The sequence below is a fragment of the Streptomyces sp. NPDC091287 genome, assembly GCF_044768525.1.
Taxonomy (GTDB): domain Bacteria; phylum Actinomycetota; class Actinomycetes; order Streptomycetales; family Streptomycetaceae; genus Streptomyces.
In genome coordinates, this window is the sequence record NZ_JBIVUV010000003.1 from 287,061 (window position 1) to 402,403 (window position 115,343).

90 protein-coding genes, 1 pseudogene and 2 riboswitches (2 of these 93 cut by a window edge) are annotated in these 115,343 nt (G+C 71.4%); of the genes and pseudogenes, 36 read left to right on the forward strand and 55 right to left on the reverse strand.

The features are described from left to right. The 6 genes in view from ACIQRW_RS05985 to ACIQRW_RS06010 are tightly spaced (at most 9 nt apart) and all read right to left on the reverse strand, a layout consistent with a single transcriptional unit that may run on beyond the window. Positions 1-763, reverse strand: the 5' portion of a protein-coding gene (locus ACIQRW_RS05985; RefSeq protein WP_403754998.1) for a proline racemase family protein. 434 nt of this gene lie to the left of the window's left edge; the window shows 763 of its 1,197 coding nt (coding positions 1-763); it begins with the start codon at positions 761-763; its stop codon lies beyond the left edge, outside the window. After that, positions 760-1,761, reverse strand: a complete 1,002-nt coding sequence (locus ACIQRW_RS05990; protein WP_403755001.1) for a proline racemase family protein — start codon at positions 1,759-1,761, stop codon at positions 760-762. Before ACIQRW_RS05990 ends, ACIQRW_RS05985 begins: the two co-directional genes overlap by 4 nt. Position 1,762: 1 nt before the next feature. After that, complete coding sequence (locus tag ACIQRW_RS05995; protein ID WP_403755004.1) at positions 1,763-2,677, reverse strand: dihydrodipicolinate synthase family protein; 915 nt, start codon at positions 2,675-2,677, stop codon at positions 1,763-1,765. 9 nt (positions 2,678-2,686) lie between these two features. Further along, positions 2,687-4,186, reverse strand: a complete 1,500-nt coding sequence (locus ACIQRW_RS06000) for an FAD-dependent oxidoreductase (RefSeq protein WP_403755007.1) — start codon at positions 4,184-4,186, stop codon at positions 2,687-2,689. Continuing rightward, the gene (locus tag ACIQRW_RS06005) at positions 4,179-4,433 is read right to left on the reverse strand and encodes a (2Fe-2S)-binding protein (protein ID WP_403755346.1); all 255 of its coding nucleotides are present in this window, start codon (positions 4,431-4,433) and stop codon (positions 4,179-4,181) included. The genes ACIQRW_RS06000 and ACIQRW_RS06005 overlap by 8 nt, the downstream gene beginning before the upstream one ends. 5 nt (positions 4,434-4,438) lie before the next feature. Continuing rightward, on the reverse strand, positions 4,439-5,599 hold the full coding sequence (locus ACIQRW_RS06010; protein WP_403755010.1) for an NAD(P)/FAD-dependent oxidoreductase: 1,161 nt from the start codon (positions 5,597-5,599) through the stop codon (positions 4,439-4,441). A 146-nt stretch (positions 5,600-5,745) separates the two neighbouring features. Here ACIQRW_RS06010 and ACIQRW_RS06015 point away from each other — a divergent pair, with 146 nt between their 5' ends. After that, positions 5,746-7,452: an aldehyde dehydrogenase (NADP(+)) gene (locus tag ACIQRW_RS06015; RefSeq protein ID WP_403755013.1), complete on the forward strand. Its 1,707-nt coding sequence runs from the start codon at positions 5,746-5,748 to the stop codon at positions 7,450-7,452. Here ACIQRW_RS06015 and ACIQRW_RS06020 read toward each other — a convergent pair. Further along, entirely contained in the window at positions 7,436-8,662 is a 1,227-nt protein-coding gene (locus tag ACIQRW_RS06020; RefSeq protein WP_403755016.1) for an FAD-dependent monooxygenase, read from the reverse strand. The genes ACIQRW_RS06015 and ACIQRW_RS06020 overlap by 17 nt on opposite strands. Then, a complete protein-coding gene (locus ACIQRW_RS06025; protein WP_403755019.1) occupies positions 8,659-10,056 on the reverse strand; it encodes an MFS transporter in 1,398 nt (465 codons plus the stop codon). The genes ACIQRW_RS06020 and ACIQRW_RS06025 overlap by 4 nt, the downstream gene beginning before the upstream one ends. Positions 10,057-10,177: 121 nt before the next feature. Here ACIQRW_RS06025 and ACIQRW_RS06030 point away from each other — a divergent pair, with 121 nt between their 5' ends. Next, on the forward strand, positions 10,178-10,831 hold the full coding sequence (locus tag ACIQRW_RS06030; protein ID WP_403755022.1) for a TetR/AcrR family transcriptional regulator: 654 nt from the start codon (positions 10,178-10,180) through the stop codon (positions 10,829-10,831). 375 nt (positions 10,832-11,206) lie between these two features. Here the strand turns inward: ACIQRW_RS06030 and ACIQRW_RS06035 are convergent, their stop codons facing one another. The 3 genes from ACIQRW_RS06035 to ACIQRW_RS06045 are packed head-to-tail and all read right to left on the reverse strand — an operon-like array spanning position 11,207 to position 15,588. Next, positions 11,207-11,995, reverse strand: coding sequence for a hypothetical protein (locus ACIQRW_RS06035; RefSeq protein WP_403755025.1), 789 nt, complete (start codon positions 11,993-11,995; stop codon positions 11,207-11,209). Positions 11,996-12,026: 31 nt separating this feature from the next. After that, on the reverse strand, positions 12,027-13,370 hold the full coding sequence (locus ACIQRW_RS06040) for a serine/threonine-protein kinase (RefSeq protein WP_403755028.1): 1,344 nt from the start codon (positions 13,368-13,370) through the stop codon (positions 12,027-12,029). Next, positions 13,357-15,588, reverse strand: a complete 2,232-nt coding sequence (locus ACIQRW_RS06045; RefSeq protein WP_403755031.1) for a PQQ-binding-like beta-propeller repeat protein — start codon at positions 15,586-15,588, stop codon at positions 13,357-13,359. Before ACIQRW_RS06045 ends, ACIQRW_RS06040 begins: the two co-directional genes overlap by 14 nt. A 199-nt stretch (positions 15,589-15,787) precedes the next feature. On the opposite strand from ACIQRW_RS06045, the gene ACIQRW_RS06050 reads away from it, so the two are divergent. The 5 genes from ACIQRW_RS06050 to ACIQRW_RS06070 all read left to right on the forward strand — a co-directional run bounded on the left by ACIQRW_RS06050 (position 15,788) and on the right by ACIQRW_RS06070 (position 19,880). Next, entirely contained in the window at positions 15,788-16,012 is a 225-nt protein-coding gene (locus ACIQRW_RS06050) for a hypothetical protein (protein ID WP_403755034.1), read from the forward strand. Between the two features lie 494 nt (positions 16,013-16,506). After that, entirely contained in the window at positions 16,507-17,946 is a 1,440-nt protein-coding gene (locus ACIQRW_RS06055; protein ID WP_403755037.1) for a tol-pal system YbgF family protein, read from the forward strand. A 263-nt stretch (positions 17,947-18,209) separates the two neighbouring features. Further along, on the forward strand, positions 18,210-18,677 hold the full coding sequence (locus tag ACIQRW_RS06060) for a hypothetical protein (protein WP_403755040.1): 468 nt from the start codon (positions 18,210-18,212) through the stop codon (positions 18,675-18,677). A gap of 158 nt (positions 18,678-18,835) precedes the next feature. Next, positions 18,836-19,282, forward strand: a complete 447-nt coding sequence (locus ACIQRW_RS06065; RefSeq protein WP_403755043.1) for a hypothetical protein — start codon at positions 18,836-18,838, stop codon at positions 19,280-19,282. 34 nt (positions 19,283-19,316) lie between these two features. Then, on the forward strand, positions 19,317-19,880 hold the full coding sequence (locus tag ACIQRW_RS06070) for a hypothetical protein (protein ID WP_403755046.1): 564 nt from the start codon (positions 19,317-19,319) through the stop codon (positions 19,878-19,880). Between the two features lie 33 nt (positions 19,881-19,913). Here the strand turns inward: ACIQRW_RS06070 and ACIQRW_RS06075 are convergent, their stop codons facing one another. Continuing rightward, a complete protein-coding gene (locus tag ACIQRW_RS06075) occupies positions 19,914-20,222 on the reverse strand; it encodes a hypothetical protein (RefSeq protein ID WP_403755049.1) in 309 nt (102 codons plus the stop codon). Between the two features lie 997 nt (positions 20,223-21,219). Here ACIQRW_RS06075 and ACIQRW_RS06080 point away from each other — a divergent pair. The 8 genes from ACIQRW_RS06080 to ACIQRW_RS06115 all read left to right on the forward strand — a co-directional run bounded on the left by ACIQRW_RS06080 (position 21,220) and on the right by ACIQRW_RS06115 (position 32,095). Next, the gene (locus ACIQRW_RS06080) at positions 21,220-22,830 is read left to right on the forward strand and encodes a DUF4331 domain-containing protein (protein WP_403755052.1); all 1,611 of its coding nucleotides are present in this window, start codon (positions 21,220-21,222) and stop codon (positions 22,828-22,830) included. 108 nt (positions 22,831-22,938) lie between these two features. Next, on the forward strand, positions 22,939-24,294 hold the full coding sequence (locus ACIQRW_RS06085; RefSeq protein WP_403755055.1) for a tetratricopeptide repeat protein: 1,356 nt from the start codon (positions 22,939-22,941) through the stop codon (positions 24,292-24,294). Continuing rightward, a complete protein-coding gene (locus ACIQRW_RS06090; protein WP_403755057.1) occupies positions 24,291-25,961 on the forward strand; it encodes a nickel/cobalt transporter in 1,671 nt (556 codons plus the stop codon). The genes ACIQRW_RS06085 and ACIQRW_RS06090 overlap by 4 nt, the downstream gene beginning before the upstream one ends. 221 nt (positions 25,962-26,182) lie before the next feature. Then, complete coding sequence (locus ACIQRW_RS06095) at positions 26,183-27,535, forward strand: hypothetical protein (protein ID WP_403755060.1); 1,353 nt, start codon at positions 26,183-26,185, stop codon at positions 27,533-27,535. A gap of 115 nt (positions 27,536-27,650) precedes the next feature. Beyond that, on the forward strand, positions 27,651-28,151 hold the full coding sequence (locus ACIQRW_RS06100; protein ID WP_403755063.1) for a hypothetical protein: 501 nt from the start codon (positions 27,651-27,653) through the stop codon (positions 28,149-28,151). Between the two features lie 256 nt (positions 28,152-28,407). Next, complete coding sequence (locus ACIQRW_RS06105) at positions 28,408-30,075, forward strand: DUF4331 domain-containing protein (protein WP_403755066.1); 1,668 nt, start codon at positions 28,408-28,410, stop codon at positions 30,073-30,075. Positions 30,076-30,203: 128 nt separating this feature from the next. Continuing rightward, a complete protein-coding gene (locus tag ACIQRW_RS06110) occupies positions 30,204-30,806 on the forward strand; it encodes a class F sortase (protein ID WP_403755349.1) in 603 nt (200 codons plus the stop codon). 632 nt (positions 30,807-31,438) lie between these two features. After that, complete coding sequence (locus ACIQRW_RS06115; protein ID WP_403755068.1) at positions 31,439-32,095, forward strand: fasciclin domain-containing protein; 657 nt, start codon at positions 31,439-31,441, stop codon at positions 32,093-32,095. Between the two features lie 126 nt (positions 32,096-32,221). Here ACIQRW_RS06115 and ACIQRW_RS06120 read toward each other — a convergent pair whose 3' ends face one another. Further along, complete coding sequence (locus tag ACIQRW_RS06120; protein WP_403755352.1) at positions 32,222-32,536, reverse strand: hypothetical protein; 315 nt, start codon at positions 32,534-32,536, stop codon at positions 32,222-32,224. Between the two features lie 427 nt (positions 32,537-32,963). Here ACIQRW_RS06120 and ACIQRW_RS06125 point away from each other — a divergent pair, with 427 nt between their 5' ends. The 5 genes from ACIQRW_RS06125 (at position 32,964) to ACIQRW_RS06145 (ending at position 46,575) form a co-directional block, all read left to right on the forward strand. Next, positions 32,964-43,421: an amino acid adenylation domain-containing protein gene (locus ACIQRW_RS06125; protein ID WP_403755071.1), complete on the forward strand. Its 10,458-nt coding sequence runs from the start codon at positions 32,964-32,966 to the stop codon at positions 43,419-43,421. Next, positions 43,418-43,624 carry an MbtH family protein gene (locus ACIQRW_RS06130; protein WP_403755074.1) on the forward strand — a complete coding sequence of 69 codons (207 nt, stop codon included), beginning with the start codon at positions 43,418-43,420 and terminating at the stop codon, positions 43,622-43,624. Before ACIQRW_RS06125 ends, ACIQRW_RS06130 begins: the two co-directional genes overlap by 4 nt. A 78-nt stretch (positions 43,625-43,702) precedes the next feature. Continuing rightward, the gene (locus ACIQRW_RS06135; protein ID WP_403755077.1) at positions 43,703-44,725 is read left to right on the forward strand and encodes an ATP-binding cassette domain-containing protein; all 1,023 of its coding nucleotides are present in this window, start codon (positions 43,703-43,705) and stop codon (positions 44,723-44,725) included. Then, the gene (locus ACIQRW_RS06140; RefSeq protein ID WP_403755080.1) at positions 44,722-45,522 is read left to right on the forward strand and encodes an ABC transporter permease; all 801 of its coding nucleotides are present in this window, start codon (positions 44,722-44,724) and stop codon (positions 45,520-45,522) included. The genes ACIQRW_RS06135 and ACIQRW_RS06140 overlap by 4 nt, the downstream gene beginning before the upstream one ends. Before the next feature lie 144 nt (positions 45,523-45,666). Then, on the forward strand, positions 45,667-46,575 hold the full coding sequence (locus ACIQRW_RS06145) for a DUF4394 domain-containing protein (protein WP_403755083.1): 909 nt from the start codon (positions 45,667-45,669) through the stop codon (positions 46,573-46,575). Between the two features lie 143 nt (positions 46,576-46,718). On the opposite strand, the gene ACIQRW_RS06150 is transcribed toward ACIQRW_RS06145, so the two are convergent. The 5 genes and pseudogenes from ACIQRW_RS06150 to ACIQRW_RS06170 form a co-directional block, all read right to left on the reverse strand. After that, a complete protein-coding gene (locus ACIQRW_RS06150) occupies positions 46,719-47,033 on the reverse strand; it encodes a DMT family transporter (RefSeq protein ID WP_403755086.1) in 315 nt (104 codons plus the stop codon). Between the two features lie 12 nt (positions 47,034-47,045). Then, positions 47,046-47,112, reverse strand: a riboswitch (guanidine-III (ykkC-III) riboswitch). Between the two features lie 934 nt (positions 47,113-48,046). Beyond that, a complete protein-coding gene (locus tag ACIQRW_RS06155; RefSeq protein ID WP_403755089.1) occupies positions 48,047-49,603 on the reverse strand; it encodes a PQQ-dependent sugar dehydrogenase in 1,557 nt (518 codons plus the stop codon). A 120-nt stretch (positions 49,604-49,723) separates the two neighbouring features. After that, positions 49,724-50,395, reverse strand: coding sequence for a lytic polysaccharide monooxygenase (locus tag ACIQRW_RS06160; protein ID WP_403755092.1), 672 nt, complete (start codon positions 50,393-50,395; stop codon positions 49,724-49,726). Between the two features lie 301 nt (positions 50,396-50,696). Then, on the reverse strand, positions 50,697-50,996 hold the full coding sequence (locus ACIQRW_RS06165) for a transposase (protein WP_403755354.1): 300 nt from the start codon (positions 50,994-50,996) through the stop codon (positions 50,697-50,699). 18 nt (positions 50,997-51,014) lie between these two features. Next, positions 51,015-51,239 (reverse strand): annotated as a pseudogene (locus ACIQRW_RS06170) (IS3 family transposase); the annotation flags it as partial. A gap of 137 nt (positions 51,240-51,376) precedes the next feature. Here ACIQRW_RS06170 and ACIQRW_RS06175 point away from each other — a divergent pair. The 3 genes from ACIQRW_RS06175 (at position 51,377) to ACIQRW_RS06185 (ending at position 52,457) form a co-directional block, all read left to right on the forward strand. Further along, complete coding sequence (locus tag ACIQRW_RS06175) at positions 51,377-51,514, forward strand: hypothetical protein (protein WP_403755094.1); 138 nt, start codon at positions 51,377-51,379, stop codon at positions 51,512-51,514. Further along, positions 51,514-51,759 (forward strand): hypothetical protein, encoded by a 246-nt coding sequence (locus ACIQRW_RS06180; protein ID WP_403755097.1) that lies wholly within the window; start codon positions 51,514-51,516, stop codon positions 51,757-51,759. Before ACIQRW_RS06175 ends, ACIQRW_RS06180 begins: the two co-directional genes overlap by 1 nt. 176 nt (positions 51,760-51,935) lie before the next feature. Continuing rightward, complete coding sequence (locus ACIQRW_RS06185) at positions 51,936-52,457, forward strand: SMI1/KNR4 family protein (RefSeq protein WP_403755100.1); 522 nt, start codon at positions 51,936-51,938, stop codon at positions 52,455-52,457. Between the two features lie 342 nt (positions 52,458-52,799). On the opposite strand, the gene ACIQRW_RS06190 is transcribed toward ACIQRW_RS06185, so the two are convergent. The 7 genes from ACIQRW_RS06190 to ACIQRW_RS06220 form a co-directional block, all read right to left on the reverse strand. Then, complete coding sequence (locus ACIQRW_RS06190; RefSeq protein ID WP_403755103.1) at positions 52,800-54,038, reverse strand: TIGR02679 family protein; 1,239 nt, start codon at positions 54,036-54,038, stop codon at positions 52,800-52,802. Next, positions 54,035-58,177, reverse strand: coding sequence for a TIGR02680 family protein (locus ACIQRW_RS06195; protein WP_403755106.1), 4,143 nt, complete (start codon positions 58,175-58,177; stop codon positions 54,035-54,037). The genes ACIQRW_RS06190 and ACIQRW_RS06195 overlap by 4 nt, the downstream gene beginning before the upstream one ends. Beyond that, complete coding sequence (locus ACIQRW_RS06200; protein ID WP_403755109.1) at positions 58,174-59,439, reverse strand: TIGR02678 family protein; 1,266 nt, start codon at positions 59,437-59,439, stop codon at positions 58,174-58,176. Before ACIQRW_RS06200 ends, ACIQRW_RS06195 begins: the two co-directional genes overlap by 4 nt. Then, on the reverse strand, positions 59,436-61,010 hold the full coding sequence (locus ACIQRW_RS06205; protein WP_403755112.1) for a TIGR02677 family protein: 1,575 nt from the start codon (positions 61,008-61,010) through the stop codon (positions 59,436-59,438). The genes ACIQRW_RS06200 and ACIQRW_RS06205 overlap by 4 nt, the downstream gene beginning before the upstream one ends. A gap of 142 nt (positions 61,011-61,152) precedes the next feature. Beyond that, on the reverse strand, positions 61,153-63,429 hold the full coding sequence (locus ACIQRW_RS06210) for a DUF262 domain-containing protein (RefSeq protein WP_403755115.1): 2,277 nt from the start codon (positions 63,427-63,429) through the stop codon (positions 61,153-61,155). A 605-nt stretch (positions 63,430-64,034) separates the two neighbouring features. Continuing rightward, complete coding sequence (locus tag ACIQRW_RS06215) at positions 64,035-65,363, reverse strand: class I SAM-dependent RNA methyltransferase (RefSeq protein WP_403755118.1); 1,329 nt, start codon at positions 65,361-65,363, stop codon at positions 64,035-64,037. Between the two features lie 177 nt (positions 65,364-65,540). Further along, complete coding sequence (locus ACIQRW_RS06220; protein WP_403755121.1) at positions 65,541-67,589, reverse strand: APC family permease; 2,049 nt, start codon at positions 67,587-67,589, stop codon at positions 65,541-65,543. Between the two features lie 322 nt (positions 67,590-67,911). Here ACIQRW_RS06220 and ACIQRW_RS06225 point away from each other — a divergent pair, with 322 nt between their 5' ends. Together ACIQRW_RS06225 and ACIQRW_RS06230 are read left to right on the forward strand one after the other, a co-directional pair. Then, on the forward strand, positions 67,912-68,580 hold the full coding sequence (locus ACIQRW_RS06225; protein ID WP_007454533.1) for a TrkA family potassium uptake protein: 669 nt from the start codon (positions 67,912-67,914) through the stop codon (positions 68,578-68,580). After that, complete coding sequence (locus tag ACIQRW_RS06230) at positions 68,580-69,257, forward strand: TrkA family potassium uptake protein (RefSeq protein WP_032793112.1); 678 nt, start codon at positions 68,580-68,582, stop codon at positions 69,255-69,257. The genes ACIQRW_RS06225 and ACIQRW_RS06230 overlap by 1 nt, the downstream gene beginning before the upstream one ends. Before the next feature lie 157 nt (positions 69,258-69,414). Here the strand turns inward: ACIQRW_RS06230 and ACIQRW_RS06235 are convergent, their stop codons facing one another. The 8 genes from ACIQRW_RS06235 to ACIQRW_RS06270 all read right to left on the reverse strand — a co-directional run bounded on the left by ACIQRW_RS06235 (position 69,415) and on the right by ACIQRW_RS06270 (position 77,028). Then, positions 69,415-70,203: a DUF3159 domain-containing protein gene (locus ACIQRW_RS06235; RefSeq protein WP_403755124.1), complete on the reverse strand. Its 789-nt coding sequence runs from the start codon at positions 70,201-70,203 to the stop codon at positions 69,415-69,417. A 3-nt stretch (positions 70,204-70,206) separates the two neighbouring features. Then, entirely contained in the window at positions 70,207-70,632 is a 426-nt protein-coding gene (locus tag ACIQRW_RS06240; protein WP_170994444.1) for an OB-fold nucleic acid binding domain-containing protein, read from the reverse strand. Between the two features lie 75 nt (positions 70,633-70,707). Further along, complete coding sequence (locus ACIQRW_RS06245; RefSeq protein ID WP_403755127.1) at positions 70,708-71,403, reverse strand: response regulator; 696 nt, start codon at positions 71,401-71,403, stop codon at positions 70,708-70,710. 121 nt (positions 71,404-71,524) lie between these two features. Next, positions 71,525-74,068 carry a DUF4118 domain-containing protein gene (locus ACIQRW_RS06250; protein ID WP_403755130.1) on the reverse strand — a complete coding sequence of 848 codons (2,544 nt, stop codon included), beginning with the start codon at positions 74,066-74,068 and terminating at the stop codon, positions 71,525-71,527. Between the two features lie 180 nt (positions 74,069-74,248). Then, complete coding sequence (locus tag ACIQRW_RS06255) at positions 74,249-74,983, reverse strand: ABC transporter ATP-binding protein (protein ID WP_403755356.1); 735 nt, start codon at positions 74,981-74,983, stop codon at positions 74,249-74,251. Positions 74,984-75,141: 158 nt separating this feature from the next. Further along, on the reverse strand, positions 75,142-75,915 hold the full coding sequence (locus tag ACIQRW_RS06260; RefSeq protein WP_403755133.1) for a DUF3710 domain-containing protein: 774 nt from the start codon (positions 75,913-75,915) through the stop codon (positions 75,142-75,144). Position 75,916: 1 nt separating this feature from the next. Next, positions 75,917-76,447, reverse strand: a complete 531-nt coding sequence (gene dut, locus ACIQRW_RS06265; RefSeq protein ID WP_030577310.1) for a dUTP diphosphatase — start codon at positions 76,445-76,447, stop codon at positions 75,917-75,919. Then, the gene (locus ACIQRW_RS06270; RefSeq protein WP_050360243.1) at positions 76,444-77,028 is read right to left on the reverse strand and encodes a PaaI family thioesterase; all 585 of its coding nucleotides are present in this window, start codon (positions 77,026-77,028) and stop codon (positions 76,444-76,446) included. The genes dut and ACIQRW_RS06270 overlap by 4 nt, the downstream gene beginning before the upstream one ends. Before the next feature lie 58 nt (positions 77,029-77,086). Between ACIQRW_RS06270 and ACIQRW_RS06275 the strand changes: the two genes are divergently transcribed. Then, entirely contained in the window at positions 77,087-77,545 is a 459-nt protein-coding gene (locus tag ACIQRW_RS06275; protein WP_371626333.1) for a DUF3093 domain-containing protein, read from the forward strand. A 57-nt stretch (positions 77,546-77,602) separates the two neighbouring features. Here the strand turns inward: ACIQRW_RS06275 and ACIQRW_RS06280 are convergent, their stop codons facing one another. The 4 genes from ACIQRW_RS06280 to ACIQRW_RS06295 all read right to left on the reverse strand — a co-directional run bounded on the left by ACIQRW_RS06280 (position 77,603) and on the right by ACIQRW_RS06295 (position 81,175). After that, the gene (locus ACIQRW_RS06280; protein WP_403755137.1) at positions 77,603-78,556 is read right to left on the reverse strand and encodes a hypothetical protein; all 954 of its coding nucleotides are present in this window, start codon (positions 78,554-78,556) and stop codon (positions 77,603-77,605) included. A 13-nt stretch (positions 78,557-78,569) separates the two neighbouring features. Next, positions 78,570-78,866 (reverse strand): DUF4193 domain-containing protein, encoded by a 297-nt coding sequence (locus ACIQRW_RS06285; protein ID WP_003965732.1) that lies wholly within the window; start codon positions 78,864-78,866, stop codon positions 78,570-78,572. Positions 78,867-79,271: 405 nt separating this feature from the next. Further along, complete coding sequence (locus ACIQRW_RS06290; protein WP_403755139.1) at positions 79,272-80,516, reverse strand: sensor histidine kinase; 1,245 nt, start codon at positions 80,514-80,516, stop codon at positions 79,272-79,274. A 5-nt stretch (positions 80,517-80,521) separates the two neighbouring features. Continuing rightward, positions 80,522-81,175 carry a response regulator transcription factor gene (locus tag ACIQRW_RS06295; RefSeq protein ID WP_003965735.1) on the reverse strand — a complete coding sequence of 218 codons (654 nt, stop codon included), beginning with the start codon at positions 81,173-81,175 and terminating at the stop codon, positions 80,522-80,524. A 383-nt stretch (positions 81,176-81,558) separates the two neighbouring features. Here ACIQRW_RS06295 and ACIQRW_RS06300 point away from each other — a divergent pair, with 383 nt between their 5' ends. Beyond that, a complete protein-coding gene (locus ACIQRW_RS06300; protein WP_018957059.1) occupies positions 81,559-81,732 on the forward strand; it encodes a hypothetical protein in 174 nt (57 codons plus the stop codon). A 102-nt stretch (positions 81,733-81,834) separates the two neighbouring features. Here the strand turns inward: ACIQRW_RS06300 and ACIQRW_RS06305 are convergent, their stop codons facing one another. Further along, positions 81,835-82,635 carry an inositol monophosphatase family protein gene (locus ACIQRW_RS06305; protein WP_403755143.1) on the reverse strand — a complete coding sequence of 267 codons (801 nt, stop codon included), beginning with the start codon at positions 82,633-82,635 and terminating at the stop codon, positions 81,835-81,837. Between the two features lie 34 nt (positions 82,636-82,669). Then, the gene (locus tag ACIQRW_RS06310; RefSeq protein ID WP_403755146.1) at positions 82,670-83,827 is read right to left on the reverse strand and encodes a ferrochelatase; all 1,158 of its coding nucleotides are present in this window, start codon (positions 83,825-83,827) and stop codon (positions 82,670-82,672) included. 233 nt (positions 83,828-84,060) lie between these two features. Here ACIQRW_RS06310 and ACIQRW_RS06315 point away from each other — a divergent pair, with 233 nt between their 5' ends. Both ACIQRW_RS06315 and ACIQRW_RS06320 read left to right on the forward strand, forming a co-directional pair. Beyond that, entirely contained in the window at positions 84,061-85,308 is a 1,248-nt protein-coding gene (locus tag ACIQRW_RS06315; RefSeq protein ID WP_403755149.1) for an MFS transporter, read from the forward strand. After that, the gene (locus ACIQRW_RS06320) at positions 85,265-86,587 is read left to right on the forward strand and encodes a D-arabinono-1,4-lactone oxidase (RefSeq protein WP_403755152.1); all 1,323 of its coding nucleotides are present in this window, start codon (positions 85,265-85,267) and stop codon (positions 86,585-86,587) included. The genes ACIQRW_RS06315 and ACIQRW_RS06320 overlap by 44 nt, the downstream gene beginning before the upstream one ends. A gap of 91 nt (positions 86,588-86,678) precedes the next feature. On the opposite strand, the gene ACIQRW_RS06325 is transcribed toward ACIQRW_RS06320, so the two are convergent. Next, a complete protein-coding gene (locus ACIQRW_RS06325; RefSeq protein ID WP_403755155.1) occupies positions 86,679-87,746 on the reverse strand; it encodes a hypothetical protein in 1,068 nt (355 codons plus the stop codon). 575 nt (positions 87,747-88,321) lie between these two features. On the opposite strand from ACIQRW_RS06325, the gene sepH reads away from it, so the two are divergent. Next, positions 88,322-89,422, forward strand: coding sequence for a septation protein SepH (gene sepH, locus ACIQRW_RS06330; protein WP_403755158.1), 1,101 nt, complete (start codon positions 88,322-88,324; stop codon positions 89,420-89,422). A 108-nt stretch (positions 89,423-89,530) separates the two neighbouring features. Here the strand turns inward: sepH and ACIQRW_RS06335 are convergent, their stop codons facing one another. Continuing rightward, complete coding sequence (locus ACIQRW_RS06335) at positions 89,531-90,361, reverse strand: sulfurtransferase (protein WP_403755161.1); 831 nt, start codon at positions 90,359-90,361, stop codon at positions 89,531-89,533. A gap of 233 nt (positions 90,362-90,594) precedes the next feature. Between ACIQRW_RS06335 and ACIQRW_RS06340 the strand changes: the two genes are divergently transcribed. Next, positions 90,595-91,395, forward strand: coding sequence for a VOC family protein (locus ACIQRW_RS06340; RefSeq protein WP_403755164.1), 801 nt, complete (start codon positions 90,595-90,597; stop codon positions 91,393-91,395). A gap of 7 nt (positions 91,396-91,402) precedes the next feature. Here the strand turns inward: ACIQRW_RS06340 and ACIQRW_RS06345 are convergent, their stop codons facing one another. Genes ACIQRW_RS06345 through ACIQRW_RS06360 form a run of 4 tightly spaced genes read right to left on the reverse strand, consistent with a single transcriptional unit; the run spans position 91,403 to position 96,854 of the window. Next, positions 91,403-92,056: a thymidine kinase gene (locus tag ACIQRW_RS06345; protein WP_403755167.1), complete on the reverse strand. Its 654-nt coding sequence runs from the start codon at positions 92,054-92,056 to the stop codon at positions 91,403-91,405. A gap of 46 nt (positions 92,057-92,102) precedes the next feature. Continuing rightward, positions 92,103-93,290 (reverse strand): alkaline phosphatase family protein, encoded by a 1,188-nt coding sequence (locus tag ACIQRW_RS06350; protein ID WP_403755170.1) that lies wholly within the window; start codon positions 93,288-93,290, stop codon positions 92,103-92,105. Next, the gene (locus ACIQRW_RS06355) at positions 93,290-93,886 is read right to left on the reverse strand and encodes a DUF5998 family protein (RefSeq protein ID WP_361334759.1); all 597 of its coding nucleotides are present in this window, start codon (positions 93,884-93,886) and stop codon (positions 93,290-93,292) included. The genes ACIQRW_RS06350 and ACIQRW_RS06355 overlap by 1 nt, the downstream gene beginning before the upstream one ends. A gap of 58 nt (positions 93,887-93,944) precedes the next feature. Next, positions 93,945-96,854: a GNAT family N-acetyltransferase gene (locus tag ACIQRW_RS06360; RefSeq protein WP_403755173.1), complete on the reverse strand. Its 2,910-nt coding sequence runs from the start codon at positions 96,852-96,854 to the stop codon at positions 93,945-93,947. A gap of 172 nt (positions 96,855-97,026) precedes the next feature. Between ACIQRW_RS06360 and ACIQRW_RS06365 the strand changes: the two genes are divergently transcribed. Further along, a complete protein-coding gene (locus ACIQRW_RS06365; RefSeq protein WP_018957072.1) occupies positions 97,027-97,308 on the forward strand; it encodes an HPr family phosphocarrier protein in 282 nt (93 codons plus the stop codon). A 159-nt stretch (positions 97,309-97,467) separates the two neighbouring features. Here the strand turns inward: ACIQRW_RS06365 and ACIQRW_RS06370 are convergent, their stop codons facing one another. From ACIQRW_RS06370 to ACIQRW_RS06385, 4 genes are all read right to left on the reverse strand, one after another. After that, the gene (locus ACIQRW_RS06370; RefSeq protein WP_403755176.1) at positions 97,468-98,175 is read right to left on the reverse strand and encodes a GntR family transcriptional regulator; all 708 of its coding nucleotides are present in this window, start codon (positions 98,173-98,175) and stop codon (positions 97,468-97,470) included. A gap of 177 nt (positions 98,176-98,352) precedes the next feature. Further along, positions 98,353-99,168, reverse strand: coding sequence for a M23 family metallopeptidase (locus ACIQRW_RS06375; protein WP_403755179.1), 816 nt, complete (start codon positions 99,166-99,168; stop codon positions 98,353-98,355). 13 nt (positions 99,169-99,181) lie between these two features. Next, a riboswitch (cyclic di-AMP (ydaO/yuaA leader) is annotated at positions 99,182-99,349 on the reverse strand. Positions 99,350-99,572: 223 nt separating this feature from the next. Beyond that, positions 99,573-100,943, reverse strand: coding sequence for a M16 family metallopeptidase (locus ACIQRW_RS06380; protein ID WP_403755182.1), 1,371 nt, complete (start codon positions 100,941-100,943; stop codon positions 99,573-99,575). Between the two features lie 26 nt (positions 100,944-100,969). Further along, entirely contained in the window at positions 100,970-102,352 is a 1,383-nt protein-coding gene (locus ACIQRW_RS06385; RefSeq protein ID WP_403755185.1) for a M16 family metallopeptidase, read from the reverse strand. Positions 102,353-102,607: 255 nt separating this feature from the next. Here ACIQRW_RS06385 and ACIQRW_RS06390 point away from each other — a divergent pair, with 255 nt between their 5' ends. Continuing rightward, on the forward strand, positions 102,608-105,064 hold the full coding sequence (locus tag ACIQRW_RS06390) for a DNA topoisomerase (ATP-hydrolyzing) subunit A (RefSeq protein WP_403755188.1): 2,457 nt from the start codon (positions 102,608-102,610) through the stop codon (positions 105,062-105,064). A gap of 37 nt (positions 105,065-105,101) precedes the next feature. Here the strand turns inward: ACIQRW_RS06390 and ACIQRW_RS06395 are convergent, their stop codons facing one another. Continuing rightward, entirely contained in the window at positions 105,102-106,274 is a 1,173-nt protein-coding gene (locus tag ACIQRW_RS06395; protein ID WP_403755191.1) for a CobW family GTP-binding protein, read from the reverse strand. Between the two features lie 23 nt (positions 106,275-106,297). Next, on the reverse strand, positions 106,298-107,443 hold the full coding sequence (locus ACIQRW_RS06400) for a citrate synthase/methylcitrate synthase (protein ID WP_215104630.1): 1,146 nt from the start codon (positions 107,441-107,443) through the stop codon (positions 106,298-106,300). 139 nt (positions 107,444-107,582) lie between these two features. Between ACIQRW_RS06400 and ACIQRW_RS06405 the strand changes: the two genes are divergently transcribed. Then, on the forward strand, positions 107,583-108,836 hold the full coding sequence (locus tag ACIQRW_RS06405) for a citrate synthase (protein WP_403755194.1): 1,254 nt from the start codon (positions 107,583-107,585) through the stop codon (positions 108,834-108,836). Positions 108,837-109,051: 215 nt separating this feature from the next. On the opposite strand, the gene ACIQRW_RS06410 is transcribed toward ACIQRW_RS06405, so the two are convergent. Next, entirely contained in the window at positions 109,052-110,071 is a 1,020-nt protein-coding gene (locus tag ACIQRW_RS06410) for a LacI family DNA-binding transcriptional regulator (RefSeq protein ID WP_403755197.1), read from the reverse strand. A gap of 185 nt (positions 110,072-110,256) precedes the next feature. Between ACIQRW_RS06410 and ACIQRW_RS06415 the strand changes: the two genes are divergently transcribed. Both ACIQRW_RS06415 and ACIQRW_RS06420 read left to right on the forward strand, forming a co-directional pair. Continuing rightward, complete coding sequence (locus tag ACIQRW_RS06415; RefSeq protein ID WP_403755200.1) at positions 110,257-111,960, forward strand: ATP-binding protein; 1,704 nt, start codon at positions 110,257-110,259, stop codon at positions 111,958-111,960. Next, positions 111,957-112,631 (forward strand): response regulator, encoded by a 675-nt coding sequence (locus ACIQRW_RS06420; RefSeq protein ID WP_403755203.1) that lies wholly within the window; start codon positions 111,957-111,959, stop codon positions 112,629-112,631. The genes ACIQRW_RS06415 and ACIQRW_RS06420 overlap by 4 nt, the downstream gene beginning before the upstream one ends. 57 nt (positions 112,632-112,688) lie before the next feature. Here ACIQRW_RS06420 and ACIQRW_RS06425 read toward each other — a convergent pair whose 3' ends face one another. The 3 genes from ACIQRW_RS06425 to ACIQRW_RS06435 form a co-directional block, all read right to left on the reverse strand. After that, positions 112,689-114,281, reverse strand: a complete 1,593-nt coding sequence (locus ACIQRW_RS06425) for a cation acetate symporter (protein ID WP_403755206.1) — start codon at positions 114,279-114,281, stop codon at positions 112,689-112,691. Then, positions 114,278-114,721 (reverse strand): DUF485 domain-containing protein, encoded by a 444-nt coding sequence (locus tag ACIQRW_RS06430; protein WP_403755359.1) that lies wholly within the window; start codon positions 114,719-114,721, stop codon positions 114,278-114,280. The genes ACIQRW_RS06425 and ACIQRW_RS06430 overlap by 4 nt, the downstream gene beginning before the upstream one ends. 260 nt (positions 114,722-114,981) lie before the next feature. Further along, positions 114,982-115,343, reverse strand: the end of a protein-coding gene (locus ACIQRW_RS06435; RefSeq protein ID WP_403755208.1) for a type IIA DNA topoisomerase subunit B. It continues 1,765 nt past the right edge of the window; 362 of the gene's 2,127 nt are visible here — the last part of the coding sequence; its start codon lies beyond the right edge, outside the window; its stop codon occupies positions 114,982-114,984.

The window sequence follows — 115,343 nt, forward strand, 5'->3', positions numbered from 1 at the left end:
GGCCGGCCGCGACGAGCGCGGTGACGTCCCTCGGCCGGACCCGCAGGCCGAGCCGGTGTGCCGGGAGCACGGCGTACATGGCGCCGCCGTAGGCGATGTCGACGGTGGCGGTGCCCTGCGAGGTGGCCACCTCGACGCCGCGCGCGTGGACATGGCCGGGGACGTTGACGAACGTCACGTCCGCGACCCGCCCGCCGGCCGTGCGCACGCTCGCCGTGACGCGGCCGGAGGGGACGTCGATGACGACGTCCGTCGTGCCGTCGGCCGGCGCCGGGACCAGGCCGGTGGCGACCGCCCAGGCGCCGAGGGCGATCGTGCCGTGCCCGCAGGCCGTGGAGAAGCCGTCCTTGTGCCAGAAGAGGGCGCCGAGGTGGGCCCCGGCGTCGTCGGGCGGTACCAGGAAGGCCCCGTACATGTCGGCGTGACCGCGCGGTTCGCCGCACAGCAGGGCCCGGGTCCACTGCACCCCGGCGTCGGCCATGGCGACCGTGCGGCGCTCGGCGACGGTGGGCCCGTGCCCGGTCACGGCCGGCGGGGGCGTGGGCACAATCCGGAACGGTTCGCCCCCGGTGTGCCAGTCGACCGTACCGATCGGCCGGGTGTACGCCGTATCGATCGGCCGGGTGTACGCCGTATCGATCGGCCGGGTGTACGCCGTATCGATCGGCCCGGTGTACGCCGTCCCGATCGGCCCGGTGTACGCCGTATCGATCGGCCGGGTGTACGCCGTCCCGATCGGCCCGGTGTACGGATCGGCCGTCATACGGTGAATCCCGTCGGATAGGGGTCCGTGGGGTCGAGCAGATACTGCGCGGTCCCGGTGATCCAGGCGCGGCCGGTGACGGAGGGCAGTACGGCGGGCCTGCCGCCGACCGTGGTCTCCGCCAGGATCCGGCCCGTGAAGCGGGAGCCGATGAAGGACTCGTTGACGAAGTCCTGCCCGGTCTTCAGCTGTCCCCGCGCGTGCAGTTGGGCCATCCGGGCACTGGTTCCCGTCCCACAGGGCGAGCGGTCGAACCAGCCGGGGTGGATGGCCATGGCGTGCCGCGAGTGCTCGGCGGTCGAGCCGGGCGCCTCCAGATAGACGTGGTGGCAGACGTCGATCGCGGGGTCCTCCGGGTGGGCCACCGGGTTCCGCTCGTTGATCGCCCCCATGACGGCCAGGCCCGCGTCGAGCAGCCGCCCCTTCTCCGCCCGGTCGTAGGGGATGCCGAGGTCCTCGGTGCGCACAATCGCGTAGAAGTTGCCGCCGTACGCCATGTCGTAGCGGACCGGGCCGAACCCCTCGACCTCGACGACCTGGTCCAGCGCGTGGCTGTAGGAGGCGACGTTCTCCAGGGTGACGGACTCGGCACGGCCGTCGCGCACGGCGACCCGTGCCGTGACGAGGCCCGCGGGGGTGTCGAGGCGGATGAGGGTCTCCGGTTCGACCACCTCGACCATGCCCGTCTCCACGAGGACCGTCGCCACGCCGATGGTGCCGTGGCCGCACATGGGCAGGCAGCCGGAGACCTCGATGAACAGCACGCCGAAGTCGGCGTCCGGCCGGGTCGGGGGCTGGAGGATCGCTCCGGACATGGCCCCGTGCCCGCGCGGCTCGCACATGAGCAGGGTGCGCAGTCCGTCGCGCTCCGCCATGAACCGCTGCCGTCGTTCGGCCATCGTCGCGCCCGGCAGGACACCCACCCCGCCGGTGACGACCCGGGTCGGCATGCCCTCGGTGTGGGAGTCGACCGCGTGGTAACAGACCTTGGAGCGCACGTCAGTTCACCCCCGCGTCGATGAGCGCCTGGGTGGCGGCGCGGACGACGGCCTCGGTCTCCGGGTCCAGGGTCTGCCGGGGCGGACGGCAGCCCCCGCCGGTCCGGCCGATCATGTCCTGGCCGAGCTTGATCGCCTGGACGAACTCGGTCCTGCTGTCCCAGCGCAGTACGGAGTGGAGCTGTCGGTAGAGCGGGAGCGCGGTGTCGAGATCGCCGGCCAGCGAGGCGTTGTAGAGGTCGAGGCAGGCGCGCGGGAAGACCTGGGGGTAGCCGGCGACCCAGCCCTTGGCGCCGGCGACGCCGACTTCCAGGAGGGTGTCGTCGGTGCCGACGATCAGGTCGAGCCCGGGAGCGAGTTCGTTGATGGCGTAGCACCGGCGGACGTCGCCGGAGAACTCCTTCACGCCCACGATGAACCCCTCGGCGTGCAGCTTGGCCAGCAGCTCCGGGCGCAGGTCGACCTTGGTGTCGATGGGGTTGTTGTAGGCGGTGACGGGAAGGCCGGCGGAGGCGACCATCGCGTAGTGCTCCAGGACGGCGCGGTCGTCGGCCCGGTAGGCGTTGGGCGGCAGGCACATGACGGCCTGGCAGCCGGCGTCCTTGGCGAACCGCGCGTGCCGCCTCGCCTCGATCGCGCCGTACGCTCCGACGCCCGGCATCACGGTGAAGCCCTCGGGGGCGTTCGCGACGGCGGTCTCCACGACGCGGTCGCGCTCCTCGTACGTCAGGGTCTGGTATTCGCCCAGCGAGCCGTTCGGGGCGACGCCGTGCAGGCCCTGTTCGGCGAGCCAGGCGACGTTGTCCCCGTAGGCGCCGTGGTCGACGGCGAGGTCCGGGCCGAACGGAAGGCTCGTCGCGACGATGACGCCGTGCCAGGGCATGCGGGTGGGAAGGGAGGTGCGGTCCAGGTCCATGGGAACTCCTCAGATGTGGTCGGAAGTGGGCTCGACGGAATCGGCGAGCGCACCGAGGGTGACGGGCGTCGCGATCAGCCGCTCGGCGGGGGCGTACGGCTGGTCGCGGGCGGAGACCAGGCAGTGGACGGCCGGCCCGCACATCCGGCCCTGGCACCAGCCCATGCCGGCTCTGGTCAGCTGTTTGACCTGCCGGTGGTCGGCTGCCGACTCGTCGGCGCGGGCGGACCGGACCGCCCCCGCGGTGACCTCTTCGCACCGGCAGACCGGTGTGTCGTCGGTCAGCCACGCGGGCCAGCCCGGGGGCAGGGGGTGTGCCTGTGCCATCGCCCGTGCGAAGGCGCGGTGCCGGGCCACCGCCCGGCGCTCCGCGGCCGGGCGGCGGGTGCCGGGCCGGCCGGGGGCGGCGAGGTCGGTGAGCACCGAGGCGGCGGCGACGCGGCCCTCGCTCACCGCGAGCGCGGCCCCGCCCACGCCGCACGTCTCGCCCGCCGTGTACAGCCCGGGCACCGTGGTGCGCTGTCCGCCGTCGACGGCGGCGGCCATGGTGCCGTCGCCCGCGTCGGCGAGGTCGCAGCCGAGCGGGAGGAGCAGGTCGAGCTGGGGGACGAAGCCCCAGCCGACGCCCACGGTATCGGCCTCGATCCGGCGCTCGGTGCCCGGGAGCGGACGCCCGTCGGCGTCCAGGGAGGCGGTGCGCACGACGGCGACCCGCCCCCGCGCTCCTTCCGCGCCGACGATCGCGGTGCGGGTGCGGACGGGGACGCGGTGCCGGGCGAGGGTGCCCGCGTACCGGGCGCCCTCGGCCCACTTGGCGGGGTTGCGCAGCAGGGCCGCGGGGTGGCGCAGCCAGGCCGAGGGCGCCGCCGCCTCGCACACGGCGACGACCTTCGCCCCGCGGGCGGCGAGGGCGGCGGCGACCGGCAGCAGGAAGGGGCCCGTGCCGCCGAGGACCACCCGGCGGCCGGCGACGACTCCGCCGCCCTTGAGCAGCGACTGGAGCCCGCCGGCGGTGAGCACCCCGGGCAGGTCCCAGCCGGGGAAGGGGAGTTGGCGGTCGTAGGCGCCGGTCGCCACCAGCAGGGCCGGTGCGCGCAGCACGACCGCCCGCTCTTCGGGCGCCCGGCCGCGGTCCACGGCGTGGACGGTGAAGCCGTCCTCGTCGCGGGCCGTGGTCCACACATGGTGGTTCAGCAGCAGCGTGAGCCGTCCGGTGCGCTCGTGGGCGGAGAGGGTAGCGCACAGCGTCCGGTAGGTGTTCAGCCCGTGGTGCAGATCGGCGGTCGGAACGGCTTCCCGCGCGAAGGGCGGGGGGTGGCGCCAGAACTGGCCGCCCGGGGCGGCGCCCGAGTCGACGAGAACGACCCGCAGCCCGCCGTCCAGGGCGGTGGCGGCGGCGGCCATGCCGGCCGGGCCCGCGCCCACCACCACGAGGTCACGGGGCTCGCTCGGCGTCGCCAGGAGGTGGCGGGGCTCACTCGTCGTCCCGAGGTCACGGGGCTCACTCATCGTCGTCCTCCCCGGTCGTGACGGCCATGCCCGCGCGGGCCTGCACCAGGCAGGCGCGCTGCCCGCCCGTGCCGTCGACGGTCACCAGGCAGTCGTAACAGACGCCGATCCCGCAGAAGATCCCCCGGGGCCGTCGACCGTCCCGGGTGGTCCGCCAGGCGACCCGGCCCGAGGCGACGAGCGCGGCGGCCAGGGTCTGTCCCGGTTCGAACGGCAACGGTTCGCCGTCCACGGTGAACGCGTTCACTGCGGTCACTTGGGCACACCTCCGGGGTTCAGGAATCGGTCGGGCAGGAGGCCGGTGTGGGCGGCCGGATCGGCGCCGCGCCACGGGCGGCCGAGGAGCTGGGCGGTGACCAGGGCGCCGGTCCCGGGAGCGAGACCGATCCCGGCGCCCTCGTGGCCGCACGCGTGGACGACGCCGGGGACGCGGGGGTCGGGGCCGATGACCGGCAGGTGGTCCGGGCAGTACGGCCGGAAGCCCCGGTAGGCGCGGATCAGGTGGACGCCGCGCAGGAACGGGAAGAGGCGGCATGCCTGAGCGGCGAGCGTGGCCACCACGGCCGGGTTCATCGAGGTGTCGAAGCCGACGCGTTCGCGGCTGGCGCCGATCAGGATCGTGCCCGCGCGGGTGCCCTCGACGACGCACGAGGTCTCCAGACTCTCTTCGCTGGAGGCGACGTTGGCCACGTAGTCGGCGGAGTAGACCTTGTGCCGGATCATCGGCGGCAGCGGCTCGGTGACGAGGACGAAGCCCCGGCGGGGCAGGATCTCGACGGGCGCGCCGAGGCGGCGGCCGACCTCACCGCCCCAGGTGCCCGCGGCGTTGACCACGGCGTCGGCGGGCAGCACCGTGCCGTCGGCGGTGCGCACTCCGGTGATCCTGCCGTCGGCCCCGGTGACCGCGGCCGCGGCCTCGCCGGTGTGCGTCCGGGCCCCGTGCCGGACCGCGGCGCGCAGCAGTGCGGCCGCCGCGAGAACGGGCTGCACCTGGGCGTCCTGCGGGTAGTGGACGCCGCCGGGGAGGCCGGGCGCGCTATGGGGTTCGAGCTCGCCGACGCGTTCGACGGCTTCGGTGCGGACGCCCGCGGCCGCCTGGCGCGCGGCGAACGCGTGCAGGGCGGTGAGGGCGTCGGGTGTGCTCGCGACGACGAGGCCGCCCTTGGTCTCGAACTCGATGGATTCCGGGCCGAGTTCCTCGCCTGTCTCGTCCCAGAGGGCACGGCTGAGGCGGGCCAGCTCCAGTTCGGGGCCGGGCTCCTTGTCGGAGAGGAGGATGTTGCCCTCCCCCCGGCTGGTCGTACCCGCGCCGACGGGACCACGGTCGAGGACCGTGACGTCGAGCCCCGCCGCGGCGGCGTGGAACGCGCACGCGGCGCCCACGATGCCCGCTCCGACGACGACGACTTTCATGGCCGCTCCTTAGTGCAATGTCACATGCCATTGCTTAGGCTATACATCCGGACGACCCGAGGACAACGCCACCGCCCCGGTGACTTTCCCCCGGACACCCGACGACGGCGCGCCGCCCACCGGCGCGCACAGGGAGACGCATCGCTGTGAACCCGACCGGAAACCCACCCCTGCCCGGGAACCCGCCCCCGAACAGGCCCACCCCCCTGAACGGCCCCACTCCCCCGACCGGACAAGCCCCTCTGACCGGGAACTCACCCTCGAACGGACACGCCCCCCTGACCGAGACCTCACTCCTGGTCGGGCACTCGCTCCTCGCCGGTCGCGAGGTCCCCGGCACCGGGGACCCCTGGTACGCGGTCGCCGCCGCGACCGGGGAACCGTTCGGCCCCCCGCACCGGGACGCCTCGACGGAGCAGGTCGCCGAGGCGACCCGGCTCGCCGCGGCGGACGCCCGCGCCTTCCGCGCCCTGCCGCCCGAGCGGCGGGCGGCCTTCCTCGACGCCTGCGCGGAGGAGATCGAGGCCCTCGGCGACGCCCTGCTGGAACTCGCAGCCCGGGAGACCGGACTCCCGCCGACCCGGCTGTCCGGTGAACGGGGCCGCACCTGCGGGCAGTTGCGGCTCTTCGCCGACCTCGTCAGGAGCGGGAGCGCCCTCGGCGCCCGGATCGACTCCGGCCCCTCGGGCACAGACGTACGGCTCCGGCGCGTCCCTCTCGGCCCGGTGGCCGTGTTCGGTGCGAGCAACTTCCCGCTGGCCTTCTCGGTCGCGGGCGGCGACACCGCGTCCGCGCTGGCCGCCGGCTGCCCCGTGGTGGTCAAGGCGCACCCGGCACACCCGGGCACCGGGGAGGCCGTGGCCCGCGCCGTCACGGCCGCCGCCGCGCGCACCGGCATGCCTGCCGGAGTGTTCTCCCTGCTGGTGGGCCGGAGCCACGACGTCGGGCTCGCCCTGGTCGGCGATCCACGGATCACCGCGGTGGGGTTCACCGGCTCCCGGGCCGGCGGGCTGGCGCTGATCGCCGCCGGCCGGTCGCGTCCGGTGCCCATCCCGGTCCACGCCGAGATGTCCGCGGTCAATCCCGTGATCATGCTCGACGGGGCCCTCGCCGAGCCGGAAGCCGCGGCCGACGCGTACGTGGCGTCGCTGACGGCCGGCGCGGGGCAGTTCTGCACGAACCCCGGCCTCCTGCTGCTGCCGGCCGGACCGGCGGGCGACGCCTTCCTCTCCGCCGCCGCCCGGGCCGTGAAGGCCACGGAGGGGCAGGTCATGCTCACCCCGGACATCGCCCGGGCGTACACCGAGGGCGTACGGCGGTGGGAGGACGTACCGGGCGTACGGGAGGTGGCGCGGGGTGCGGCCGGGACCGGCCCGTACGCACCGGCCCCCGTCGTCCTGGCGTGCGACGCGGCCACGTACACCGCGCACGGGGACCTCACGGGCGAGGTCTTCGGCGCGGCGGGGCTCGTCGTGCGCTGGTCCGGTACGGACGAACTCCTGCACCTCCTGGAGGAGTTGGAAGGCCAGCTGACGGCCACCCTGCACGTGACGGACGCCGACCGGACGACGGCCCTCGGGCTGCTGCCGGTACTGGAGGAGCGGGCCGGCCGCGTTCTGTGGGGCGGCTGGCCCACCGGTGTCGAGGTCTGCCACGCGATGGTGCACGGGGGCCCGTGGCCGGCGACGAGTTCGCCCGGCACGACGAGCGTCGGCACCCTCGCCGTCGAACGCTGGCTGCGCCCGGTCTGCTACCAGTCCTTCCCCGACGCCCTCCTGCCCCCCGAACTCCGTGACGACAACCCCCGGCGGGTCCCCCGGCAGACCGGGGCGGCGCTCACCCCGGGAGTCTGAACTCCGGCAGCACCAGCGCCTCGTGGGCCGGCCGCCCCTCCGCCGGGGCCGGCATGGAGCCCAGACCACGCAGCATGGTGTTGCGCTGCTCCAGCGCCCGGGCGGTGGTCGGGAAGAGGGCGGCCTCGCCCTTGCCGACCTGATCCTGGTTCAGGGTCACGAACGCACGGGTGTCACGCTCGTAGGCGGCGAAGCCCGCGGAGTGATCGCGTTCGGCCGCCAGGGATCCGGCGAGCATGTATGCGCCGACCAGGGCGAGGCTGGAGCCCTGGCCGGTGAGGAAGGAGGGCGCGTAGGCGGCGTCGCCCACCAGCGCGACCCTGCCGCTGGACCAGCGGTCCATGCGGATCTGGCTGACCACGTCGAAGAACAGGTCGTCCGCGTCGCGCAGGGCGGCGAGCATGCCCGGGACCTCCCATCCCGCACCGTCGAAGACCTCGGTGACCAGGTCCCGTTGGGCCTCCGGGTCACGGAACGCGTCGAACGGCGGTTCCGTGCGGGCGAAGTTGAGGAAGCCGTGGACGTCGTCGTCGTCGCCCACGGCGTACAGCACGGCGGCCCGGCCCGGGGCGTTCCACATCGTGGTCTCACGGACGAGCCCGAAGGTGTTGCGCAGGGTGAACCCGGCGAAGCAGTAGCCGAGATAGCGGTGGAACCGCTCCTCGGGTCCGAACAGGAGCGCGCGGGTGTGCGAGTGCAGCCCGTCCGCCCCCAGCACCAGGTCGAACGTGCGGCTGCCTCCCCCGCGGAAGGTGACGTCGACCCCGTGGCGGTGCTGGTCGAGCGTGTCGATGGAGTCGTCGAACAGGAACTCCACGTCGTCACGGACGGCCTCGTGGAGAGCGCCGGCCAGCACCCCGCGCCGCACCTCCAGGTCTCTTCCCGGGACCCCGCCGGTGACGGCGTGCGGGTCGACCGAGGCCACCTCGGAGCCGTCCTCGCCGAGGAAGGTCAGCCGGCGCAGATCGATGTGCGCGTCCCGCAGCCGCGGCAGGATCCCCATCCGCCGGACGACGTCGAGTGCGGTGCCGCGCACATCGATGGGATAGCCGCCGTCGCGGACCGTGCCCGCCTTCTCGACCACCGTGACCGCGAATCCGTGGCGGTTCAGCCAGTACGCGAGGGCGGGCCCCGCGATGCTGGCCCCGGATATCAGGACCGTACGTCCCCGTGTGGCGGGACCGTTCACCAACGTATCGACGCGGGTCATTCCTTGACTCCTTTGCTCAGGGTACGGACGACGAGCAGGGACAGCGCCGTGACGGCTCCGGCCAGGACGAAGCCGACGACATAGGCCGATTCGGCCGGGAGGTCCGACCCGGCGGGGGTCCTGGCAGTGAGGATCGCGCCGCTGATCTGGACCCCGACGGCGAAGCCGATCACGCGCGTCACCAGGACCAGACCGGTGGCGATGCCGGTGTCACCGCGGTCGACGGAGGTGGCGGTGCTGGTCACCATCGCCGTGACGCAGAGCCCGTTGGCGAGCGCGATCATCATCTTGCCGACGACGAGGTGCCAGACCTCGGTGTGTACGGCCGCCAGGCCGAGCAGGCCGACGGCCATGATGAGAACCCCGACGGTGACCACGGCACGCGAACCGAACCGCCGCGCCCCGAACCCGCCGGCCGGCCCGGCCAGCGACGCGGCCACGGCCCCGGGCAGCAGGAAGAGGCCGATCTGCGTCGCGCTCGCCCCGAACCCGTACGCGTCGGCGGGTACCGCGAACAGCGCCGGGACGAGATAGGCCGCCACCGACGTACCGACGCAGATCATGAACGTCAGCACGCACGCTTTCCACACCTCGGGCCGCCCCACCATGCGCAGATCGACCATCGGCGAGGTCGCGCGACGTTCGACGGCCACCCATCCGGTCGCGAAGGCGGCCAGCAGCACGAGGAGGGCGATGAGCACGAGGGGGCGCGCGGCGATCTCGGGCGCCAGCGCCAGGACGAGCATGAGTGTGACGAGCGTTCCGCTCAGGAGGACCAGGCCGGGCCAGTCGATCCCGGCGCCGTCCGACCGGCGCGGCGGATCCTGCGGCATCAGCCGGTGCACCAGCACGGTGGCCCCGATGACCGCGAACGTCGGCAGCGCGAACATCCAGTGCCGGGACAGCCCTTCGGCCACGGGTCCGGCCGCCAGCGTCCCCGCCATCGTGCCCCCCACGAACAGCCCGCTGACCACGCCGATGGCCACCTTGGACTCGCCCTCGGGAAGGTGTTCGCGCACCAGGATGAACGACAGGGGCAGCGCGCCCACCATCGCGCCCTGGAGTATCTGACCGAGCAGCAGCACCGGCAGGTTCGGCGCCAGGGCGGACACCAGACCCCCGGCACAGACCACCACCATCAGCCGGACGAGGACCTGTTTCCCGCCGTAGCGGTCGCCTAACTTCCCCGCCACCGGTGTGATCAGCGCGCCGGTGACGAGGAGCACGATGCTGAGCAACGCCCCTTCGGCGTGACTCATGTCCAGCTCACGTCGCAGGAGCGGGAGCGTCGGCGTCACCACCGATTCCAGGGCGCCGGTGGCCAGCGCCAGGATGCCGAGGGCCCGGACAGCGGCCTTCCCGATACGGAGCGGAGGAGCCGAAGTCGTGGTCATGAAGGTCCTTTCCGTCATGGCCCGGCGGGACGGAGCCGGCCGCACACGGAGGAACGCGCACGGCACTCACCGGACCAGAGCTACACTACACCGTGCAGTGTAGAACGGTTAGGATGAGCCCATGCCGACCACCAAGACCCTGCGCGAGGGGTCCACGCGGAAGCGGGCCGCCATCCTCTCGGCGGCCCGGGAACTGTTCCTCGCCGACGGCTTCGACCGCTCCAGCGTCGACGCGGTCGCCGCGCGGGCGGAGGTGTCCAAGCGGACGGTCTACGACTACTTCGGCGACAAGCGGTCCCTGCTGCGGGCGGTCGTCGACTCGGTCGGCCAGTCGCTGGTCACCACGGTCCGGCGCACCCTCGACGACACCCTCACGGACCTGACCGAGGCCGCCGAACTGGAGGACGGCCTGGTCTCGTTCGCGATGCGCATCGCGACCGACATGCTCGGCTCGGCGGAGTACACGACACTGCAACGCCTGGTCCGGACGGAGTCCGGCCATCTGCCGCAGCAGGACTACAACCCCATGGCGGACACCCCCGACGAGGCGATCGCCGAGCGGTTCACGGCCTTCGCCGAGGCCGGGCTGCTCGACGTCCCCGACGCCCGGCTGGCGGCCGACCAGTTCCTCGCGCTGACCTTCGGCGTCGCCCTGGACCGCCTCGGCTCCGCGAACGCCGCGCAGAACCCCCGCGTACGCCCCCTCGTCGTCGAGGGAGTACGGACGTTCCTCCGCGCGTACCGGGCGGATCGGAGCGCGGGCAGCAAGTCCTGACACAGGCGGGCGCACGGGCACGGCTCCGCCGTGTGCTCCGGCAGCCCGCCCATGAGCGTTCGACGCCGTACGGAACGCGTCCGCGCGTGCTCGACGCAGATCCGCCGGGAGGACTGACGGCGCTTGTGCTCGCGCCGGCCGTAGTGCTCGGTGAGCGGCAGCTCGGCCGGGTCTTCCGCGGTCTTCGGCTTCTTCGGCGGGGCAAAGACCTGGTCGGGGAACTCGTTGGCGAGGCCGCGATAACCGTCGTCGACATCGGCTTTCACGCCGGGATGCTGGTGGAACTGTTGGCGATGCCCTCGGTGCGCAGCGCGGTCTGGTCGTGCACGGGGAGCACCCCGAGGGACTCATGGGTAAGGGCGGGACGACGTGTCATTACCCCAGCAGGCGCAAGTCCGACTTGACGATCGTCGTGGTGACCAGCAGATCGGTGATGAGGTTGTGGTTGAGCGCGTTTCCGACCGGCGGGGGGACCTCTTCCTCCAGGAGTCCGGGAACGCCGTCCTCCTTGCTGAGCCGTTTGCGCGCGCCTGCGACGATGTGGGCCGCGCGCTTCGGGCTCCATCGCTCCGTCGGCCTCAACTCGCTCAGCTCGAAAGCGACCTGGGCCCATGTCAGGGGCTGCGGCTGGGGATCGAGCCGCAGGTAGCGCTGAGCGAGGCAGACCAGCACCAGCTTCTCTTCCGGGCTCAGCTGCCGCACCTCGCCGTGCGTCTCCTCCTCGTGTGGCCCCCGTCCGATTCCCGGGCCGGGCGACGGTGCCGAAGCGGTGATCCGGACCTCCAGGAGGTGCTCCTGTCGTGCGGAGACGATGAACAAGGGCGTGTAACCGAACGGAAGTTGAGCCTGGTCTCCGCCGAGTATCAGCCGCGATCCGGGGAAACGGATGGGCAGTCTGCCGGTGTTGTGCAGCATCCAGCGGGAGGATTCCCGGGTGATCAGTCCCTGCCGTCGGCTGACGCGCGTGTCGCCCGCACCGACGCAAATGTGGACGTCGGGCTCGTTGCGCCCGAACAGCAGCGTGAAGTCCGCATCCGGCGCCACGCTCATGCCGCCGTTCGACCCGAGCGCGAAGAGTGTGCCCGACCGGGCGGGAGGAACGGTGTGGCTGAGGCTGCCTAGGTGTTTCGGTAGAAGGCTGACCCTGCTCGCCGAACTCGCCATGGCGCCCTCCTCGTAGTCGGTGAGGCCGATTCTAGACGCCGGCGTCCGGGAGGGGGCCCGGGATCGCGATGGATCCGCCCATGTCCACGTCGTAGGGATAGAGGTTGGGGAAGTCGAGAGCGGCTGGTGTGGGATAGCTGCCGTCGGTGGTCTTGGCGCCGTCCTGCAACACGCGGACCCTGACCTTGCCCGAGGGAAAGGTGAAGCGGAGCCGCCAGTCGACGCTTCCCGGCGAGCGCGGCACCTCGACGGTCCGGCGCCAGGACAGGGGAACGTTCTTCAGCGTGGTGGGCCGGCCGTTCACCCAGTAGGTGAGCGAGGTGAGCGGCCCGCCGCCAGTGATCACGAATTCGAGTGTGACGGGTTTCGCCGGGGGCGAGGGTGTGGGGGACGGAGAAGCGGGGGCCGTGGCCGGGGGCGCGGAGTTCCGGGACTTACGGGAGTCCTCCGCCTCCTGGTCAGGCGGAGGATCGTCCCCGGTTCCGGTGAGCAAGGCGCCCGCGCCCCCGGCCACGGCCAGGACGATGGCGCCCCCGATGAGCAGCGTGCGCCGCCCCGGCGGCGCGGACGGGGGCATCGGCGGGTTGGCGGCGGCGCTCGCCTGCCTGTCGATCGCCGCCATCACGGGCTGCGGCAGCCAGGCGCCGTACGGCTCCGCGTACGTCGTCAACGAGGCCGAACGCCTGGCCAGTTCGGCGGCGACCGGACGGGCGGCGGCGTCGGTCCGCCGACAGTCCGCGATCAGCGCGCTCAGCATCGCGTCGGTGTGCTGCGGACCGCAGGCGTAGTCCAGCGTGGCGCCCAGCGAGTAGACGTCGCTCGGCGGGCCGGCGTCACCGTCCATCTGTTCCGGGGACATGAAGCCCCGGGAACCGGCCGGGCCGTTGGAGCCCGTACGTGCGGCGATGCCGAAGTCGATCAGCCTCGGCCCGTCGGCGGTCAGCAGCACGTTCGCCGGTTTGACGTCCAGGTGAACGATCCCCGCACGGTGGATCGCGGCGAGCGCCTCCGCGAGTCCAGCGGCCAGATGCCGCACGGAGGCGGTGGGCAGCGGACCGAATCTCTCCACCGCGTCGCGCAGCGGCACCGACGCCAGGAACTCGGTCGCCATCCAGGGCGTCTCGGCGTCGGGATCCGCGTCGAGGACGGGCGGACTGTACGTGCCGCCGACCGCCGTGGCGGCCGCCACTTCGCGTCGGAAGAGGGTCCGAAACTCGGGCTCACGGACGTATTCGTCATGCGGTACCTTGACCGCCACCGCCCGGCCGCCCCGGGACCGTCCGAGGTAGACCACCGCCATGCCGCCGACGGCGATACGCGCCAGGATCCGGTAGCGCCCGAGGCTGCCCGGATCGCTCGGCTCAAGACGCTCCACGTGTACCTCCGATGAGCCGACCGGGTGGGCTGACGGCCTCGACGTGTCCGTCCGAGGTGCCCAGGAGCACGAGCCCGCCGACGGCCAACGCACCGGACCCGGAGGCGGACGTCGAGCCGGTGGTCGCCTGGGCACCGTATGTCCACAGAACACGCCCGTCGGCCGCGTCCAAGGCGTACACCGTCTGGTCGGGGCCCTGCACCCAGAGCGTGCCACCGGACACGCCGAGCGTGTCCGACGTGCCGTACGCCGTGCTCTCCCCGCCCGGCCGACGTGTCCATTCCGCCTTGCCCGTACCGGCCCGGAACGCGCGTACCCGGCCGTCCGCCTCGCCCACGTAGAGCAGTCCGTTCCCCGCGTGCCGTACGGAACTGCGGTAATCGAACACCTTCTGCCACGCAACCGTCCCGTCGTCTGCGCGGACCGCGTACACGGTTCCGACATTGTCGGCGGCGAAGACCATGCCGTCGCTGATGACGGCGAACACAGGGGACTGCGCCAACTCGCGCCTCCACCGGATCCGGCCGCTGCCCGCGTTCATCCCGGTCAGCAGGCCGTTGCCACCCGCCACCACCAGCCCGGCACCGGCGGTGAAGGACGCCAAACCGGTCGCCTGCGCGGTCCAGCGCGGCCGCCCGTCCTCGGCGTCCTGCGCCCTGATCTCGTTGCCGGCAGCGACGCACAGCACCGATCCGGTGGTCGTCGTCCCCCACGGGAAGAACGGCACACGGGATGTCCAGCGGGTGGCACCGGAGGCCGGGTGGACGGCGCGAAGAACGAAGTCCGCCGTGCTGTCCCCGTCCCGGGCATCGAACAGATACAGCGCCTTGGTCCCGGCCGTGACGAAGTCGTCGCCGGACGTGTCGGCGGCACGTGACCAAAGAATCTTCCCGGTCCGCGGGTCGAGGGCGCGGACGTCGTTCTGCCCACTGCTCGCGGCGACGACCACGTCGGCCGCGTTGTAGAGGTCGGGGTGGTGCCGGTCGTCGTCGATGACCTTCGTCTTCCACCGACGGCTGGCTAACGCGGGCCGGGCAGGGGTTGTACTGGACTGCGACGGCGAACGCGACGACGACGACGACGACGAACGTGGTGGCGAAGCTGGCCTGTCGTCGCTCGCCGACAGGACCGTCTCCGCCAGCACCACCGCGGCACTGGCGGCCACGGGCACGGCGGCCGCGGCCAGGAGCAGACCGCGGCGGCTCGGACTCCTGGAGCCCGCGTTCCCGGAGCCCGCGGAGGACCCGGCCGTCACCGCGGTCGGATCGGCGGTCGTCTCGCCGGGCGACGCCCCCCGCACCGCCAACTCGCCCATCGAGGAGGCCGGGTTGGACGGGAGCTCGGCCCGCGCCACGCAGCGGTCGATCGCCTCCGCCAGCGGAGCCGGCAGCCAGCCGGTGCCGTGCACCGAGGCGGCGGGCTCGCCGAGCCGGTGCAGCACGGCGGCCGCCGAGGGGCGGCGCTCCGGCTCGCGGCGCAAGCAGGCTGCGACCAGGGTGCGCAGCCCGCGGTCCGTGATCCCGCCGAGATCCGTACGCGCCGCTCGTACGCGTTGCAGCGTCGCCGCCCTGTCTTCGGCGCTGAACGGCTCATGCCCTGTCGCTGTGAACACCAGCACCGCACCGAGCGCGAAGACGTCGCCGGCCGGTCCGGCGAGACCGCCGGACGCCTGTTCCGGCGACATGAAGCCCGGCGTACCGAGGAAGGCCCCGGGAAGGGTGATGGCCGTGGCGTCCACCGGCCGTGCGATCCCGAAGTCGATCACCCGGGGGCCGCGGGCGGTCAACATGATGTTGCCCGGCTTCAGGTCCCGGTGAGCGAGACCCGCCCGGTGGATGTCGGCGAGCGCCTCGGCCAGGGCGGCGGCCAAAAGACGCAGGGCGGCCGGCGGGAATCCGCCGTAGGACCCGACCGCCTCCCGCAGCGACTGCCCGGGCAGGTACTCCATGACGAGCCAAGGCACCTCGGCGTCCGGAGCGGCGTCCAGCAGTGCGGCGGTGAACGCACCGGTCAACGTTTGGGCGGCGGTCACCTCACGACGGAAGCGGGCCCGGTAGTGGGCATCGCGGCCGAACCGCGCCCGTACCACTTTGACCGCGACCGCCCGGCCACCCGGCGAGCTCCCGAGGTAGACAGTGCCCATCCCGCCCGTGCCGAGCCGGGCCAGCAGCCGGTAGTCGCCCACTTGGCCCGGATCATCTGGCTGCAGTGGCTGCACGACCTGCCTCTCCGCCCTCACCACGATGCGAGGAGCAGAGTAGCGGACCGGTGGATCGGGTGCGCCGCCCGTGAGCTGTGCACTCACGCCGCGTGGTCGGGAAGGGGGCCCGAGGTCCCGGCCGGATGATGGCGGTAGGCGGCTCGGGTTGAACTCGAAGTCCGCCGCGGCGAGGTCTGCCGCGGCGAACGAGGTCCTGGTGACCGAGCAAGTGGATGTCGTCGTTGGCCCATGGAAGCTGCGCGTGTCGCTGATGGGAACCAAGGTCGTGGTGCGCAACGGCGGACCGAAGGTGGTGGGGGGGGAGGTGGGGCTGGGAGTTGGCGGAACCGGATCATTCGGTGAAGCGAGCGGCGACAAGGTCACCGTCCGTGCCGTCGTCGTCGACGGGGACAGCGCCGTGCTGGAGTTCGGCACGGAGTGACACGCACGCGCCGAGCCGAGCGGCGGTCGACGCGACCGCCGGGAGCCCTTTGCCGTGGACTTACCTGACGAGAACCACGTGTTGTGCGAGCCGGGTTGGATGTCGTAGAAGTCGCCTCCGGTGCGGGCCCGACTGCCGGCGGCGCGATACGCCGCCGCGAGATCGACCCGGCCTGCGGCGTGGGCAGCGAGCGCGGCACGGTCCGGCGGATCGATTCGGCCACGTCCCGCACGAACGGTAAGCACCGCTCGCGCCGCACCCGTACGGCACGCGCCGACGTTGCCGGCTGGCCCCGGACCCCCACGCGGGAGGTGGCGCCGGTCGTATCAACCGTGAGCGTGATGGTTCACCACGCTGTAGCGGCCTCAAGAAGAAGCTCGGGCAAGGATGCCAAGCGGCCACTTGTCCGCGCGCTTGTCGTCGGGAGGGGTCCCGGCGGCAGGGCCCAATAATGCGGGCACCCAGAACCGTTCTGCGACCGGGGGAGATTCAGGATGAGTGACCCGACGTACGCCGTGCTCACCGAGCCGGAGCCCGTGCCTCCCGAGGCCAGGGCACACGACCCACTGGCCGTCGCCTTCGGCAACGCCTCCTTGCTCGGTGTCGGCTATCTGATGATGCGGCGGCGCAAACTCGCCACCGTCACCGCACTCGTCACCGTCGTGCTCGTCTCCATGCTGACCTCGACCGACCGGCGGTCGTACGAGGTCGCCGTACTCCTGTGGTGGGCGGCCGTCATCGCCCACGGGTGGTTCCTTGCGCGCAGAGGCGCCGAACGGGTCGCTGTGCGCAGCAGGCGCCTGGTCGCACTCGCTGTCACGCTGCCGGTGCTGCTGGCCGTGGGACTCCTGCGATTCGACGCCTCCAGGATCGGGCAGAGCGTCACCGAGGCCCGTGAAACTGGCGACTGTGCAGAGGTGTTGAGCGCCCAGGGCAGGGTCTGGTTGGGGCACCGCATCGCCGATGCCCCGCTCAGCGCCCGCGGTGACGGGATCGTACGGGCGTGCAACCAACTGCAGACGGCCGGCGTCGAGCTGACCACCGCGCTGACCGGGGACACCGATGCGCTGGAGGAGGGCTTCGGCACACTCGCCTCGGTCCTCACGGAACCCGGCAACGAGAAGACGGTCGAGGCGACCTTGAACGGTCTCCTCGGCAGTCTGCCCGCCAAGGACGCCTGCGACACCGTCGCCGTCACCGACTGGCTCCGCGACCGGAAGCGGAGCCACGACGTGCTGGACCGGTCCGCGGACGCGGTCAAGCGGACCGCGCCGGCCGCGCTCGTCGGCTGCGGTGATGATCACCTGGCGGACAGCAGCTGGGAGAAGGCCCTGACGCACTACGAGCAGCTGCTCGACCAGTACCCCGGCAACGGCCTCGCGGACAAGGCGCGGAAAGGATCCAGGCAGGCCACGCAGAGCATCGAGCTGGCCAACGTCCGCAGCCTCCTGTTCGCGCAAGAGCCCGGCTCGCAGCCCGAGTACTGTTCCAGCCCGGCGAAGTACAGCGGTGCCAAGCCCATCGGCAAGGGAACCAACCGTGCGCTGTTCTACGGCGGCGACGAGTACAGCGATCACTCGGACAAACTTCCGGGCTCCTGGAAGACCGACGACCCCGCCGTCGCCGTCCTGGTGGTCTGTATGGGCGAGCAGACCTTCGGCACGTCCGTCCAGACGTGTCCGTACAAGGCCGAGACCTCGGGTTCCACCACGTATGTGGCCTTCTCGAAGATCGCGATCCCGGTGAAGGTCTACGAGTTGCGCACCGGCAAGCTCGTCGCCAACCGCAAGATCCAGATCGACGGTACGAGCTGTCCCGCGACCATCACGTACTTCACCCGCGGTGACTCCGACTCGGGGCCGCCGTCGGCCAGGTACGTCGACGCGTCCAAGTCCGACGTGCGGGCTGCGTTCCGGCCACTGGTCATCCGGTGAGCGGCGGCGCGGGGGTTGTGGCGGGCACCGGTCGCTCGGGGCCAGGAACTCCGGCGGTCGTCAAGGCCCGCGAGCAGCGGGACTCACTGAGGGGCGGCCCACTCCATAGTGATCACGGGCGCAAACTCGCTCAAGCTGATTGTCAAGTCCTTCCTACCGCAGCCTCGTTGCTGCACCGTTCATACGGATGGAACGCCAGAATGTCTACTGTCGGCGCGGGCTGCTTTCGCGCCCGCCGAACCAAGGTGGAGACCATGCGCTCGATGCCTACGCCCTCACGTCGCACCACCCTTGTCGCACTGGCCTCCGCCGTCGCCCTGCTGCTCACGGGATGCGGAAGTGACGGCAGCGATATCTCGGACGGCGCCGCTCCAGAGAAGTCGCCCGCGCCGACCCGATCCGTTGCCCCGCCGTCCAAGGCCCCCACCCCGCCACCACCGCCCGCCAAAAGCTCGTCACTCCCGAAGGCGGCGGACGGCACCGACCTCGCCGCCTGCGGTGACGGCACCTGCGAGGTCGAGGTCAAGACCGGCGACGTGATCAGCGTCAAGAGCAGTTCCGGCGTGGAGGAGTTCATGATCACGGGCTTTGGCGAGGGCGGGGCGACAGTGGCCGTCGGCCCGTTCGACAACCCCATGACCACGACCGTGAACGGTGGAGTAAAGATCAACGGGGTCTCGCTGGAGATCACTCCGCTGAACGACAAACGTGCGATCGCCAAGGTCTCCTGAGGAGGTGCGGAACAGGCCAGGAAGACTCGGGCCGCGCTCTGTCCTGTTCACCGGTGTTGTGTTGACAGTCGGACTCACGGGATATCGCCCAGACGCTCGTGCCGACGGAACCGTTTCACCGGGGCGGGCCGCGGAACCACTTGTGAAGGAGGAGGGGCATGGTGAAGGTACGCGAGGGGGCACGGTCAGGAGCTTGGGTTATCGGCGGGGTCATCGGCCTGGCGGTGTTGTACGTCATCGGGGTGTTCGTCTTCGGCGGCGCGGGGTGGATCACCGCACCGTTCCGCGGTGAGGCGGACAAGCGCGAGAACACCGTCGGCTCGGGCGAGTTCCGTCAGACCGCGTACGAGGAGTTCTTCGACCTGTGCGAGGCCGTGCAGAACGCCGAAGGGACGATCCAGGTGCTCCAGGAGGAGCGGAAGGCCGCTTCGGAGGCTCGCACCGCGGTGATCGACCAGTCGATCACCGCGCTGAAGGCCACCCGGATCGAGTCCGTCAACGCCTACAACTCGAAGGCCGCCCAAGAGCACCGCGCGCCCTTCCGTGACAAGAACCTGCCGTACCGGCTGGATACCACCGCCGAGCGCACGACGTGCACCAACTGATCCCCATCTCCTTTCGGGAAGAGGGCAGCACCGCATGAAGAAGTTCGCACGCATAGTCCTGGCCACGATCGTTGCGCTCGTTGTGGGCCTTGCCCTGACGTCCTGCACCGACTCCGGCCAGGACAAGGAGAACAAGGCCAAGCAAGAGAACTACGACCGCCTCGTGGCCCAGCAGCCGGCGGGCCGCATGGAGTACTCGCCGACTCGCGAAGCGATCAACCAGTGGATGAAGACGTGGGGGAAGCGGGGCAAACTCTCGTACGTCTACATCCAGAACGCCAACGGCGAGTACGGGTACTTCATCATGAAGGGCCTGCCGGTGCCACGCTGCAAGATGCTCACTCCGACGGAGAGGTCGGAGTCCTCCTCCCACGGCGTCGCGGTCCTCGCACAGCCCGGCATGGACGGCACGTACACGTCGGGTTCCACCTGCAATGCCTACTACGGCTTCGATGCCACGACGGGCGTGTACATGGAGTTCACGGTCGGCACGAACCAGTCGTTCTTCCTGTTCGACAGGCCCATGACGATGCCGGAGTACGCCAGTGCCAAGCAGTTGGGGCCGACGTCGGTGAACGACGTCAAGAAGCAACCTTGAGCGGTCGGGGGCCGGTGGGAAGAGATCCGGCCCTCACGTCCCGTCCAGCGGCGTCGGGCCCAGCGGCATACGGACCTCGGCGCCCGGGATGCCCATGTACCCTTCCAGATCCCGCAGTTGGACCTCGGTGAAGGCCAGGCACGCTCGCTCCAGCCACCGCAGATGGTCCACCAGCAGATACGCGTACGCCCTCTGCGTTCCCGAACCATCATGCAGACGCAGAAACCTGTCCGCCTCCGCGTGGACCGTCCACTCGGGCCACACGATCGTCCACGACCGCCGCCCGTCCTTCCGCTCGATCTGCTGGGCCCCCAGGTCCCCGACCACCACATGCCGTGCCACTCGCCCCCGTACCGACTCCAGAACATCACCGGACCAGTGCCATATGCGCCCGCCAGGAACCGGACGCCCAGCAGCGTCTCCATGTACGCCTCGACAAGGCCCCGCACATCGGCCTCGATCTCAACAAGCCGCGGCGCGACCTCGGTCATGCCGCTTTTCGTCGTGTCCGTGCGGAACAGCTTCAGGCCCGACATCTTCCCCTCCTCGACCAGGAGATCATCGCCGCCGGAGAGGTTTCGACTATTTCCGCGAGAGGTCCTGGAGGTGTGAAGACCGTGTGAGACCCTGCAGTCGGCCCGATCGGGGAGCCTTCATGTCCCCGCTCACCGGGAATGCATAATTCCCCCATGCACCCCCGGGCCCGTGGGATAGCGCCCGGAAGCTGCGTCTACGCATGTCAGCCCCCATAGCTCAGCGGATGGAGCACGCGCCTTCTCAGCACCTGCTCTGGCGGTATCCACTCCCCCGGCCCATAACGTGCGTAGCCGGAGTGAAGGGGAAGCGAAGGTCGTTCCTGCTCCTGCATCGCTCCGCGCCTGAGGCCCCAGTGCGACGCTCACGCATTCCCGCTGGGCTCGGTGCACCGGAAGAGTGAATTCCCCCGCGACCCTTATTGCGAGCTGCTTGCAATAAGGCGTGCGTGCCCCTTTCGGCCCAGTGGCCGACGACTGTGTCGTCGCGAATTTTGTGGGGTCTTCGCTTGGCTGAATTGCCGCTCCGACCGGCCTGTTCACCCTTCGTGGACCACGTGCTCGACCTGGGAATGTGGTCCGGGTGTGCACGGGACGTGGTTTCGGCGTGCTTGTCTACGGCTGCGCAGTTTTTGGGTGCAGGCGGGCCCGCGTTTGGAGCCGCCCCGTCGATCGGCCCTTGCCTGCGAGACCGCTCGGTTCGCAATCTCCTGCCGCGGCACCGACCGTCGTCCCCATCAGACCACCCCTCGCCTTCGCATGCGCCAACGCATGCCAGGCAGGGGTCAGCAGACAGAAGGAATGCCGTGAAGGTTTCCCAGCGCAGGCCCCGTTCGCGAAGGGTCCTGGACCAGTCCCTGCTCGTCCTCGGTGCCACCACTCTGACCGCGGGACTCGGAGCGATGGCCCTCGCCCCGAGCCCCAGCGCGGCCTCCAGCCACCGCGAGGCGCCCTTGATCGCCGGTGATCCGCGGGCGGACAACACCGACGTGTACGCGTTCACCAGCCCCGACAAGGCCGACACCGTCACCATGGTGGCGAACTGGATCCCGATGGAGGAGCCCAACGGCGGCCCGAACTTCTACGCGTTCGGCGACGACCTGCGCTACAACATCAAGATCGACAACTCTGGAGACGGTGTAGCCGACGTCACCTACAGCTGGCGCTTCCGCAGCGGCTACCGCGATGACGCGAACCAGTTCCTCTACAACACCGGTCAGGTCACCGCGCTGGACGACCCGGACCTGAATTTCCGCCAGGTCTACGACCTGGTCGTCACGACCGGAGGAAAGAGCCGGACGCTCCTGTCGGGCGTGCCGGCGGCCCCGTCCCGCACGGGCAAGGCGTCGATGCCCGACTACGCGGCCCTGCGCAGGCAGGCGACCTTCGGTCTGCCGGGCGGCGGCAAGACGTACACGGGGCAGGCCGAGGACCCGTTCTTCGCGGATCTGCGGGTCTTCGACCTCCTCTACGGCGGCGACTTGAGCGAGCGGGGGCAGGACACCCTGGCCGGCTACAACGTCAACACCATCGCCATCCAGGTCCCCAAGAAGCAGCTCGCCCTCAAGGGCAACTCCTCCCGCAACCCGGTGATCGGCGTGTGGTCGACCACCGATCGCGCGGGCGTCACCGTCGCCGACTCCCGCGACCAGAAGGGCAAGGGCGGCTCGAAGCAGTGGAAGCAGGTCTCCCGCCTCGGGAACCCGCTGGTCAACGAGGTCGTCGTCCCGCTGAAGTTCAAGGACGCCTTCAACACCCTCAACCCGAGCCAGGACCGCACCGTCCAGCCCGTCGTGGACAAGGTGTACGACCCGATCCTGCCCAAGCTCATCCAGCAGGTCTACGGCATCCCCGCCCCCGCGACGCCCCGCGACGACCTCGCCGAGATCTACCTGACCGGCATCTGCAAGGTATGCGGTCCGATCAAGGCCGACCTCAACGCACACCGCCTCAACCAGGACGCGGCGCTCAGGAAGATCGTCCCGGCGGAGGAGCTGCGCCTGAACATGGCGGTGCCGCCCACCGCCAGGCCTCAGCGCCTCGGTGTCCTGGCGGGTGACCTGGCCGGCTTCCCGAACGGGCGACGTCTCGCCGACGACGTCATCGACATCTCGCTCCAGGCCGTCGAGGGCGCCGCCCAGACCGGCGTTCTTGTCCCCGAACTAGCGGAGGGCGACAAGGTGAACGCCAACGAGGTCCCGTTCGGCGCCTCGTTCCCCTACGTCGCGCTGCCGCACACCAAGAACGTCAACCGCGGCCCCGGTGCGGCCGGCCGCACCGCCGAGCAGTCCTCGATGGAGAACACCGCGGCGACCCCCGTCACGAAGACCACCCAGGCCGCGGCGCTCGCCGGAGTCGGCGCGCTCCTTCTCGGCGTCGGCGGCTTCCGCCTCCGCCGTCGCGGCAAGGACAGCTGAACCGGCAGGCGACGGACATCTGACGCGGTGCCCGGGCCGGGCCGAAGAGCACCCGCCCGGCCCGGGCACCGCGGCTCCAGCAGCTTCGAGCATTCGGGAGGGAATTCCGTGCACCCGGACCACATCGAACCCCCGCACCAGCCGCCACGCCGCACACGCGGCGGCAGGCGGCTGCGGAACATCGTGGTCACCCTGGCCCTGGGCGCGGCGATGTTCGCCGCCGGCGCGGTCATGCTGGCGCCCGATCAGACGACTGTTTCCCGTCCGTCGGGCCAAGGCCGGCCTGGGGCTTCGCCACCACGTGGGTCGATCGAGGCGCTCCAGGACCGGGTGACCCGACTGCCGAAGGATCCGGGGGGCTGGGCCGCCCTGGGCATGGCTTACGTCCAGCAGGCCCGTTCCACCGCCGACCCGGCCACGTACGATCTGGCCGAGAAGGCGCTGCGTACCTCTTTCACGGTGCAGGCCGAAGACAACACGGACGCCGAGATCGGCATGGGCGCCCTGGCCGCGGCGCGCCACGACTTCCCCGCCGCGTTGCGCTGGGCGCGCAAGGCCACCGCCAGTGGCCCGTACAGCTCCTCCGCCTACGGAGTCCTGGCCGACGCGTACACCCAGTTGGGCCGCTACGACGAAGCCGACGAGGCCGTCCAGAAGATGACGGACCTGCGCCCGGACGCCGCATCCCTCGCCCGCGCCTCCTACGCCTTCGAGCTGAAGGGGGACACCGACCGGGCCCGCGCGCTCATGCGTCGGTCCCTGGCGGCAGCGGCGACCCGGGCCGACACCTCGTTCGCCCACAACGTCCTGGCTACGCTGGACCTCCAGGACGCCGACCCCCGGGCTGCCCTGGCGCGGACGCGGACGGGGCTCAGGGCCGCCCCGGGCGATTCGGCGCTTCTGGAGACCCGGGCCCGCGCTCACCTGGCCCTGGGCGACACCGCCAAAGCCCTCGCCGACTACCGGGCGGCCATCGCCATCGCCCCTCTGCCGCACTACCTCCTGGGTCTCGGCGAACTCGAACAGTCTCTGGGCCACCACAGACAGGCCGAGGAGCAGTACGCACTCCTGCGCGCCCAGGACCGGATCCGGCAGGCCGCCGGCGGCGCGGCCGATACCGACGCGATCCTCTTCGAAGCCGATCACGGTAGCGCGCGAAACGCCGTGACCATGGCCGAACAGACCCTGCGCACCCGCCCTTTCGTCGCCGTCCACGACGCGTACGCCTGGGCCCTGCACCGGGCGGGCCGGGACGCCGAAGCGCTCGTCCAGGCCGACAAGGCCCTGGCCACGGGGACGCGCAGCGCACTGTTCCGCTACCACCGGGCCGTCGTCCACCACGCACTGGGTGATCCCGACGCGGCCCGCCACGACCTGACCGAAGCACTGCGTGAGCCTGCCTTCCACCCCCTGCACGCCGACGCCGCCCGTAACCTGCTCCAGCGAATCGACACGACTCCATGAACCACACCCTGCGCCGAGCCATCACCTCACTGACCGCCACCGCACTCGCCGCCGTCGTGAGCCTGGCGGCAGCCCCCGCAGCCGCTGCCCACCCCTTGGGCAACTTCAGCGTCAACTACCACACAGGGCTGGTCCTTCGGCCCGACCGGATCGACGCCCGGGTCGTCGTCGACCGCGCAGAGATCGCGGCGCTTCAGGAACGTCCCGTCGTGGACTCCGACCACGACGACACCGTCACCGACAGTGAGTCGCGCACCTACGCCCGGGAAGCCTGTTCCGGCCTGAGGGAACAACTCCACCTGAGCGTGGGCGGTAAGCGGGCGGACTGGAAGCAGTCCTCGGCCACCCTGGTGTACGAGAACGGGGAAGCGGGGCTGAAGACCAGCCGCCTCACGTGCGAGCTGACCACCCGGGCCGCTCTCAGCGAGCCCATCGGCATCCGAGCCGAGACGGACTACGACACCACCCGCATCGGCTGGCACGAGATGACCGCCACCGGCCAGGGCATCAGGATCACCCGCACCGACGTACCGGCGGCCTCCGCCACCCGCGAACTGCGCCAGTACCCGCAGGACCCGCTCGCCTCCCCGCTCGACCAGCGCACAGCATCTCTGCGCAGCGAACCCGGGCAGGGCACGGTCGCCGTCCCGGCCGTGGTGGCGGACCTCCCCGGCGCGAGCGCGATCAGCGGGGTGCTCGCCAAGGTCACCGGGGCCTTCGACTCGCTCGTCGGCGCCCGCGAGATCACCCTGCCCGTAGGACTCCTGGCCCTGTTCCTGGCGCTGGTCCTCGGGGCGTCCCACGCGGCGATGCCCGGCCACGGCAAGACCATCATGGCCGCCTACCTCGCGGGCCGCCGCGGCACCAGACGGGACGCCCTCACCGTCGGGGCCACCGTCACCCTGACGCACACGGCCGGCGTCCTCGTCCTCGGACTCGCCCTGCCCGTCTCCACCCACCTGGCCGGCGAGACCGTCCTGATGTGGCTCGGAGCCGCCAGCGGGCTCCTCGTCACCGGCATCGGTCTCTGGCTCCTCACGGGAGCCGTCCGGGGCAGGCCGCAACACAACCACCATCACCACGGACCGAACCACAGCCACAGCCACGTCGACCACCACCACGGCCACGGCCACGGCCACGGCCACCATCATGATCACGACCACGGGACCGACAGCCTTCACCACCACGCGCCCGTCACCCCTGCCTCCGCACCCGACAGCGCGCCGGCCGGGGTATTCCAGGCGACCCCCGCGGTCGCGACACTCGCCCCGCCGGACCACGAGCACCACCCGGCCGACACCTCAACGGCGTCCCGAAACGCCCGGCGCACGAGCCGCTCCGGCCTCATCGGCATGGGTATCGCCGGCGGCCTGGTCCCCAGCCCCTCCGCCCTCGTCGTGCTCCTCGGCGCCGTCGCCCTGGGACGCACCGCCTTCGGCGTCCTCCTCGTCATCGGCTACGGACTCGGCATGGCCGGCACCCTCACCCTCGCCGGACTCCTCCTCGTACGCCTGCGCGAACGCATCGAGAGCCATGACCGGACCCGGACCCTCCGCCACAACCCCCTGCTCCGGAAGCTGGCACGGACCGGACCTGTCATCACCTCGCTCCTCGTCGTCGCCGTCGGCCTCGGGCTGACCCTGCGGGCAGCAACCGGGAACGGTTAGCTCCCGCCAACCCCCCTGCGGGAGAAGCCACATACCGAGGCGGCAGCCCCTTCCCTACCGGCGCGAGGAGCCCGCACGACGCATCCGCAGCGAGTCCAGGAGGCTCCCTCCTCGTACTCGGCGAAGCCGACCGTCCGCGAACCGGGCGGCGGCATGCGGCGGATGCCCCCCGGGTACGCATAGAAGGTCCGCTCACCCTGAGCGGAGGCGGCGGGGTGGGCGTGAACGCTGGAAACGGACTTCTGGTACTGATGGGCTCCGGCGAGACCAGCCCGACCATGGTCACACTGCACCGGGAGCTCGTTGCCCACTTGAACGGTGACGCCGATGCGGTGATCCTGGAGACACCGTACGGATTTCAGGTCAACCGCGACGACATCTCCAACCGTGCCCGCGAATACTTCCGACGCTCCGTGGGCCTCGCGACAGTAGTCGCTCCGGACACGCGCCCAGCCGCCCCCTCGATCGCTGCGCCGGTCGTCGGCGATGCGGCCAAGGTACGTGACCTGGTACGCAGGGCGGACTGGGTGTTCTCCGGGCCCGGCAGCCCGTCGTACGCACTGGACCGCTGGCACACCCTGCGTCTCGGCGAGATCCTGCGCGAGCGGGTGGAACGCGGCCACGGCGTGACGGTGATGGCCTCCGCGGCGGCGTGCACCGTGGGATTCGCGGCGCTGCCCGTCTACGAGGTGTACAAGGCCGGACATCCCCCCGCATGGCTCAACGGGCTGGATCTTCTCGGGGCGCTCGGACTTCCGGTCGCGGTGATCCCGCACTACGACAACGCCGAGGGAGGCACGCACGACACCCGCTTCTGCTACCTGGGCGAACCCCGCCTCGCCGCCCTGGAGCACGAACTCCCCGACGAGAGCGCCGTCCTCGGGATCGACGAACACACGGCTGTCATCGTCGACCTCAGCACGTCGCTGGTACGTGTGTGGGGGCGGGGTGTCATGACGATCCGGCGGCGGGGAGCCAGCACCCTGGTGCCCGGCGGCACCGCGCTGCCCCTGGAGCAACTGCGCGACCTGGTAACAGGAAGGGAACCCGCAGGGGTCCCCTTGCCTCGCCGTCGTGCCGACGGCGATGGCGATGGCGGTGTCGGCGCCACGCACCACGCCGCCACAGCCGGCACTGGCGGTGCGGCGACACTGCAGGAGACCGTTGCGGCAGCGGAGTTGCGGTTCGACTCGGCGCAGGGGGCGCGGGACGCCGGGACCATGGCCGAGGTGGCGGTGGAGCTGGAGTCGGTGATCGCCGCGTGGAGCGCCGACATGGAGGAGGACCAGGGCGGCGAGTGGGCCCGCACGGTCCTGCACGGCATGATCCGCCGTCTGGCCCAGGCCGCCGGACGCGGTCTGAGCGAGCCGGAGCGCACCGTCGGGCGGATCCTGGTTCCCCTTCTCGGCCTGCGCAGGCGGCTGCGCGCGGACGGCGCCTACGACCTGGCGGACGAGGTGCGCGAAGCCCTGGCAGCAGGCGGCGTCCGGCTGAACGACACCGCAGAGGGCAGCGAATGGCGCTGGGAAGAAGAGACCGACGACCACCGGACCGGCTCACGTTCGGAGACGTAGAAACCACCTCCTGAACCCTTTGGGACAATTTGCGCAGTTGCATAGCCTTTGCAATAAGATCGTCGGAGAGGTCCTTCCCCTCCGGGCCCTCCTGCCGACGTTGGAGCCGTGCACGATGCCGCTCGCCCCGCACGAAGCACCTGCCGCGCCGCCCGTCACCGTCGAAGTAGTGCTGCTGCGGCACGATCCGATCGAGGGCTTCACCTATCGCCGACTGATCACGGCGCTGGGCAGGGGAGTGAGCCCGGACCGCGTCGCGCGGGGTCTCGCACCGCTTGCCGAACACGACGAGACGCATGTGGTGCACTCGACCAGCTGGCGCGCCACGAGCGAAGGCGGCATCGCCCTGACCTACCTCGTACACCCGGACCCCGCTCCGGACCAGCCCGGTGCCCCGCTCCCGGAACCGCACAAGGTTGCCCGCTCCCCCAGGCCGGGCCATCCGTCCCCACCGGACCTGGAAATCGGCCACGTCGTGGCACACGCCGTCCGTCATCTCGCGTTTCTCGAAGACACCGATCCTGCCGTCGCCAGGCACATCTCCGCCTGGCCCGACCTCGTACACGCCTTGCGCTCCCTGCCCCTTGCGGCAGCGGGAGAGATGCAGCACGCCTAAGGGCCACCCCGCGATTCCACCCGGCCGGGCCGGGCCCCGACCGGGGTGCGGCCCCGTTCGGCTCAGCCGTCATTGCGGGCGCAACGCACGCATGGTGATCTGAGAGCAGCCCAGCGTCACATCAACTCTCACTGCGCGACCGTCGTCGATCAGAGCGAGCTCGTGCAGGCCCGTGTGGCGTTCGGCAACTTCAGCTCCTAGCCGCCCCGCCTGAACTTTCCGGAGGGCGAGCGGCTCTCACCGGAAACGGACCCCCATGCCTTCTCCCCGCATGCTCCGACGACGCCCCGCTTCCCGCCGGGCCGAGCGCACCCTCGCCGCCACCGGCGCCCTGGCCCTGCTGACCGCTGCGGCGGTCACCGGCCTCACCCCTGCCTCCAGCTCCGCCTCCAGCCACCGTGAGGCGCCGATGACCGCCGGAGACCCGAGGGCCGACAACACCGACGTCTACGCCTTCACGAGTCCGGACAAGCCCGACACCGTCACCCTGGTGGCGAACTGGCTCCCGTTCCAGGAGCCCAACGGCGGACCGAACTTCTACCCGTTCGCCGAGGACGCCCGCTACAACATCAAGATCGACGCGGACGGCAACGGCAAGCCGGACACGACGTACACGTGGGAGTTCACCGACCGTGTCCGCGACGACGCCGACCAGTTCCTCTACAACACCGGTGTCGTGAAGTCGGTCAACGACGAGACCCTGAACTTCCGGCAGACCTACAGCCTGAAGGTCACCGACAGCAGCGGGAACACCAAGACGCTCCTGAAGGACTCCCCGGTCGCGCCCTCGAACGTCGGCAAGGCGTCGATGCCCGACTACGCCTCTCTTCGCAAGGAAGCCGTGGTTCCGCTGCCGGGCGGCGGGACGACCTTCGCCGGCCAGGCGTCCGATCCGTTCTTCCTGGACCTGCGGATCTTCGACCTCCTGTACGGGGGCGACCTCTCGGAGACCGGCCACAACACGCTGGCCGGCTACAACATCAACACCCTCGCCGTCCAGGTGCCCAAGTCGACGCTGGCGCTCAAGGGCGACGCCAAGCGCAACCCCGTCATCGGCGTGTGGTCCACCACGGACCGCAGAGGAGCCGATGTCGCGGGCGCCGGCAAGGGCAGCGAGGACACCTCCGCTCAGGCTGCGGACGACAGCAAGGCAACCGCCAAGGACGGAAACTCGGACGAGTGGCGGCAGGTCTCCCGCCTGGGCAACCCGCTCGTCAACGAGGTCGTCGTGCCGCTGAAGTTCAAGGACGCCTTCAACGCGCTGAGCCCGGAGAAGGACGCCACGATCACGCCGGTCGTCGACAAGGTCAAGGACCCCATCGTCCCCAAGCTCATCGAGAGCATCTACAAGGTTCCCGCCCCCGCCACGCCGCGCAACGACCTCGTCGAGATCTTCCTCACCGGGATCTGCAAGGAGTGCGGCCCCATCAAGGCGGACCTCAACTCGCAGCGCCTCAACCAGGACGTCGACAAGGCCGCGGTCGTTCCCGCGGAAATGCTGCGCCTGAACATGTCCGTCCCGCCCGCCGCGAAGCCCAACCGCCTCGGCGTCCTCGGCAAGGACCTGGCGGGCTTCCCCAACGGCCGCCGCCTCAACGACGATGTCGTCGACATCGAGCTCCAGGCCCTCGAAGGCGCCGCGCAGACCGGGAAGATCGTGCCCGCCCTGGCAGCCGGCGACGCCGTCGACACCCCCTACCGCGAGCCCGGCGACACCTTCCCCTATGTCGCCCTCCCCAACACCGCGGCCGTCAACCAGGCCGACTCGCTCCACCCCGACGGCGGCGTCGGCGCCGGCCTCGGCGGCCTCGCCTCCGGCGACGGCTTCCCCGTCGTGCCCGTCACCGCCCTGAGCGGCGGGGCGCTCCTGGCCATTGCCGGACTGCTGGCCCTGCGCCGACGACACGGCACCGGCCAGGCATGAACAGCCCGTTCCTCCCCGGTCGCCCGACCCGCCGATGGCGGATCGGGCGACCGGCCCGTGCCACCGCCACCCGCCGCCCGCGGCCACGGCGAATACCCGGCGGGCAGGGAACCGCGGGATTGATCGCCATGGCCGTCGGGGCCGCGCTGGCCTGCATCGGCTTCTCCACTCTGGGCACCGGCCCCGGACAGGTACCGGAACGGATGGACAGAGGCAGCCTCCCCGTTCACCCGGGACCCGGCCAAGCCACGACATCCGACGACCGGACGTCACCACCCCCGGTCCGCATCCGCATACCCGCCATCGGAATCGACCAGCCCCTGATCGGCCTGCGCGTCCAGCAGGACGGCCGCCTCGGGGTCCCCGACGAACCCGAGAACATAGGCTGGTGGAGCGACGGCCCCCGCCCCGGTGGCCCCGGCGCGACGGTCGTCGTCGGCCACGTCGACTCAGCCACCGGCCCCGGAGCCTTTCACGGACTCTCCACGCTCGATCCGGGCGACGAAGTCACCATGGTCCAGGACGACCGGTCCACCACCACCTTCACCGTCAGGGCGCTGCGCCAGTACGGGAAGGACGCCTTCCCCGACAGTCAGGTCTACGCGACCAGCGGACCGCCCGCCCTGCACCTGATCACCTGCTCGGGCACCTACGACCGCAGCCGCCGGGAGTACCGGGACAACCTCGTCGTCTACGCCACGCTCGACAACGCGAGCGCGGGGAAAAGATGAACGCGAGGTGCGACACCGGGGCCCTCTACTCGGGGACTCCCTTCTGGGCGCACATGGGCAAGGACGGGCGGTTGATCCCCCTTCGCCGCCTCGACCGCCTGCTCACGGGGAGGCCCGTCGCGGGGCGCCCAGGAGAGTAACGCCCCGCGACGGCCGTCCCCCACGGCCCTTCCACCGTGAGGAACGGGTGAGGCATCCATCCCCGATGGATGCCTCGGCGTGTGCGGTGTTTCCTCCGGACAGCCGCTCACATGGGGCATTCGCCACCGCCTGCCCGCCGGATTGGTCGACCCTCGCATCGCACCCGCACGGGTTACGGCGTGTCGTCGAACTGCCGTCGCCGCCCGGCGGACGGCGGTTCGACGAAGGGTCCGAGCCCCGGGCTCAAACTTTCTCGCCCCCAGACCAATCCGATGTCGCGGCAGCCCCGAATAGCAGACATGACGATCAAGGCGGCACCGGCACGGCGCGAGCATCACCCTCGGCGCGCTGCACGGTCGGCCGCGTTGACCATCGCGTCCGTGTCCCGACGCCTGACCTGACGTCAGCGCTCGCCACGCCCGCGCGATTCCGTAACCACGCCCCTGACTGAACACTCAGCGCGCCACCGACCGAGCACACAGGAGAATGTTGTGAACGCCTTCCGTTTCCGCCGCGCCGCCATCGCGGTCACCGCCGCCGCCGTCCTGCCCCTCACGCTCACCGCCTGCGGCGGGGACGACAACTCCTCCGACAAGGCCGCCGACAAGGCGAGCAGCTCCGCCCCCGCCGACGAGAAGTCGAGCCCGGCAGCCGACGACACCACCCCCATGGACGGCCCGTTCGGCCCGGCCTGCGCATCCGTCCCCCAGGACGGCGCGGGATCCTTCGACGGCATGGCCCAGGACCCGGTCGCCACCGCCGCCTCCAACAACCCGGCCCTGTCCACCCTGGTCACCGCGGTCAAGAAGGCCGGCCTCGTCGACACCCTCAACAACGCACAGAACATCACTGTGTTCGCGCCGACCAACGACGCCTTCGCCAAGATCCCCAAGGCCGACCTCGACAAGGTCCTGGCCGACAAGGAAATGCTCACCAGCATCCTCACCTACCACGTCGTGGGCGAGAAGCTCTCCCCCAAGCAGCTGGAAAGCGGAACCTACGACACTCTCCAGAAGTCCACCCTCGCCACCAAGGGCTCCGGCGAGAACTACACCGTCAACGACACTTCCAAGGTCGTCTGCGGCAACGTCCCCACCGCCAACGCCACCGTCTACATCGTCGACACCGTTCTGATGCCCAAGGCCTGACCGCTCCCGCACCCTGCGTCGAGCCCGGAGGGCTGACAGCAAGCGGACTTGAATGCTGGGCCTGGACCCACGAGCTCCCCCGCGCCGATGCGCGGGGGAGCGTCGTGGGTCCAGGCCCAGCTGCGTTCAGGGCCGCACGGTGCACAGGGCGAGGAGGCAGAGGTTGAATCCCTGGGTGTTGCTGGGGCCCGTGTGGCCGCCGGGTCCGGATCCGCCGACGGTGCACCGGGCCAGCAGGCAGAGATTCCCGCCCTGTATTCCCCGGTAGAAGGCGAGCGGGCCGGAGGAGGGTCCGCCTTCGCGCGCGGTATGTGCCTGGCGGGGTGCCACCTCGGAGGAGGGAGAGGCGGCGGCCGAGGCGGCGGGAGCGGACGCCAGCAGCACGGTGCCGACGAGGGCTCCGACGAGCTGCCACCGCAGAGCGGGAACGGGGATCTTCATCATGCTCTCCATTTCGAATTCCGGGTCATGGGAACGCAGTGCCCGAACGAACGTCCGGACATCACCTCTTCGGTGCGGAGCCCTCCACGGATGGGTGTCTGGCGTAAAGCCGCCTGCGATTGGCTGATACGCGCCAGCGAACTGCAAAAGGTCGGCCCGCTGACGTGTCGTGCGCCACATGAGCAATCCGAGACTGATGTGACTCCGAACGACTGGTGTGAAGGCCCCGTTGGGGCGACGTCAGCGCAACGGAGGCTGTCAAGGTGCACCGGTCCAAAGAAGCGGATGCTTCGCGATCGCGATGCGTACGCGCTCGACTCGAGCCGGCAGTCCCCGCGATCGGCCCCGACCCGTCCCGCTCCGCCCTGCCGCACATGCGCGCCCCGGCCCATGCCGTCGCAGGTCTCCCCCACCGAGGTGAATTCGCGTGACCGACCTACCGCACACCGGAACCCCGACGGGCACCCTGCGCCTGACCGCTGCTCAGCAGGGCGTCTGGTTCGCGCAGCGGCTCGACCCGGCGGATCCGGCGTACAACATCGCGGAGTACGCCGATATCCAGGGCCCTGTGGAACCGGACCTGCTGCGCCGCGCGGTCGGCCACACCGCGGCCGAGATGGAGGCTCTGCGCACCACCTTCGGTGAGCGGGACGGTGTTCCCTTCCAGCGCGTGCAGGAGAGTCCGTCCATATCCATGCCATGGGTGGACCTCTCCGGCGAGGTGGACCCGCACGCGGAGGCTCTGCGGCGGATGCGGCTGTGTCTGGCCGAGCCCGCGGACGTATCGGCGGGGCCGCTGGTCCGTGTCACCCTCTACCGGCTCTCTCCCTCGCGCCACCTCTTCCACCAGCAGGTGCACCACCTGGCGCTCGACGGCTACGCGGCGGTCCTGGCTCTCTCCCGTATCGCCGAGGTCTACACCGCTCTCGTTCTCGCCCCGGATGTCCTTCCCGAGCTGCGTCCCGCGGGTTCTCTCGCCGCGCTCGTCGAGGAGGAGGACACCTACCTCGCGTCCGAACAGGGCTCCCGGGACGAGAGGTTCTGGGCAGGGCACCTCGTGGGCACCCTCCCTCCCGAGACCCCCGCACCGTCCGGTACGAGGAGGAAGTACGGGACGGCGTCGGTGCGACGGGTTTACAGCCGGGCGGAGACGGCACGGCTGAAGGCCGCGGCCAAGCGGGCCGGAACCGGCTGGCCGACGTTCGTCATGGGGGCGCTGGCGCTGTGCCTGCACCGGGAGAAGGGGCTCGCTGAGGTCGTGCTCGGCCTGCCGGTCACCGGTCGGCGCACTCCCGCGGCACGGTCGACACCCGCCATGCTCAGCTCGATCCTGCCGATGCGACTCGCCGTCTCCCCCGCCGACAGGGTGGCCGATCTGGCGCGCCGGGCCTCCGCCGAAGCCCGTTCCGTACTTCGTCACCAGCGCCGGCCGGCCGAAGCACTCCGCCACCAGCTGGGGTTGACCGGGACGACGACGGCGCTGACCGGGCCCTCCGTCAATATCCTCGCCTTCGACGACGCCCTGCGGTTCGGCCCTCACCCGGCGACCCTGCACAACCTGTCGATCGGCCCGGTGGAGGACCTGGCTGTGGCCGTGCACGCCTCCTTCGGCGACGGTGGCATGCACGTCGATCTGCTGGGCAACGCCGCGCGCTACGGTCAGCAGGACCTCGTAGGGCCGCATGAGCGCCTGTGCCGGGTTCTCGACGCGTTCGTGGAGGACCCGGAGAGGACCGTCGGAGCGGTGAGCCCCGTCGCCGAGGACGAACAGCGGCGGGTGCTCGGCCTCGGTGCCGCTCAGCCGTCGGACAGTGATGCCCCGGTACCGTCCCCCCTGACCGAGCAGTTCGCCCGGCAGGCGCGAACCACCCCTCACCACACCGCCGTTGTCTGCGACGGCACGGCCCTCACCTTCGAAGAACTCGGCCACCGGGTGAACGGCCTGACGGCCCTGCTCGCCTCACGGGGCGCCCGGCCCGGCACCCGCGTCGCGGTGGGACTGCCACGCTCCACGGATCTGGTGGTGGCGATGCTCGCCGTGATGCGGACGGGGGCCGCCTATCTGCCGCTCGACCCCTCCTACCCGGCGGACCGGCTCGCCTTCATGATCGACGACTCCCGGCCCGTCGCCCTGGTGGCGACCGTGTCGTCGGCGGGCACCATCGACCCTCGGGGTACGGTCCCGCGCATCGACCCCTCGACGGCGCCGGCCGGCTACCCGGCCGGTGCCGTCGGGGAGCTGCCCGGACCCGAACCCCAGGATGCCGCGTACGTCATCTACACCTCGGGGTCCACCGGCCGCCCCAAGGGCGTGGTCGTCGAGCACCGTTCTCTGAGCAACCTCCTGGAGCACCACCGCCGGGAGGCCCACACCCTGGCCGAGGAAGCTCTGGGGCGACGGCTGCGGGTGGCGCTGTCCGCCGCGACCTCCTTCGACGCGGCCTGGGACCCGGTGCTCTGGATGGTCGCCGGACACGAGTTGCACATCATCGCGGACGACGTCCGCCGCGACCCCCAGGCGTTGGTGCGGTACCTCCTCGACCATCGCATCGACGCGATCGAAACGACCCCCACCTATCTGCGGCAGATGCTGGCGGCGGGGCTGCTCACCTCGGAGAGCCACCGGCCGCGTGTCATCGCCCTGGGCGGGGAAGCTGTCGACGACGGGCTGTGGGAGGAGCTGGCAGCCGATCCCGACCTGCTGGTGTTCAACTTCTACGGACCCACCGAGACCACCGTCAACGCCGTGACCGCCCGGATCACCGGTGCGTCCCCCGTGATCGGGCGCCCCGTCACCGGGGCCGGGGCCTATGTGCTCGACCCGTCCCTGCACCCGCTGCCCAGAGGGTCGGTGGGCGAGCTGTATCTGTCGGGCGAGGGCGTGGCGCGCGGATACGCGGGCCGTCCGGGGCTCACGGCGGAACGCTTCATGCCGGACCCCTTCGGCCTTCCGGGTGCCCGGATGTACCGCACCGGTGACCTTGCCCGGTGGGGCGAGGACGGTTCGCTGGAGTTCGTCGGACGCAGCGACCGGCAGATCAAGGTGCGCGGTGTGCGGGTCGAGACCGGGGAGATCGAGGCCGCGCTGCGTTCTCTCCCCGGTGTCCAGGACGCCGCTGTCGCCCTGACCACCGCGCAGGACGGTCCCGAGCGGCTGGCCGCGTTCCTGGTGGCCGGAGCGGGTGCGCCCGCCCACGCGGAGACGCGCGACGCGGTCGCGGCCCTGCTGCCCGGCCCGTTGGTGCCGACGGCCTGGGCGACGGTGGAGCGTCTGCCGCTCACCCCCAACGGCAAGCTCGATGTGGCGGCTCTGCCGCCGGCTCTGCCGGTCGCGTCCGACGGCGGTGCCCCGCGCACCGCCCTGGAGGCCCGGATGTGTGCGGTCTTCGCATCGTGCCTGGGGGTGGAGCGGGTCGGCCGGGGCGACGACTTCTTCGCGCTGGGCGGCCACTCGTTGCTGGCGATGCGGCTGATCGGCCGGATCCGCGGCGAGTTCGGCGCGGAGGTGCCGATCAGCACCCTGTTCTCCACACCCACACCTGCCGGCCTGGTCTCGACGCTGGGCGACGTCGCCCCGGCCCGGCGTTCGGTGACGGCCCTCGCCCCTCGCCCGCAACGGCTTCCCCTCTCCTTCGGGCAGCAGCGGCTGTGGCTTCTGGAGACGCTGGGCGACGCGGGTACCTCCTACCATCTGCCGGTGGCGCTGCGCCTGCGCGGGGCCCTGGACCGCGACGCTCTTGAACTGGCCCTCCACGACGTCGTGGGGCGGCACGAGGCGCTGCGCACGATCGTGGCGGAGACCCCGGAGGGCCCGTGCCAGAAGATTCTGCCGCCCGCGCGGCTCCCGCATCCGCTTCTGCGGGTCATGGCCGCCGGTGAGCCGCTGGGGCCGGACGGCGCCCGCTTCGACCTGGAGCACGAGATCCCGTTGCGCGCCCGGTTGTTCCCCGTGGGCGCCGAGGAGCACGTCCTGATCGTGACGTTGCACCACATCGCCGCCGACGGATGGTCGATGGGGCCGCTCGTACGGGACCTGTCCACCGCCTACGGCGCGCGCCGCTCGGGGCGGGCACCCGGGTGGGACGAACTGCCCGTGCAGTACGCCGATTTCGCGCTGTGGCAGCGTGACCTGCTCGGAGATCCCGACGCGCCGGACAGTCTCGCGCGCCGCCAGCTCTCCTCCTGGGCGGACGCTCTGGCCGGGCTGCCGGAGGAGTCGTCATTCCCGATGGACCGGCCGCGCCCGGCCCGCTCCTCCGGACGGGGCGGGAGCGTCCCCGTGCGCATCGGGGCGCAGGACCACCGGACGCTGGCCGGACTGGCCGGGGACCACGGCGCGAGCTCCTTCATGGTGCTGCACGCGGCGCTGGCCGCCCTGATGTCGCGCCTGGGCACGGGCGAGGACATCGCCGTCGGCACCCCGGTGGCAGGCCGTACCGACGACGCGCTCACCGAACTGGTCGGCTTCTTCGTCAACACGCTGGTCCTGCGGGCCGACACCTCCGGCTCCCCGGCGTTCCGTACGCTCGTGGAGCGGGTCGCCCGTACCGACGTGGCCGCCTACGCGCACCAGGACATCCCCTTCGAGCGGGTGGTCGAGGAGCTCGCGCCGCCGCGGTCGCTCGCACGCCATCCGCTGTTCCAGGTGATGCTGAGCCTCAACAACACCCCCGCGCCCCGCCCGCATCTCGACGGCCTCACGGTCGGCCACGAGAGGTCCGTGGGGCGGTCGGGCTCCAAGTTCGACCTCAGCTGGGACCTGTCCGAGCACCACGACGGCCAAGGCCGCCCGGACGGGATCACCGGTGAGCTGGAGTACGACGAGGACCTCTTCGACCGTACGACGGCGGATCGGTTCGCCGAGCACTTCACCCGGCTCCTGAGCGCCCTGCTCTCCGAGCCGGACCGTCCGATGACTGACGTCGGCTTCCTGACCCCGTCGCAGCGCGCGGGGGCACTGGACGAGCTGCCGCGCACCGCGCGGAAACCGCTCGGCGCGATACCGACGGCCTCCGACGACGACGGGACGGTGCTGGACGTCCTGGCGACCCGCGCGGCCGTCCAGCCGGACCGCACCGCGGTCGTGGCCGGCGACAAGCGCCTCACCTTCGGTGAACTGCGCCTGCTCTCCGACCGGCTGGCCTGCTCGCTCAGGGACCGGGGGATCGGGGCCGGTGACCGGGTGGCGGTGGCACTGCCCCGCACCTCGCTCGCCGTCGTGGCGGTGCTGGGCATCCTGCGAGCCGGAGCGGTGTACGTCCCGCTCGACCCGGCGCAGCCCGCGGCCCGCACCTCGTTGATCCTCGACACCGCCGCCCCACGCTTGGTGCTGGCCACCTCCGCCACCCGGGCGGCTCTCCCGGACACGGCCGACGTCCTCCTTCTCGACGAGGCCGCCGAGCAGGAGAACACCGTTGCGGCGACCATGCCGGTGCCGCCCCGCGGCCGTGACGCCGCGTATGTGCTGTACACCTCCGGATCCACCGGGCTGCCCAAGGGCGTCGTCATCGAGCACCGGTCCCTGGCCAGGCTGCTCGCTCACCACCGCGACCGTCTGATGGGCCCCGCCGAGGCGGAGAACAACGGGCTCCCGCTACGGGTGGCGCACACGGCCGCGATGACGTTCGACGCCTCCCTCGACCCACTGCTGTGGATGATCGCGGGCCATGAACTGCACCTCGTGGACGACATGACGCGCCGGGACCCCGAGGCCCTCACGGCCCTGCTCCACGACCGGGCGATCGATGTCGTGGAGACCACCCCCTCGTTCGTCGAACAGCTGCGCTCCTGCGGCCTGTTCGCACCCGGCCGGCCTCGACCACGCGTGCTGGCACTGGGCGGAGAGGCCGTGCCCGCACCGCTGTGGCGGGAACTGGCCGCCCTTTCCGGCGTGGCGGTGTGGAACCTGTACGGCCCCACGGAGACCACCGTGGACAGCGTGATGGGCCGTGTCCTGCCCGGCGTGCGACCCCACCTCGGGCATCCGGTGACCGGCACCCGCGCCCGGGTCCTGGACCGACGGCTGGAGCCGGTCGCCCCCGGGGTGACGGGAGAGCTGTATCTGTCGGGCCCGGGCGTCGCCCGGGGCTACGACAACCGCTCCGGCGCGACGGCGGAGCGCTTCGTGCCCGATCCCTACGGAGCGCCGGGCTCACGGATGTACCGCACCGGCGACCTCGCTCGCCGGGTCGAAGGGCGTCTTGAGTACCTGGGCCGCGGCGACGGGCAGATCAAGATCCGCGGTTTCCGGGTCGAGACCGGCGAGGTCGCATCCGCCCTGGATGCCCACGGTGACATCGCGCAGTCGGCGGTCGCGGTCCGCACCGACTCGGGCTCGGGCTCGGGGGAAGCGCAGTTGGTCGCCTGGGTCGTGCCCTCCGTTCATCGTGACCTGTCCTCCCGGGAGTTGCGGGCCTTCGTCGCGCAGCGGCTGCCGGCCCACATGGTGCCTTCGCTGATCGTGCCGGTCGCCGCCCTCCCGCTGACCCCGCACGGGAAGGTGGACTTCGCGGCGCTTCCGCTGACCACCGTCGCGGAGGGTACGGATGTGGAGAGGAAGAAGCGTGCCCCGCGGTCCGCCCCGGAGGAGATCCTCTGCGCCCTGTTCGCGGAGAGCCTGGAGCACGAACAGGTCGCCCCCGATGACGACTTCTTCGAGCTGGGGGGACACTCGCTCCTGGCGACTCGGCTGATCGGCCGGATCCGCTCCGCGTTCGGCGTCGAACTCCCGGTACGGGCCCTGTTCGAGTCCACGACCCCCGCCTCGCTCGCCGAGCGGCTGGAGGGAGCGGGCGCGGCGCGGCCCGCACTGCGGCGGGCGCCCCACACCGAACGGCCACCGCTGTCCACCGCCCAGGAGCGCCTGTGGTTCCTGCACCAACTGGACCCCGAAACGGCGGCCTACCACATGGCGTTCGCGGTCCGCCTGGACGGCAGCCTGGACCGGCACGCCCTGCGGCGTGCGCTGGGTGATGTGCTGACCCGGCACGAGGTCCTGCGCACGGTGGTCGAGCCCGGCGATGGCAGCCCCCGTCAGCATGTGCTCGCGCCCGGTGACGCACTGCCGGAACTTCCCGTCATGGCGGTCGAGAGGACACACCTGGGCGAGGCACTGCGCGAGTCGGCGGCCAAGCCCTTCGACCTCACGCACGACGTCCCCCTGCGACCGGTTCTGTTCCGGAGCGGTGAGGACCGGCACACCCTGCTGGTCACCGTCCATCACATCGCGGCGGACGGATGGTCCATGGGCCCTCTGGCCCAGGACCTGGCCGGCGCCTACGCGGCGCGGTCCGCCGGGCGGGCGCCGAGCTGGGCACCCCTGCCGGTCCAGTACGCGGACTACACCCTCTGGCAGCGCGACCTGCTCGGCAGTTTCGATGATCCCGTCTCGGCGGCATCGGCCCAGCTCGCCTTCTGGAAGGACGCTCTGGCCGGTGCCCCGGAGGAGACCGCCCTGCCCACCGACCGCCCCCGGCCCGCCTCGCCGGGCGGTCGCGGGGGCACGGTCCCGGTACGCGTACCGGAGGAGACCCTGGCGAAGGTTGCGCAACTGGCCAGGTCGACGGCCAGCAGCACCTTCATGGTGCTGCACGCCGCGCTGGCGGCGCTGCTGCACAGGATGGGCGCCGACAGCGACGTCACCATCGGCACCCCGGTGGCCGGGCGGACCGACGAGGCACTCGACCCTCTGGTCGGCTTCTTCGTCAACACCCTCGCCCTGCGGACGGACCTCGGCGGCGACCAGGACTTCACCGAGCTGCTCGCCCGGGTACGGGAGACGGACCTGGCCGCCTACGCCCACCAGGAGCTGCCCTTCGAACGGCTGGTGGAGGCCGTACGGCCGACGCGCTCGCTCTCCCGCCACCCGCTCTTCCAGGTCATGCTGACCCTCAACAACCACCGGCCGCCCCGGCTGGACCTGCCCGGTCTGGAGGCCCGGCTGGAAGGAGTCGACACCGGAGGCGCGAAGTTCGATCTCTCCTTCTCCTTCACCGAGCGGACGTCGGCCGGGAGCGGCGGGGCCCACCTCGACGGAACGCTGGAGTTCAGCCAGGACCTGTTCGACTCCGAGACCGCCGTACGGATCGCCGACCGGTTCAGCCTCCTCCTCGCGCACGCGGTGGAGGACCCCACCACGATCGTGGGCGACCTGCCGCTGACCGGCACCGAAGAACAGCGGCGGCTGCTGGACCTGGGCGGTGGCGCCAGTGCGCTCCGCCACGACGCCGCGCCTCCCACGACGGTGCTGGACCGGTTCGCGGCAACGGTGGCCGCGGCGCGCAGCGGTGACATCGCGGTGACCGCCCCGGACGGCAGCCTCTCCTTCACGGAGCTGGACGCCCGTTCCGACCGGATCGCCGCGCTGGTCGCCCGGGCCGGTGCGGGCGCCGGAGACCGGGTGGCCGTGCTGCTGCCGCGCAGCACCGACTCGATCGCCGCCCTCCTCGCCGTGCTCAAGATCGGGGCCGTCCACGTCCCGGTGGACGACTCCCTCCCACAGGGCCGGATCGACGCGGTGCTGACCGACGCCCGCCCGCACACCGTGCTCACGGCAGACGCCACCCACACCCGGGCGACAGCCCGATGGCAGCGTCTGAACCTGGACTCCCCGGACTCAGCCACCGCGCCCGCACCCCTGCGGGAGCGGGTCCGGCCGGGACCCGCCGAGCCCGCCTATCTCCTGCACACCTCGGGCTCGACCGGCCGCCCCAAGGGAGTCCTGGTCGGCCACGGCTCCCTTGCCCGGCTGCTGGAACACCACCGGCGCCATCTCTTCGGGCCCTCGGTACGGGCGACCGGAAAAACCCGGCTCGACGTCGCGCTGACGGCCGCCCTGTCCTTCGACGCCGCGTGGGACCCGGTGCTCTGGATGCTCGACGGCCACCGGCTCCACGTCCTGGACGACCTGACCCGGCGCGACCCGGAGGCCCTCGTCGAGGCGGTCCGCGCCCGGGGCCTCGACGTGCTGGAATCCACGCCCACGCATGTCCGGCAGTTGCTGAACGCCGGACTGTTCGCCGGGGCCGGCCGGGCCCCGTCCGTGATCGTCCTGGGCGGCGAAGCCGTCCCGGCCGACCTCTGGGACGATCTGCGGGCCCGATCGGGCCTCACAGCCTGGAACTTCTACGGACCCACCGAGGCGACGGTGGACGCCCTCACCGCCGAGCTCCGGGCGACCGGGCGGCCGGTGCTCGGCGCCCCGGTCGAGGGGACGGTCGTACGGCTCCTGGACGGTCGGCTGCGGCCGGTCCCGGCCGGGGTGACCGGCGACCTCTACCTGGCCGGGGACAGCCTGGCCCTCGGCTACCACGGACAGCCCGCGGGCACTGCGGACCGTTTCGTGCCCGACCCCTACGGGCCCGCGGGAACGCGGATGTACCGCACCGGAGACCGGGCCGTACGGACGCCCGACGACGCCCTGGAGTTCGCCGGGCGCGCCGACAACCAGGTCAAGGTGCGCGGGTTCCGGGTGGAGCCGGAGGGGATCGCCGCCGTACTGGCGGAGCACACCGACGTCGCCCAGGCGGCGGTGGTGGCGCACGGTGAGGGTCCCGGAGGATCCCGTCTGGCCGCGTACGTGGTGCTCGCCGCACAACCCGTCGTCCCGCCCGGGAGCGCTGCCGCCGGCCGCGCCGCGCCCACCGGCCCCGCGCGGTCCGACTCCGAACGGCTCGACGGGGTGCGGGAGCACACGGCGGCCCGGTTGCCCGGGTACATGGTGCCCTCCGGCTGGATCGCGGTGGACAGCATCCCCCTGACGCCGAACGGAAAGCTGGACCGGAAGGCCCTGCCCGACCTCGCACCGCAAGCGGGGTCCGCGGGCACGGGGCGCAGCCCCCGTAACCCCCGGGAGGACGTGCTGTGCACGCTGTTCGCCGAGGTGCTGGAGCGCGAGCAGGTCCTCATCGACGACGACTTCTTCGCCCTCGGCGGTCACTCCCTGCTGGCGGCGGGCCTGATCCGACGCATCCGTGACGCCCTGGGGGTGGACGTCAGCATCCGCAGTCTGTTCGAGGCGCCCACGGTAGCCGCACTCGCGGAACGGATCGGCGCCGGCGTCCAGGACAACCCACTGGCGACGCTGCTGCCCCTGCGGACCAGGGGCGGCCTGCCCCCGCTGTTCTGCGTCCACCCGGCCGGCGGCCTGGCCTGGTCGTACGCGGGGCTGCTCCCCCACCTCGGCAACGACCGGCCTGTCTACGGGCTCCAGACCCCGAACCTGGACGGCACCGAGCCCTTCCCCGACAGCATCGAGGCGATGGCCGCCGTGTACGTGGCGGAGCTGCGGGCCGTCCAGCCGCACGGCCCGTACCACCTGTTCGGCTGGTCCTTCGGCGGCAACGTCGTCCAGGAGGTAGCCGTCCAACTCCAGGAGGCGGGCGAGGAGGTGGCGCTGCTGACGATCCTGGACGCCTTCCCGCTCGCCCCGCTGGACGACCTGGACAGCGCGAGCCGGGACACCGTCTTCCGCGCCCTGCTCGCCAACATGGGAGTCGGCCAGGAGGCCCTGGACGGGGACGGACCGGTGGAAGCCGCGGCCGTACGGGACCAGTTCCTCGCCGGCGGCAGTCCGCTCGGGTCGCTGGAACCGGCCACGATCGACGCGATGGTGGACAACTTCGCGGGTCAGGCACGCCTGATGCGGAAGTACACCCCCCGTGTGTTCCACGGACCCGCGCTGTTCTTCACCGCCACCGAGGGCCGCCCCCGGGACACCTTCGGCCTGTCCCTGTGGGGCCCGTACATCGACGGACCCATCGAGAACCACGACGTGGCGTGCGCGCACGCCCAGATGATGCAGCCCGCCGCGCGGGAACAGATCGGCACCACCGTCTCGGCCGTGCTCGACGCCGGCCACCGCACCGAACAAGGAGACCCGTCATGACGAATCCCTTCGACGACCCGCAGACCCGGCACCGCGTCCTGGTCAACGACGAGGGACAGCACGCCCTGTGGCCTTCGTTCGCGACGGTGCCCGCCGGCTGGGACGAGGTGTTCGGCCCGGCGGAGCACGCGGCCTGCCTGGAGTACGTGGAGGTCAACTGGACCGACATCACCCCCAGGAGCGCCCGCGTAAAGGTGGCATGACCTGCCTCTCCTGCCCCCTCTCCCCGGTCACGCCGGACCCACGCGCCCGCCCCACCCCACGCACCACGAGAGGCACCCATGACCGCCCCGCCGACCCACCCGGCGATACGCGCCGAAGGGCTCACCAAACGATTCGGGAAGAAGCAGGCCCTGGCCGGTGTGGACCTCGAAGCGGCCCCCGGCACCGTGCTGGGGGTACTCGGCCCGAACGGCGCGGGAAAGACCACCACGGTGCGGGTGCTGTCGACGCTGTTGCGACCGGACAGCGGCCGGGCCTGGATGGCCGGCCACGACGTCCTCGCCGACCCGGAGGCCGTACGCCGCGACCTCGGGCTTTCCGGCCAGTACGCCGCGGTCGACGAGAAGCTGACCGGCCGGGAGAACCTGTACCTCGTCGCCCGGCTCTACGGGTTCGGCCGTCATGCCGCCCGCCGCAGGGCGGGGCAACTGCTGAGCAGCTTCGATCTGGAGGACGCCGCGGACCTGCCGAGCGGAACGTACTCCGGAGGCATGCGCAGACGGCTCGACCTGGCCGGCGCGCTGGTCGCGCGGCCGGCCGTGGTGGTCCTGGACGAGCCCACGACCGGCCTCGACCCCCGGGGCCGGGCCGACACCTGGCAGGCCGTCAGGGATCTGGTCTCCGAGGGAACGACGGTCCTGCTCACCACTCAGTATCTGGAGGAGGCGGACCAGTTGGCCGACGCCATCGTCGTTATCGAGGGCGGACACGTGGTCGCCCGCGGCTCGGCCGCCGAACTCAAGGCGCGGGTCGGCGGCGAGCGGCTCTCGCTGACCGTCGCCGAAGCGCGACACCGGGTCACCGCGGCCGAGATCCTGGCCACGCTCGGAGAGCACCTCCCCGACCTCGACCCGCGCACCGGCCGTCTGACCGTCGCCACCGATCACGGCGCGCAGAGCCTGGAGTACGCCCTGGGCTGCCTGCGGCTGGCCGGCATCGCCGTCCGGGACGTGGAGCTGGCACCGCCGACCCTGGACGACGTGTTCCTCTCCCTCACCGGCCGCCCCCTGGAGCCGGGCAGACCTCCGGTCTCTCCGACGGCCTCGACGGGCATCACGGCGACCGGAGGCGATGGCCGGTGACCGCGGTTCAACGACTGGGCCGCGACTCCTCCATCGTGGCCTGGCGCAATCTGCTGAACCTTCGCCGGACACCGGGATCGGTCATCGCGGCCCTGGTCCAGCCGGTGATGTTCGTCCTCCTGCTCGCCTACGTCTTCGGCGGAAGCCTCGGCGGGGCCGAATACCGCACGTTCCTGATGGGCGGCATCTTCGCCCAAGCCGTCACCTTCAACGCGGCGTTCACCGCCCTGGGCCTGGCCAACGACATGGACAAGGGCATCGTCGACCGTTTCCGCTCCCTGCCGATGCCGGCCATGGCGGTGCTCCTGGGCCGGACCCTGTCGGACCTCACGATGAGCACGGTGACCCTGGTCGTCACCTCGCTGTGCGGGCTGCTGGTGGGCTGGCGGATCTCCGCGTCGCCGGGCGACGCGCTCCTGGCCTACCTCCTGATTCTTCTCTTCGCCTTCGCGATGTCCTGGGTGGGAGCGGCGATCGGGCTGATGGCCCGCAGCGTCGAGGTCGCGCAGAGCGCCGGGCTGATCTGGCTCTTCCCGGTCACGTTCGTCTCCTCGGCGTTCGTCTCCACGCACACCATGCCCGGCCCGCTGCGGACGATCGCGGAATGGAACCCGGTCTCCGCAACGGCCACCGCCGTCCGGCAGCTCTTCGGCAACCCGCCGCCGGCCGGCCTTCCGACGAGCGACACCTGGCCGGTCGTGCACGCGCTCCCCTACGCCGTGGTCTGCGCCTGCCTGATCACGGGCGCGTTCATGCTGCTCGCGCTCAGGAGGTTCCGGCGCATCACCCTCGGCTAAGGGCTCCATTACGGCGGCCCTGGGCGAGCGCTCACTCGTGCGGACGCGGCTGGATGGTCGTGCGCGACGCGCGACGGCGACGCGCACGTGTTCTCGTCGCTCTTGACTCCCGACGGTCGGGATCACACCTCATAGGAGACACAGATGCGCAAAGCAGTTCTCGCCGTGGCCCTGACCGCGGCGGTGTCCTCGGTGGTGCCGGCATCGGCAGGCGCCTGGGCGGTCGGCCCGTCGCCCGACCGGACCGCACAGGAAGCTTCGGGGCCGCGGAAGGCCGATGAGCGACGGGCCGCGGACGACGGCCTCGCGGTCATCGGCCTGACCACCGGCCAGCGGCTGGTGGAGTTCCGCACCGGGGATCCCTCCAGGCCCTGGCAGCTGGGCAAGGTCAGCGGCCTCAAGAAGGACACCAAGCTGGTCGGCATCGACTTCCGGGTGCAGAACACCAAGCTGTACGGGGTCGGCGACAAGGGCGGCATCTACACCCTGAACACCCGCAACGCGAAGGCGGCCAAGGTCTCCCAGTTGACCGTGGCACTGGCCGGCACGTTCTTCGGGGTCGACTTCAACCCGGCGGCGAACCGGCTGCGCGTCATCAGCGACACCGGCCAGAACCTGCGCCACAACATCGACGACCCGGCCGCCCCGCGCACCACCACCGTCGACGGTCCTCTGACCAACCCGACGACGCCCCCGTCATCGGCCAAGGGCGTGACCGGTGCCGCGTACACGAACAACGACCTCAACGCGGACACCGCGACGGCGCTGTTCGACATCGACACGACGAACGACCGGGTCTCGCTCCAGTCGCCCGCCAACGCCGGCAGCCTCGCCCCCACCGGGAACCTCGGGGTCAACGCCGGTCCGAACGCCGGATTCGACATCTACTTCTCCCACCGGAACCGGACCAACCACGGCTTCGCGGCTCTCAGCGTGAACGGCGCCTACCGCTTCCACGACGTCAACATCCTCACCGGCCGAGCACAGAGCATCGGTTCCTTCCCCAAGAACCACCAGGTCACCGACGTGGCCCTCCCCCTCAACCAGAGCTGAACGCAGACGCAGGCGTGGCAGGGACCGCGGCCTCGCACGCACGCGTAGAACTCCGCCCTGAAGCGTGACGAACCGCGACCCGCTTCCTTACGCGACTGTGCCCCACCTCGTTCGAGGTGGGGCACAGTCGGGCATGCGTGGGCTCAGTGGGCGGCCTTGAGGCCGACCACGCTGCCGACGATCAGTACCAGGAAGACAACCTTCAGTACGCTCACCGACTCACCGCCTGTGAGCATGGCGTACAGAACGGTGAGCACCGCACCGATCCCCACCCACACCGCATACGCGGTACCGACGGGCAGATCCCGCATCGCGTACGCCAAGCCGCCCATGCTCGCGGTCAGGGCCACGGCGAAAACCAGGGTCGGGGTGAGCCGGCTGAAGCCCTCGGACTTGCCCAGGGCCGTAGCCCACACAGCTTCCAGAATGCCCGAGAGAGCAAGAATGATCCACGACATGAAGGCCTCCAGTACGGGCCGTCTTGTCGCACACCGGGTACGGCACCCCTCGTCCGGAAGCCCCATTCCCGGGCTCCACTCCAAAGTCGCACATCAGGTCGCCGTTGGCAACGTCGACCACCCATCACCGCACGTCACCGGGGTTGACCGGAAGGTGGGGCATGTCGTGACTCTGGTCCGGTCGCTTCCCTGCCAGAGCCGCGCACGCGTGATTCGACGGAGCGCACACACGCCCCCGACGCTTCGTCCGCGTACGACACGAGCCCGGTCCTCGCATGGCAGATGCCTGAGCTCGTCGTGCGTCCGCGCCAAGTCGGCCAGGGCGCGCAGTCGGAAAACGAAACGCGGCGAGATCGGCGGTGACGACGACGCGCTCGGGATCGAAGGTGGTGTCGTTGTCCCATCCGCTGTCGTTGCCGTGCTCGTAGTGGGGCAGAGTCGCGCCCGGGGTGCGGCATGCGGTGAGCCAGAACTCCGTCCGGCGGGAGAGTTTCTCGTACGCGTCGCCGGGCCGGGCCGGCCCCTTCGGCGAGGTGGCGGGTCCTGGTCACGAAGCCCTTCGGCCGGACGGTCGCGGACCACAGCACACGGGCGGCGAGTCCGGCGGCCGGGGTGTCGGCCGAGCGCCACGGCGCGACGGCGTCGCGGAAGGTGGTGAAGACAGCGCGGGCGGCGTCCACGACCTGGTCGAAGGTCCCCGGGTAGACGTAGGGGCGGCGGGCGGTCTCGTACTCCTCGGCCGCGATCTCCCAGCTCCCGCCGTCGGCGGCGCCGATCATGACGCCGTGGTCGGCGCTGCCAAGGGCCTGCGGCCCGGGAGCCCGGGCCACGGCCGCCGACAAGAGGGTGATCCGGTAGCGCCGGTGCCGCCCCGCCGACGGGTCACGACACCCGCGCCGTGGCCCCTCCACACCCGAGTCGTTCCAGGCGGGAGCGGGTGGCATGGATCGAGGGTTCGTCGGTGGGCAGGCCGAGGGCGCACGTGCAGATCGCGAACGCCGCAGCAGCTGCTCTCAGCGGCCGACCGTACAGGCGTCCCCGTTGAGCGTGAAGCGCGGCGGTGGGGACGAGTCGCCGGTATGGGCGGCGAGATAGCCGAGGGTGATGCTCGCGCCGGGAGCGATCGTGGCGTTGTACGAGGTGTTGGCGGCCGTGATCGTGTTGCTTCCCTGGGTGAGGTCGGTGTTCCAGTCGGAGGTGACGGTCTGCCCGAGGGCCAGCGGGAACTTCAGTGTCCAGTCGTTCACCGGAGTGCTGCCGGTGTTGGTGACCGTCAGGTCGACCGTCGTACCGGTGCCCCATGCCAGCACGGTGGGCTGCACTCGGCAGGTGGGTTCCTCCTGGGCGAAGGACATGCGGTGCAGGCCGCCTGGCAGGTCGTTGACCGCGTAGAGCTCCCCGTCGACGGTCGTACCGATCGCCGTCACCTGGGTGGGCATCTCCCCTATCTCGGCCTGCTCGTAGCCGCCTTCGCCATCGGGGCGCAGCGCCCAGACGGTGGAGGAGCAGTAGTCGGTGGCGATGTACGTGCCGCCCACGAGGTCGGCGTGCTTGTCGCCCCGGTAGACGTGACCGCCGATGACCGAACAGCCGCCGGTGTACGGGGAGTAGGTGAAAACCGGCGCGGTGTACGTTTCGTCGGCGTCGCAGTCGCCCCCGCTGAACTTCTCCAGGCCCTCGTAGCAGGACCAGCCGAGGTTCAGACCTCCCTGTCCGGGCCTGATGTGATCGACCTCCTCCCACCGGCCCTGGCCGACGTCGCCGATCCACATCGAGCCGTCGATGCTGTCGAAGGAGAATCGCCACGGGTTGCGCAGCCCGTACAGCCAGATCTCGTCGCGGGCGCCGGGGGTGTCCACGAAGGGGTTGTCTTCGGGCACGCAGTAGGGGAGCGAGCCGCAGCTGCGGCTTACGTCGATGCGCACGATCTTGCCCAGCAGGGTGTCCAGTCGCTGCCCGGCGCGAAGGGGGTCCGCGGAACCGCCGCCGTCACCGATGCTCCAGTACAGGTGACCGTCCGGGCCGAACGCCAGCTGGCCGCCGTTGTGGTTGCTGAACTCGGAGTGTGGCTGGGAGAGCAGGACCTCCAGGCGGGAATCGTCGAGCCGGTAGCGGGCGACGGTGACCGCACCGTCGGGCAGTGCCGTGTACGCCAGGTACACGCTGCGGCTGTCGTCGAAGTCGGGCGGAACGGCGATGCCGAGCAGACCGCGCTCGTTGCCCGATTCGTCCACGGCCGACGTGATGTCGACGAGCGGCTCCGGAGTCAGGCCGGTACGGGGGTGATAGGCACGTACGGTTCCGGACTTCTCGGTGATGAACAAGCGATCAGTGCCGTCATCGGGTGCGACGACGGCGGTCGGCCGTCTCAGTCCGGAAGCGACCTGGGTAGTGCTCGCGCGGAGCGACGGAAGAGGGGCGGAGGAGGCGTTTGTCGCCGCGTCGGTCGGTGTGGTGGTCGCCTTCACCGGAGGGGCGTCCGCGAGGGACCGGGCGGCGGCGGGCAATGCGGTGAGAGTGGTCAACAGGAGGGTCAGCAGGAGCTGCCCGGCCCAGCGGTGTCGCGACATGTCGGCTCCGGAGTCGAGGACGCCTGCACGGCGGTGGCGTCGGTACACGAGGGGGCGTCGGGACACGGGAGCCCCGCCGGGCATGTGACGTCCGGCGGGATCACCCGGTGAGCGGTGAGGTCAGTCGAAGTTCACATCGCTGCACAGGAAGTACGTCTGGTCCATGTGCGATGCCTGCCAGATCGTGTAGACGACATGGTGACCGGTGTAGCCGGACGTGCTCACGGGGATCGAGTAGTTCTGGCTGGGCCCGTACCTTCCGGTCTGCGCGACCAGTTCGAGGTCACTCCAGCGCAGCGCCTGGGTGGTGGGGTCGAAGCCTTGTCGGCTGACGTAGACCTTGAAGTAGTCCGCGCCGTGGCTGGCCTGGTCGTACAGCTCGACGGTGAAGTCATCGGTGATGTTCGCGGTCTTCCACGCGCCCACGGTGTCCAGCGCGTTGTAGCGACCGCCCTCGGTCCGGCCGCCGCTGCACAGCTGGCCGTCCGGTACGACCGCCTGGAAGTTGCCTCCGGAACCGTTGCGGTACAGACCGTTCCAGTTCCACATGGCGTTCGGGTTGGCCTGCCACGCCTGCCAGCACATCGGGTCCTGCTGTGCCATGGCCGGGTTCTGGAAATCGCTGCCCCAGCGCTGCCAGCAGCCGTAGGCGCGTGACGCCGGGTCGACGACCGACCCGTGAGCCGTGGCTGTGCCGCTCCATGTGGTCATGCTGAGGAGCACCGCTGCGACGGTGCTCAGGACGAGCGTTAAAGTGCGCCACTTCGAGCTGTTGCGTACATGACAATTCATGGTCTCTTCCTTCCGCGGGGGAGCCGGAGAAGCCGACAGGGTTACGGGTGTGGGAGCGCTCCCGCACTTCCACAGTGCGCATGGCGTGGCGGGATAGGCAACATCTGTTCACGCCACTTCAACGCCGCATGGCGCAAAGCGCTTATGCTCCGAGGACGGACGTCGGGCCTGCCCCCAAGGGCTCCTCTGCCGTGCCCCGCACCGACCGCGGGCTTACCCTGCCCGCATCCGCTGGACCGACATGCTCGACGACACGATCTGTGAGCTTGCTCCGCTTTGACGGACACCATTGGTGTGGTGGTCAGGCCGTGAGTGCGGTCTCGTACTCGGCGGGGCTGAGGTAGCCGAGGCTGCTGTGCAGTCGGTGCGAGTTGTACCAGCCTTCGATGAAGTCGAAGATCGCGGTGCGGGCTGCGGCCCGGCTGGGCCGGGCGGAGGTGCCGAGCAGTTCGCGTTCGATGGTTGGGAAGAACGACTCGGCGAGCGCGTTGTCCCAGCACTGGCCGGTGCGGCCGACCGACAGCCGGACCTCGAACCGGGCTGCCAGGGCGGCGAATTGCTGGCTGGTGTATTGGCAGTCTCTGTCCGCATGGAAGATCACGGAGTGCCGTCGTCTGGAGTGCCGGCCTTGCAGCCCAACGGCCCGCATCAGTCGTGCGACACGACGACGGCCGCACCCGGCACCCTCGCGCATGAGCACGGCATGCACGCGTGGGGCCCCGTAGGTTCCGCGTGATCCCGCATGAACCTGGGTGATCTGCTTGGTCAGCTCGGCATCCCGCACCGCGCGAGGGCCGGGCAGACCGGAGCGACGGGCACAGAAGGCGGTCCGGGAGACCTTCATCAGCTCACACGCCCGCTTGACGCTGTGGCCTTCTGACCTGCGTCGACCACCCCTCGTACATGTACGGTGCCGACGAATAATTGAGGACCGTCAGCCACCCGGATCAGTACTCCAAGTACACCTACCATCCACGTGAGTTGGTCAACACGGTATCGGTCGGCGCGTCGCCCTCGGTCGCCTCGCCACAGGTGACGTCGTACACGTACACCGACCGCTGCCTGGGCGGGGACTTCTCCGGCACCGTCGCGCAGGTCGAGGAGGTCGGCCGCCACTGATGGGGCGCCACCTCCCTCACCCAGGGCTGGGGCAAGACGCCCACCAACAACAAGGGCGCGCGGTCAGGCTGAAGGATGAGACGACCGCCGGGCCGCAGGAACGCACCCTGTTCCTGACCTCGGAGGGCGAGGAACAGCAGTCCCGTACTCCAGGACGGCTCCGGAACATCACCGACCGTACGGCCAAGCTCGAGTACGACGAGGTCGGCAACGTGGGAACGTTTCGGGTGGACGGCGTTGAATAGGGGCAACCTGATCATGCAGATCACTACCTTATGCGGAGACCCTCGTTCGGCCGTTTCCACGACCGTTCAGATGGGAATGACCGAATACGGAGGCGGTGGAATCGTGCACTCTTTGTCCTGTACTGTGATCAACTCCAGGACCGGGCTCGGTTCGACGCGCTAGAAGGGGTCTAGTGGTGGCAACGCTTTCAGAAATCCAAGCCCTTTTGGGTGAACCGCGGTTCAACTGGTCGGATCCAGCACCATGGATCGAACTGGAGCGGGAAATCGGTGCCGAATTCCCGGCCGACTTTCGCGAGATCGTGAACGCCTACGGTTCGATCGAGATCAATGGACAGCTGTATCTCAAGCACCCCGCCAGCCATCTACTGCACGACCTCGGAAGATTCATCAGGGAGAATCTCGAGCTCTGGCGCGAGGAGGACATGGCAGAATTCCTGCCCAGTCCGGCAGGGACGAAGCCCGGTGAGCTGATCCCGGTGGCGACGGCAACAACCGGAGAAGCGATATTCCTTCGCGTTCCCGATGACTCTTCGCCGCCCTGGCGCGTCGTCGTCCAGGAGTTCGACAGTCCGGCCTGGACCCTTTACGAGGTGACGTTCAGCGAATGGCTGCTGGATTATCTCAAAGGGCAGGACGTAACGTTGTGCTCTCGCGACCGCGCGCCTGATGGCCCGTCCTGGGAGTTCCTTCCCTGAAAATGAACGCGGCGGCATCTGCTGTTTTGGCTAAAGGAGATGCCGCCGCGTTCCGTTCCATTTTGATCAGGCGGCGAGTTCGAGTGCGACGACGGCACGGACGACGGCCAACGCCCGCAGCCGTACCGGCCTCGGTGTTGGCGACATACGGAGCTCCCCACACACCGACCGGGCTGAAGAAGACGCCCCGTGATGCAGGGGGCATGCAACGGGTGCGTGCCTCCCGCGTAGCAGCACGGTCGGGAACCGTGGCGTCGAGGGTGCGGGTCGGTTCGTGCCGTCGGACGCGGACGTCGTCGCGGCCGCTTCCGGATGTGGCGGGGCCGGGCCCGTCCCCTCATCTCACCCTAGGTCGGACAGCAGATCCCCCAACACCGCCTCCTCCTCCACCCGCACCCCCGCCTCCTGCAACGCGTCCGGCAGATCCGGGTCCCACGGGGCTTCTGCCCGCACCCCCGTCAGGGGCGGGCCGGATGGCAGGTTGCACACGGCGGTGCGGTAATCCGCCGCGGTGTAGCGCCACGGGGTCCAGGGGACCCGACGCAGCAGGGCGCCGGCGATCCGCAGGCCGCCCCAGTCGAAGTCGCCGTGGTAGCGGAAGCGGCTGCCGTGCGCGTGGAGATGGCTCAGGAGGACGAGGGCGGCGGCGGACGGCTGGCCCTGGAGACAGACCAGCGGCGCGCACCCGGTGCCGTACGTGTCGGCGGCTGCGGCGAGCACCGCCGGGTTCTCGCAGATCCGGACCGTCGGCGGCGCCGAGCGGGGCGGCTGCCGGGTCAGCTGCCGCAGGGTCAGTACGGCGGGCTCGCCCGCATCGGCCATCCAGTCCAGGGCCGGAGTGCCCCGCAGATTCAGCGCGAGCACGGTCGAGGACAGCTCGTCACGCAGCAGGCCCACCGATGTCCACGCCTCGCGCCGCCCCTGCACGCCACCCGTGTCGGGGAGCCCGGTCAGCGCCCGGACGCCGGAGAGGGTGAGCGTGCAGAGCGGGGTCCCGTCGTCCAGGGCGTGGGCGCTGCCCAGGAGCCGGGAGGCGAACGCGGGGAGCGACATCGCCGGCTCCGCCGGGAGGGCTCTCACGACAGTGGCCACCTGGCCGAGCAGGTCGGCGGCTGCGGTGGGTGTACCGGCGAGGCGTCGTACGAGGCCGTCGCCGCGAAGCCGTTCGGTCCAGGGTCCGAGGGCGGGGAACTCGTCGGCCAAGGCGTCGAGCGGGGCGTACGCCTGTGCCCAGGCCCGCTCCTCCTCGGCGCGCGCCGGGCCGAGGAGGGTGACCGGGCCGGTGAGTGCCACCACGGCCGCGGTCAGTCCCGCCGGGCTGATGCCGGAACGGCGCAGCAGGTCGTCCACCGCTTCGAGGCGCACGGACAAGGACCGCCCGCCACCCGGTGCACGACCCAACAGCCTTTCCGCCGCCATCCGTTGGTCGGACGAGGGCGCTCTCAGCGACACCGGGCCGGTGAGCGGTTGCCCGCGCTCCAGGCGTCGGCGCGCACGGTCGACCAGCCAGCTGAGGCCGGGTGCGCCGAGGAGTCTGCGCAGCCGTACGTCATCGACCGTCGGCGCAGTCCCGGGCGTCACTTCCACAGCGGCTCCGACGCGTCGGCCGCCTCGGTGCGGGGTGCGGGCACCGCGTAGCCGGGTCCCGCCGGCTCCGCACCGCGCCGCCTCCGCGTGCCGTCCCACTCCCACCGGGTGACGAGCACCGCCGCGACCTCATCGATCCTCGACAGCTGGGCGATGGCGATGCCGGGCACCTGCGGGTAACACGCCCACTCGCGCTCGCTCGTCATCACGACGTCGAGGTCGAACGCGTGCAGCAGGCCCAGGCACTTGGCGCGGGAGTCGTCGTCCACTCCGGCGAACGCCTCGTCGAGGGTGACCAGGCGCGGTGCGTACGGGCTGCCCGCACTCGCGTAGTGGGAGGACGCGGCGGCGAACAGTGGCACCGACACGGCGAGCACCCGCTCGCCGCCGGAGGCGGGTCCCGTGGCCGGGATCCAGCGGCCCTGCTGGTGCCGCTCGACGCCGAACTCGTGCCAGGTCCGGTAGTCGAGTGCGGCAGTGAGGTGGTCCAGCCAGCTGCCCGAGGCGTCGTCGGTGTGCTGGCGGGCGATCTGCTCCTGGAGGAACTCGCCCACGGCCGCGCGGTCCTCGGCGGTCCAGACATCGGCCGACCGGCGCAGCCGCTCCCTGGCCGGGGCGAGCCCGGCGGGGGCCTTACGGGATGCCCGCCACACCAGCCTCAGCCGCATGCCGGTGGAGGTCGGCCGCTCCTCCAGTTCGACGTTCATGTCCCGCACCTGCCGCTCTGCGGCGCCGATCAGTTCCTGGAGCGTCCCCGCGACCTCCGTGACCAGGTGGGTCTCCAGGATCTCCCGCTCGCGTGCGGACAGGATGCGGGACAGTTCACCGACCTCGACGGCCAGGGCCGCGGCCAGGTCCGGTACGGCTCGTTCGCGGCCCTGATACGTGATGTCGACGACCATGCCGTCCTCCACCATCCGGGCGGACGCCCGATGTCCGTGCCGGGACAGGGTGTCCTGGAGGGTCTTGAACTCCTCGCTGAGCCGGCGCTGCACCCGTTCCCAGGCGCTGTCGGAGTCGTCGGTGGAGGACAGTTCCGCGTCGATGGCGCGAGCCAGCGTGATTGCGGGGGTCGCGGCCCATGCTCCGCCTTCCGCAGCGGGCACCTCCATGTCTGGCACCGCCACGGCCATCAGTCCGGTGGCGGTGAACCGCTGGAGTGCGGCAATCGCCTCCGTACGCGCCTCGGCCGTCTCCGCCAGCCCCTCGTGCAACTGCTCGATACGGCCTTCGGCCCTGCTCGCGGCCCGGTCGGCCTCGGCATGACGCCGGTGGGCGGTCTGCTGCTCGCTCTCGCAGGTGCGCGACGCCTCCGCGGTCCGCGCCAGCAGGCGCTGGAGCTCGTCGACGGCGGCGCCCACCGTGGAACGCAGGGTGCTGAAGCGTTCGTCGGCCGCCGCCGCCTCGTTCTCCGCGTCCTTCGCGCGCTCCGCGAGCTCTGCGGCACGCTCGGCGGCCTGCCCGGCGTCGGCACGCTCGTCGGCGACCTGGCCGCCGGCCTCACCGCGTTCGCGCAGGGCGGGCCAGAGGGCTGCCAGCACCTCGGCCAGGGCGCCGAGTGCGTCACGTACCGCCGTCAGCCCGTCCTCGTCGGACGGCATCCTCAAGTCCTCTGCGGTCCGGGCGAGTTCTTCCGCCGCCGCCTTGCTCCGGCCGGTCGCCTCCAGAAGGGCGGCGGCTCGCTCCTCCTGCCGTTCACCGGTCCGGCGCAGGGATTCCGCGGCAGCGGCTACGCGGGCGTGCGCGCGGGTGAGGGCGGTCTCGTCCGGTACGTCCGCCACCTCCGCGTCCAGCACCTCGCGGCGGGCGGCCACCGCGCCGGCCAGTTCCGCGAGCGTCGACAACTCGCCCTGGAGAGCGACGAGTTCACCGTGGATCGTCTCGATACGGGCTCGTCTGGCCGCCTCCCGCGCACCCTCGCCGATGTACGCGGCGGTGGCCTTGGCCCACCGGCCGGTCAGCGCGCCGACCCGGAAGCGCCCGTCGATGGTGGCCCAGGTTCCGGCTTCGTCCTCCGGCCCGGTGCCGATCGCGGCAAGCACCCGGGCCACGGTCGCCTCGCCCACAGCCGCGGCCCCCGCGTCCCCCTGGTCCACGGCCGGGCGCAGCAGGTGCGCGAGCGACGGACCTCGCACCGGAGCCCCTGCCGGGGCGAGCAGCACCTCGTGGCTGTGCGCGGTGAGAACCGTACCGCTGGGCAGCACCCAGGCGTCGAGCATCCCGGACGCCTCCAAGGCGGCCTCGAGACCGGCCTGTTCCGCTGCGGAGAGCCCGTTCTCGAAGTCCACCAGCCGCCACAGTGGGGCGCCCGTCAGACGCTCGCGCAGGCCGGGGGTGCGGGTGTGCGGCGGTTGCGGCGGGCGTCGCCCGCCGGCCTCCAGCGCGGCGAGTTCCTGCCGCAGCCCGTCGGCCGCCCCGGTGAGTTCGGCACGGCGCCGGCCTGCGGCGGCGGCCTGCTCGGCCAGCCGCGCGGACGCGGAGCTGTGGGCGCGCGCGGCCTCGGCCCGTGCCGGGTACGGGCCGTGGAGACGGCCCACCCACTCCTGGAGTTCGTCCAACAGACCGGGCTCGTCCGCGTAGGCGAGCTCGGTCCAGCCACGGGCGCGAGTGCGAACCTCGTCCAGCAGCGCCCGGCCCGCGCGCACCGCGTCCTCCTCCGCCCGGCCGAGCTCCTCAGCGGCCGCGGACCGGTCGGCGTCGGCTTCGTCCAGCCGGACGGCACGCGTGCGCCGTTCCTCCGAGGTGCGCGCTGCGGTCCGGGCGAGGTCCGTCACGTGGGCGAGCGCACGGCGACCCCGTTCCACGGACTCCTCGACGGCGCCGCGCAGTTCGCTCGGGGCGCGTCCGTCGTCCGGCAGGTCGTCCGCCGGGAGGACGACCCGGGCGGTCGCCGCGGCCTCTGCCGCCTTCCGGTAGGTGTTCCGGGCGTGCCCGTCGGCGGCCCGCAGCCGGTTCTCGGCGGCGCCGAGCCGCTGGAGGCCCTTGGCGTGCAGCCGCGCCGCCTGGTCCCGGTCGCTGTCCGCGCGCTCGGCCGCACGCGCCGTGCGCTCCACCTCGTAGTGCGCCTGCTCCAGATTTCTGGCGCTGCGCATCTCGGGGCTCTCCCGCAGGGCCGCGTCCTGGGCGCGGAGCCGGTTCCGCTGCTCCTCCAGCCTCGCGATGAGGTCGGCTGCCGCCTGCCGCTCCTCCTCGGCCCCGGCCTGCTGGGCCTGCGCCTCTGCGAGGTCGCGTTGGCGTTGCTCATAGCGGGAGTGCTCGGCGCGTGGCAGCCGGGCGCGGCGGCGGGTGGCGACGCGTGCGTAGCGCCGGTAGTGCTCCAGGAAGCCGGCGGCGGCATGCTCCGCCGCGGAGGCCGCCGCCAGTTCGGTCTTCTCCTCGTCGAGTGACCGGAACGCCTCGGCCACGTCGGCGATCACGGCCTGGTCCACCGGTGGCAGCGCCTCGGTGAGGGCGCGGGAGAGGGCTGCCTCGTTGGGGCGCTTGGACAACTGGGGCTGGCGCAGCTGGACGAGCAGGTCGACCAGGGCGCCGTACCGCTGCTCGCCGAGCCCGAAGAGGGCCTCGTCCACGGCTCTGCGGTAGGTCTTCGCCTGGTCGTACACCATGCCGTGGTCGGCGACGGCTTCGACGAGACGGTCTCTGGTCAGAGCCGTGCCGGTGGCGTCGACCAGGCTGAGGCAGCCCTCCACGGGTGTGCCGGGTACGTGCTGGACGCGCAGGTCGGTGACCGCGTACCAGTGCCGGGCGATCCCGCGTCCGCTCACCGCCTTCAGCCCGCAGAGCAGCGTACGGAAGTGGCTCTCCCCTGTGCTCGCGTCGTGTCTGCCGAACTCGATCCAGGTGTAGCCGAGGCGCTCGCTGTGCGGGTGCTCGCCGCCGAGGAGGAGGTTCCACTCCATCCGCTTCCCGGGGTCCCCGTCCGGCTCCACCCTTCGCGGGCTCAGGTCGCCGTCGAGCAGGAAGGGCAGGGTGAGGGCGAGCACCTTGGACTTGCCGGTGCCGTTGTTGCCACGCAGCAGCAGGCGTCCGTCGCGGAAGTGGAACTCCTCCACGTCGTAGTGGAAGAGGTCGACGAGCCCGATCCGCAGGGGCTGCCAGCGGGTGCGGAGGGGTTCGGGGAGCGGGGTGGTCACGCCTGACCGGCCTTTCGCTGTGCCGGCGTGCGCGCGCTGCCGGGTGTGCCTGCGGGTGGTGTTCCTGGTTCGAGGACGACGGGTTCACCGACCGCGTATCGGGCCAGCGCGGGGCGGGGTTCGGCTCCGTCGGCGGTCCGGGAGACCAGGCCGAGGGCGGCGAGCCGGGCGACGGCCTGCTCGACTAGCTCGGCCTCCGTACCTGCTTCCCTCGCGGCCTTGGACCAGAACGTGCCGTGTACGAGGGCGAGTTCCCGCACCCGCTGGGTGAGCTGGTGGGTGGTGACGGGCCCGGCCGCCCGCGCCAGGTACTCGGCCAGCAGCAGGGTGATGTGGCCGTGGGTGCCCTGCTCGGGCATCCGTACGTCGGTGAGGTCGTCTTCGGGGTCGACCATGGCGATGCCTTCAGCGCGGATCTCCGGGACCAGACCGGTCAGTTCGGCCACCCTGGCCGTGAGGAACCCCCGCTGCCTCGTGAGGTAGCCGAGTTCGGCGTCGCTCAGCTCGTCGTAGTAGAGCACCGGGTCGTCCAGGAGTCGGCGGGTGAGTGCGTGCCGCATCGCGCGGAAGCGCAGCTCCTCGCTGTCGAGGGCGGTTTCGGCGACGAGCTGCGCCAGCCGGTCGGCGGTGGCCTCGGCCTGCACGGTGGAGGGCCCACGACGTGTGGCGAGGAGCCCTGCCAGTACCCGACGTTCGACGTCGTAGAGCACGTCGCCCGCTCCGTTCACGTACGCGTCCTCGTCCCCGGCGACCCGGCGCAGCACGCCGAGACCGAGCAAGAGCCGCACGACGGCCGCGAGGTCGAGGCGCTCGTCCCTGCGGTCGAGGGTGAAGTGGATGCCCGACGCGACCAGCCCGGGGTCGGTGGCATCGAGGACGACCTGGTCGGCGAGACGGCCGAGGGCGATCTGGGACTCGCCGCGCTCCAGGGCTGCCAGGGCCAGACAGAGCAGGACATAGCGGCGACGGGTGAAGGGGGCTGCGGCGCGGGTCGCCTCGCGTGCGGGATGCGTGGAGTCGTGGAGCACGCCGGGGATCTTGCGCAGCCGGGCGGTCTCGGCGTCCACGTGCAGTGGCCAGCCGGTGTTGCGGTCGAACCACTCGCGCAGTTCGGCGGCGTGCCGCCGCACCAGCCGGAACGCGTCCGCGTGCTGGCCGTGGGCGAGCAGGAGCGGCTGTTTGAGCAGGGCGCGGGCGGCCTTGCGGAGCTCAGCGGCACGCTGTCCTTCAAGCACTTCGGCCGGAGCCGGTGGCGTGGTCATCGTCCGCTTCCTCCGTGCAACGACCTGTCGTCGGTCAGATCGACAATCTCGATGAGATGATCGGGCCCGTGGAACGTCCCCGACGGCGTACGGATCTCCGTCGGCGGCCCCTCCGCCAGGGCGCTCAGCCTGATCTCCATCGAGCCGTCGTTGCTGGTGGCCACGGTGTGCCGCATGCCGGGCCGCCAGGTGGCCAGTGCGTCGCCGAGCAGTTGGAGGAAGAGGCCGAAGGACACCGGGTCGAGCTCGCCGAGTTCGGAGAGTCTGACCGCTCCGTCGGTGACGAGGCGGTCCCGGGCAGCGGCGGTCTCGGCCACCTGCTTGGCCGCCACCTCGGCGAGGTGACGACGACGCTCCTGGCGGTCCTCGACCTTGCGGGGCTTGCCCCGTCGCTCGTAACTGCCGGTACGGCGCAGCTGGGGGCTGATCCGCAGCGGCTCCGCGGCGGCCCAGGGAGTCGCGGTGGGCACCGGTGCAGCCAGGCGGGCGGCCAGGGTGTCCGCGTCGGCCGTGAGGTGCCGGGCGGGGTGGAGGCCGAAGGCGGCCCGCCACAGCTGGTGCCGCGACGCGTCGTCGGGGGCCTCGGCGAACCAGCGGGCGAGGGTGCGGAAATCGGCGGACCGGTCCGACCGGCCGGCCCGGCGCTCCCCCAGCACCCGGACGACGGCCAGCATCTGCGGAATGGCCCCCAGCGCGCGACCACGCAGCAGTCTGGCCTGCGACTCGCGGCCGTCCCGGCTGAGGAACCACACCGCGAGCCCGTCCCAGCGACCGGCCCAGTGGGCGTATGCCTTCCGCGCGGCGGGCTCCGCGTCCTCGGGAGCGGCGTCGGTCGCCTCCCGCCCCGCGGCGGCCCTGAGCAGGACCTGGATCCGGCCCGAATCCTCCAGCTCCAGGATGAGCTGTGCGATGCGTCCGCCCAGGGTGATCAGGTCCTGGATGAAGCGCTCCAGGTATTGGATGAGGCGGTCCTTGTACGCGAGGAAGACAGCTTCCTCCACCTCGTGCAGGTCGATGGTGCGCTGCAACGAACTCATGAACGCACGCGCGTTGTCGGCGAGAGCGGCGAACCGGCTCGCGAGCGCGTCGAACGCGAGGTACGTCTTGCCGGGGTCCGGCTGCTCGTCGGCGGTGAGCACGAGGAGGGCCCGCAGCTGCGTGACGATGTCGTGCAGAGCGATGGCCTGAAGGGCGCCGCGCCGCCCGAGCGCCTCGTCGTAGGCGGCCAGGGCTTCCTCGGCAGCCTCCCCGGCCCGGGTCAGCTGGTAGATGAAGCGTTTGCGGTAGAAGTCCTCGACGGCGCTGACCCGCCCGGTGTCGGGGTCGGCCCGCAGGTTCCCCCACTCGACGAGCTTGTCCAGTGCTTTGACGACCCCGTCGAGCTCGCCCGGCCGCACCTCCCCGGGCAGTGCGGCGTACACGTCCTCGGGACGCAGATGCACGGCGAAGTGTTCTTTGGCCATGACGAACGCCCGCATCACCTGCCGGTAGAGGGCGGTGTTCTGCACGGTGAGGTGGGCGAAGGGGCTGAACCCGTCCGGCCCGGGGCCTGGAGCGGTGGTGCTGGTCATCACTCGCTATTGTGCCGTGGCGGCGGTGCTCCTGGACAGGAACCAGAGTGATTGTCCGGTTGACGCCGGTATGCGGGGCGACGTAACCGTCTCCAGGCCCGAGGTCATCCCCTCCCTGTCAAAGGGCCGACCATGAGGATGCTCATCCCCAGTGATCCTCCTTGTAGCGCAGGAGGTCATCACCGTGGAGTTGTTTCGTGGCGTTGCCGACCCGGACCCAGAAGTCGGTGGCGCCGTTGCCGCCCTTGGCGGGCTTGGCGAACACCGGCATACCTGCCGCGGCGACACTGATCTGACAGACGACGTTGCCGGCGATTTCAGGGAAGCCGACGCGGACGGTGGTGGCTGTCGGGGTCGACAGGCTGCTGTCGATGAGTTGGCGCACGAAGAGCTCGTATCCGTCGACGCTGGCCTGCGACTCCAGAGTGGTGAGGTCGTTCTCGATACCGAGGACGGTCCCGTCGTCGGCGACGCCGATATACAGGTTTCCGCCCTCGCCGTTCAGGAAGCCGCAGACGGCCTTGACGATGTTGTGCCGCAGAGACTTGTCGGCCTGCCGGGTGTGCACGTTCCAGCGCGCGCTGGCCTTGAACTCGGTGCCCTGGGATTCGCCGGCGGCGATCATGTCGGCCGGGGTGGTCGGGACGTACGCAGGGCGTTTCCCTCTGAGGGTTTCGAACGCTTCCCGCACAACCTTGGCGATCAGCTGACGCCGCCGCTCCAGGAAGGTGAAATAGTCGAGCTGTTCCCAGCCGACCGGGAGCGCGTGCCACCGTACCTGCCGCTCGAGCACCTTCGGGTCCATAGCGTCCGTGATTCTCGGCCAGTAGTCATGTGGTGCGTCGCTGTTGGACAGCTCGTCCGCCGGCCACGTCACATACGCCATGTTCGCGATGGCATTGACTTGGCGTCGGTCGGTAATACCCAGTCCGGCGAGCACCTTGCCGTGGAACAGGTTGTCCCGGCCGACGGCCTTGACGGGTTTGGCTGAGGGGTCCAGCAGATCACGGATCCGTTGGTCGCCGAGGAGCATTTCGGCGTCGAGGATGTCGAGCGCAGCCTGGTAGGCGAACAGCACCGGTGAACGCGACGAGGACGTGTCCAACCGGTTCGGCAGAGAGATGTCCCAGTAGTCGCCAGTGAAGTTCGCTGCGATGATCCGGTCGAGTTCCGCAGCGAAGGCTCGGCCATCACCTGGCGGCAGACTGCCGATGCGCCCCAGGTCGGACTCCATCTGCGACTCCGGCGAGTTGGAGTACCGGCCGGTGGTGTGCGCCATGAAGAACCACCGTCCGATCAGGGGACGGAGTTCATCGGCCGTCAGCCCGAAATCGTGGCGTCCAATCAGCCAGATCGTGTAGCTGTACAGCAGGGCGTTGTCCGAGGTGATCATCTTGCGGCTGCGGAAGCCGGCCATCCTGACGCACTGGAAGAACTCGTGCCAGCTGGTCAGGTCCAGGACCTTCGTGTGTGCTCGGGCGAGCCGATCGAACTGCTCCTGCCGTCGCGCGGCGGTGACCTTTCCGGTTCCGAGGTCCTTTCCCCGCAGGACACTGTAGACGTGCTGCAGCCGGGCGCGCCGGAAAGCGAAAGCGACCGCTACGCGCAGCAGTTGGTCCGGACTCGGGTCCAGAAAGGCGTTCCGAGGGCTCGGATCGGGGAGCCCTGAGATCACCGCGCCGCGGCTGAATTCTTCGAGCTGGCGGCGCCCCTCCTCCCAATGCACTGACATCAGAGTGAGGATGAAGTCGGACTGATTGAGCTTCACGCCTTCGGAGTTGATGCGTACGAAGATGTCGGCGACCTGCTCCTCGTCGGCCGAAGCACCCAGCTCCACAACCTGGAAGAGAAAGTCGTGCAGGTCTCGGACTCCATCTATGCGTTCTTCGAGCTCATCTTTGGCAGCCTCCGACAACGACTGTCCGCTGGCCTCTTCGAGCCGTTGGAAGAAGCGACGGACGGTGGGCTTGTAACCGCCTTGGGCCCAGAGCGCGGTGATGTCCGGAATGAAGTGGGCATCACGCTCGATCGCTGCGTCAGTGACCTCGAATGTCTGGTCCTCCGGGTGGAACGCGATGCGAACGTTGATCTCGTCGAATGACTTGGTGACGATCTTGCGCCCGGTGAGGACGGCGAACAGGGCGGTGAGTCGCTGCTGCCCGTCGACGACCAACAGCTGCGGTGCTCGATCGCTCACTTCCGTTCCGATCTGCCGCGTCCCCACCTCAGCGCCGGTCTCCCAGAACATCAGGGTGCCGATCGGGTAGCCCCGATACATCGAGTCGAAGAGATCGCGGGTCTTCGCCGCGGACCAGACGAACGGGCGTTGGATGTCGGGGAGTCCGATACGGCCACCTTCGATGTTCTCGATCAGGTGCCGGAGCGTGTAACCGGTGTCGCGATACAGAGTGGATGGCACAGCTGAGGTCTCCAAACGTCCGAGGGCAACTGGTCGGTGGAAGTATCAAGAGCGCGGGAACAGCATCAGGTTTCTACCACGCGGACACACCGCACCACAGGACCAATGGAGCTGGCCACAAGGAGAACCCATGGTGGCGTGGCCCAACTGAGGTTTGTCCCGCCCAAGTCCATAATGCCCTGGGCCTGGATTCGAGGCCGACCATCCGGTCAACCGAACGCCACGCCTGCTGGCCGGACGGCCGGATGAAAGCACGACCTCGGATCGGCGCCACGCCCTGCCGCTTGGGCTGGCTCGCACTGGGCTCCAGGAATCCGGGGACCAGGATGCCAGCTCACGCCGCCGCCGGGAGGAGATCCTCACCCTCCATGCCGAGGGCCCGGCCCGCCCGGCCGCAGCCGGAGAGGTCCTTGAGGTTGGGACTCCCGATTCGAGCGTCATACGAGCGTCAAGAATCTCCGAACGAGACCTTGAGGACGTCGCGGACGCAAGCGACTCCGTGATGAATTCGCAGTTCAGGAGGCTTCGAGAGTCAGGCCGGGCACTCGACCCGCTCCACGGAAGGAAACAGGTCGAGCATCTCACCCGGATCACAAAACCGCAGGTCAGGCACCCTTGCCAGCAGGCTCAAGGATCGCCACGCACTCCACATGATGCGTCATCGGGAACAGGTCGAACGCCCGCAGCGTCCGCACCTTGTACCCCCCGTCCCGGAAGTACGCCAGGTCCCGTGCCAGCGCCGCCGGGTCGCAGGCCACGTAGGCGATCTTGCGTGCGCCCAGCCCCGACAGGTGCTTGACGACCTGCTTGCCCGCGCCCGCGCGCGGCGGGTCCAGGACGATCAGGTCGCACTCCGTGATGCCGGTGCGGGGCAGGACCTGGTCGACCTTGCCGTGTTCGATGCGGACCCGGTCCAGGTCCTTCAGGTTGTGGCGGGCGTCCTCGACCGCGCGCTTGCCGGACTCGATGCCGAGGACCGCGCCCTTCTCGCCGAGGCGCTGGCCGATGGCGCCGGCGAACAGGCCGACGCCGCAGTAGAGGTCGAGGGCGGTGTCGTTCTTGCGGGGCAGCAGGCCCTGCATGACCGCGCGGACCAGGGTGTTGGCCGCCTGCGGGTGGACCTGCCAGAAGCCGCCCGAGCCGACGCGGTAGGTGCGGTCGTCGGCGCGCTCGCGGACGAAGGCGCGGCCGTGGACGCGGTGGACGCCGCCGTCCTTCTCGTCGACGCGGAGCACGGAGACCGGCTTGTCGAGTTCGACCAGGGGGAGCCGGCCGCCGGGCTTCGGGGTGAGGATGACCTGGCGGTCGTTCGAGCCGGTGGCGGTGATGGCCTCCACCCCGGCGATCTGGGGCCACTCGCGCTTCTCGACGCCGAGCTCCGAGACGCCCGGCGCGGCGATCAGGCAGCGGTCGATCGGCTGGACATCGTGCGAGCGGTGCTTGCGCAGGCCCGCGCGGCCGTCGGCGTCGACGGCGTACTGGACACGGGTGCGCCAGGCCGGCACCTCGCCCGCGGGAAGCTTGTCGCCCTCGGCCGGCATGACCGTGCCGTCCCAGCCGGCCTCCTCGGGGGTCAGGCCCGCCAGCCGCAGGAGTTGCTCGGCGATGACCTCGCCCTTGAGGCGGCGCTGCGCACCCGGCTTGGCGTGCTGCCAGTCGCAGCCGCCGCACATGCCGGGGCCGGCGTACGGGCAGGGCGCCTCGACGCGGTCCTTGGACGGCTCGATGATCCGTACGGCGTCGGCCCGCAGGAAGCGGGAGTCCGTGTCGCCGTCGGTGACCCTGGCGATGATCTTCTCGCCGGGGAGCGTGTGGCGTACGAAGAGCACCTGGTTCCCGTCGGTGCGGGCGATGCAGTGGCCGCCGTGTGCGACGGGCCCGACCTCGACCTCGTACTCCTCCCCGACCAGCGACGACGTGGGTTCGTTCTGCATGAGGGGAGGCTCCAGGGAGAAAGGGGGAAAACGGTCGGGCCTGCGGCCGGACGACAGCCCACCAGTCTACGCGGGCGTGGTCAGGGTGCTGACCACGCCCGGCCCCCGCCACCTCGCGCCTTCCGGACGGGGTCCTGACGTCCGCACGCCACCGGCCGGTCTCGCTCCCCCACGGTCTCACCCCTTGCGGTTCGGCTCCTTGTGCCTCCGCTCCACCGGGCCCCGGCGGACCGAGCCCGGAGCGCTCCAGTCGGCGCGCTTGCGGGCCCGCTTCTTCGCCGCCTCGGAGGACTGGAGCTGGTACGGGACAGAGGTCACCATGACGCCCGGGGTGAAGAGCAGGCGGCCCTTCAGGCGCAGGGCGCTCTGGTTGTGCAGCAGGTGCTCGTACCAGTGGCCGACCACGTACTCCGGGATGTAGACGCTGACCACGTCGCGCGGACTCTGGCGGCGCAGACCCTTCACGTACTCGATGACCGGGCGGGTCACCTCGCGGTAGGGCGAGTCGAGGATCTTGAGGGGGACGTTGATGGCGCGCCGTTCCCAGTCCTCGCGCAGCGCCTTCGTCTCGTCCGGGTCGACGCTGATGGAGAGCGCCTCCAGGTGGTCGGCGCGGATCAGCTTGGCGTAGGCGAGTGCGCGCAGCGTGGGGCGGTGGAGCTTGGACACGAGGACGATGGCGTGGACGCGGGAGGGGCGCACGCTCTCGTCCGCGGGCGTCTCGTCGGCGGCGATCTCGGCGGCGACCCGGTCGTAGTGCTTCCGGATCGCGGTCATCGTGCCGTAGAAGATGACCATGCCGAGCAGGGCCACCCAGGCGCCGTGGGTGAACTTGGTGGCGAGGACGATCACCAGGACCATGCCGCAGAAGAAGGCGCCGAAGGCGTTGATGGCGCGGGAGCGGACCATGTGGCGGCGTTTGGCCTGGTCCCGTTCGTCGGTCAGCAGGCGGTTCCAGTGCCGCACCATGCCGGTCTGGCTGAGGGTGAAGGAGACGAACACCCCGACGATGTAGAGCTGGATCAGCCGCGTGGAGTCGGCACCGTAGATCCAGACGAGCAGGATCGCGGCGCCCGCCAGCAGCACGATGCCGTTGGAGAAGGCGAGGCGGTCGCCGCGCGTGTGCAGTTGGCGCGGCAGATAGCGGTCCTGGGCGAGGATCGAGCCGAGCAGCGGGAAGCCGTTGTACGCGGTGTTGGCGGCGAGGAAGAGGACCAGGGCGGTGGCGGCCGCGAGGACCATGAAGAGGAAGGAACCGTGGCCGAAGACCGCCTCGGCGACCTGGGCGATGACCGGGTCCTGGGTGAAGCCCGCGCCGACCGGGACGCCGTCGCGGATCAGGTCGACCGCCGGGTTCTCGGCCATCTTGACGTCGGTGGCCAGGGCCAGGCCGATGATGCCGCAGAACATGGTGACGGCGAGCAGCCCCATCATGGCGAGCGTGGTCGCGGCGTTCTTGCTCTTCGGCTTCCGGAAGGCGGGCACGCCGTTGCTGATCGCCTCGACCCCGGTGAGAGCAGCGCAGCCGGAGGAGAAGGCCCGCAGGAGGAGGAAGACGAGCGCGAAGCCGGCCAGCCCCTCGTGTTCGGGCTTGATCTCCAGATCGGCGGTGGGGGCGTGCATCGTGTCGCCGAGGACCACTCCCCGGAACGCGCCCCAGAGGATCATGAGGAAGACGCCGGCCACGAAGAGGTAGGTGGGAATGGCGAAGAGCTTTCCGGACTCCTTGACGCCGCGCAGGTTCATCAGGGTGAGCAGGACGATGGCGCCGATGGCGCAGAGCGTCTTGTGCTCGATGACGAACGGGATCGCGGAGCCGAGGTTCTCCACGCCGGAGGAGATCGACACGGCGACGGTGAGGACGTAGTCGACGAGCAGGGCGCTGGCGACGGTCAGTCCGGACTTGGGGCCGAGGTTGGTGGTCGCGACCTCGTAGTCGCCGCCGCCGCTCGGGTAGGCGCGGACGTTCTGCCGGTAGGAGGCGACGACCGTGAACATGAGGACGACGACCGCGACGGCGATCCAGGGGCTGAAGTGGTACGCCGACACCCCCGCGATGGACAGCACGAGGAGGACTTCTCCCGGTGCGTACGCCACCGAGGACAACGGGTCGGACGCGAAGACGGGGAGCGCGATGCGCTTGGGGAGGAGGGTCTCCCCGAGTTTGTCGCTGCGCAACGCCCGGCCGATCAGGATCCGTTTGGGCAGGTCGGTCAGTTTGGACACGCTGAGGATCGTAAGCGGAGCCCGTGGCCGAAACGCACGCCCTTTCGACGTGGCCCCGCAATCTCCTGCGGTCGGCGGAGAACGCCCCGTTATTCTTTAACGCAATCCTTGCGCTCGTTCGGCCTATTTTGCTTTCCCTTTGCCGGAGTGCGCGAGGATGCGGACACTCGGATGAGGGATTGACTGCCCCGGCGCATAAGCTCGACTCCGGGACGCACCGCGGGTGCGAGCCCCGTTGTTTGCCCAGCAAGCTGAGAGAGAAGTGTGAGCAGCGTGTTTTCGCAGGTCAGCCGGATGACCAGGACGGCGGGGTAGGCGCACAGTGCACATCGTCATCATGGGCTGCGGGCGCGTCGGAGCCGCTCTCGCACAGACCCTGGAACAGCAGGGGCACACCGTCGCGGTGATCGACCAGGACCCCACGGCGTTCCGTCGCCTCGGGTCCGGATTCGGCGGTCGCCGGGTCACCGGGGTCGGCTTCGACCAGGACACCCTCCGCGAGGCGGGGATCGAGGACGCCGGCGCGTTCGCCGCGGTCAGCAGCGGCGACAACTCGAACATCATCGCGGCCCGGGTGGCCCGCGAGATGTTCTCCATCGAGAACGTCGCGGCGCGGATCTACGATCCCCGCCGCGCCGAGGTCTACCAGCGTCTCGGCATCCCCACCGTGGCGACGGTCCGCTGGACGGCGGACCAGATGCTGCGGCGGCTGCTGCCTTCCGGCGCCGAGCCCCTGTGGCGCGATCCGAGCGGGGGTGTGCAGCTCGCCGAGGTGCACACGACGCCGTCCTGGATCGGCCACAAGATCAGCACGCTCCAGGAGGAGACGGGGGTCCGCGTCGCCTTCCTCACCCGGTTGGGCGAGGCCATACTGCCGAGCTCGCAGACCGTCCTCCAGGAGGGCGACCTGGTCCACGTGATGATGCGTACGGACGAGATCGCCAAGGTCGAAGAGGCCTTCGCCCAGGGTCCCGAGGAGGACGGTCACTGATGCGTGTGTCGATTGCCGGGGCGGGCGCGGTGGGCCGTTCCATCGCCGCCGAGCTGCTGGAGAACGGGCACGAGGTGCTGCTGATCGACAAGGCGCCGACCGCCATCTCGGTGGAGCGGGTCCCGATGGCCGAGTGGCTGCTCGCGGACGCCTGTGAGATCACGTCGCTGGACGAGGCGGCGCTGCAGCGGTGCAACGTGGTGATCGCCGCGACCGGGGACGACAAGGTCAACCTGGTCGTCTCGCTGCTCGCCAAGACCGAGTACGGCGTGCCGCGCGTGGTGGCCCGGGTGAACAACCCGAAGAACGAGTGGCTCTTCAACGAGTCCTGGGGCGTGGACGTCGCCGTCTCGACGCCGCGTCTGATGTCGGCCCTGGTCGAGGAGGCGGTGAGCGTCGGCGATCTGGTCCGGCTGCTGCGCTTCAGCCACGGCGATGCCAACCTGGTGGAGCTGACCCTGCCGCCGGAGTCGGCGCTGGCCGGTACCCGGGTCGGGGACGTCGCCTGGCCCGAGGACACCTCGCTGGTGACGATCATCCGGGGTACGCGGGTGCTGACGCCGAGCCCCGAGGAGTCCCTGGAGGCCGGTGACGAGCTGCTGTTCGTGGCCGCCCAGGCGCGCGAGGAGCAGCTGGAGGACCTGCTGTCGGTCCGCCGCGATCCGTCGGAGGACTGACCGACAGAGCGAGGGGAAGGGGCCCGGAACCGCTGAGCGGTTCCGGGCCCCTTCCCATGCGAAGCCGGGTGTACGGATCCCCCTGCGAAGCCCGGTGTACGGGTCCCCCTGCGATGCCGGGTTTTACGGGACCCCCTGCGATGCCGGGTTGTACGGGTCAGGCCTCCGGGTCGCGGAGTGCCGCGGCGGCCTGCGCCTTGCGCTCCTTCTCGGCCTGTTCCTCGGCCTCCATCTCGGCGAAGACGTCGATCGGCGCCGGTGCCTTCGCGAGGAAGATCCAGGTCAGATAGACCGCGAGCAGGAAGGGCGGGATCTTCAGCGCGATGAGCACCCAGCCGAACTCGGTGGTATCGCCCCACCAGTAGAGCGGGAAGAGGATTGCGCACTTGGCCAGCAGGATGAAGCCCCAGGCGTAACTGGCCTTGGTGTACGCCTTCTTCCGGCCCGGGTTACGGGTCCGCCAGGAGAGGTTCTCCTTGAAGACCGGGCCGAGGATCAGGCCGATCAGCGGCACCCCGGCCACCGCGGTGCCGATGTAGGCGACCGCGAGGCCCAGGGTGTAGAGCATGCCCGGCAGGTAGAAGTCCTTGGCGTCGCCCGTCATCTTCGCGAAGACGACGCCGAAGGCCACCCCGAAGACGCCGCTGAAGGCGTGCTTGACGGTGTCCCGACGGATCAGTCGGACGGCGACGAGGGCCAGGGAGACCGCCAGGGCCGCGATGGCCGACGCGTTCAGGTTCTTGTTGATGGTGAAGATCGTGACGAAGAGCAGCCCGGGGAGGACTGTCTCCACCATGCCGCGCACGCCGCCGAAGGCCTCGAAGAGGGCAGCCTCGGTGACGGCCTTCGCGTCGTCCTGCTGGGCGGCGTGCCTCCCGCCGGCGTGCTGCGGGTCCGTGCGGTGGGGCTGGTCCGTTTCGGACGTCGGCTTGTCGAGAGACGTCACCGGCTACTCCTTGCCGAGCGGTCGGAGTTCGTATGTGGGGTTGAACAGCACCCGGCGGCCATGGCTCATGGCGACCCGCCCCGAGGCGATGATCCTGCGGCCGGGCTCGATGCCGACGATGGAACGACGGCCGAGCCAGACCACGTCCAGCGGCTCGGTTCCGTCGAAGAGCTCCGCCTCCAGGGCGGGCACTCCGGCCCGGGGACGGAGGGTGACGGTCCGCAACGTACCAGCCACCTTCACGATCTGCCGATCGGAGCACTCGGAGATCCGGGTGCATCCGGTGGCCTGCGCGTCCTCCCGCAGCTCCTGGGACTCCAGGTCCTCCTGGGAGCTGGAGAGCCGGTCGAGCATACGGCGGAAGCGCCCGGAAGGTCTCGCCGCCTTCCCGGCCTTCCCGGCTTTCTCGGATCGGGGAACAGCACTCATACCCGAAGGGTACCGGTCCTGCGCGCGGTACACGGAGGCGCTGGGCGACCACTCGAAAGGGTGACCCGGCGCCCGTCAGCCGCGCTCGAAGCGGTAGCCCATGCCCGGTTCGGTGACGAAGTGCCGGGGGTGCGAGGGGTCCGCCTCCAGCTTGCGGCGCAGCTGGGCCATGTAGACCCGCAGATAGTTGGTCTCGGTGCCGTAGGAGGGGCCCCAGACCTCCTGGAGGAGCTGCTTCTGGCTGACCAGGCGGCCGCCGTTGCGGACGAGGACTTCCAGCAGATGCCATTCGGTGGGGGTGAGGCGTACGTCGCGCCCGGACCGGTGCACCTTCTTCGCCGCCAGGTCGACGGTGAAGCCCGCCGTCTCGACCAGCGCGATGTCATCGGCGCCGCCCTCCTGACCGACCGGTTCCGCCCGGCGTACCGAGGCGCGCAGCCGGGCCAGCAGCTCGTCCATGCCGAACGGCTTGGTGACGTAGTCGTCCGCACCGGCGTCCAGGGCCTCCACCTTCTCGTCGGAGGTGTGACGCGCGGAGAGTACGAGGATCGGCACCCGGGTCCAGCCGCGCAGGCCCCTGATCACCTCGACCCCGTCCATGTCGGGCAGCCCGAGGTCGAGGAGGACGACGTCGGGGTGGCGGGCGGCGGCGAGCTGGAGGGCGGTCGCCCCGTCGGGCGCGGCGTCCACCTCGTACTGGCGCGCCTTCAGGTTGATCACGAGGGCGCGGACGATCTGCGGCTCGTCGTCGACCACAAGCACCCGGGTCATCGCGGACCTGCCTTTCTGCTGCACGGGGAGGAGGGGAGAACCCTGCTGTACGGGGAGACGGAGGGACATGCGTGGAGGCGGGCCGCGTACGCGCAGGGGCGTCCCGGCCCGCGGGGACCTGTCATGAGGTGGCCCGGGCCGGCAGCTCGGCCTCCGTACGGACGCCGCCCGGCGCCGCGGTGAGGGTCAGGACCATGGTCAGCCCGCCGCCGGGGGTGTCCTCGGCGTCGAGGGTGCCGCCCATGGCCTCGGCGAACCCCCGGGAGACGGCGAGGCCGAGGCCCACTCCGGCGCCGCGCGGGGCGTCCCCGTACCGCTGGAAGGGCTCGAAGATCCGTTCCTTGGCCTCGTCGGGGACGCCCCGGCCACGGTCCACGACCCGTAGCTCGACCCGGCCGCCGAGGGCGCTGGCGGCCACGGCGACGGGCTCCTGGCCGGGGTTGTACTTGACGGCGTTCTCCACGATGTTGGCGACGACCCGCTCCAGGAGTCCCGGGTCGACGGCGACCATCGGCAGCGTCTCGGGGATGTCGAGGTCGACGCTGCCCTCCGGGACGCCGCCGAGCGCCATGGGGACCACCTCGTCGAGGTCGATCTCGCGGATCAGCGGGGTCACGGTGCCGGTCTGGAGGCGGGACATGTCCAGCAGGTTGCCGACCAGGTGGTCCAGCCGGTCGGCGCCGTCCTCGATGCCTTCCAGGAGCTCCGCCTCGTCCTCCTCGGACCAGGCCACGTCGTCGGAGCGCAGCGAGCTGACGGCGGCCTTGATGGAGGCCAGCGGGGTGCGCAGGTCGTGGCTGACGGCGGCGAGCAGGGCGGTCCTGATCCGGTTGCCCTCGGCGAGCCTGCGGGCCTGCTCGGCCTCCCCGACCAGGCGCTGGCGGTCCAGGACGACGGCGGCCTGGGCGGCGAACGCGCCGAGCACCCGGCGGTCCTCGGCGGGCAGCACCCGGCCGGACAGCGCGAGGGCCATGTTGTCGCCGACCGGCATGTCCACGTCGGCGTCGTCGGGGCGGGTGACCGGGGCCGGTCCGACGGATCCGGCGCAGGTCCACGGTTCGACGTCGCTGCTGCGCTCCAGCAGGGCGACGGACTCCATGGCGAAGGTCTCGCGGACCCGGTCCAGCAGGGCGTCCAGGGCGGTCTCGCCGCGCAGCACGCTGCCCGCGAGGAAGGAGAGGATCTCCGACTCGGCGCGCAGCCGGGCGGCCTGGTGGGTGCGCCGGGCCGCGAGGTCGACCACGGAGGAGACCGCCACCGCCACCGCGAAGAAGATCACGATGGCGACGAGGTTCTCCGGGTCCTGGACGGTCAGGGTGTGGGTGGGCGGGGTGAACCAGTAGTTCAGCAGCATGGAGCCGACGGCCGCCGAGGCGAGCGCGGGCCGCAGTCCACCGAGCAGGGCGGCGGCCACCGTCAGGAAGAGGAAGAGCAGGACGTCGTTGGCGAGGCCGGGGGCGTCCTCCATGCTGCGCAGCACCACCGCGAGCAGGACGGGGCCGAGGACGCCGACGAGCCAGCCCCAGATGATCCGGGCGCGGCCGAGCCGGGCACCGCGGGCCATGGGCAGACCGCGGCCCTTGGCGACCTCCTCGTGGGTCACGATGTGGACGTCGAGGTCGGGTCCCGACTCGCGGGCGACGGTCGCGCCGACCCCGGGGCCGTAGATGTACTGCCAGGTCTTGCGGCGGCTGGAGCCCAGCACGATCTGGGTGGAGTTGACGCCGCGGGCGAACTCCAGCAGGGCGGCCGGTATGTCGTCGCCGATGACGTGGTGGAAGGTGCCGCCAAGGTCCTCGACCAGGGTGCGCTGGACGGCCAGCTCCTTCGGGGACGCGGAGGTCAGGCCGTCGCTGCGGGCGATGTAGACGGCGAGGATCTCGCTGCCGGAGCCCTTGGCCGCCATCCGGGAGGCGCGGCGGATGAGGGTGCGGCCCTCGGGCCCGCCGGTCAGTCCGACGACGATGCGTTCGCGGGCCTGCCAGGTGGTGCGGATGTTGTGCTCGCCCCGGTACTGCTGGAGGTACTCGTCGACCCGGTCGGCGACCCAGAGCAGGGCCAGCTCGCGCAGGGCGGTGAGGTTGCCGGGGCGGAAGTAGTTCGAGAGGGCCGCGTCCATCTTGTCGGGCCGGTAGATGTTGCCGTGCGCCATCCGGCGGCGCAGCGCCTGGGGCGACATGTCGACCAGCTCGATCTGGTCGGCCCGGCGCACCACCTCGTCGGGGACTGTCTCCCGCTGCCGGACCCCCGTGATCGACTCCACGACGTCGCCCAGCGACTCCAGGTGCTGGATGTTGACCGTGGATATGACGTCGATCCCGGCCTTCAGGAGTTCCTCGACGTCCTGCCAGCGCTTGGCGTTGCGCGAGCCGGGGACGTTCGTGTGGGCCAGCTCGTCCACCAGCGCCACCGCCGGGGCCCGCTCAAGGACCGCGTCCACGTTCATCTCGGTGAAGACGGTGCCCCGGTACTCCAGCTCCTGGCGCGGCAGCAGCTCCAGCCCGTGCAGCATGACCTCGGTCCGCGGCCGGTCGTGATGCTCCACGAACGCCACCACACAGTCGGTCCCGCGCTCGACCCTGCGATGCGCCTCGGAGAGCATCGCGTACGTCTTGCCGACGCCCGGTGCCGCGCCGAGATAGATCCGGAGTGTGCCGCGTCCCATGGCCCCATTGTCTTCTTCCGTCCGGCCCTGTCGTGCGGAGGGCCGGTGGCGCCCGGTGCGGCTGCCGTCCTCGACGCTACTCCGCCGGGGGCCGTGGTTCGGTCCCGGGAGTGCAGGTGGGGAGCGTATTGACGGAACTCTGATGCGCGCCGGGGCGGGGGCTGGGGCGCTGCGGGAGCGTCAGCCGTGTTCGACGATGTGGCCGTCGCTCAGCTCCAGGACGCGGTCGGCGAGGCCCAGCAGCTGGGGGTCGTGGGTGGCGACGAGGGCGGTGACGTTCTCGCTGCGGACGACCGCGCGGAGCAGTTCCATCACGGCGAGCCCCGTCTCGGCGTCGAGCTGCCCCGTGGGCTCGTCGGCGATCAGGAGGGCGGGGCGGTTGGCGAGGGCGCGGGCGATGGCGACGCGCTGCTGCTGGCCGCCGGAGAGCTCGCCGGGGCGCTGCTCGGCGTGGTCGGCGAGGCCGACGAGGGAGAGCAGCAGGGCGACCCGCTCGTCACGCTCGGACGGGTCGGCCTTGCGCAGCCGCAGGGGTACGCCGACGTTCTCGGCGGCGGTCAGGATCGGGATGAGTCCGAAGGACTGGAAGATGAAGCCGACCCGGTCCCTGCGCAGCTCCAGGAGCCCCTTCTCGCCGAGCCCCGACAGCTCGGTGCCGTCGACGGTGATCCGGCCGCCGTCGGGGGTGTCCAGGCCGCCGACCAGGTTGAGCAGGGTGGTCTTGCCGGAGCCGGAGCGGCCCTTGAGCGCGACCAGCTCGCCTCGGGGGATCTCGAACGAGACCCCGCGCAGGGCGTGCACGGCCGCCGCTCCGCTCCCGTACGAGCGGTGCAGGTCCTCGACCGTGACCATGACCGTACGGGCCGGGTTCTCGGCCAGGGCCGTGCCGGACTGCCCGCTGGTGCTCTCGGTCATCATGCTCCCCCGTACTCACGTGCTCACGTGGCTGCGTCGTCGCCCGCCAGTATGGGCGTACGACGCACGGCCGGGCAATGGCCGGTGGGCCGCACCCGCGCAGAGGGTGCGGCCCACCGGCCTGTGCTGCGATGACCGCGAGGTCCTGCCGCGTACCGCTAGCGGACCTCGGTGATCTCGGGGCCGCGCTGGAGCTGGCCCATGCCGCCGGAGAACTTCGAGCCCTCCTGCTCATCCTGCTGCACGCCCTCGGGCACCATCTGGGCGTCGTTGGGGAGCTTGAGGACGATCGGGTCGCGGGGGGCCATCGGGCCGTCGCCGCGGACGACCACGGTGTCCCGGAAGATCGTCTCCAGCAGCCCGGCGGCCTCCGGCTGGACGGCGCCCTGGCCGGAGATCACTCCGCGCAGGAACCAGCGCGGCCCGTCGACGCCGACGAAGCGCACGAGCTGCACACCGCCCGTGCCGTCCGGAAGCTGTACGGGGACCTGCGCGCGCAGCTCCCAGCCCAGCGGGCCCTCGACCTCGTCGATGATGCCGCCCTGCTGGGTGATGCCCGAGGCGATCTCTTCGCGGACCTCGCCCCAGATGCCCTCTTTCTTGGGGGCGGCGAAGGCCTGAAGCTGGACCGCGCTGTCGCGCAGCACCACGGTGGCGGCGACGATCGCGTCCCCGGCCACCTCGACGCGCAGCTCCATGCCCTCGACCCCGGGGACGAAGATGCCGCCCAGGTCGACCCGGCCCTCGCCGGGCTGGGTGACCTCGGTGCTGTCCCAGGGTCCGTCCGGCCTGGGGGCCGGCGGAAGGTTCATCCGACGGGCGCCCTTGGCGGCGCCGTCACTGCCCTCGGGCTCGTCGGCGACCTGCTCGGCCTCGCGCACCTCGTCCGCCGCGTCCTCGGCGGAACCACTCTTCTTGCGACGTCCGAACACGTCACTGTCCTTCCCGGTCGGATACGACCGAAGCGTAGCTGTTCCCACCGTGGGTGATCCCGCCCTCGGCGCCGTCCACCGACGCGTGGCCGCCGGTGGACCCGAAGCCCCCTTCGGCCCGCGCCGAGCCGGGAAGTTCCGCCACCTCGTGGAAGCGCACCTTCTCGACCTGCTGGACAACCAATTGGGCAATCCGGTCGAACCGTTCGAATCGCACGCTCTCGCGTGGATCGAGGTTGACCACGATCACCTTGATCTCCCCACGGTACCCGGCATCAACCGTCCCTGGGGCATTCACGAGGGCCACTCCGCAGCGGGCCGCGAGGCCGGAGCGCGGGTGAACGAACGCGGCGTACCCGTCGGGCAGGGCGATCGACACCCCGGTGGGGAGCACCGCCCGCTCGCCGGGGGCGAGTTCCGCGGCCTCGGTGGTCACCAGGTCGGCCCCGGCGTCCCCCGGGTGTCCGTAGGCCGGAATCGGCACGTCCGGGTCGAGCAGGCGGATCAGTACGTCGACGGGGTTGCGGGTCACGGGTTCACCTCGAAGGCGCGGGCGCGCCTGACCTGGTCGGGGTCGGACATGGCGGCCTGGATCTCGGCGGGCCTGCCGTTGTCGATGAAGTGGTCGACCTTGACCTCGATGAAGAGGGCGTCGGCCCGGACCGCGACGGGCCCGTCGGGGCCGCCGATCCGGCCGGTGGCGGTGGAGTAGATCTTCCGGCCGTGCACGGCGGTGATCCGGGCGTCGAGGTGCAGCACGGTGTCCACGGGGACGGGGCGGACGAAGTCGGTCTCCAGCCGTCCGGTCACCGCGATCGTGCGCAGCAGCCAGTTCAGCGATCCGAGGGTCTCGTCCAGCGCGGTGGCGAGCACGCCGCCGTGGGCGAGGCCGGGGGCGCCCTGGTGGGCGGGCTGCACGGTGAACTCGGCGGTGACGCTCACGCCTTCACCGGCCCGCGCCATCAGGTGCAGTCCGTGCGGCTGCCCCCCGCCACAGCCGAAACAGTGTTCGTAGTGCGCTCCGAGGAGTTCGCCGGGGGCGGGCGCGTCGGGGTGCCGGACCGGTGCGACGGCGTCTGCCGGGGGTGTCAGAGCTGCTGATGTTCCACTCACAGGCGCAGACCTTACCCGCGCGGCAGTCCGCCGGTCGCGCCGTGCCAAGCTTGGTTCCATGCAGCCTTCCGCACCGCCCTTCGACGAACGTCTCACCGCGCCCCGCTCCTGGTGGTTCATCGCCTTCGGGGTCGGTGTCGCCTGTGCTCTGATGCTTCTGCCGCTGGGCACCCTGCCGCTGCTCGCCGGGCTGGCCGGCGGCACGGTCGCCGCCGCGCTCCTGGTGAGCAGCTACGGCTCCGCCCGGATCCGGGTGGTGGCGGGGGCGCTCGTCGCCGGCGACGCCCGGATCCCGCTGTCGGCGCTCGGTGAGCCCGAGGTGCTGGACGCCGAGGAGGCGCGGGCCTGGCGCACGCACAAGGCCGACGCCCGTGCGTTCATGCTGCTGCGCGGCTATGTGGAGACGGCGGTGCGGGTGGAGGTCACGGACCCGGACGACCCGACTCCGTACGTCTACCTCTCGACGCGGAACCCGCAGGGCCTGGCGGCGGCGCTGAGCACCGTCCCGACCGCCTGAGCGGACGTCGCGGGCGGGGGCTCCGGACCCGGTGCGGGTTCAGGGGCCCCTCGTCGCTCAGGGGCCCTCGATCTCCTTGGGCAGCTCGGCCGGGTTCGAGGGCTGCTCCAGCGGAGGCAGCTCGGGCAGCCGGTCCCAGCGGATCTGGTCCTTGCGCAGGTCGTTCCTGATCCGGTCGGCGAGCTTGCGGGTGTCGCGGCGGTTCATCGTGGCGCCGACGGCGGCGCCGATCATGAACGGGATCAGGTTGGGCAGATTGCGCGCCATACGCTTCATGATCTGCTGGCGCAGCTCGCGCTTCATCTGACCGCCCAGCGCGGCGTTGAGCGTGGTGGGGCGGGTGACGTCGATGCCGCGCTCCTCCGTCCACGACGTCAGATACGCGGTGCTGCGCTGGCCGAGACTGCCGGGGGGTCGGCGGCCGTAGACCTCGTGAAGCTCGGCGACGAGCTTCATCTCGATCGCGGCGACGCCGGTCACCTCCGCCGCCAGCTCGGCGATCATGGCGGGCGGTACGGGCATCATGGCGGCGGCCCCGATGCCTGCGCCGACGGTCGCGGTGGCCCGGCAGGCTCCCGTGACCAGCTTGTCGGCCAGCTCCTCGGGCCCCAGCCCGGGGAACTGCTTCCGCAGGGTCGCGAGGTCGCGCACCGGCACGCGCGGGGCCGTGTCGATGATGCGGTCGGCCAGCTGTGCGGCCAGTGCCTTCGCGCTCTCCCGGCCCTTGTGTACACCCCGTTTCACTGCGTGCAGGCGGCCCCCGGTCGTGGGCTCCGCCGGACCCTGCTCTCCGGGCCGGTCCGGCGACGCTGCCGCCCCGGCCACCTCGAGCGAGGCCGAACGGCCTCGCCCGTCGTCGAAACTGCCGGAGTGCTCCGGCAGGGCGGCGGACCGCTCGGCAGACGCGTTACCGCCTTCTGCCGGGCCTGTGCCGCCTGTACCGTCCTGGTTCGCCTCCGGGCCGTGCCGGCGCCAGGGGCGCCGCTTCCGGAACGGTGTCTCGCCTGCCACGGCCGACCCGACCTCAGTCGCAGTCGCGGCAGATGGGCTGACCGTTCTTCTCGCGGGCCAGCTGGCTGCGGTGGTGCACCAGGAAGCAGCTCATGCAGGTGAACTCATCGGCCTGCTTGGGCAGCACCCGGACGGCCAGCTCCTCGTTGGAGAGGTCCGCGCCGGGCAGCTCGAGTCCCTCGGCCGCGTCGAATTCGTCGACGTCGACGGCGGATGCCGTCTTGTCGCTCCGACGTGCCTTGAGCTCTTCGAGGCTGTCCTGGTCCACGTCGTCGTCGGTCTTGCGTGGGGTGTCGTAATCCGTTGCCATGTCGCTCTCCCCCTCTTGGGTGTCTACGGGTGTCTCAGCGCACGTAACGCGTGAGAGGCCGGACTTGTGCCCGACCTGAGGCGGAGATCTTGCCTCACATCAAGGTCTGTTACTCAATCGACACCCAACCGGGCGCCTCGTCGAGGCTCGGCTTGGGTGGCGATGGGGACCGTACACGGTCCCGACTGCGCAGTTCACGGGTGCCACCCCGTGTACTTCCCGTGATAACCATCCCCGAAAACCCGGACGATTACCGGCTTTCCGACGGAATCGCGATCACGGAGAGTAGATGACCCGAAAATCGGCCCTGTGATCGATCACACACGACCCGCCCGGGAACGGGTCCTGAAAATTCCGCCCAAAGCGAACATGAAGATTCGGTGCAGAGTCACATCGTGCAGCCTCTCAGACCGGCAGGGTGACGCGCATCACGAGACCACCGCCCTCGCGGGGCTCCGCGATGATACGGCCTCCGTGGGCCCGCGCGACGGACCGGGCGATCGACAGGCCGAGCCCGACCCCCTTGTCGCTGCCCGTGCGCTCCGTACGCAGCCGCCTGAAGGGCTCGAAGAGGTTGTCGATCTCGTAGGCCGGGACCACCGGTCCTGTGTTCGAGACGACGAGCAGGGCCTGTCCGTCCCGGGCCTTGGTGGTGACCTCCACCCAGCCGTCCTCGGGCACGTTGTAGCGCACGGCGTTCTGCACGAGGTTCAGCGCGATCCGCTCCAGCAGGACGCCGTTGCCCTGGACCACCGCCGTGGCCCGCTCGCCTCGGATCTCGACCTTCTTCGTCACCGCCTCCGACCGGGCCTGGTCGATGGCGCGCTCGGCGACCTCCGCGAGGTCGACCGGCTTGCGCTCGATGATCTGGTTGTCGCTGCGGGCCAGCAGCAGCAGCCCCTCGACGAGCTGCTCGCTGCGCTCGTTGGTGGCCAGGAGGGTCTTGCCCAGCTGCTGGAGCTCCGGAGGGGCCTCCGGGTCGGAGAGATGGACCTCCAGCAGGGTGCGGTTGATCGCCAGCGGGGTGCGCAGCTCGTGCGAGGCGTTGCCGACGAACCGCTGCTGCGCCGTGAAGGCCCGCTCCAGCCGGTCCAGCATGTCGTCGAAGGTGTCCGCCAGCTCCTTCAGCTCGTCGTCCGGGCCGTCCAGCTCGATCCGACGGGTGAGGTCCGTCCCGGCCACCCGGCGCGCGGTCCTGGTGATCCGGCCGAGCGGGGACAACACGCGTCCGGCCATCGCGTAGCCGAAGGCGAAGGCGATCACACTGAGGCCGACCAGGGCGAGCAGCGAACGGTTGAGCAGGGTGTCCAGCGCGTGTTTGCGCTGTGACTCGTTGCACGCCTTGAGCGCGGCGTTCGCCTCGTCCGCCGAGAGGCCCGGTGTGAGGGCGGGGCAGGCGTTGTTGGTGAGCTGGATCTTGCTGTCGGGCAGCAGCTTGAACGGCAGATCCGTGCCGACGTGCAGCGCCTGCGCCGCCAGCATGTAGATGATCGACAGCAGCACGATGCCCGCGATCAGGAACATCCCGCCGTACAGCAGCGTGAGCCGTATCCGGATGGTCGGGCGCAGCCAGGGGTACGGGGGCTCCTGCTGCTTGGGCTCCCAGGTGGGCTTCGGAGGCGCCGCGGGGGGCCCGGGGGTGGTGGCCATGGTCCTCAGATCCGGTATCCGGAGCCCGGCACGGTGACGATGACGGGCGGTTCGCCGAGCTTGCGGCGGAGCGTCATGACCGTGACCCGCACCACGTTGGTGAAGGGGTCGGTGTTCTCGTCCCAGGCCTTCTCCAGCAGCTGTTCCGCCGAGACGACCGCGCCCTCGCTGCGCATGAGGACCTCCAGCACCGCGAACTCCTTCGGGGCGAGCTGGATCTCCACCTCGTCACGGAAGACCTCGCGGCGGTTCGGGTCGAGCTTGATGCCGGCGCGCTCCAGGACGGGCGGCAGCGCCACCGTCGTACGTCGGCCCAGCGCGCGCACCCGGGCGGTCAGCTCGCTGAAGGCGAAGGGCTTGGGCAGATAGTCGTCGGCGCCCAGTTCCAGGCCCTCGACCCGGTCGCTGACGTCGCCGGACGCGGTGAGCATGAGCACCCGGGTGGGCATGCCGAGCTCGACGATCCTGCGGCAGACGTCGTCCCCGTGCACGACCGGGAGGTCCCGGTCCAGCACGACGACGTCGTAGTCGTTGACCCCGATGCGCTCCAGGGCCGCGGCACCGTCGTAGACGACGTCGACGGCCATGGCCTCCCGGCGCAGTCCGGTGGCCACCGCATCGGCGAGCAGCTGCTCGTCCTCGACGACGAGTACGCGCACGGCGCAGTCCTTCCTTCGGTCCTTCGATGGGTTCACAGAGCCGGCGGCCCTCGCGGGGCCCGCCCGGACACGGGCAGCAATGGCCGACTGTGCGCCTCCATCCTGCCCGCAACACGCATAAACCGGCGGTAAGGCGGCGGTGGGCCGGACCTCCCGGCGGCTGTCCGCCGGGAAACCGGCGGATTTCCGGGCCAGTTGAGGTTTCTCCGAACCCTGGCGCGGGGAAGAGGGGTGCACACCCGCGATCACGCCTGTCACGTGGCATGCCACTGCTCGCTCCGTTTCCCCGGAGCGGCGGCGCGATCACCCGCTCCTCCGGCCCCCCGGCCGGGGGGATCCCGGGCACACCCCCGTGCCACCGACCCACGATGAGGGGGCGCATCATGGACGCTTTCACCGCAGGTCTGCTGCAACGCATCAAGACGACCGAGACCGTCCTCACCCGGGCGCGCGAGGACGGCGACGACTTCCTCGCGGACGTCGAGCAGGGCGAGCTGGACGATCTGCGCCGTCTCGCCGCCGAGCACGGCGTGGAGATCGGCGCCACCAGCGTCTGAGCCGTACGCCACGGGGCCCCGGACACCGTCATGGTGTCCGGGGCCCCGTGGCGTGTGCGGTGGCCTCAGGCCCCTCGCCAGGGCCTTCCCCGGCGGGACCCGTCAGTCGTGCCAGGCGCCCAGCTCGTCGAGTGCGGCCTGCAGCGGCTCGAAGACGCCCGGGGTGGCGGCCACCGTCAGGTCGCCGTCGGCGGGCAGCCCCGGGCGACCGCCGGTCAGCGCGCCCGCCTCCCGGGCGATGAGGTCGCCCGCCGCCAGGTCCCAGGGGTGCAGCCCGCGCTCGTAGTAGCCGTCCAGCCGGCCCGCCGCCACATCGCAGAGGTCGACGGCCGCCGAGCCGCTGCGCCGGATGTCCCGGAGCCGGGGGATCAGCTGCTGGGCGATGTCCGCCTGGTGGGCGCGGACGTGTCCGACGTAGTTGAAACCGGTCGAGACGAGCGCCTGGTCCAGCGGCGGGGCGGGCCGGCAGCGCAGGGCCTCGCCGTTCGCGAACGCGCCGCCGCCGAGGACCGCCCGGTAGGTCTCCCGGCGCATCGGGGCCTCGACGACGCCCACGACCCGCTCTCCGTCGCGCTCGGCGGCGATGGAGACCGCCCAGGTGGGCAGACCGTAGAGATAGTTCACCGTGCCGTCGAGCGGGTCGATGACCCAGCGGATGCCGGTGCTGCCCGGGGAGCTGGACCCCTCCTCGCCGAGGAAGCCGTCGTCGGGGCGGAAGTCGGAGAGGTAGCCGGTGATCAGCTTCTCGGCGGCGATGTCCATCTCGGTGACCACGTCGATGGGGCTGGACTTGGTCGCGGCCACCCCCAGGTCGGCCGGGCGGCCGTCGCGCAGCAGGGCTCCGGCGCGGCGGGCGGCCTCCAGGGCGAGGTCGAGCAGTTCGGACAGTGCGGGGTCGGTCACGGTGCTCCCAGGGGGACTCGGCGGAACAGGCGCTCTACGGGGCATCCGTAGGGGCGTCCACGGATCGGGCATACGGGCTGTCGGCCCCGGCGGCGGCGGGTTTCGGGGCCCTGGCGGGGCAGCAGCCGACCGGACAGAGGTCGTGGGAGGGCCCCAGGGACCCCAGCGCGCAGCGCTCCACCGCCCGGCCGCGCTCGGTCGCGGCGCGCTCCAGGACCAGGTCCCGCACGGCGGCGGCGAAGCGCGGGTCGTCGCCCACCGTGGCGGACCGGCGGACCGGCAGGCCGATCTCGGCCGCCTTCGCGGTGGCCTCGGTGTCGAGGTCGTAGAGCACCTCCATGTGGTCCGAGACGAAGCCGATGGGCGCCATCACGACCGCGGGGACGCCCTCGGCGCCCAGGGTCTCCAGGTGGTCGCAGATGTCGGGCTCCAGCCACGGGATGTGCGGGGCGCCGCTGCGGGACTGGTAGACGAGCTGCCACGGGTACTCGGTCCCGGTCTCCTCGCGCACCGCCTCGATGATCAGCCGGGCCACGTCGAGATGCTCGGCGACGTACGCCCCGCCCTCGCCGTGCGCGTCGGCCGGGCCCGAGGCGTCGGCGGCGGAGGTCGGGATGGAGTGGGTGGTGAACGCGATGTGCGCGCCCGCGCGGACGTCCTCGGGAAGGTCGGCGAGCGAGGCGAGGACGCCGTCCACCATGGGCTCGACGAAGCCGGGGTGGTTGAAGTAGTGCCGCAGCTTGTCGACCCGGGGCACGGGCAGCCCTTCGGCCTCCAGGGCGGCCAGCGACTCGGCGAGGTTCTCGCGGTACTGGCGGCAGCCGGAGTAGGAGGCGTAGGCGCTGGTGGCGAGGACGGCGATCCGGCGGTGTCCGTCGGCGGTCATCTCACGCAGGACGTCGGTCAGATACGGGGCCCAGTTGCGGTTGCCCCAGTAGACCGGGAGATCCAGGCCGTGCTCGCGGAAGTCCTTGCGCAGCGCGTCGAGCAGGGCGCGGTTCTGCGCGTTGATCGGACTGACCCCGCCGAACAGGAAGTAGTGCTTGCCGACCTCCTTGAGGCGTTCCTCGGGGATGCCGCGGCCGCGGGTCACGTTCGCCAGGAACGGGACCACGTCGTCCGGGCCCTCGGGGCCGCCGAAGGAGAGCAGCAGCAGGGCGTCGTAGGGAGCGGGATCGCGCAGATCGGACATGACATCGATCCTGCCACCCGCCTCCGACAGGGCGGCAACCGACATCCGACGCCCCGTCGGAAAGACCGGTCGGAAAGACCGGTCGGAAAGACCGGGGAGGCGGGTAATCCGGGCGGCCGGGCAGGTGCGCCGCTCCCCCGGGCCGCCGCCCGGAATCCGGTGTCCGGGGCGTCCGGCCGGCCGTAAGCTGTATCGGCCAGCTATACGCCTGACAGGCACGACCGGAGTACCCCTTGCCCAGTTCCTACCGCGCCATCTTCTCCGCCCCCGGTTCGAGGGAATTCTCCGCCGCAGGCTTCTTCGGCCGGATGCCCTTGTCCATGATGGGCATCGGCGTCGTGACGATGATCTCCCAGCTCACCGGCGGCTACGGGCTGGCCGGGGCGCTCTCCGCGACCCTGGCGATGTCGGCGGCGGTCTGCGGCCCCCAGGTCTCCCGGCTGGTCGACCGCTACGGGCAGCGCCGGGTGCTCCGCCCGGTCACGCTGGTCGCGGTGGCGGCGGTGGCGGGTCTGCTGATCTGCGCCCAGCAGGGGGCGCCGGAGTGGACGCTGTTCGTCTTCTCGGTGGGCGCGGGCTGTGTGCCGAGCGTGGGGTCGATGGTCCGGTCCCGCTGGGCGGAGATCTACCGGGGCTCCAGCCGGGATCTGCACACCGCGTACGCGTGGGAGTCGATCGTCGACGAGGTGTGCTTCATCTTCGGCCCGATCATCTCCATCGGCCTGTCCACCGCCTGGTTCCCGGAGGCGGGGCCGCTGATCGCCGCCGGCTTCCTGCTGGTCGGCGTCTTCTGGCTGACCGCGCAGCGTGCGACCGAGCCGGTGCCGCACCCGAAGTCGCAGCACACCGGGGGCTCGGCGCTGCGCTCGCGGGGACTCCAGGTCCTGGTGGCCACCTTCGTGGCGACGGGCGCGATCTTCGGGGGCGTGGACGTGGTGACCGTGGCCTTCGCCGAGGAGCGCGGCCACAAGGCCGCGGCCTCCCTGGTGCTGGCCGTCTACGCGCTCGGCTCGTGTCTCGCGGGGGCCGTGTTCGGACTGCTGCACCTGAAGGGGAACCCCGGGACCAGGTGGCTGGTGGGTGTCTGCGCGATGGCCGTGAGTATGATCCCCCTCCTACTGGCCGGGAACCTTCCGTTGCTGGCCGTGGCGCTCTTTGTCGCGGGCCTCGCCATCGCACCGACGATGGTCACCACCATGGCTCTCGTCGAAGCGCACGTACCGCGCACCAAGCTGACCGAGGGCATGACCTGGACCAGTACCGGGCTCGCGGTCGGAGTGGCGCTCGGCTCCTCGGCCGCCGGCTGGGTGGTCGACGCCGCCGGGGCGAAGGCGGGGTACGCGGTGCCCGTCGTGGCGGGAGCGCTCGCGGCGGCGGTGGCGGTCCTGGGATATCGCCGGCTGGCCGGGCCGGCTGCGACGGAAGGGCGCGGGGAAGATGACCGACACCTACGCACGGACGACGACGAGCGCGTGGCGTAACTGGGCGGGCACCGTCACCGCCCGGCCCGCCCGCACCGAGTCCCCCGCGTCCGTGGACGAGCTCGCGGACGTACTGCGCCGGGCCGGCGCGGAAGGCCTGCGGGTGAAGCCGGTCGGCGCGGGCCACTCCTTCACTGCGGCGGCCGCCACGGACGGGGTGCTGATACGCCCGGACCTGCTGACCGGGATCCGGGACATCGACCGTACGACGATGACCGTGACGGTGGAGGCGGGCACTCCGCTCAAGCGGCTCAACACCGCACTCGCCCGCGAGGGCCTGTCGCTCACGAACATGGGCGACATCATGGAGCAGACGATCGCCGGGGCGATCTCCACCGGTACGCACGGCACGGGCCGGGACTCGGCGTCGATAGCGGCGCAGATCCGCGCACTGGAGCTGGTCACCGCCGACGGCACGGTCCTGGTCTGCTCGGAGCGGGAGAACCCGGAGATCTTCGCGGTGGCCCGTGTCGGGCTCGGCGCCCTCGGGGTGATCACCGCCGTCACCCTCGCCGTGGAGCCGATCTTCCTGCTGACGGCCCGTGAGGAGCCGATGACCTTCGACCGGGTCACCGCGGACTTCGACTCCCTGGTCGCCGAGAACGAGCACTTCGAGTTCTACTGGTTCCCGCACACCGGGAACTGCAACACCAAGCGCAACAACCGCAGCGCCGGACCGGCCGCCCCGCCCGGGAGGGTGAGCAGCTGGATCGACGACGAGCTGCTGTCCAACGGGGTCTTCCAGGTCGCCTGTTCGCTCGGCCGCGCGGTCCCGGCGACGATCCCCTCGATCGCCAGGCTCTCCAGCCGGGCGCTGTCGGCGCGTACGTACACCGACATCCCGTACAAGGTGTTCACCAGCCCGCGGCGCGTGCGGTTCGTGGAGATGGAGTACGCCGTTCCGCGCGAGCAGGCGGTGGCGGTGCTGCGGGAGCTGAAGGCCATGGTCGAGCGGTCACCGCTGAAGATCAGCTTCCCGGTCGAGGTGCGCACCGCTCCGGCCGACGACATGGCCCTGTCGACCGCCTCGGGCCGGGACAGCGCGTACATCGCCGTACACCTCTACAAGGGCACGCCCCACCGGTCGTACTTCACCGCGGTCGAGCGGATCATGACCGCGCACGCCGGACGGCCGCACTGGGGCAAGATCCACACCCGCGACGCGGCCTATCTGGCAGAGGTCTACCCGCGCTTCGGCGAGTTCACCGCCCTGCGCGACCGGCTGGACCCGGACCGCCTGTTCGGCAACGACTACCTGCGGCGCGTGCTCGGCGACTGAGTAACCGAGGCTTCCGGTACGCCGTCGGCCCCGGTCCTCTCCCTTGCGGAGGGGGCCGGGGCCGATGTGCTGTGCGCGGTACGCCGGTGGGTCACTCGGCGTCGGCGCCGGGCGGGGCCTGCTCGCCCTGCCCCGGGGCGACGCCCGTGCCGGTCGAAGGAGCGCCTGTTCCGGCGTCGCCGGAGGGCGTCGGGGTGGGCGGCGCCGGGTCGGGCGCGGTCCCGCCGCCGGTCCCCGAGGGCGTCGGCGTGGGAGTGGACCCGGTGCCCGGGTTCTCGCCGCCCGTGCCCGTACCGGAATCGGGGCTCTCGCTGGTGCCGTCGCCGGGGTCCGTGGCGGGGGCGGAGCCGGTGCCGTCGTCAGGGGTCGGCCGCTGCTCGTCCCCCTCCCCGTCCCGGCCGGTGTCGCCGGAGGGCGTGGGGTCGGCGGGTCCGGGGTCCCGGTCGTCGCCGCCGCCGCGCACGACGGAGCTGAGGGTGGTGCCCTGGCCGCCGCTGAGGTCGTTGCCCGAGATCATCTCGAACGCGGTGATCCCGGCCATGGAGACGGCGAAGACCGCGGCGGCCGCGAGCGCGGGGCGCTTCCAGCCGCGCAGCCGCGTTCCGTGGGTGACGCCCACGCCGAACGCGTCGTCGGGGACGACCTGGTGCGCTCCGGCCCGCGGAAGCATCTGCGTACGGTCGGCGGCCCTCGGGATCACGTGCGTACGGTCGGCTCCCGCTCCGGCTCCGGGGCCTCCGGTCGGCGGAACCCGGAGCATCCGGGTCCGCGCGTCGCCGAGGTCCAGCAACTGGGTCCGGTCCGCGTCGACGGGCTTCAGCGGCCGCGTGCTCTCCGCGTCCGGGATCACCTCCGGGACCGCGCCCGGGTCGACCGTGGGCAGCACCGTGGTGGCGTCCTCGGCCGGCTCCGGATCGGACCGCCGGGCGGCGCCTCGGTGCCCGGCGGGCGTCGTCTCCTTGGTGTGCACCGTCACCTGGCGGCCCTCCGGGTGGGTCACCTGGACCGTCACCTCGCGGATCTGCTCGCCGGTGCGGCGGAAGAAGTGCTGGAAGACCGAGCCGCCGCAGGTGGCGACGACGCTCATCACGCCCGCTCCCGCGATCGTGCCGTACACGCCCAACTGCGAGGCCAGCACGGCCGCCGCGACGGCTGCCACGGCACTCCCGGCGACCTGCGGGAGACTCAGATCTATGCGCCTTTCCTTGGGTTCTGTGTCACTTTCCGGCTTCTGAACCATTACCAGCCCCTGCTTGACATCTCTCCCACCATGCAACAGGAAGGGACAAATGAGCGAAGTGGATAGTTCCATTTCCGGAGATTGTGTGAAGCACAACACGCATCAGGGGCATTTCACGGAGAACTGGGTAACTCAACTCCCGCGCCCCACGAGAAGTTCGGCGGCGCGCCGGTCCACCTCGATGGCTCGAATGGAGTACTGTGACGAGCCCTGGGGCGGACTCCGACGTGGGAATCCGCAGCCACCGGAGGGTCCGACGGCACCACTCGAACCAACGGTGTGAAGGCATCACACGGATGCCTGCTGCACAGAGCGGCCAAATCGGTCGCTTTGGGTCGCAATGGGTAACCGTGTCATGGTGGTGCACCAGGACGAGCGCCCGACACGCCGGGCAACTTGGCAAGGTTGTGGCAGGCTGCACCCGGGCAGGTCACACTCGACTAGCGGAAGCAGCGACGCACGTGACGTCGGCAGGCACCACCCGGGAGGTCCCCATGCCCGAACTGCGTGTCGTGGCCGTCTCCAACGACGGCACACGACTGGTGCTCAAGGCTGCGGACAGCACGGAGTACACGCTTCCGATCGATGAGCGGCTGCGCGCCGCCGTGCGCAACGACCGCGCCCGGCTCGGCCAGATCGAGATCGAGGTGGAGAGCCACCTCCGGCCCCGCGACATCCAGGCCCGCATACGGGCCGGTGCCTCCGCGGAGGAGGTCGCCCAGTTCGCGGGCATCCCCGTCGACCGTGTACGCCGCTTCGAGGGCCCCGTGCTCGCGGAGCGCGCCTTCATGGCCGAGCGGGCCCGGAAGACTCCTGTGCGCCGTCCCGGCGAGAACACCGGCCCTCAACTCGGCGAGGCGGTGCAGGAGCGTCTCCTGCTGCGCGGCGCCGACAAGGAAACCGTCCAGTGGGACTCGTGGCGTCGCGACGACGGCACCTGGGAAGTCCTGCTCGTCTACCGGGTCGCGGGTGAGCCGCACTCGGCGAGCTGGACGTACGACCCGCCCCGGCGGCTGGTCCAGGCCGTCGACGACGAGGCGCGCTCGCTGATCGGCGAGACCGACGACGTCGCCGCGCCCGAGCCCAGCTTCCCCTTCGTGCCCCGGATCGCCAGGCTGCCGCGCGACCGGCCGCTGGACCGGAGCCTCGACCGGCAGATCGACCGCGACCGACCGCTGGACCGGGCCCTCGACCGGCAGATCGAGCGGCCCGCCCCGGCCGCCGCCGAACCCGAGGAGTACGTGAGCAGTGCCTCGGCCGGTGAACGCGACTCGCTGACCAGTCTGCTGGAGGCGGTGCCGAGCTTCCGGGGCGACATGGTCGTCCCCGAGCGGCCCGCCCAGCCCGAGCCGCCCGCGCTCGAACCGGCGGAGGAGACGGAGGCGGACGAGCCGCCGGCCGCCGCCGCCTCGGCCGGCGCGGGGTCCGCGTACGCGGATGTGCTGATGCCCCGGGCGGTGGCCGGTCACCGCGACCGGCTGACCGGGACGACGGACCGTCAGGCTGAGGCGGACGGAGTCCGGCCGGGCCGCCGGGCCGCCGTGCCGAGCTGGGACGAGATCGTCTTCGGCACCCGGCGCAAGAAGCAGGACTGACCGGGAATGACCACCGGTGGGAGCGGGGTCCGTACGCGGTCGCGTACGGACCCCGCTGCCTTACCGTTCGCCCGGCCCCGACCGCACCGTGCGGCCGGGGCCGCCGGACTATTGGGGCTCGGGCCCCGTGGCGACCGGCCGGGAGGGGTCCGAGGACCACTCGGACCAGGAGCCGGGGTAGAGGACGCCCGTGAAGCCCGCGATCTCCAGGGCCAGCACCTCGTGCGCGCCGGAGACCCCGGATCCGCAGTAGACGCCCACGCCTTCGGGGCTTCCCTCCGCCCCCAGGCCGGCGAACCGCGCGGCGAGCCGCTCGGCCGGCAGATAGCGCCCGTCCTCGTCGACATTCTGTGTGGTCGGTGCGGAGACGGCCCCGGGAATGTGGCCGCCGACGCGGTCGATCGGCTCCACATCGCCCCGGTAGCGCTCCGCCGCGCGCGCGTCCAGCAGCAGACCCGAGCGGGCGAAGGCCGCCGCACTTTCCGCTTCCAGTGTGGGCAGGGCACCCGGCTTCGGCCGGAAATCGCCCTCGGCGGGGCGCGGGACCGCGGTGGAGAGGTCGCCCGTCCAGGCGGCGAGGCCGCCGTCCAGGACCCGTACGTTCTCGTGCCCCGTCCAGCGCAGCAGCCACCAGGCTCGCGCCGCGGCCCAGCCCAGGCCACCGTCGTACACCACGACCGGGGTGTCCTGGCCGACTCCGGCCCGGCGCATCACGGCCCCGAAGGCCTCCGGGTCCGGGAGGGGGTGGCGGCCGCCGTCACCCGCCGGCCCCGCCAGTTCCGTATCGAGGTCGACGAAGACCGCGCCGGGCAGGTGACCGGCCTCGTAGTCGGGACGGCCGTGCGGACCGCCGAGCTGCCAGCGGACGTCCAGGAGCACCGGCGGTCGCGACCCGGCCGACTCGCTCGCGCATTCGGATGCGGTAATGATGGGCTTCATGGGTGCCATCCTCGCGCAGCACCACCGGCGCCCGTAACAGCATCGGAAGGGACGGCCGGCGGGAAACCGGCCGTCCTTCGTCGAGAACCCGGGCGACGCGGCGCGGCCGGTGCGTCTCCCGCGCCGGGGGGTGCAAGCATCTGCACGGGGCACGCGGACCGCTTCCCGACCCGGGACGGCGTACCTGTCCCGTCCCCCGCACGGCCACCCATACGGTCCGAGGAGAGAAGACGATGACCGAGGCCCACGCCCGGCGCACGCCCGGAACACCTTGCTGGGTGAGTCTGATCGTGCACGGCCTGACCACGACCCAGGAGTTCTACCGAGCCCTGTTCGACTGGGAGTTCCGGCCGGGTCCCGAACAGCTGGGCCCCTATGTCCGGGGGCTGTTGCACGGGAAGGAGGTAGCGGGCATCGGCCAGCTGCCGCCCGACCGCCACCTACCGATCGCCTGGACCACCTACCTCGCCACGGACGACGCCGACGCCACCGCGGAGACCATCCGCTCCTGCGGCGGGACGGTCGCGGTCGGACCGCTGGACGCGGGCGAGGCGGGGCGGCTCGCCATCGCATCGGACCCGAGTGGGGCGGTCTTCGGCATCTGGCAGGGCTCGGAGCACATCGGCACCATGACGGCCGGTGTGCCCGGCACCCCGGTCTGGAACGAGCTGGTGACCCGGGAGACCTCGATGGTCGCGAAGTTCTACCAGACGGTCTTCGGCTATGAGACGGAGGCGGTCGTCTCGGCCGACTTCGACTACCAGACCCTGCACCTGGACGACGTTCCGGTGGCGGCGCTGCACGGCGTCGGCCACGCGCTGCCGCGCGACCGGGGGCCGCACTGGATGACGTACTTCGAGGTCGCCGACACCGACCGGGCCGTGGCCCGGGTGGTGGAGCTGGGCGGGCGCGTCCTGCAGCCGCCGCGCGAGGGGTCGAGCGGCCGACTGGCCACGGTCGCGGACCCGGAGGGTGCCGTTTTCACGGTCATCCGGTCCGCCGCCGGGGGTGGATCGGCCGAAGGCCGGGCATAGCAGGCGCTCAGGCGTCGGAGGCAACCGGCAGGACGTCCGGGGAGAGGCTGCCCACGCGGGCCGCTGTCGCGGTCGTGCGGCGGCAGTGGTGACGGCGGCACAGCACCTCGTAACCGACCTCGCCCGCCTGCCGGTTGACATCGCCGACGACGACCTGGGCGCCCTCGACGACCATCTCGCCGTCCACGGTGCGGGCGTTGTGCGTGGCGCGGGCGCCGCACCAGCAGAGCGCCTCGACCTGGAGGGCCTCTATCCGGTCGGCCAGCTCGATCAGCCGCTGGGAGCCCGGGAACAGCTTGGTGCGGAAGTCCGTGGTGATACCGAAGGCGAAGACGTCGAGCCCCAGGTCGTCGACGACGCGGGCCAGTTGGTCGATCTGGTCCGGGGCGAGGAACTGCGCCTCGTCCACGATCACGTAGTCGACCCGGCCGCCCCGGCTGACCCGCCCGACGATGTGCGCGTACAGGTCCATGCCCTCCTCGGCCTCGACGGCGTCCGTCACCAGGCCGAGCCGGGAGGAGAGCTTGCCCTCCCCCGCGCGGTCGTCCCGGGTGAAGATCACGCCCTGGAGCCCGCGTGCCGAACGGTTGTGACCGATCTGCAGGGCCAGCGTGCTCTTTCCGCAGTCCATGGTTCCGGAGAAGAACACGAGCTCGGGCATGAGGGGTCGAGCACCTTTCGGAGGGGGGTGGGCACGGCGGGAAGGGTTACGAGCGTACTTCGAGGAGGGGGACGAGCTGTTCCACGGGGGTCAGGGAGCCGTGCACGCCGGCCATCGCCGACTCGTGCGGCTCGTTGACGGAGGCCGTGATGATCACGTCGTCGTGGGCGGCGGCGACCACGTCGCCGATCCGGCCGTACACCCGCTCGTCGATCGTCGGCCCGAACCAGCCGGCCGCGATGGCCTCGTCCCGGCTCGCGACCCAGAACTGCTCGCCGAGCACCTCGCGCCAGACGGTCAGGACGTCGGCCTGGGCGCCCGGCACCGCGTAGACGTGGCGGGCGCGTCCCTCGCCGCCCAGGAGGGCGACGCCGGCGCGCAGCTCCCAGTCCTCGTCGAAGTCGATCCGGGACTGCTCGTCGAACGGGATGTCGATCATGCCGTGGTCGGCGGTGATGTAGAGCGCCGAGCGCGGCGGGAGCTGCTCGGCGAGGCGTCGGGCGAGCCCGTCGACGTACATCAGCTGGCCGCGCCAGGCGTCCGAGTCGGTGCCGAAGCGGTGGCCCTTGCCGTCGACCTCGCTGTAGTACGTGTAGACGAGCGAGCGGTCGCCGGCGGCCAGGCGCTGGGCGGCGACGTCCATCCGGTCCTCGCCGGAGAGCCGGCCGAGGAAGGAACCGCCGCTGAGCGCGACCTTGGTGAGGGGGGTCTGCTCGAACGTCGGCGCGGAGACCTGCGCGGTGTGCACGCCCGCGGCGTCGGCGCGTTGGAAGACCGTGGGGTACGGCTGCCAGACCTTCGGCGCGGTCCACGGCTTCCAGCGGAGCTGGTTCATCAGCTCGCCGGTCTCCGGGTTGCGCGCGGTGTAGCCGGGAAGGCCGTGCTCGCCGGGCGGCAGCCCCGTGCCGACCGAGGCGAGCGACGTGGCGGTGGTGGAGGGGAAGCCCGCGGTGAGCGGGCGGCCGGTGCCGCCGCGCGAGGTGGGGAGGAGGGAGTGCAGGAAGGGCGCCTCGTCCGGGTGGGCCTTGATCTGCTCCCAGCCGAGGCCGTCGATCAGGAAGACGCAGTTGCGGTCGGCCGGGGTCAGCTCGGGGATCGCGGCCGTGAAGCCCGGCACTTCCTGTCCGGCGACGAGCGTCGGCAGCAGATCGGCGAGCGAGCCACTGCCGTACTCGGGCACGGGTGCGGAGTCGAGGGGCAGCAGGACGGGGTCCTGCCAGGCGGGCTGGGCCATCAGCGGCCGGTCGCCGCGGTGGCGGCCGTGGCCTCGGAGAGCGACTGGGCGAAGGCGAGGGTCTGGCGCACGGCGTCGGGGCCGTCGCCGGCCTCGCTGACCCGCAGGCTCAGGTCGTCGGCGGTGGAGCTGCCGGTGTAGCCGTGGTCGGCCTCGCAGTTGGCGTCGCCGCAGGCGGCGGGCTCCAGGTCGATCCGGGAGACCGCGCCCCAGCCGATGGTCAGGACGACCTCGCGGGGCAGGGTGCCCGGGACGTACTTCTCCGGGTTGGCCACGACGCGGCTGACCACGACGGAGGAGATCCGCCCCAGCTTCACCGACTCGGTGGAGGTGGTGGCGTACGGCGTCGGGGAGCTGGTGTCGGCGGCCTGCTCATCGGTGTGGCTGACGATGAACCGGTGCTCGGTCAGGACGAGGACCGTCACATGGCGGCGCACCTCGTTGGAGTCGAACGTGGTCTCCTGGTGCACCAGGTACGAAGCGACCGGTTCCCCGCCGACGGCGGCCTCCACCGCCTCGGCCACGAGGGCCGGGTAGTAGCCGCTGCGCTCGATCGCCGCGCGCAGCCCCTGGGTCGTCGTACCGGTCTTTGCCATGGGCACCATCCTACGGCGGACCGGTGGCTGCCGGGGACGCCCCGGTGGCCGGTGGGTCTCAGTAGTTCGGAAGGCGGCGGGGGCCGAGGTCGCTCCGGGCGGGCGGCGGGGCGAGCCGGACGCTCGCGCCGAGCACCGTCAGTCCGTGCGGGGCGACGACGACCGGTTCGAGGGCGACGGAGACCACCTCGGGATGGTCGTCGACCAGCCGGGACAGCCGCAGCAGCAGCTCTTCGAGCGCGGCCGTGTCGACCGGGGCCGAACCGCGCCAGCCGAACAGCACCGGGGCCGCCCTGATGGACCGGATCAGCTCGGCGGCGTCGCGGTCGGTGGCGGGGACCAGCCGGTGCGCGGTGTCGCCGAGCAGTTCGGAGGGCGCGCCCGCGAGGCCGAAGGAGAGGACTGCCCCGGCGGCGGCGTCGATGGAGGCGCGGACGACGGTGTCCACGCCGCGCGGGGCCATCGCCTGGACGACGGGGAGCAGTTCGGCGGGCTCGCCGAGAAGGTCGGTGAGTTCGCCGTACGCGCGGCGCAGCGCCTCCTCGTCGGCGACGTCGAGGCGGACCCCGCCGAGGTCGGCGCGGTGGCGCAGGTGGGGCGCGGTGGTCTTGAGGGCGACCGGGTAGCCGAGCCGGGCCGCCGCGGCGACGGCCGCCTCGGGGTCCGGGGCGGGCAGGGTGGGGCGGACGGCGATGCCGTAGCGGCCGAGCAGTTCGCGGGCCTCGTCGTGGGTGAGGGGGCGGCCGCGCGGGTCGGGGGCGGTGGCGAGCTGTGCCTCGATGAGGGCGGCGGCCCCGGGCTCGTCGATGGTGTCGTCGAGGAACTCGGGGATCTTGCCGGGCACGGCCGCCTGGCGCCGCCACTGGGCGTACTTCACGGCCTCGGCGAGGGCCCGCACGGCGCGTTCGGCGGCGGGGTAGGCGGGGATGCGGCCGGGGCCGTGGTCCGTGGCGGTTTCCGGGGTGGGGGTCGCTTCCGGGGCGGTGCTTGCTTGTGGGGCGGCGGGCGCGCCCGTGCGCGGGGCCGGGGCGGTCGAGGAGGTGGTGGCCGCCCGGGTCCGGTCGGCGGGCGTCACCGTGCGGGGGCGTGGCGCGGCGGTGCTGGACGCGGCGGCCAGCGCCTCGGCGAGGCCGCCGATCTCGACGTGGACGACGGCCACCGGCTTGGCCGCGCCCCCGGCCACGGCCTTGTGGAGGGCGGTGGCCAGCACTTGGCCGTCACCGGTCTCGGCCTCCCCGTTCTCCCCCACCCACGGGATGGCGGTGACGATCACGGCGTCGCAGGTCCCGTCCGCCAGCGCGTCGGCCAGCGCGTCCCGGAAGTCCTGCGGGGAGGCGGCGGTGGTGAGGTCGATCGGCGGGCGTGGGCGCAGTCCCTCGGCCAGGCAGGCGTCGTACGTCAACAGGCCGAGGGACTCGGAGTTGCCGAGGATGGCGACCCGGGGCCCGGCCGGGAGCGGCTGGCCCGCCAGCAGGAGTCCGGCGTCGACCATCTCGGTCACCGTGTCGACCCGGATGACGCCGGCCTGGCGCATCAGCGCGGAGACCGTGGCGTCGGGGATGCGGCTGACCGGGACGGCGTGGCCGGGCGGGGTGGAGCCGCTGTGCCGGGCCCCCTTTACCACGACGACGGGCTTCACGGCGGCGGTGCGGCGGGCGAGGCGGGTGAACTTGCGGGGGTTGCCGAGCGATTCCAGGTAGAGCAGGGCGACGTCGGTGTCCTGGTCCTCGAAGGAGTACTGGAGGAAGTCGTTGCCGGAGACGTCGGCCCGGTTGCCGGCCGAGATGAAGGAGGACAGGCCCGCGCCGCGCCGGTGGAGGCCGGACAGCAGGGCGATGCCGATCGCGCCGGACTGGGTGAACAGGCCGATCCGGCCCCGGGCGGGCGACTCGGGGGCGAGCGAGGCGTTCAGCCGGACGGACTCGGCGGTGTTGATGATGCCGAAGGCGTTCGGGCCGATGATCCGCATGCCGTACGAGCGGGCCTGGCGGACCAGCTCGCGCTGGAGTTCGCGGCCCTCGGCGCCCCGCTCGGCGTATCCGGCGGAGAGGACGACCAGTCCCTGGACTCCCTGCTCCCCGCAGTCGGCGACGGCTTCGGGGACCCGGTGGGCGGGGACGGCGATGACCGCGAGGTCGACCTGCTCGTCGATCTCGCCGACCGAGCGGTGGGCGGGGACGTCGTCGAGGGTGGTCATGCCCTCGTCGAAGGCGCGGTTCACCGCGTACGTGCGACCGGTGTAGCCGGAGGCGAGGAGGTTGCGCAGGACGGTGCGGCCCACGCCGCCGGGGGTGCGGCCGGTGCCGATGACCGCGACGGAGCCGGGGGCGAGCAGACGCTGCACCGAGCGGGCCTCGGCGCGCTGTTCGCGGCCGCGCTGGACGGCGAGGGACTTCTCGGTGGGTTCGAGGTCGAGGGTGAGGTGGACGGAGCCGTCCTCGAAGCTGCGGCGCTGGGTGTAGCCGCCGTCCCGGAACACCTTGATCATCTTGTTGTTGGCGGGGAGCACCTCGGCGGCGAAGCGGCGGATACCGCGCTCCCGGGCGACGGCGGCGATGTGTTCGAGCAGCGCCGAGGCGACGCCGCGGCCCTGGTGGGCGTCCTGGACGAGGAAGGCGACCTCGGCCTCGTCGGCGGGGGCGGAGGCGGGGCGGCCCTGGTCGTTGATGCGGTCGTAGCGGACCGTTCCGATGAACTCGCCGCCGATCGTGACGGCCAGTCCCACCCGGTCGACGTAGTCGTGATGGGTGAAGCGGTGCACGTCCCGGTCGGATAGGCGCGGATACGGGGCGAAGAACCGGTAGTACTTCGACTCGTCGGACACCTGCTCGTAGAAGCTGACCAGTCGCTCGGCGTCGTCCGTGGTGATCGGCCTGATGCGCGCGGTGCCACCGTCGCGGAGCACCACGTCCGCTTCCCAGTGGTCGGGGTACGCGTGATGCGGACTCTGCTCCGGCGTGGGCTCCATGGGCAAAGCCTACGGCGGGGACCCCGGTCGCGGAGAGATCGGTGTCCGGGCAGTCTGAGGAGGCCCGGACCGGGGCAGCCGGAGCACAGCACCGGACAGGAGGCCGGGCACAGCACCACGCACTGCATGAGAGACTGGTCTAGACAACCGTTGATATGTGAAGGGCAGAACCATGGCTGAGCGCCGCGTAAACGTCGGTTGGGCCGAGGGCCTGCACGCCCGCCCCGCTTCCATCTTCGTCCGTGCCGCCACGGCTTCCGGCGTCCCCGTGACGATCGCCAAGTCCGACGGCAACCCGGTGAACGCCGCCTCCATGCTCGCCGTGCTCGGTCTGGGCGCGCAGGGTGGCGAGGAGATCGTGCTCGCGTCCGACGCGGACGACGCCGAGGCCGCTCTGGACCGGCTCGCGAAGCTGGTCGCCGAGGGCCTGGAAGAACTCCCCGAGACCGTCTGACCCGACGCGAACCGGCCCGGCCGGATTCGACAGGTGCGAGAGCCGTGACCCCTTCGAGGGATCACGGCTCTTTCGCTTTCGGGAAAGAGCCGTGCATCGACAATTCGGGCAGCACAAACAATGCCCCGCAATTACTTCTCTTTGTATACGGCTCTTCCGTTAATTGCGGACGCCCGCGATGTTTACGTCGTGTTGCGAAGTGCTCACACGGGGAACGGGCGCGGTGCGCCGCCCCGGCGGTTGCGGGCGGCGCAGCCGGTGGGCCCCGGTGGCGCGTTCCGCGTACTGGGCGGTCAGCGCCCTCGCCCGCTCCGCGTCGCCGCGCGCCACGGCGTCCACGATCGCGCCGCGCTCGGCCCAGGAGTCGACCGGGCGGGCCGGCTGCTCGACCGCGTACATCCAGGCGATCTTGTGGCGGAGCTGGGTGAGCAGGGCGATGAGGCCGGGGCTGCCGGAGGCCTGGGCGAGGGTCTCGTGAAACCAGCCGGCCAGCGAGCGCAGATCCTCGCCCTCGCCCCGGCGGGCCCGCTCCTGGCCCAGTCTGACCAGGCCCCGGAGCACCTTCAGGTGGGCTTCCGTGCGGCGCTGGGCCGCGCGGGCCGCGCCCAGTGGCTCCAGAAGCATCCGCACCTCCAGGAGATCGGCCGCCTCCTGCGCGGTGGGCTCGGCGACACAGGCGCCCGCATGTCTGCGGGTGACCACGAAGCCCTCGGACTCCAGCGTGCGCAGGGCCTCGCGGACCGGGACGCGGGAGACCCCGTAGCGGCGGGCCAGCAACTCCTCGGTGAGGCGGCTGCCCCGCTCGTAGACACCGGAGACGATGTCGTCACGGATTGCCGTGCATACCGAATGCGCGGGAATGCGCATGTCCGAACCTCCGCCTTGATCCCCGCGAAACGCGGCCGCCCGACGTCTGTTCCGTGACTCTATTGCAATCTGCCGGAATTTCCGATGGCAGGCCACAATCCATGGATATCTTCGGGCCGGAATTGCCGAAGGCCCCGGCGGGTGCCGGGGCCTTCGGACGGGGTCGCGCGGGACGAATCAGACGTTCAGTCCGTGGGAGCGCAGGTAGCCGACGGGGTCCATGTCGCTGCCGTAGTCGGGGCTGGTCCGGGCCTCGAAGTGCAGGTGCGGGCCGGTGGAGTTGCCGGTGGAGCCGGAGAGGCCGATCTGCTGGCCGGAGGAGACGCTCTGGCCGACGGAGACGCCGATCGAGGAGAGGTGTCCGTACTGGGTGTACGTGCCGTCCGTCATCCGGAGCACGATGTTGTTGCCGTAGGCGCCGCCCCAGCCGGCCTCGACGACCGTGCCGGCGCCGACGGCGACGACGGAGCTGCCGGAGGCGGCCTGGAAGTCCACGCCGGAGTGGCTGCCGGAGGACCAGAGCGAACCACCGGTGTTGTAGCCGGTGGTGACGTGGGAGCCGGCGACCGGGAGGTGGAAGGCGTTCAGGCGGGCGCGCTCGGCGGCGCGTGCGGCGCGGGCCTTCTCCTCACGGACCTCCTTGGCACGGGCCTCGGCCTTGCGCTCGGCCTCCGCCTTCGCCTTGGCCTTGGCTGCCTTCTCGCGGGCCTCCGCGGCGGCCTTGGCCTTCGCCTTCGCGATCGCGTCGGCCTGCTGCTTCTGGGCGTGGGCCTGCGCGTCTATCTGCTCGGCGAGAGTGGCGTCGAGGGCGACGGCCTGGGTGAGGCCGGTGTCGGCGACCTGGGCGGCCTCGGTGTCCGCGGCCAGGGCCGGGGAGGCCAGCGAGCCGAGGACTCCGGTGGTGGCCAGAGCCGCGATGCCGGCGGCCTGGGCGCTCCGGCGCGTGAGGCGGCTCGGGGCACGGTGCTTCCCGGTGGCACGGGTGAACGCCATGGAGGGGCTGATCCTTTCCTTCCTTCTCGCCTACCGGGTTAGCTGACGGGTTCGGAGCAGGAAGGTCTCCTACGGATCCCCGCACCGGTTTCGCGGCACGGACCTCCGATTCACCCCAGGGACTGCGTGGGTCCCCGGCTCCCCAGGCTCGCGCCTGACGGGGACTCGGCGATGACTGCCCGGCGCCGCGGCTGCGGCATACGGGTGGCGGACAGCCGAGCCGACGCTAGGCGGGGCGACTTCCCATCGCCAAACGGACAAGGGGATTTGTCGCACATCCCACAGGGCAGACAGGCAACCTCTCCCCCAAAAGGGGATGGAATGGATTAATCGACCCAAAAGGGAGGACCCCGACGAATATGCGTTCGTCGGGGTCCTGTTCGCGGCGGTGTGCCACACGTGCGTCAGCCGGTGACGACCGACACCTCTCCGATGCCGAGGGCCTTCACGGGCTCCTCGATCCGCGCGGCGTCCCCCACGAGGACCGTGACCAGCCGGTCGACCGGGAAGGCGCTGACCACGGCGGCGGTCGCCTCCACGGTGCCCGTCTCGGCGAGCCGGGCGTAGAGGTGGGCCTGGTAGTCGTCGGGGAGGTGCTGCTCGACCTGGTCGGCCAGCGTGCTCGCGACGGAGGCGGCGGTCTCGAACTTCAGCGGGGCGACGCCCACCAGGTTCTGTACGGCCGTCTCGCGCTCGGCGTCGGTCAGCCCCTCGGCGGCCAGCGTCCGCAGGACCTTCCAGAGGTCGTCCAGCGCCGGTCCCGTGGACTCCGTGTCCACCGAGCCGCTGATCGCGAGCATGGCCGCGCCGCCCGAATCGGGGCCGCTGGAGCGCAGCACCTGGGCGAAGGCCCGCACCCCGTAGGTGTAGCCCTTCTCCTCACGCAGCACCCGGTCCAGCCGGGAGGTGAGGGTGCCGCCCAGGCAGTACGTGCCGAGCACCTGGGCGGGCCACACGCGCTCGTGCCGGTCGGCGCCGATGCGGCCGATCAGCAGCTGGGTCTGGACCGCGCCGGGCCGGTCCACGATCACGACGCGGCCGGTGTCGTTCGCGGTGATGGGCGGCACCGGGCGGGCCTGACCGGCGTTGCCCGACCAGTCGCCGAGGGTCTCCGCCAGCAGCGCGTCCAGGTCGATACCGGTCAGGTCTCCGACGATCACGGCCGTCGCGGTGGACGGCCGGACGTGGGCGTCGAAGAAGGCGCGCACGGCGGTCTCGTCGATCCGCCGGACCGTCTCCTCGGTGCCCAGGCGCGGGCGGGACATCCGGGCGGTGGCCGGGAACAGCTCCTTGGAGAGCTGCTTGGCGGCGCGCCGGGACGGGTTGGCATGCTCGTGCGGGATCTCGTCGAGGCGGTTGCCGACGAGGCGCTCGATCTCGCTCCCGTCGAACGCCGGGGCCCGCAGCGCCTCGGCGACCAGCCCGAGGGCCTTGGCCAGCCGGGAGACCGGGACCTCCAGGGAGACCCGGACGCCGGGGTGGTCGGCGTGCGCGTCGAGCGTGGCACCGCAGCGCTCCAGCTCGGCGGCGAACTCCTCGGCGCTGTGCTTGTCGGTGCCCTCCGAGAGCGCCCGCGACATGATCGTGGCCACGCCGTCCAGGCCCTCGGGCTCGGCCTCCAGCGGCGCGTCCAGGAAGATCTCCACCGCGACGACCTGCTGGCCGGGGCGGTGGCAGCGCAGCACGGTCAGCCCGTTGGGCAGGGCGCCGCGCTCGGGCGCCGGGAAGGCCCAGGGGCGGGCCGTGCCGGGCGTGGGCTGCGGGTGGTACTCCATGGCTACTCCAGTCACGGCGGCGTCGCTCACTTGTCCGCCCCCTCGTGCGCGTCGGTGCCCTCGGTGCCTGCCGTGCCCTCGTCGGACTCGTCGGCCTCGTCGGCCGGCTCGATGGGCTCGTACACCAGCACCGCCCGGTTGTCGGGGCGCAGGGTCGCCTCGGCCGCCGCGCGCACCTCCTCCGCGGTGACGTCCAGGACGCGGCCCACGGCGCTCAGGGCGAGCTGCGGGTCACCGAACAGGACCGCGTAGCGGCACAGTTCGTCGGCGCGGCCGGCGACCGTGCCGAGCCGGTCGAGCCACTCGCGCTCCAACTGCGCCTGGGCCCGCTCCATTTCCTCGGGAGTGGGCCCCTCGGCGGCGAACCGGGCCAGCTCCTCGTCGACCGCGGCCTCGATCGTCTCCACCTCGACGCCGCCGGACGTCTTCACGTCCAGCCAGCCGAGCGAGGGCGCTCCGGCGAGCCGCAGCAGTCCGAAACCGGCCGCCACCGCCGTCCGGTCGCGGCGGACCAGGCGGTTGTGCAGCCGGGAGGACTCGCCGCCGCCCAGCACGGTGAGCGCCAGGTCGGCGGCGTCACAGGCGCGGGTGCCGTCGTGGGGCAGCCGGTAGGCGGCCATCAGCGCGCGCGCCGGGACCTCCTCGTGGACCACTTCGCGCAGCTGCTCGCCGATGATCCCGGGCAGCGTCCCGTCGCGCGGCGGCTGCTTGCCGTCGTGGGAGGGGATGGAGCCGAAGTACTTCTCGATCCAGGCGAGTGTCTGCTCGGGATCGATGTCGCCGACCACCGAGATCACCGCGTTGTTGGGCGCGTAGTACGTACGGAAGAACGCGCGGGCGTCCTCCAGCGTGGCCGCGTCCAGGTCGGCCATGGAGCCGATCGGGGTGTGGTGGTACGGGTGGCCCTCGGGGTAGGAGAGGGCGGTCAGCTTCTCGAACGCGGTGCCGTAGGGCACGTTGTCATAACGCTGGCGGCGTTCGTTCTTGACGACGTCGCGCTGGTTCTCCATGGACTCCTCGTCGAGCGCGGCGAGGAGGGAGCCCATCCGGTCGGCTTCCAGCCAGAGCGCCAGCTCCACCTGGTGGGTGGGCATGGTCTCGAAGTAATTGGTCCGCTCGAAGCTGGTCGTCCCGTTGAGCGAGCCGCCGGCCCCCTGGACGAGCTCGAAGTGACCGTTCCCCTTGACCTGGCCCGAGCCCTGGAACATCAGGTGCTCGAAAAGGTGAGCCAGACCGGTGCGTCCCTTGACCTCGTGGCGCGAGCCGACGTCGTACCAGAGGCAGACCGCGGCGACCGGGGTCAGATGGTCCTCGGAGAGCACCACACGCAGGCCGTTGGCCAGGCGGTGCTCGGTCGCTGTCAAGCCGCCGGAGCCGGCCTGTGCGGTGGCCGTGTGACCCATGGGCATGTACGTCCCTTCGATCGCGATACTGGACTTCCTGCCAGACCTGCCACTCTAAGCAAGCGCACCGGCACCTGGCGAAGTTCCCGTTCCGTGGATGTTTCCGTCGATGGTGTCGCGGACGCCCTCTCGGCCCGCTTCGGACGGGTCGAGGTCGGCGTTGTCAGTCCGGCGGTCCACAATGGACCGCGTCAGTAGCTCGTGTTGTACCGAACAAGCTCAGGTTGTCCGAACAGAATCTGTGAAGGAGTCGCAGCCGCGATGGCCCGCCGTAGCACGAAGACCCCGCCGCCGCCGGACGACTTCGAGGAGAAGATCCTCGACATCGACGTCGTCGACGAAATGCAGGGCTCCTTCCTCGAGTACGCGTACTCGGTGATCTACTCCAGGGCCCTGCCCGACGCCCGCGACGGCATGAAGCCGGTGCACCGCCGCATCGTGTCCCAGATGAACGAGATGGGGCTGCGCCCCGACCGCGGCTATGTGAAGTGCGCCCGCGTCGTCGGTGAGGTGATGGGCAAGCTGCACCCGCACGGCGACGCCTCGATCTACGACGCCTTGGTGCGCATGGCGCAGCCGTTCTCGATGCGCCTCCCCCTGGTGGACGGCCATGGCAACTTCGGTTCCCTGGGCAACGACGACCCGCCGGCCGCCATGCGGTACACCGAGTGCCGGATGGCCGACGCCACCTCGCTGATGACCGAGGCGATCGACGAGGACACCGTCGATTTCCAGTCGAACTACGACGGCCAGGAGCGCGAGCCGGTCGTCCTCCCCGCCGCCTATCCCAACCTCCTGGTCAACGGGGTCTCCGGGATCGCCGTGGGCATGGCCACCAACATGCCTCCGCACAACCTGGGCGAGGTCATCGCAGCCGCCCGGCACCTGATCAAGCACCCGGGCGCCGACATCGAGACGCTGATGCGTTTCGTCCCGGGACCCGACCTGCCCACCGGCGGCCGCATCGTCGGGCTGGGCGGCATCAAGGACGCGTACACGGCGGGTCGCGGCACGTTCAAGATCCGTGCCACCGTCGCCGTGGAGAACGTGACGGCCCGCCGCAAGGGCCTCGTCGTCACCGAACTGCCCTTCACCGTCGGCCCGGAGAAGGTGATCGCCAAGATCAAGGACCTGGTCTCGGCGAAGAAGCTCCAGGGCATCGCCGACGTCAAGGACCTCACCGACCGGGCGCACGGACTGCGTCTGGTCATCGAGGTGAAGAACGGCTTCGTGCCGGAAGCGGTGCTGGAGCAGCTCTACAAGCTGACGCCGATGGAGGAGTCCTTCGGCATCAACAACGTGGCGCTGGTCGACGGCCAGCCGCTCACCCTGGGCCTCAAGGAGCTGCTGGAGGTCTATCTGGACCACCGCTTCGAGGTGGTGCGCCGGCGCAGCGAGTTCCGCCGCACCAAGCGCCGCGACCGGCTGCACCTGGTCGAGGGCCTGATCGTCGCCCTGCTCGACATCGACGAGGTCATCCGGATCATCCGGGACAGCGACAACTCCTCGCAGGCGAAGGAGCGCCTGATGGCGCACTTCTCGCTGAGCGAGATCCAGACGCAGTACATCCTGGACACCCCGCTGCGCCGGCTCACCCGTTTCGACCGGATCGAGCTGGAGAGCGAGCGGGACAGGCTCACCGGCGAGATCGACGCGCTGACCGCGATCCTGGAGTCGGACGCGGAGCTGCGCAAGCTGGTCTCCTCGGAGCTGGCCGCCGTGGCGAAGAAGTTCGGCACGGACCGGCGCACGGTGCTGCTGGAGTCGGCCGGTGCGCAGATCGCGTCCGTGCCGCTGGAGGTGGCGGACGACCCGTGCCGGGTGCTGCTCTCCTCGACGGGCCTGCTGGCCCGCACGGCGAACGCGGAGCCGGTCGAGATCTCCGAGGACGCCCGGCGTACCAAGCACGACGTGATCGTGTCGGCGGTGGCGGCGACGGCGCGCGGCGACGTCGGGGCGGTGACCTCCACGGGCCGGATGCTGCGGCTCTCGGTGATCGACCTGCCGCAGTTGCCGGACACGCACGCGGAGCCGAATCTGTCGGGCGGGGCGCAGACCTCCGAGTTCCTCAGCCTGGAGGCGGACGAGGAGCTGATCTGCCTGACCACCCTGGACGAGTCCTCGCCGGGCCTCGCGATCGGCACCCTTCAGGGCGTGGTGAAACGCGTCGTGCCGGACTACCCGCCCAACAAGGACGAGTTGGAGGTCATCGCCCTCAAGGACGGTGACCGCGTCGTGGGCGCGACCGAACTGCGCACGGGCGAGGAGGACCTGGTGTTCATCACCTCCGACGCCCAGTTGCTCCGGTACCCGGCGGCGTCGGTACGTCCGCAGGGGCGCGCCGCCGGAGGGATGGCGGGCGTCAAGCTGGCGGCCGGGGCCGAGGTGTTGTCGTTCACGGCGGTGGACCCGGCGGCCGGGGCGATCGTGTTCACGGTGGCCGGCTCGCACGGCACGCTGGACGACTCGGTGCTGACGTCCAAGCTCACCCCGTTCGACCAGTATCCGCGCAAGGGCCGGGCGACCGGCGGGGTGCGCTGCCAGCGGTTCCTGAAGGGCGAGGACGTCCTGGTGTTCGCGTGGGCGGGCCCCACCCCGGCACGGGCCGCGCAGAAGAACGGCACCCCGGCGAAGCTGCCGGAGCCGGACCCGAGGCGGGACGGCTCGGGCACGCCGCTGCTGGAGACGGTGGACGTGATCGCGGGACCGCCGCTGTAGGCACCCTTTTCGTACGGCGGGGAGCGGCCGGGGGGTGTTACGCCTCCACGGCCGCTTCCTGTACGTCCACAGGGTCCGCTTGCTGTACGTCCACGGGGTCCGCCCGTTGTGCGTCCACGGGGTCCGCCTCTTGCTGTACGTACCGGAGCACGCCCCACATGCCGCGTTCGGTGACCGAGCTGTCGGTGGCCTCCGCGAGGCCCCCGGGGGCGGGCTCGTCCGCGCGGCAGGCGGCGAGTCCGGCCAGCAGCGCTTCGGCGTCGATGCCCGCGCCGATCATGACGAGCTGGGTCAGCCGCTGTTCACCCCGCGCCCACGGGCGGGGGACGAAGCGCAGGAAGCGGCCCACCGCGTGCAGCGCGTACGTGTTGTCCCGGTCCCCCGCGCCGAAGTCCGCGAACCCCTTGATCCGGTAGAGCCCGTCGGGCCGGGAGTCGAGGAACTCCATGAAGCGGCGTGGGTCCATGGGGGTGTCCGAGGTGAAGTCGACGCTCTCGTACGCGGCGTGGAGGTGGTCGTCGTGCCCCTCGTGCCCGTCGGTCGCCTCCTCCCGCAGCAGGTCCTCGAAGGTGAGCTGGCGGACCGTGTCCTCGTGGTCCGGTCGCAGGGCCGGGTCGAAGAGGAGCTCGGGGTCGATCCGGCCGTGCACGGCGGAGATCACGGCGGCGGGGCCGCTCAGCTCCGCGACCGTCGCTCGCAGCCGCTCCCGCTCGGCCTCCCCCACCCGGTCGGTCTTGTTCAGGACGACGAGGTCGGCGACGGCGAGATGGCGGTCGAGCTCCGGATGCCGTTGACGGGTGCTGTCGAACTCCGCCGCGTCGACGACCTCGACGAGACCCCCGTACAGAATGTGCGGGTTGTCGCTGGCCAGCAGCATACGGACGAGCTCCTGGGGTTCGGCAAGACCGCTCGCCTCGATGACGATCACGTCCAGCCGGGCGGACGGCCGGGTCAGCGTCTCCAGGAAGGTGTCGAGTTCGCTCGCGTCGACGGCGCAGCACAGACAGCCGTTGCCCAGCGAGACGGTCGAGCCGACCTGCCCCGAGACGGTCATGGCGTCGATCTCGATGGCCCCGAAGTCGTTGACGATCACGCCGATCCGGGTGCCCGCGCGATTGCGGAGCAGATGGTTCAGGAGCGTGGTCTTGCCGGAGCCGAGGAAGCCCGCCAGGACGACGACCGGGATCTGCGGGGTGCGGGGCGGGGTCAACGGGGGCCTTCCTGGGGACGTCGTCAGGGTGCCGGGACCGGCTGCGGCGGGGGTGCGCCGACGTAGCGGGCCGCCGGGCGGATGATCTTCGAGTCCTCCGCCTGCTCCAGGATATTGGCGCTCCAGCCGATCACCCGTGCCGCACAGAAAGTGGGGGTGAACATCGCGCGCGGCAGCCCGCACAGCTCCATGACCACCCCGGCGTAGAACTCCACGTTGGTGTGCAGTTCCCGGCCGGGCTTGAGCTCGGCGAGGATGGCCTCGACCTGGCGTTCCACCTCCACGGCGAAGTCGACGAGCGGTCCGCCGAAGCCCTGCGCGAGGGATTTGAGCATCCGGGAGCGCGGGTCCTCGGTGCGGTAGACGGGGTGCCCGAAGCCCATGATGCGGCGGCCCGAGAGGACCTGTTCGCGGATCCAGCCGTCGATGCGGTCCGGGGTGCCGATCGCGTCCAGGGTGTCCAGGGCCCGGCTGGGGGCTCCGCCGTGCAGCGGACCGGAGAGCGCGCCGACCGCCGCGACCAGGCAGGCGGCCAGGTCGGCTCCGGTGGAGGCAACGACCCGGGCGGTGAAGGTGGAGGCGTTGAAGCCGTGGTCGACGGTGGAGATGAGGTACTGCTCGACGGCCCTGGCGTGCTCGGGCTCCGGCTCCGATCCGGTCAGCATGTACAGGTAGTTCGCGGCGTGCGGCAGGTCCTCGCGGGGCTCGACCGGCTGGAGCCCCTGGCCCAGGCGGTGGAGGGCGGTGAGGATCGTGGGGACGGCCGCGCAGACGGTGAGCGCGTCCTGCCGACGCTGCTCGGTCCCGATGTCGTACACGGGGCGGAATCCGGCCGAGGCGCCGAGCAGGGACAGCGCGGTGCGCAGTCCGGCGAGGGGACCGGAGACGGCGCCGGCGCGGGCGATGGCGGGCAGCGCGTCGCGTACCTCGGCGGGCAGGGTGCGCAGCGCGGCCGTGCGGGCGGCGAAGTCGGCGGCGGCCGCCCGGTCGGGCAGTTCGCCGTGGACCATCAGGTACCAGACGTCCTCGAAGCCACGGGTCCGCGCGAGCTCGATCGCCGAGTACTGGCGGTAGTGGTAGAAGCCCTCGCGGCCGCGCACGTCGCCGAGGGCGGTGTCGGTGACGACGACGCCGGCGAGACCGCGGGGGACGGCAGGGGTGGTGGTCATGGCTGTTCTCTTTTCGACGCATGGAACATTGATTCGACTGTCCATGCTTGACTTGAGGTCTGTCAATATTGATTGAATCAATGCATGGGGTGGAATCCTTGGACTCCTTGATGGATTCAGGATGGATACGGTGGTCGGCATGACGGATCAATCAGCGCCCGAAGAGCAGGGGCCGCCCCGGCTCACCACCCGGGAGGCCGCCGAACTGCTGGGTGTGAAGCCGGAGACGGTCTACGCGTACGTCAGTCGGGGCCAGCTCAGCAGCGCGCGGGCCGCCGGGGGGCGGGGCAGCACGTTCGACGCCGACGAGGTCCGGGCGCTGGCCCGGCGCTCGGGGCGCAGGGACGCCTCCCCGGCCGGGAGCGACCTGGCCTTCCGCACCGGCATCACGCTCATCGAGGGCGACCGCTGCTTCTTCCGCGGGGTCGACGCGACGGAGTTGGCCGGGCACTACAGCTACGAGGAGGTCGCCGAGTGGCTGTGGACGGGTGAGCTGAGCCCGGGCGTCCGGTTCACCGCGACCGCCGGGACCCTCGCGGCGGCTCGCCGGACGGTCGGCGCCCTGCCCGCGCACAGCGGGTCGACGGACCGGCTGCGGGTGGCGGTGACCGCCGCGGCTGCCACGGATCCGCTGCGGTTCGACCTGTCGCCCGAGGCGGTGCTCAGCAGCGCCCGGAGTCTGATCCCGACGCTGGTGGGCGCCCTGCCGACGCTCGGCGACCCGGCGGACGAAGAGGGTTCCCTGGCGCGGGGGCTGTGGTCACGGCTCACCGCGGAGCCGGCCGACGCCCCGTCCCTCGCCGTGCTGGACGCGGCCCTGACCCTCCTGATCGACCACGATCTGGCCGCCTCCACCCTGGCCGCCCGGGTCGCCGCCTCCGCGCGGGCCCACCCGTACGCCGTGGTCTCGGCGGGCCTCGGCGTGCTGGAGGGGCCGCTGCACGGCGCGGCGAGCGGGCTGGCGCACCGGATGCTCCGGGAGGCGGTGGACCGGGGCAGCGCGGTCCCCGTGGTCGCCGATCACCTGCGGACCGGGCGGCGGGTGCCGGGCCTGGGCCACCGGCTGTACCGGGGCGAGGACCCGCGGGCGACGGCGCTGTTCGCGCTGCTGGAGGACGTGCCGCAGGCCGCCGGGGCGCTGGCGGCGGCCCGCGAGGTGGTCGGCACGACGGCGCGGCATGCTCCGCTGCACGCCAACATCGACCTGGCCCTGGCCGTCCTGTCCGTCTCCCGGGGCATGCCGGCGGACGCGGGCGAGACGGTGTTCGCGGTGTCCCGCACCGCGGGCTGGATCGCCCACGCGCTGGAGGAGTACGCAGAGCGCCCGCTCCGCATCCGCCCCAGCGGGCAGTACACGGGCCCCAGGCCGCCACAGCCGCTACCCGGTCCCTAGGGCCTGTCTGACAATTCCCGTCGTCGCCCGCAGGGCGGCCGCGCGGCGTCAGGTGCGCGCTCTCGGCGTGCCGGCCCCAGGCCCTCGTACTGGACGTACTTGGGTCTGGGGTCGGTGCGGCGAGAGTGCGTGCATGGCGTCGTGAGGCAGGCGGGAATTGTCAGACAGGCCCTAGGTCCGGACCAGAGGCACGATCAGCGCAAATTAGCTACGGATCACAGGGAATTCTCGCGCGGCGGCTGTGCGGTGGATCCGCGCACCACCAGCTCCGGCTCGAAGAGCAGCTCGTCCGAGGGGACGGTCCGCCCGCCGATCTGTACCGAGAGCAGCTCCACGGCCGCGCGCCCCATGGCCTCGATGGGCTGGCGAACGGTGGTCAGGGGCGGCTCGGTGCAGTTCATGAAGGCCGAGTCGTCGTAGCCGACGACCGACACGTCGGCAGGCACCGAGAGACCGCGGCGGCGGGCGGCGCGCACGGCGCCCAGCGCGAGCGGGTCGCTCGCGCAGATGATGCCGGTGACGCCCCGGTCCAGCAGCCGCATCGCGGCGGCCTGCCCGCCCTCCAGCGAGAACATCGCGCGGGCCACCCACTCGTCGGGCACGGTCGTGCCCGCTTCCTCGGCGAGCAGCCGGGCAGCGGCCAGCTTGCGCTGCGAGGGCACGTGGTCGGACGGGCCGAGGACGAATCCGATGCGCTCGTGACCGAGCGAGACGAGGTGCCGCCAGGCCTGCTCGACGGCGACGGAGTCGTCGCAGGAGACGCCCGGGAAGCCGAGGTGGGCGATGGCCGCGTTGATCAGCACGACGGGGATCTTGCGATCGGCGAGCACCTTGTAGTGGTCGTGCGGGGCGTCGGCCTGGTGGTAGAGGCCGCCCGCGAAGACCACGCCGGAGACCTGCTGCTGGAGGAGCAGCTCGACGTAGTCGGCCTCGGAGACGCCGCCCTTGGTCTGGGTGCAGAGCACCGGGGTCAGCCCCTGCTGAGCGAGCGCGCCGCCGACCACTTCGGCGAACGCCGGAAAGATCGGGTTCTGCAGCTCGGGCAGGACAAGACCGACCAGCCGGGCCCGTTCGCCGCGCAGCTGGGTCGGGCGCTCGTACCCGAGGACGTCCAGCGCGGAGAGGACGGCCTGCCTGGTGGCGTCGGAAACGCCCGGCTTGCCGTTCAGCACCCGGCTGACCGTCGCCTCGCTGACTCCCACTTTCTGGGCCACCTGAGCAAGTCGTCGCGTCATGTGCGCAAGATTAGCGCAAGAAGTGCAAGTAGATTGCGTTGCTGGCGAACTCCTCGGAAACGCTCCAGGAACGCTCACAGACGCAGCGCCGCGAAGCAAGAGGCGCGTACGGCGGAGGCCCGGACCAACGAGCCGAAACACGGCCGGATTTCCGCACCGGCGTCCCGCCGCTTACCGTCTCTACGATGAACGCCCCACCGACCCCCGGCAGGGGGCCGCGCCGGTTCGGCTGGCCCCAGCGGGTCTTCTCCCAGGTCCTGCTGATGCAGCTGGCCATCATCACCGGCGTGACCATCCTGGTCACCGGCCTGTTCCTGGCCCCCCTCAGCGATCAGCTGGACGACCAGGCGATGCGCCGAGCCCTCGCCATCGCCCAGAGCACCGCCGCCCAGCCGGGGATCGTGAAGGACCTGACCAGCACGGACCCGTCGGAGCGGGGCCCCGTCCAGTCGGCCGCCGAGCGGATCAGACGGGCGACCGGAGCGGAGTACGTCGTCGTCATGAACCAGCGCGGGGTGCGCTGGTCGCACCCCGACACCCACCGGATCGGCGCGATCGTCTCCACCGACCCCGGCGAGGCACTGCGCGGCCGCGAGGTGATGGAGATCGACAGCGGGACCCTCGGCCGCTCGGCACGGGGGAAGGTGCCGTTGTTCGACCCGTCCGGCAACGTGATCGGCGCGGTGTCGGTGGGCATCTCCTACGACAGCGTCCGCGCCCGGCTCCTCGGGGCGATCCCGGGGCTGCTCGCGTACGCGGGCGGAGCCCTGGCCGTCGGGGCACTCGCCGCGTACCTGATCTCCCGCCGACTGCAACGGCAGACCCATGACCTGGCGTTCTCCGATATCTCCGCGCTGCTGACGGAACGTGAGGCCATGCTGCACGGCATCCGCGAAGGAGTCGTCGCCCTGGACGGGGCCGGCCGCGTCCGGCTGCTGAACGACGAGGCGCAACGGCTGCTGGGCGTGGGCCCGGAGGCGGCGGGCCGGACGCTGGAGGAGGTGCTGGGCGACGGCAGGACCGCGGACGTCCTGGCCGGGCGTGTGGTCGGCGACGATCTGCTGGCGGTCCGGGGCAGCCGGGTGCTGCTGGCCAACCGGATGCCCACGGACGACGGCGGGGCCGTGGTGACCCTGCGCGACCGGACCGAGCTGGAGAACCTGGGTCGCGAGCTCGACTCCACCACGGGGCTGATCGACGCCCTGCGCGCCCAGGACCACGAGCACGCCAACCGGCTGCACACCCTGCTCGGGCTGCTGGAGCTGGAGATGCACGAGGACGCGATGGAGTTCGTCACGGAGGTGGTGGGCGTACACCGGGCGACGGCCGAGCAGGTGACCGAGAAGGTCCAGGACCCGCTGCTGGCCGCCCTCCTGGTGGGCAAGGCGACGGTGGCCGCCGAGCGCGGCGTAGCACTGCGGCTGGCCCCCGGCACCCTGCTGCCGGACCGGGTGGTCGATCCCCGGGGCCTGGTCACCGTCATGGGCAACCTCGTCGACAACGCCACGGACGCGGCGGCCGGATCGGAGGGGGCGCGGATCGAGGTCGGGCTGTGCACGGAGGGACGTACGGTGATCCTGGAGGTACGCGACAGCGGCCCCGGCGTCCCCCCGGAGCAGCACGCGTCGATCTTCACGGAGGGCTGGTCCACCAAGGAGGTCCCGGCACACGGCAAGCGCGGCCTGGGGCTCGCCCTCGTTCGGAGGCTCGCGGAGCGTCAGGGGGGCAGTGTGACGGTGTCCGGGGCGGAAGGAGGCGGTGCGGTGTTCACGGTCGTGCTGCCGGAGGCGCTGGCGGAGCCCGGGCCCCGGGCGTCGCCGGAGTCCGCCGCTTCCCCCGACGGTCCGCCGCCCCCCGCCTGTCCGGCCAGCACGGGAGGACAGCCGTGATCCAGGTCCTGATCGTGGACGACGACGTCCGGGTGGCGCAGATCAACGCGGCGTACGTCGCCAAGGTCCCCGGCTTCCGGGTGGTCGCCCAGGCCCACTCGGCGGCCGCGGCGCTGGAGGCGGTCGAGAAGGTCCCGGTGGACCTGATCCTGCTGGACCACTACCTGCCGGACCGCTCCGGCCTCGCCGTCGTACGGGAACTGCGCCGCCTGGGCCGTCAGGTCGACGTGATCATGGTGACGGCCGCCCGGGACGTCGCGACCGTGCAGGACGCGATGCGGCACGGCGCGCTCCAGTACCTGGTGAAGCCGTTCACGTACGCGGGCCTGCGCTCGAAGCTGGAGGCGTACGCGGCGCTGCGGCAGGCGCTCGACGGGGGCGGGGAGGCCGAGCAGGCACAGGTGGACCGGCTCTTCGGCGCGCTGTGGGCAGCGGACGAGCCGACCCTCCCCAAGGGCCACTCCCCCACCACCGCCGAGCTCGTCCGAGGTGCCCTGCGCGGAGCCGACGGCCCGCTCTCCGCCCAGGAGATCGCGGACAGCGCGGGGATGAGCCGCCAGACGGCCCAGCGCTATCTGAAGCTGCTGGAACGCACCGGCAAGGTCCGGCTGACGCTGCGCTACGGGGAGACGGGCCGCCCGGAACACCGGTACGCCTGGGCCGCCGACTGAGCCGCCCGGGAGCCCGTACAGGGCTCTGCCAGGACACACGCTCCCCGGAGACCCGCCCTACGCCGCCCCGGCCCCCGTCAGCGCCCTGACCTCGGCCTCGGCGTGCTTGGCCTCGTCGGGCGGCTCGGGCGAGGTGACCGTACCGATCCAGCCGGCCAGGAAGCCGAGCGGGATGGAGACCAGGCCCGGGTTCTCCAGGGGGAAGAGCCGGAAGTCCACGCCGGGGAACAGGGACGTGGGGCTGCCCGAGACGACGGGCGAGACCAGCACCAGGACGACCGCCGGGACCAGGCCGCCGTACACGGCCCAGACCGCGCCCCGGGTGGTGAAGCCGCGCCAGAACAGGGAGTAGAGCAGGGCCGGGAGGTTCGCCGACGCGGCGACGGCGAAGGCCAGGCCCACCAGGAAGGCCACGTTGAGGTCCTGGGCGAGCAGTCCGAGCCCGATCGCGACGACGCCGATTCCGGCGGCGGCGACACGCGCCACGGCGACCTCGCCGTACTTCTTGCGCCCGGGGCGGCGGAGCGAGGCGTAGAGGTCGTGGGCGACGGACGCGGACGAGGCGAGCGTGATGCCCGCGACGACGGCCAGGATGGTGGCGAAGGCGATGGCGGCGACCACGGCGAAGAGAATCGTTCCGCCGGTGGACCCCTCACCGCCGCCGAGGTGGAGCGCCAGCAGCGGGACCGCGGTGTTGCCCGCCGCGTTCGAGGCGCGGACCTCGGCGGAGCCGACGAGGGCGGCGGCGCCGAATCCGAGCACGATCGTCATCAGGTAGAAGCTGCCGATCAGGCCGATGGACCAGACGACGGAGCGGCGCGCGGCGCGGGCGGTGGGCACGGTGTAGAAGCGCGACAGGATGTGCGGCAGCCCCGCCGTGCCGAGGACGAGGGCGACGCCCAGGCTGATGAAGTCGAGGCGCGAGGTCAGGTCCCCGCCGTAGCGGAGGCCGGGCGCTAGGAAGTCCCTGCCGTGGCCGCTGCGTTCGGCCGCGGTGGTGAGCAGGCTGTTGACGTTCCCGTGGAAGTGGACCAGGACGAGCACCGTGAGCGCGACGGCCCCGGCCATCAGCAGGACGGCCTTGACGATCTGGATCCAGGTGGTGGCGCGCATACCGCCGAACGACACGTAGATCACCATGAGCGCGCCGACCCCGACCACCGTCCAGGACCGGGCCGCGTCGCTCGTGCCGCCGAGCAGCAGGGCCACGAGGCTGCCCGCGCCGACCATCTGGGCGACCAGATAGAGCACGGAGACGGTGACGGACGAGGTGCCGACGGCGGTACGCACCGGGCGCTCCGCCATCCGGGCCGCGACCACGTCGGCCAGGGTGAACCGACCGCAGTTGCGGACGAGTTCGGCGACGAACAGCAGCACGACCAGCCAGGCGACGAGGAAGCCGACCGAGTAGAGCATGCCGTCGTAGCCGAAGAGGGCGATCAGCCCGGAGATCCCGAGGAAGGAGGCCGCCGACATGTAGTCGCCGGCGAGGGCGAATCCGTTCTCCATCGGCGAGAACAGACGTCCGCCGGCGTAGAACTCCTCGGCGGAGCCCTGCCGGTTGCGGCCGACCCAGGTGGTGATGAAGAGCGTCACCGCAATGAACGCGCTGAACAGCAGCAGGCCGAGGGTCTGGTGGTCGCCTCTCAACGTCCGAGCCCTCTCGTCATCTCCTGGGTGTCCCAGCGCAGATCGAGAGCGGCCCGGTCCCTGCGCAGCCGCGCGTGCCGTGCGTACGCCCAGGTGAGCAGGAACGTGGTGAGGAACTGGCCGAGACCCGCCACCATCGCGACGTTGACCGCTCCGGCGACCGGGCGGGCCATCAGCTCGGGCGCGGTGGTCGCAGCGACGACGTAGGCGAGATACCAGAGCAGGAAGGCGAGGGCGGCGGGACCCACGAAGCGGCGGTAGCGGCGGCGCACCTCGCGGAAGGCCGCGCTGCGGTGCACCTCCAGGTAGATGTCGGCCGCGCTGGGCTCGGGGTCCGGCCCCGCCGCAGCGGGCGCGTCGAGGTCCGCGACGCCTGCCGTCCCGTCCCGGCCGCACCGGTCAAAGACCGGTGCGTCGTCCCACGGGTCGTCGAGCCGCACTCCCGCGGCCTCCGGCCCTGCTTCCTTCTCCACCGCACAACTCCCCTGATCCACGGACCTTTTCGGCCGCATGGCCCACCATGGGCGGTTGGGGAGGATCCCGGGCGCGTCATTCGCCCGGCTTCACCCCTTCAGGTGACAGAAATCCCGTACGGCTGCGCGAACCGCGGGTCCCTGGGCGCGGGACGCCGGAAACGTTCGCGGCCCCCGCTCCGTCGGTACGGGAGCGGGGGCCGACGCGGGCACCAGGGGGCAGGGGGTCAGGCGTCGATGCGCGAGCGGTCCAGGGTGGCCGCGGAGCTGGTGATGAACTCCTTGCGGGGCGCGACCTCGTTGCCCATCAGCAGGTCGAAGACCTGCTCGGAGGATTCCAGGTCGCCGATGTTGATGCGCCGCAGCGTGCGGTGGCGCGGGTCCATCGTGGTCTCCGCCAGCTGATCGGCGTCCATCTCGCCCAGACCCTTGTAGCGCTGGATCGATTCCTTGATCCGGACGTTCTTGCGCTGGAACTCCAGGAGGGTCTGGCGCAGTTCGTTGTCGGAGTAGGTGTAGACGTACTTGTCCTGGCCCTTCTTGGGCTGGACCAGCTCGATCCGGTGCAGCGGCGGGACCGCGGCGAAGA

Excerpts from the sequence above, each read along its gene's own strand:
- ACIQRW_RS05995 (WP_403755004.1), bottom strand. The coding sequence starts at position 2,677 with ATGGACCTGGACCGCACCTCCCTTCCCACCCGCATGCCCTGGCACGGC.
- ACIQRW_RS06000 (WP_403755007.1), bottom strand. The coding sequence starts at position 4,186 with ATGAGTGAGCCCCGTGACCTCGGGACGACGAGTGAGCCCCGCCACCTC.
- ACIQRW_RS06010 (WP_403755010.1), bottom strand. The coding sequence starts at position 5,599 with ATGAAAGTCGTCGTCGTCGGAGCGGGCATCGTGGGCGCCGCGTGCGCG.
- ACIQRW_RS06020 (WP_403755016.1), bottom strand. The coding sequence starts at position 8,662 with ATGACCCGCGTCGATACGTTGGTGAACGGTCCCGCCACACGGGGACGT.
- ACIQRW_RS06025 (WP_403755019.1), bottom strand. The coding sequence starts at position 10,056 with ATGACCACGACTTCGGCTCCTCCGCTCCGTATCGGGAAGGCCGCTGTC.
- ACIQRW_RS06030 (WP_403755022.1), top strand. The coding sequence starts at position 10,178 with ATGCCGACCACCAAGACCCTGCGCGAGGGGTCCACGCGGAAGCGGGCC.
- ACIQRW_RS06035 (WP_403755025.1), bottom strand. The coding sequence starts at position 11,995 with ATGGCGAGTTCGGCGAGCAGGGTCAGCCTTCTACCGAAACACCTAGGC.
- ACIQRW_RS06055 (WP_403755037.1), top strand. The coding sequence starts at position 16,507 with ATGAGTGACCCGACGTACGCCGTGCTCACCGAGCCGGAGCCCGTGCCT.
- ACIQRW_RS06060 (WP_403755040.1), top strand. The coding sequence starts at position 18,210 with ATGCCTACGCCCTCACGTCGCACCACCCTTGTCGCACTGGCCTCCGCC.
- ACIQRW_RS06065 (WP_403755043.1), top strand. The coding sequence starts at position 18,836 with ATGGTGAAGGTACGCGAGGGGGCACGGTCAGGAGCTTGGGTTATCGGC.
- ACIQRW_RS06070 (WP_403755046.1), top strand. The coding sequence starts at position 19,317 with ATGAAGAAGTTCGCACGCATAGTCCTGGCCACGATCGTTGCGCTCGTT.
- ACIQRW_RS06090 (WP_403755057.1), top strand. The coding sequence starts at position 24,291 with ATGAACCACACCCTGCGCCGAGCCATCACCTCACTGACCGCCACCGCA.
- ACIQRW_RS06100 (WP_403755063.1), top strand. The coding sequence starts at position 27,651 with ATGCCGCTCGCCCCGCACGAAGCACCTGCCGCGCCGCCCGTCACCGTC.
- ACIQRW_RS06105 (WP_403755066.1), top strand. The coding sequence starts at position 28,408 with ATGCCTTCTCCCCGCATGCTCCGACGACGCCCCGCTTCCCGCCGGGCC.
- ACIQRW_RS06110 (WP_403755349.1), top strand. The coding sequence starts at position 30,204 with ATGGCCGTCGGGGCCGCGCTGGCCTGCATCGGCTTCTCCACTCTGGGC.
- ACIQRW_RS06120 (WP_403755352.1), bottom strand. The coding sequence starts at position 32,536 with ATGAAGATCCCCGTTCCCGCTCTGCGGTGGCAGCTCGTCGGAGCCCTC.
- ACIQRW_RS06130 (WP_403755074.1), top strand. The coding sequence starts at position 43,418 with ATGACGAATCCCTTCGACGACCCGCAGACCCGGCACCGCGTCCTGGTC.
- ACIQRW_RS06135 (WP_403755077.1), top strand. The coding sequence starts at position 43,703 with ATGACCGCCCCGCCGACCCACCCGGCGATACGCGCCGAAGGGCTCACC.
- ACIQRW_RS06145 (WP_403755083.1), top strand. The coding sequence starts at position 45,667 with ATGCGCAAAGCAGTTCTCGCCGTGGCCCTGACCGCGGCGGTGTCCTCG.
- ACIQRW_RS06150 (WP_403755086.1), bottom strand. The coding sequence starts at position 47,033 with ATGTCGTGGATCATTCTTGCTCTCTCGGGCATTCTGGAAGCTGTGTGG.
- ACIQRW_RS06155 (WP_403755089.1), bottom strand. The coding sequence starts at position 49,603 with ATGTCGCGACACCGCTGGGCCGGGCAGCTCCTGCTGACCCTCCTGTTG.
- ACIQRW_RS06160 (WP_403755092.1), bottom strand. The coding sequence starts at position 50,395 with ATGAATTGTCATGTACGCAACAGCTCGAAGTGGCGCACTTTAACGCTC.
- ACIQRW_RS06180 (WP_403755097.1), top strand. The coding sequence starts at position 51,514 with ATGGGGCGCCACCTCCCTCACCCAGGGCTGGGGCAAGACGCCCACCAA.
- ACIQRW_RS06200 (WP_403755109.1), bottom strand. The coding sequence starts at position 59,439 with ATGACCACGCCACCGGCTCCGGCCGAAGTGCTTGAAGGACAGCGTGCC.
- ACIQRW_RS06205 (WP_403755112.1), bottom strand. The coding sequence starts at position 61,010 with ATGACCAGCACCACCGCTCCAGGCCCCGGGCCGGACGGGTTCAGCCCC.
- ACIQRW_RS06215 (WP_403755118.1), bottom strand. The coding sequence starts at position 65,363 with ATGCAGAACGAACCCACGTCGTCGCTGGTCGGGGAGGAGTACGAGGTC.
- ACIQRW_RS06230 (WP_032793112.1), top strand. The coding sequence starts at position 68,580 with ATGCGTGTGTCGATTGCCGGGGCGGGCGCGGTGGGCCGTTCCATCGCC.
- ACIQRW_RS06240 (WP_170994444.1), bottom strand. The coding sequence starts at position 70,632 with ATGAGTGCTGTTCCCCGATCCGAGAAAGCCGGGAAGGCCGGGAAGGCG.
- ACIQRW_RS06245 (WP_403755127.1), bottom strand. The coding sequence starts at position 71,403 with ATGACCCGGGTGCTTGTGGTCGACGACGAGCCGCAGATCGTCCGCGCC.
- ACIQRW_RS06250 (WP_403755130.1), bottom strand. The coding sequence starts at position 74,068 with ATGGGACGCGGCACACTCCGGATCTATCTCGGCGCGGCACCGGGCGTC.
- ACIQRW_RS06255 (WP_403755356.1), bottom strand. The coding sequence starts at position 74,983 with ATGACCGAGAGCACCAGCGGGCAGTCCGGCACGGCCCTGGCCGAGAAC.
- ACIQRW_RS06275 (WP_371626333.1), top strand. The coding sequence starts at position 77,087 with ATGCAGCCTTCCGCACCGCCCTTCGACGAACGTCTCACCGCGCCCCGC.
- ACIQRW_RS06285 (WP_003965732.1), bottom strand. The coding sequence starts at position 78,866 with ATGGCAACGGATTACGACACCCCACGCAAGACCGACGACGACGTGGAC.
- ACIQRW_RS06290 (WP_403755139.1), bottom strand. The coding sequence starts at position 80,516 with ATGGCCACCACCCCCGGGCCCCCCGCGGCGCCTCCGAAGCCCACCTGG.
- ACIQRW_RS06300 (WP_018957059.1), top strand. The coding sequence starts at position 81,559 with ATGGACGCTTTCACCGCAGGTCTGCTGCAACGCATCAAGACGACCGAG.
- ACIQRW_RS06310 (WP_403755146.1), bottom strand. The coding sequence starts at position 83,827 with ATGTCCGATCTGCGCGATCCCGCTCCCTACGACGCCCTGCTGCTGCTC.
- ACIQRW_RS06320 (WP_403755152.1), top strand. The coding sequence starts at position 85,265 with ATGACCGACACCTACGCACGGACGACGACGAGCGCGTGGCGTAACTGG.
- sepH (WP_403755158.1), top strand. The coding sequence starts at position 88,322 with ATGCCCGAACTGCGTGTCGTGGCCGTCTCCAACGACGGCACACGACTG.
- ACIQRW_RS06335 (WP_403755161.1), bottom strand. The coding sequence starts at position 90,361 with ATGAAGCCCATCATTACCGCATCCGAATGCGCGAGCGAGTCGGCCGGG.
- ACIQRW_RS06340 (WP_403755164.1), top strand. The coding sequence starts at position 90,595 with ATGACCGAGGCCCACGCCCGGCGCACGCCCGGAACACCTTGCTGGGTG.
- ACIQRW_RS06345 (WP_403755167.1), bottom strand. The coding sequence starts at position 92,056 with ATGCCCGAGCTCGTGTTCTTCTCCGGAACCATGGACTGCGGAAAGAGC.
- ACIQRW_RS06350 (WP_403755170.1), bottom strand. The coding sequence starts at position 93,290 with ATGGCCCAGCCCGCCTGGCAGGACCCCGTCCTGCTGCCCCTCGACTCC.
- ACIQRW_RS06355 (WP_361334759.1), bottom strand. The coding sequence starts at position 93,886 with ATGGCAAAGACCGGTACGACGACCCAGGGGCTGCGCGCGGCGATCGAG.
- ACIQRW_RS06360 (WP_403755173.1), bottom strand. The coding sequence starts at position 96,854 with ATGGAGCCCACGCCGGAGCAGAGTCCGCATCACGCGTACCCCGACCAC.
- ACIQRW_RS06365 (WP_018957072.1), top strand. The coding sequence starts at position 97,027 with ATGGCTGAGCGCCGCGTAAACGTCGGTTGGGCCGAGGGCCTGCACGCC.
- ACIQRW_RS06370 (WP_403755176.1), bottom strand. The coding sequence starts at position 98,175 with ATGCGCATTCCCGCGCATTCGGTATGCACGGCAATCCGTGACGACATC.
- ACIQRW_RS06375 (WP_403755179.1), bottom strand. The coding sequence starts at position 99,168 with ATGGCGTTCACCCGTGCCACCGGGAAGCACCGTGCCCCGAGCCGCCTC.
- ACIQRW_RS06380 (WP_403755182.1), bottom strand. The coding sequence starts at position 100,943 with ATGGAGTACCACCCGCAGCCCACGCCCGGCACGGCCCGCCCCTGGGCC.
- ACIQRW_RS06385 (WP_403755185.1), bottom strand. The coding sequence starts at position 102,352 with ATGCCCATGGGTCACACGGCCACCGCACAGGCCGGCTCCGGCGGCTTG.
- ACIQRW_RS06390 (WP_403755188.1), top strand. The coding sequence starts at position 102,608 with ATGGCCCGCCGTAGCACGAAGACCCCGCCGCCGCCGGACGACTTCGAG.
- ACIQRW_RS06400 (WP_215104630.1), bottom strand. The coding sequence starts at position 107,443 with ATGACCACCACCCCTGCCGTCCCCCGCGGTCTCGCCGGCGTCGTCGTC.
- ACIQRW_RS06405 (WP_403755194.1), top strand. The coding sequence starts at position 107,583 with ATGACGGATCAATCAGCGCCCGAAGAGCAGGGGCCGCCCCGGCTCACC.
- ACIQRW_RS06410 (WP_403755197.1), bottom strand. The coding sequence starts at position 110,071 with ATGACGCGACGACTTGCTCAGGTGGCCCAGAAAGTGGGAGTCAGCGAG.
- ACIQRW_RS06415 (WP_403755200.1), top strand. The coding sequence starts at position 110,257 with ATGAACGCCCCACCGACCCCCGGCAGGGGGCCGCGCCGGTTCGGCTGG.